Source organism: Variovorax sp. PBL-E5 (assembly GCF_901827185.1).
Taxonomy (GTDB): domain Bacteria; phylum Pseudomonadota; class Gammaproteobacteria; order Burkholderiales; family Burkholderiaceae_C; genus Variovorax.
In genome coordinates this window covers 4,348,310-4,454,793 of the sequence record NZ_LR594671.1, presented here as the reverse complement: position 1 = coordinate 4,454,793, position 106,484 = coordinate 4,348,310, and the positions used below count along the sequence as shown (strand labels likewise).

The 106,484-nt window shown below is 65.8% G+C and carries 124 protein-coding genes, 4 tRNA genes and 2 pseudogenes (1 of these 130 cut by a window edge); 74 read left to right on the top strand and 56 right to left on the bottom strand.

Annotated features, from left to right (window positions below; translation table 11 throughout):
- Positions 1–587: the 5' portion of an ABC transporter permease gene (locus tag WDLP6_RS21710; RefSeq protein ID WP_162594019.1), read on the bottom strand. The gene continues 391 nt to the left of window position 1, outside the view; only the first 587 of its 978 coding nucleotides appear in the window; the start codon lies at positions 585–587; its stop codon lies beyond the left edge, outside the window.
- Between the two features lie 91 nt (positions 588–678).
- Positions 679–2,283, bottom strand: coding sequence for an ABC transporter substrate-binding protein (locus tag WDLP6_RS21705; RefSeq protein ID WP_162594018.1), 1,605 nt, complete (start codon positions 2,281–2,283; stop codon positions 679–681).
- Between the two features lie 92 nt (positions 2,284–2,375).
- Between WDLP6_RS21705 and WDLP6_RS21700 the strand changes: the two genes are divergently transcribed.
- Entirely contained in the window at positions 2,376–3,560 is a 1,185-nt protein-coding gene (locus WDLP6_RS21700; protein WP_162594017.1) for a M20 aminoacylase family protein, read from the top strand.
- Here the strand turns inward: WDLP6_RS21700 and WDLP6_RS21695 are convergent.
- A complete protein-coding gene (locus WDLP6_RS21695; RefSeq protein WP_162594016.1) occupies positions 3,532–4,899 on the bottom strand; it encodes a tetratricopeptide repeat protein in 1,368 nt (455 codons plus the stop codon). The two genes, WDLP6_RS21700 and WDLP6_RS21695, sit on opposite strands and share 29 nt — an antisense overlap.
- A gap of 60 nt (positions 4,900–4,959) precedes the next feature.
- Entirely contained in the window at positions 4,960–5,358 is a 399-nt protein-coding gene (locus WDLP6_RS21690) for a tautomerase family protein (protein WP_162594015.1), read from the bottom strand.
- Positions 5,359–5,467: 109 nt separating this feature from the next.
- Between WDLP6_RS21690 and WDLP6_RS21685 the strand changes: the two genes are divergently transcribed.
- Genes WDLP6_RS21685 through WDLP6_RS21665 form a run of 5 tightly spaced genes read left to right on the top strand, consistent with a single transcriptional unit; the run spans position 5,468 to position 10,746 of the window.
- Positions 5,468–6,328, top strand: a complete 861-nt coding sequence (locus WDLP6_RS21685; RefSeq protein WP_162594014.1) for a LysR family transcriptional regulator — start codon at positions 5,468–5,470, stop codon at positions 6,326–6,328.
- 54 nt (positions 6,329–6,382) lie between these two features.
- Positions 6,383–7,951, top strand: a complete 1,569-nt coding sequence (locus WDLP6_RS21680; protein WP_162594013.1) for a metallophosphoesterase — start codon at positions 6,383–6,385, stop codon at positions 7,949–7,951.
- Positions 7,941–8,969, top strand: a complete 1,029-nt coding sequence (locus WDLP6_RS21675) for a Gfo/Idh/MocA family protein (protein WP_162594012.1) — start codon at positions 7,941–7,943, stop codon at positions 8,967–8,969. The genes WDLP6_RS21680 and WDLP6_RS21675 overlap by 11 nt, the downstream gene beginning before the upstream one ends.
- Entirely contained in the window at positions 8,969–10,189 is a 1,221-nt protein-coding gene (locus WDLP6_RS21670; RefSeq protein ID WP_162594011.1) for an aminotransferase class III-fold pyridoxal phosphate-dependent enzyme, read from the top strand. Before WDLP6_RS21675 ends, WDLP6_RS21670 begins: the two co-directional genes overlap by 1 nt.
- Positions 10,186–10,746 (top strand): ATP/GTP-binding protein, encoded by a 561-nt coding sequence (locus WDLP6_RS21665; RefSeq protein WP_162594010.1) that lies wholly within the window; start codon positions 10,186–10,188, stop codon positions 10,744–10,746. Before WDLP6_RS21670 ends, WDLP6_RS21665 begins: the two co-directional genes overlap by 4 nt.
- Positions 10,747–10,782: 36 nt before the next feature.
- On the opposite strand, the gene WDLP6_RS21660 is transcribed toward WDLP6_RS21665, so the two are convergent.
- The 6 genes from WDLP6_RS21660 to WDLP6_RS21635 all read right to left on the bottom strand — a co-directional run bounded on the left by WDLP6_RS21660 (position 10,783) and on the right by WDLP6_RS21635 (position 17,508).
- A complete protein-coding gene (locus WDLP6_RS21660; protein ID WP_162594009.1) occupies positions 10,783–12,189 on the bottom strand; it encodes an amidase in 1,407 nt (468 codons plus the stop codon).
- Between the two features lie 73 nt (positions 12,190–12,262).
- Entirely contained in the window at positions 12,263–13,756 is a 1,494-nt protein-coding gene (locus WDLP6_RS21655) for an ABC transporter substrate-binding protein (RefSeq protein WP_162594008.1), read from the bottom strand.
- A 104-nt stretch (positions 13,757–13,860) separates the two neighbouring features.
- On the bottom strand, positions 13,861–14,691 hold the full coding sequence (locus WDLP6_RS21650) for an ATP-binding cassette domain-containing protein (RefSeq protein ID WP_162594007.1): 831 nt from the start codon (positions 14,689–14,691) through the stop codon (positions 13,861–13,863).
- Complete coding sequence (locus WDLP6_RS21645; RefSeq protein ID WP_162594006.1) at positions 14,688–15,671, bottom strand: ABC transporter ATP-binding protein; 984 nt, start codon at positions 15,669–15,671, stop codon at positions 14,688–14,690. The genes WDLP6_RS21650 and WDLP6_RS21645 overlap by 4 nt, the downstream gene beginning before the upstream one ends.
- Positions 15,672–15,679: 8 nt before the next feature.
- On the bottom strand, positions 15,680–16,561 hold the full coding sequence (locus tag WDLP6_RS21640) for an ABC transporter permease (protein ID WP_162594005.1): 882 nt from the start codon (positions 16,559–16,561) through the stop codon (positions 15,680–15,682).
- Positions 16,558–17,508, bottom strand: a complete 951-nt coding sequence (locus tag WDLP6_RS21635) for an ABC transporter permease (RefSeq protein WP_162569238.1) — start codon at positions 17,506–17,508, stop codon at positions 16,558–16,560. Before WDLP6_RS21635 ends, WDLP6_RS21640 begins: the two co-directional genes overlap by 4 nt.
- A 63-nt stretch (positions 17,509–17,571) precedes the next feature.
- Here WDLP6_RS21635 and WDLP6_RS21630 point away from each other — a divergent pair, with 63 nt between their 5' ends.
- Positions 17,572–17,886, top strand: coding sequence for a YfhL family 4Fe-4S dicluster ferredoxin (locus WDLP6_RS21630; protein ID WP_162594004.1), 315 nt, complete (start codon positions 17,572–17,574; stop codon positions 17,884–17,886).
- Here WDLP6_RS21630 and WDLP6_RS21625 read toward each other — a convergent pair.
- The 8 genes from WDLP6_RS21625 to WDLP6_RS21590 form a co-directional block, all read right to left on the bottom strand.
- Positions 17,883–18,317, bottom strand: coding sequence for a hypothetical protein (locus WDLP6_RS21625; RefSeq protein WP_162569236.1), 435 nt, complete (start codon positions 18,315–18,317; stop codon positions 17,883–17,885). The two genes, WDLP6_RS21630 and WDLP6_RS21625, sit on opposite strands and share 4 nt — an antisense overlap.
- A 66-nt stretch (positions 18,318–18,383) precedes the next feature.
- A complete protein-coding gene (gene pth / locus WDLP6_RS21620) occupies positions 18,384–19,016 on the bottom strand; it encodes an aminoacyl-tRNA hydrolase (RefSeq protein WP_162594003.1) in 633 nt (210 codons plus the stop codon).
- A 159-nt stretch (positions 19,017–19,175) separates the two neighbouring features.
- Entirely contained in the window at positions 19,176–19,880 is a 705-nt protein-coding gene (locus tag WDLP6_RS21615; protein ID WP_162569234.1) for a 50S ribosomal protein L25/general stress protein Ctc, read from the bottom strand.
- An 81-nt stretch (positions 19,881–19,961) separates the two neighbouring features.
- Complete coding sequence (locus WDLP6_RS21610) at positions 19,962–20,936, bottom strand: ribose-phosphate pyrophosphokinase (protein ID WP_162569233.1); 975 nt, start codon at positions 20,934–20,936, stop codon at positions 19,962–19,964.
- Positions 20,937–21,013: 77 nt separating this feature from the next.
- A tRNA-Gln gene (locus WDLP6_RS21605) sits at positions 21,014–21,090 on the bottom strand.
- A 70-nt stretch (positions 21,091–21,160) separates the two neighbouring features.
- Entirely contained in the window at positions 21,161–22,018 is an 858-nt protein-coding gene (gene ispE / locus WDLP6_RS21600) for a 4-(cytidine 5'-diphospho)-2-C-methyl-D-erythritol kinase (protein WP_162594002.1), read from the bottom strand.
- Positions 22,015–22,539 carry a lipoprotein insertase outer membrane protein LolB gene (locus tag WDLP6_RS21595; protein WP_162594001.1) on the bottom strand — a complete coding sequence of 175 codons (525 nt, stop codon included), beginning with the start codon at positions 22,537–22,539 and terminating at the stop codon, positions 22,015–22,017. Before WDLP6_RS21595 ends, ispE begins: the two co-directional genes overlap by 4 nt.
- Entirely contained in the window at positions 22,536–24,365 is a 1,830-nt protein-coding gene (locus WDLP6_RS21590) for a tetratricopeptide repeat protein (protein WP_162594000.1), read from the bottom strand. The genes WDLP6_RS21595 and WDLP6_RS21590 overlap by 4 nt, the downstream gene beginning before the upstream one ends.
- 82 nt (positions 24,366–24,447) lie before the next feature.
- On the opposite strand from WDLP6_RS21590, the gene mutM reads away from it, so the two are divergent.
- The 3 genes from mutM (at position 24,448) to mutY (ending at position 28,362) form a co-directional block, all read left to right on the top strand.
- Complete coding sequence (gene mutM / locus WDLP6_RS21585; protein ID WP_162593999.1) at positions 24,448–25,263, top strand: bifunctional DNA-formamidopyrimidine glycosylase/DNA-(apurinic or apyrimidinic site) lyase; 816 nt, start codon at positions 24,448–24,450, stop codon at positions 25,261–25,263.
- Positions 25,264–25,334: 71 nt separating this feature from the next.
- Positions 25,335–27,299 carry a dynamin family protein gene (locus tag WDLP6_RS21580; protein ID WP_162593998.1) on the top strand — a complete coding sequence of 655 codons (1,965 nt, stop codon included), beginning with the start codon at positions 25,335–25,337 and terminating at the stop codon, positions 27,297–27,299.
- Positions 27,289–28,362 carry an A/G-specific adenine glycosylase gene (gene mutY / locus WDLP6_RS21575; protein ID WP_232077202.1) on the top strand — a complete coding sequence of 358 codons (1,074 nt, stop codon included), beginning with the start codon at positions 27,289–27,291 and terminating at the stop codon, positions 28,360–28,362. Before WDLP6_RS21580 ends, mutY begins: the two co-directional genes overlap by 11 nt.
- Here mutY and rapZ read toward each other — a convergent pair.
- From rapZ to WDLP6_RS21555, 4 genes are read right to left on the bottom strand one after another with little or no spacing between them, the layout of a single operon-like run.
- Positions 28,359–29,234, bottom strand: a complete 876-nt coding sequence (rapZ, locus tag WDLP6_RS21570) for an RNase adapter RapZ (RefSeq protein ID WP_162593997.1) — start codon at positions 29,232–29,234, stop codon at positions 28,359–28,361. The genes mutY and rapZ overlap by 4 nt on opposite strands.
- Positions 29,231–30,913, bottom strand: coding sequence for a DNA repair protein RecN (recN, locus tag WDLP6_RS21565; RefSeq protein ID WP_162593996.1), 1,683 nt, complete (start codon positions 30,911–30,913; stop codon positions 29,231–29,233). Before recN ends, rapZ begins: the two co-directional genes overlap by 4 nt.
- A gap of 1 nt (position 30,914) precedes the next feature.
- Complete coding sequence (locus WDLP6_RS21560) at positions 30,915–31,811, bottom strand: NAD kinase (RefSeq protein ID WP_162593995.1); 897 nt, start codon at positions 31,809–31,811, stop codon at positions 30,915–30,917.
- Between the two features lie 7 nt (positions 31,812–31,818).
- Complete coding sequence (locus WDLP6_RS21555) at positions 31,819–32,082, bottom strand: hypothetical protein (RefSeq protein WP_162593994.1); 264 nt, start codon at positions 32,080–32,082, stop codon at positions 31,819–31,821.
- 129 nt (positions 32,083–32,211) lie between these two features.
- Between WDLP6_RS21555 and WDLP6_RS21550 the strand changes: the two genes are divergently transcribed.
- From WDLP6_RS21550 to WDLP6_RS21485, 14 genes are all read left to right on the top strand, one after another.
- Positions 32,212–32,520 carry a single-stranded DNA-binding protein gene (locus WDLP6_RS21550; protein ID WP_162593993.1) on the top strand — a complete coding sequence of 103 codons (309 nt, stop codon included), beginning with the start codon at positions 32,212–32,214 and terminating at the stop codon, positions 32,518–32,520.
- 10 nt (positions 32,521–32,530) lie between these two features.
- A complete protein-coding gene (locus WDLP6_RS21545; protein WP_162593992.1) occupies positions 32,531–32,725 on the top strand; it encodes a hypothetical protein in 195 nt (64 codons plus the stop codon).
- Positions 32,722–32,958, top strand: coding sequence for a hypothetical protein (locus tag WDLP6_RS21540; RefSeq protein WP_162593991.1), 237 nt, complete (start codon positions 32,722–32,724; stop codon positions 32,956–32,958). The genes WDLP6_RS21545 and WDLP6_RS21540 overlap by 4 nt, the downstream gene beginning before the upstream one ends.
- Positions 32,955–33,140 carry a hypothetical protein gene (locus WDLP6_RS21535; RefSeq protein WP_162593990.1) on the top strand — a complete coding sequence of 62 codons (186 nt, stop codon included), beginning with the start codon at positions 32,955–32,957 and terminating at the stop codon, positions 33,138–33,140. The genes WDLP6_RS21540 and WDLP6_RS21535 overlap by 4 nt, the downstream gene beginning before the upstream one ends.
- Positions 33,137–33,289, top strand: coding sequence for a hypothetical protein (locus tag WDLP6_RS21530; protein ID WP_162593989.1), 153 nt, complete (start codon positions 33,137–33,139; stop codon positions 33,287–33,289). The genes WDLP6_RS21535 and WDLP6_RS21530 overlap by 4 nt, the downstream gene beginning before the upstream one ends.
- Positions 33,289–33,930: a hypothetical protein gene (locus WDLP6_RS21525; RefSeq protein ID WP_197910184.1), complete on the top strand. Its 642-nt coding sequence runs from the start codon at positions 33,289–33,291 to the stop codon at positions 33,928–33,930. The genes WDLP6_RS21530 and WDLP6_RS21525 overlap by 1 nt, the downstream gene beginning before the upstream one ends.
- On the top strand, positions 33,927–34,937 hold the full coding sequence (locus WDLP6_RS21520; RefSeq protein ID WP_232077200.1) for a rolling circle replication-associated protein: 1,011 nt from the start codon (positions 33,927–33,929) through the stop codon (positions 34,935–34,937). The genes WDLP6_RS21525 and WDLP6_RS21520 overlap by 4 nt, the downstream gene beginning before the upstream one ends.
- 104 nt (positions 34,938–35,041) lie before the next feature.
- Positions 35,042–35,197, top strand: a complete 156-nt coding sequence (locus WDLP6_RS21515; RefSeq protein WP_162593988.1) for a hypothetical protein — start codon at positions 35,042–35,044, stop codon at positions 35,195–35,197.
- A gap of 185 nt (positions 35,198–35,382) precedes the next feature.
- Positions 35,383–35,613: a hypothetical protein gene (locus tag WDLP6_RS21510; protein WP_162593987.1), complete on the top strand. Its 231-nt coding sequence runs from the start codon at positions 35,383–35,385 to the stop codon at positions 35,611–35,613.
- Positions 35,614–37,175: 1,562 nt separating this feature from the next.
- The gene (locus tag WDLP6_RS21505; RefSeq protein ID WP_162593986.1) at positions 37,176–37,520 is read left to right on the top strand and encodes a DUF5455 family protein; all 345 of its coding nucleotides are present in this window, start codon (positions 37,176–37,178) and stop codon (positions 37,518–37,520) included.
- Positions 37,517–38,446 carry a zonular occludens toxin domain-containing protein gene (locus WDLP6_RS21500; protein ID WP_162593985.1) on the top strand — a complete coding sequence of 310 codons (930 nt, stop codon included), beginning with the start codon at positions 37,517–37,519 and terminating at the stop codon, positions 38,444–38,446. The genes WDLP6_RS21505 and WDLP6_RS21500 overlap by 4 nt, the downstream gene beginning before the upstream one ends.
- 345 nt (positions 38,447–38,791) lie before the next feature.
- Positions 38,792–39,355: a recombinase family protein gene (locus WDLP6_RS21495; protein ID WP_162593984.1), complete on the top strand. Its 564-nt coding sequence runs from the start codon at positions 38,792–38,794 to the stop codon at positions 39,353–39,355.
- 43 nt (positions 39,356–39,398) lie between these two features.
- Positions 39,399–40,403 carry a heat-inducible transcriptional repressor HrcA gene (gene hrcA / locus WDLP6_RS21490; protein ID WP_162593983.1) on the top strand — a complete coding sequence of 335 codons (1,005 nt, stop codon included), beginning with the start codon at positions 39,399–39,401 and terminating at the stop codon, positions 40,401–40,403.
- Positions 40,404–40,444: 41 nt separating this feature from the next.
- Positions 40,445–40,521: transfer RNA gene (locus WDLP6_RS21485), tRNA-Ile, on the top strand.
- Positions 40,522–40,583: 62 nt separating this feature from the next.
- Here the strand turns inward: WDLP6_RS21485 and WDLP6_RS21480 are convergent.
- Positions 40,584–41,249, bottom strand: coding sequence for a trimeric intracellular cation channel family protein (locus WDLP6_RS21480; RefSeq protein WP_232077194.1), 666 nt, complete (start codon positions 41,247–41,249; stop codon positions 40,584–40,586).
- Between the two features lie 50 nt (positions 41,250–41,299).
- Positions 41,300–42,568 carry a M20 family metallopeptidase gene (locus tag WDLP6_RS21475; protein ID WP_162593982.1) on the bottom strand — a complete coding sequence of 423 codons (1,269 nt, stop codon included), beginning with the start codon at positions 42,566–42,568 and terminating at the stop codon, positions 41,300–41,302.
- A 177-nt stretch (positions 42,569–42,745) separates the two neighbouring features.
- Here WDLP6_RS21475 and WDLP6_RS21470 point away from each other — a divergent pair.
- Positions 42,746–42,822: transfer RNA gene (locus WDLP6_RS21470), tRNA-Arg, on the top strand.
- A 102-nt stretch (positions 42,823–42,924) separates the two neighbouring features.
- Here the strand turns inward: WDLP6_RS21470 and WDLP6_RS21465 are convergent.
- Both WDLP6_RS21465 and WDLP6_RS21460 read right to left on the bottom strand, forming a co-directional pair.
- On the bottom strand, positions 42,925–43,179 hold the full coding sequence (locus WDLP6_RS21465; RefSeq protein WP_162593981.1) for a hypothetical protein: 255 nt from the start codon (positions 43,177–43,179) through the stop codon (positions 42,925–42,927).
- 554 nt (positions 43,180–43,733) lie between these two features.
- The gene (locus tag WDLP6_RS21460) at positions 43,734–43,967 is read right to left on the bottom strand and encodes a hypothetical protein (protein WP_162569221.1); all 234 of its coding nucleotides are present in this window, start codon (positions 43,965–43,967) and stop codon (positions 43,734–43,736) included.
- Between the two features lie 363 nt (positions 43,968–44,330).
- On the opposite strand from WDLP6_RS21460, the gene WDLP6_RS21455 reads away from it, so the two are divergent.
- The 3 genes and pseudogenes from WDLP6_RS21455 (at position 44,331) to WDLP6_RS21445 (ending at position 45,900) form a co-directional block, all read left to right on the top strand.
- Positions 44,331–44,615, top strand: a complete 285-nt coding sequence (locus tag WDLP6_RS21455; RefSeq protein ID WP_232077192.1) for a hypothetical protein — start codon at positions 44,331–44,333, stop codon at positions 44,613–44,615.
- 132 nt (positions 44,616–44,747) lie between these two features.
- The gene (locus WDLP6_RS21450; RefSeq protein ID WP_197910183.1) at positions 44,748–45,134 is read left to right on the top strand and encodes an RcnB family protein; all 387 of its coding nucleotides are present in this window, start codon (positions 44,748–44,750) and stop codon (positions 45,132–45,134) included.
- Between the two features lie 78 nt (positions 45,135–45,212).
- Positions 45,213–45,900, top strand: a pseudogene (locus tag WDLP6_RS21445) (MgtC/SapB family protein).
- A gap of 31 nt (positions 45,901–45,931) precedes the next feature.
- On the opposite strand, the gene WDLP6_RS21440 reads toward WDLP6_RS21445, so the two are convergent.
- The gene (locus WDLP6_RS21440) at positions 45,932–46,684 is read right to left on the bottom strand and encodes a C1 family peptidase (protein ID WP_162593978.1); all 753 of its coding nucleotides are present in this window, start codon (positions 46,682–46,684) and stop codon (positions 45,932–45,934) included.
- Positions 46,685–46,812: 128 nt separating this feature from the next.
- Between WDLP6_RS21440 and greB the strand changes: the two genes are divergently transcribed.
- A complete protein-coding gene (greB, locus tag WDLP6_RS21435) occupies positions 46,813–47,388 on the top strand; it encodes a transcription elongation factor GreB (RefSeq protein ID WP_162593977.1) in 576 nt (191 codons plus the stop codon).
- Between the two features lie 9 nt (positions 47,389–47,397).
- Here greB and WDLP6_RS21430 read toward each other — a convergent pair whose 3' ends face one another.
- The 4 genes from WDLP6_RS21430 to WDLP6_RS21415 all read right to left on the bottom strand — a co-directional run bounded on the left by WDLP6_RS21430 (position 47,398) and on the right by WDLP6_RS21415 (position 51,535).
- A complete protein-coding gene (locus WDLP6_RS21430; protein ID WP_162593976.1) occupies positions 47,398–49,653 on the bottom strand; it encodes a RelA/SpoT family protein in 2,256 nt (751 codons plus the stop codon).
- Positions 49,654–49,745: 92 nt separating this feature from the next.
- Positions 49,746–49,949 (bottom strand): DNA-directed RNA polymerase subunit omega, encoded by a 204-nt coding sequence (rpoZ, locus tag WDLP6_RS21425; protein ID WP_162569214.1) that lies wholly within the window; start codon positions 49,947–49,949, stop codon positions 49,746–49,748.
- A gap of 39 nt (positions 49,950–49,988) precedes the next feature.
- Positions 49,989–50,609, bottom strand: coding sequence for a guanylate kinase (gmk, locus tag WDLP6_RS21420; protein WP_162593975.1), 621 nt, complete (start codon positions 50,607–50,609; stop codon positions 49,989–49,991).
- 11 nt (positions 50,610–50,620) lie between these two features.
- Entirely contained in the window at positions 50,621–51,535 is a 915-nt protein-coding gene (locus WDLP6_RS21415) for a YicC/YloC family endoribonuclease (protein WP_162593974.1), read from the bottom strand.
- 91 nt (positions 51,536–51,626) lie between these two features.
- On the opposite strand from WDLP6_RS21415, the gene WDLP6_RS21410 reads away from it, so the two are divergent.
- The 21 genes and pseudogenes from WDLP6_RS21410 to WDLP6_RS21310 all read left to right on the top strand — a co-directional run bounded on the left by WDLP6_RS21410 (position 51,627) and on the right by WDLP6_RS21310 (position 66,394).
- Complete coding sequence (locus WDLP6_RS21410; RefSeq protein WP_162569211.1) at positions 51,627–52,634, top strand: serine/threonine protein kinase; 1,008 nt, start codon at positions 51,627–51,629, stop codon at positions 52,632–52,634.
- On the top strand, positions 52,631–53,536 hold the full coding sequence (locus tag WDLP6_RS21405) for a PP2C family protein-serine/threonine phosphatase (RefSeq protein WP_162593973.1): 906 nt from the start codon (positions 52,631–52,633) through the stop codon (positions 53,534–53,536). Before WDLP6_RS21410 ends, WDLP6_RS21405 begins: the two co-directional genes overlap by 4 nt.
- Positions 53,537–53,562: 26 nt before the next feature.
- Positions 53,563–54,291 carry a ribonuclease PH gene (gene rph, locus WDLP6_RS21400; RefSeq protein ID WP_162593972.1) on the top strand — a complete coding sequence of 243 codons (729 nt, stop codon included), beginning with the start codon at positions 53,563–53,565 and terminating at the stop codon, positions 54,289–54,291.
- A gap of 33 nt (positions 54,292–54,324) precedes the next feature.
- On the top strand, positions 54,325–54,924 hold the full coding sequence (rdgB, locus tag WDLP6_RS21395; RefSeq protein WP_162593971.1) for an RdgB/HAM1 family non-canonical purine NTP pyrophosphatase: 600 nt from the start codon (positions 54,325–54,327) through the stop codon (positions 54,922–54,924).
- Between the two features lie 68 nt (positions 54,925–54,992).
- Positions 54,993–56,177: a radical SAM family heme chaperone HemW gene (gene hemW, locus WDLP6_RS21390; protein WP_162595195.1), complete on the top strand. Its 1,185-nt coding sequence runs from the start codon at positions 54,993–54,995 to the stop codon at positions 56,175–56,177.
- Positions 56,174–56,875, top strand: coding sequence for a TetR/AcrR family transcriptional regulator (locus WDLP6_RS21385; protein WP_162593970.1), 702 nt, complete (start codon positions 56,174–56,176; stop codon positions 56,873–56,875). The genes hemW and WDLP6_RS21385 overlap by 4 nt, the downstream gene beginning before the upstream one ends.
- Positions 56,876–56,922: 47 nt before the next feature.
- A tRNA-Ser gene (locus WDLP6_RS21380) sits at positions 56,923–57,007 on the top strand.
- A gap of 135 nt (positions 57,008–57,142) precedes the next feature.
- The gene (locus WDLP6_RS21375) at positions 57,143–58,366 is read left to right on the top strand and encodes a tyrosine-type recombinase/integrase (RefSeq protein WP_162593969.1); all 1,224 of its coding nucleotides are present in this window, start codon (positions 57,143–57,145) and stop codon (positions 58,364–58,366) included.
- Between the two features lie 83 nt (positions 58,367–58,449).
- Positions 58,450–58,641: pseudogene (locus tag WDLP6_RS35140) on the top strand (single-stranded DNA-binding protein); the annotation flags it as partial.
- A 313-nt stretch (positions 58,642–58,954) separates the two neighbouring features.
- Positions 58,955–59,155 (top strand): helix-turn-helix transcriptional regulator, encoded by a 201-nt coding sequence (locus WDLP6_RS21365; RefSeq protein ID WP_162593968.1) that lies wholly within the window; start codon positions 58,955–58,957, stop codon positions 59,153–59,155.
- A gap of 9 nt (positions 59,156–59,164) precedes the next feature.
- The gene (locus tag WDLP6_RS21360; protein ID WP_162593967.1) at positions 59,165–59,404 is read left to right on the top strand and encodes a hypothetical protein; all 240 of its coding nucleotides are present in this window, start codon (positions 59,165–59,167) and stop codon (positions 59,402–59,404) included.
- The gene (locus tag WDLP6_RS21355) at positions 59,401–59,592 is read left to right on the top strand and encodes a hypothetical protein (RefSeq protein WP_162593966.1); all 192 of its coding nucleotides are present in this window, start codon (positions 59,401–59,403) and stop codon (positions 59,590–59,592) included. Before WDLP6_RS21360 ends, WDLP6_RS21355 begins: the two co-directional genes overlap by 4 nt.
- Positions 59,589–60,950, top strand: a complete 1,362-nt coding sequence (locus WDLP6_RS21350) for an AAA family ATPase (protein WP_232077185.1) — start codon at positions 59,589–59,591, stop codon at positions 60,948–60,950. Before WDLP6_RS21355 ends, WDLP6_RS21350 begins: the two co-directional genes overlap by 4 nt.
- Positions 60,947–61,276: a hypothetical protein gene (locus WDLP6_RS21345; protein WP_232077183.1), complete on the top strand. Its 330-nt coding sequence runs from the start codon at positions 60,947–60,949 to the stop codon at positions 61,274–61,276. Before WDLP6_RS21350 ends, WDLP6_RS21345 begins: the two co-directional genes overlap by 4 nt.
- The gene (locus WDLP6_RS21340) at positions 61,273–61,584 is read left to right on the top strand and encodes a hypothetical protein (protein ID WP_162593965.1); all 312 of its coding nucleotides are present in this window, start codon (positions 61,273–61,275) and stop codon (positions 61,582–61,584) included. Before WDLP6_RS21345 ends, WDLP6_RS21340 begins: the two co-directional genes overlap by 4 nt.
- The gene (locus WDLP6_RS21335) at positions 61,577–61,846 is read left to right on the top strand and encodes a phage tail assembly protein (protein WP_162593964.1); all 270 of its coding nucleotides are present in this window, start codon (positions 61,577–61,579) and stop codon (positions 61,844–61,846) included. Before WDLP6_RS21340 ends, WDLP6_RS21335 begins: the two co-directional genes overlap by 8 nt.
- Before the next feature lies 1 nt (position 61,847).
- Positions 61,848–63,692, top strand: coding sequence for a phage tail tip lysozyme (locus tag WDLP6_RS21330; protein WP_162593963.1), 1,845 nt, complete (start codon positions 61,848–61,850; stop codon positions 63,690–63,692).
- Between the two features lie 90 nt (positions 63,693–63,782).
- Entirely contained in the window at positions 63,783–64,556 is a 774-nt protein-coding gene (locus WDLP6_RS21325) for a hypothetical protein (RefSeq protein ID WP_162593962.1), read from the top strand.
- Between the two features lie 128 nt (positions 64,557–64,684).
- On the top strand, positions 64,685–64,999 hold the full coding sequence (locus tag WDLP6_RS21320) for a hypothetical protein (RefSeq protein ID WP_162593961.1): 315 nt from the start codon (positions 64,685–64,687) through the stop codon (positions 64,997–64,999).
- Positions 65,000–65,005: 6 nt separating this feature from the next.
- Complete coding sequence (locus WDLP6_RS21315; protein WP_162593960.1) at positions 65,006–65,548, top strand: hypothetical protein; 543 nt, start codon at positions 65,006–65,008, stop codon at positions 65,546–65,548.
- Positions 65,549–65,794: 246 nt separating this feature from the next.
- The gene (locus WDLP6_RS21310) at positions 65,795–66,394 is read left to right on the top strand and encodes a hypothetical protein (protein ID WP_162593959.1); all 600 of its coding nucleotides are present in this window, start codon (positions 65,795–65,797) and stop codon (positions 66,392–66,394) included.
- A gap of 5 nt (positions 66,395–66,399) precedes the next feature.
- On the opposite strand, the gene WDLP6_RS21305 is transcribed toward WDLP6_RS21310, so the two are convergent.
- The 3 genes from WDLP6_RS21305 to WDLP6_RS21295 all read right to left on the bottom strand — a co-directional run bounded on the left by WDLP6_RS21305 (position 66,400) and on the right by WDLP6_RS21295 (position 67,898).
- Positions 66,400–66,768 (bottom strand): FHA domain-containing protein, encoded by a 369-nt coding sequence (locus tag WDLP6_RS21305; RefSeq protein ID WP_162593958.1) that lies wholly within the window; start codon positions 66,766–66,768, stop codon positions 66,400–66,402.
- Positions 66,769–67,304: 536 nt separating this feature from the next.
- The gene (locus WDLP6_RS21300; protein WP_197910182.1) at positions 67,305–67,616 is read right to left on the bottom strand and encodes a hypothetical protein; all 312 of its coding nucleotides are present in this window, start codon (positions 67,614–67,616) and stop codon (positions 67,305–67,307) included.
- Positions 67,617–67,625: 9 nt separating this feature from the next.
- Positions 67,626–67,898, bottom strand: a complete 273-nt coding sequence (locus WDLP6_RS21295; RefSeq protein WP_162593957.1) for a hypothetical protein — start codon at positions 67,896–67,898, stop codon at positions 67,626–67,628.
- 49 nt (positions 67,899–67,947) lie between these two features.
- On the opposite strand from WDLP6_RS21295, the gene WDLP6_RS21290 reads away from it, so the two are divergent.
- Together WDLP6_RS21290 and WDLP6_RS21285 are read left to right on the top strand one after the other, a co-directional pair.
- Positions 67,948–68,166: a hypothetical protein gene (locus WDLP6_RS21290; protein WP_162593956.1), complete on the top strand. Its 219-nt coding sequence runs from the start codon at positions 67,948–67,950 to the stop codon at positions 68,164–68,166.
- Positions 68,167–68,246: 80 nt separating this feature from the next.
- Positions 68,247–68,501, top strand: coding sequence for a hypothetical protein (locus WDLP6_RS21285; RefSeq protein WP_162593955.1), 255 nt, complete (start codon positions 68,247–68,249; stop codon positions 68,499–68,501).
- On the opposite strand, the gene WDLP6_RS21280 is transcribed toward WDLP6_RS21285, so the two are convergent.
- Positions 68,498–68,764, bottom strand: coding sequence for a hypothetical protein (locus WDLP6_RS21280; RefSeq protein ID WP_162593954.1), 267 nt, complete (start codon positions 68,762–68,764; stop codon positions 68,498–68,500). The two genes, WDLP6_RS21285 and WDLP6_RS21280, sit on opposite strands and share 4 nt — an antisense overlap.
- 171 nt (positions 68,765–68,935) lie before the next feature.
- On the opposite strand from WDLP6_RS21280, the gene WDLP6_RS21275 reads away from it, so the two are divergent.
- Positions 68,936–69,115 carry a DUF3606 domain-containing protein gene (locus WDLP6_RS21275; RefSeq protein WP_162593953.1) on the top strand — a complete coding sequence of 60 codons (180 nt, stop codon included), beginning with the start codon at positions 68,936–68,938 and terminating at the stop codon, positions 69,113–69,115.
- A 7-nt stretch (positions 69,116–69,122) separates the two neighbouring features.
- Entirely contained in the window at positions 69,123–69,410 is a 288-nt protein-coding gene (locus WDLP6_RS21270; RefSeq protein ID WP_162593952.1) for a hypothetical protein, read from the top strand.
- A gap of 102 nt (positions 69,411–69,512) precedes the next feature.
- On the opposite strand, the gene WDLP6_RS21265 is transcribed toward WDLP6_RS21270, so the two are convergent.
- Both WDLP6_RS21265 and WDLP6_RS21260 read right to left on the bottom strand, forming a co-directional pair.
- Positions 69,513–69,944 (bottom strand): hypothetical protein, encoded by a 432-nt coding sequence (locus WDLP6_RS21265; RefSeq protein ID WP_162593951.1) that lies wholly within the window; start codon positions 69,942–69,944, stop codon positions 69,513–69,515.
- Positions 69,937–70,428: a Panacea domain-containing protein gene (locus tag WDLP6_RS21260; RefSeq protein WP_162593950.1), complete on the bottom strand. Its 492-nt coding sequence runs from the start codon at positions 70,426–70,428 to the stop codon at positions 69,937–69,939. The genes WDLP6_RS21265 and WDLP6_RS21260 overlap by 8 nt, the downstream gene beginning before the upstream one ends.
- Before the next feature lie 164 nt (positions 70,429–70,592).
- Here WDLP6_RS21260 and WDLP6_RS21255 point away from each other — a divergent pair, with 164 nt between their 5' ends.
- On the top strand, positions 70,593–71,351 hold the full coding sequence (locus tag WDLP6_RS21255) for an SOS response-associated peptidase (RefSeq protein ID WP_162593949.1): 759 nt from the start codon (positions 70,593–70,595) through the stop codon (positions 71,349–71,351).
- Here WDLP6_RS21255 and WDLP6_RS21250 read toward each other — a convergent pair.
- Together WDLP6_RS21250 and WDLP6_RS21245 are read right to left on the bottom strand one after the other, a co-directional pair.
- Complete coding sequence (locus WDLP6_RS21250; RefSeq protein ID WP_162593948.1) at positions 71,348–71,524, bottom strand: hypothetical protein; 177 nt, start codon at positions 71,522–71,524, stop codon at positions 71,348–71,350. The two genes, WDLP6_RS21255 and WDLP6_RS21250, sit on opposite strands and share 4 nt — an antisense overlap.
- 233 nt (positions 71,525–71,757) lie before the next feature.
- A complete protein-coding gene (locus WDLP6_RS21245) occupies positions 71,758–72,039 on the bottom strand; it encodes a DUF3606 domain-containing protein (RefSeq protein ID WP_443083420.1) in 282 nt (93 codons plus the stop codon).
- Positions 72,040–72,219: 180 nt separating this feature from the next.
- Between WDLP6_RS21245 and WDLP6_RS21240 the strand changes: the two genes are divergently transcribed.
- On the top strand, positions 72,220–72,459 hold the full coding sequence (locus tag WDLP6_RS21240) for a hypothetical protein (protein WP_162593947.1): 240 nt from the start codon (positions 72,220–72,222) through the stop codon (positions 72,457–72,459).
- Between the two features lie 345 nt (positions 72,460–72,804).
- Here WDLP6_RS21240 and WDLP6_RS21235 read toward each other — a convergent pair whose 3' ends face one another.
- Complete coding sequence (locus WDLP6_RS21235; protein ID WP_162593946.1) at positions 72,805–73,215, bottom strand: hypothetical protein; 411 nt, start codon at positions 73,213–73,215, stop codon at positions 72,805–72,807.
- 314 nt (positions 73,216–73,529) lie between these two features.
- Entirely contained in the window at positions 73,530–74,900 is a 1,371-nt protein-coding gene (locus tag WDLP6_RS21230) for an OB-fold protein (protein WP_162593945.1), read from the bottom strand.
- 482 nt (positions 74,901–75,382) lie between these two features.
- Here WDLP6_RS21230 and WDLP6_RS21225 point away from each other — a divergent pair, with 482 nt between their 5' ends.
- The 3 genes from WDLP6_RS21225 (at position 75,383) to WDLP6_RS21215 (ending at position 76,691) form a co-directional block, all read left to right on the top strand.
- Entirely contained in the window at positions 75,383–75,631 is a 249-nt protein-coding gene (locus WDLP6_RS21225) for a hypothetical protein (protein ID WP_162593944.1), read from the top strand.
- Positions 75,632–76,105: 474 nt separating this feature from the next.
- Complete coding sequence (locus WDLP6_RS21220; protein WP_162593943.1) at positions 76,106–76,375, top strand: hypothetical protein; 270 nt, start codon at positions 76,106–76,108, stop codon at positions 76,373–76,375.
- Positions 76,368–76,691 carry a hypothetical protein gene (locus tag WDLP6_RS21215; protein WP_162593942.1) on the top strand — a complete coding sequence of 108 codons (324 nt, stop codon included), beginning with the start codon at positions 76,368–76,370 and terminating at the stop codon, positions 76,689–76,691. The genes WDLP6_RS21220 and WDLP6_RS21215 overlap by 8 nt, the downstream gene beginning before the upstream one ends.
- Positions 76,692–76,821: 130 nt before the next feature.
- On the opposite strand, the gene WDLP6_RS21210 is transcribed toward WDLP6_RS21215, so the two are convergent.
- The 4 genes from WDLP6_RS21210 to WDLP6_RS21195 all read right to left on the bottom strand — a co-directional run bounded on the left by WDLP6_RS21210 (position 76,822) and on the right by WDLP6_RS21195 (position 81,081).
- Positions 76,822–77,538 carry a hypothetical protein gene (locus WDLP6_RS21210; RefSeq protein WP_162593941.1) on the bottom strand — a complete coding sequence of 239 codons (717 nt, stop codon included), beginning with the start codon at positions 77,536–77,538 and terminating at the stop codon, positions 76,822–76,824.
- A gap of 202 nt (positions 77,539–77,740) precedes the next feature.
- Positions 77,741–78,700 (bottom strand): Bug family tripartite tricarboxylate transporter substrate binding protein, encoded by a 960-nt coding sequence (locus WDLP6_RS21205; protein WP_162593940.1) that lies wholly within the window; start codon positions 78,698–78,700, stop codon positions 77,741–77,743.
- A 174-nt stretch (positions 78,701–78,874) separates the two neighbouring features.
- Positions 78,875–80,101 carry a CaiB/BaiF CoA transferase family protein gene (locus tag WDLP6_RS21200; RefSeq protein WP_162593939.1) on the bottom strand — a complete coding sequence of 409 codons (1,227 nt, stop codon included), beginning with the start codon at positions 80,099–80,101 and terminating at the stop codon, positions 78,875–78,877.
- A gap of 68 nt (positions 80,102–80,169) precedes the next feature.
- Positions 80,170–81,081 (bottom strand): LysR family transcriptional regulator, encoded by a 912-nt coding sequence (locus tag WDLP6_RS21195; RefSeq protein WP_162593938.1) that lies wholly within the window; start codon positions 81,079–81,081, stop codon positions 80,170–80,172.
- Between the two features lie 30 nt (positions 81,082–81,111).
- Between WDLP6_RS21195 and WDLP6_RS21190 the strand changes: the two genes are divergently transcribed.
- On the top strand, positions 81,112–81,396 hold the full coding sequence (locus WDLP6_RS21190) for a hypothetical protein (protein WP_162593937.1): 285 nt from the start codon (positions 81,112–81,114) through the stop codon (positions 81,394–81,396).
- Here WDLP6_RS21190 and WDLP6_RS21185 read toward each other — a convergent pair.
- A complete protein-coding gene (locus WDLP6_RS21185; RefSeq protein WP_162593936.1) occupies positions 81,347–82,753 on the bottom strand; it encodes an FAD-dependent oxidoreductase in 1,407 nt (468 codons plus the stop codon). The genes WDLP6_RS21190 and WDLP6_RS21185 overlap by 50 nt on opposite strands.
- A 78-nt stretch (positions 82,754–82,831) precedes the next feature.
- On the bottom strand, positions 82,832–84,109 hold the full coding sequence (locus tag WDLP6_RS21180; RefSeq protein ID WP_162593935.1) for a hypothetical protein: 1,278 nt from the start codon (positions 84,107–84,109) through the stop codon (positions 82,832–82,834).
- Between the two features lie 63 nt (positions 84,110–84,172).
- Here WDLP6_RS21180 and WDLP6_RS21175 point away from each other — a divergent pair, with 63 nt between their 5' ends.
- Positions 84,173–85,012 carry a pirin family protein gene (locus WDLP6_RS21175; RefSeq protein ID WP_162593934.1) on the top strand — a complete coding sequence of 280 codons (840 nt, stop codon included), beginning with the start codon at positions 84,173–84,175 and terminating at the stop codon, positions 85,010–85,012.
- A 31-nt stretch (positions 85,013–85,043) separates the two neighbouring features.
- Here WDLP6_RS21175 and WDLP6_RS21170 read toward each other — a convergent pair whose 3' ends face one another.
- Positions 85,044–85,343 (bottom strand): hypothetical protein, encoded by a 300-nt coding sequence (locus WDLP6_RS21170; protein ID WP_162593933.1) that lies wholly within the window; start codon positions 85,341–85,343, stop codon positions 85,044–85,046.
- A 182-nt stretch (positions 85,344–85,525) separates the two neighbouring features.
- Here WDLP6_RS21170 and WDLP6_RS21165 point away from each other — a divergent pair, with 182 nt between their 5' ends.
- Genes WDLP6_RS21165 through WDLP6_RS21155 form a run of 3 tightly spaced genes read left to right on the top strand, consistent with a single transcriptional unit; the run spans position 85,526 to position 89,339 of the window.
- The gene (locus tag WDLP6_RS21165; protein ID WP_162593932.1) at positions 85,526–86,686 is read left to right on the top strand and encodes a mandelate racemase/muconate lactonizing enzyme family protein; all 1,161 of its coding nucleotides are present in this window, start codon (positions 85,526–85,528) and stop codon (positions 86,684–86,686) included.
- A gap of 37 nt (positions 86,687–86,723) precedes the next feature.
- Positions 86,724–87,863 (top strand): M24 family metallopeptidase, encoded by a 1,140-nt coding sequence (locus WDLP6_RS21160; RefSeq protein ID WP_162593931.1) that lies wholly within the window; start codon positions 86,724–86,726, stop codon positions 87,861–87,863.
- Between the two features lie 36 nt (positions 87,864–87,899).
- Positions 87,900–89,339, top strand: a complete 1,440-nt coding sequence (locus WDLP6_RS21155; RefSeq protein WP_162593930.1) for an amidohydrolase family protein — start codon at positions 87,900–87,902, stop codon at positions 89,337–89,339.
- Between the two features lie 33 nt (positions 89,340–89,372).
- Here the strand turns inward: WDLP6_RS21155 and WDLP6_RS21150 are convergent, their stop codons facing one another.
- Genes WDLP6_RS21150 through WDLP6_RS21140 form a run of 3 tightly spaced genes read right to left on the bottom strand, consistent with a single transcriptional unit; the run spans position 89,373 to position 91,651 of the window.
- Positions 89,373–90,401, bottom strand: a complete 1,029-nt coding sequence (locus tag WDLP6_RS21150) for a CobW family GTP-binding protein (protein ID WP_162593929.1) — start codon at positions 90,399–90,401, stop codon at positions 89,373–89,375.
- A 3-nt stretch (positions 90,402–90,404) separates the two neighbouring features.
- Entirely contained in the window at positions 90,405–90,875 is a 471-nt protein-coding gene (locus WDLP6_RS21145; protein ID WP_162593928.1) for a RidA family protein, read from the bottom strand.
- Positions 90,876–90,904: 29 nt separating this feature from the next.
- Positions 90,905–91,651 carry a GntR family transcriptional regulator gene (locus WDLP6_RS21140; RefSeq protein ID WP_162593927.1) on the bottom strand — a complete coding sequence of 249 codons (747 nt, stop codon included), beginning with the start codon at positions 91,649–91,651 and terminating at the stop codon, positions 90,905–90,907.
- A gap of 202 nt (positions 91,652–91,853) precedes the next feature.
- On the opposite strand from WDLP6_RS21140, the gene WDLP6_RS21135 reads away from it, so the two are divergent.
- The 10 genes from WDLP6_RS21135 (at position 91,854) to WDLP6_RS21090 (ending at position 100,712) form a co-directional block, all read left to right on the top strand.
- Positions 91,854–92,852 carry an ABC transporter substrate-binding protein gene (locus tag WDLP6_RS21135; protein ID WP_232077181.1) on the top strand — a complete coding sequence of 333 codons (999 nt, stop codon included), beginning with the start codon at positions 91,854–91,856 and terminating at the stop codon, positions 92,850–92,852.
- Between the two features lie 13 nt (positions 92,853–92,865).
- Positions 92,866–93,690 (top strand): ABC transporter permease, encoded by an 825-nt coding sequence (locus tag WDLP6_RS21130; protein WP_162593926.1) that lies wholly within the window; start codon positions 92,866–92,868, stop codon positions 93,688–93,690.
- Between the two features lie 42 nt (positions 93,691–93,732).
- Positions 93,733–94,536 (top strand): ABC transporter ATP-binding protein, encoded by an 804-nt coding sequence (locus tag WDLP6_RS21125; protein WP_162569164.1) that lies wholly within the window; start codon positions 93,733–93,735, stop codon positions 94,534–94,536.
- A gap of 7 nt (positions 94,537–94,543) precedes the next feature.
- Positions 94,544–95,635, top strand: a complete 1,092-nt coding sequence (locus WDLP6_RS21120) for an NAD/NADP octopine/nopaline dehydrogenase family protein (RefSeq protein WP_162593925.1) — start codon at positions 94,544–94,546, stop codon at positions 95,633–95,635.
- Positions 95,632–96,522, top strand: a complete 891-nt coding sequence (locus WDLP6_RS21115; RefSeq protein WP_162593924.1) for a dipicolinate synthase subunit DpsA — start codon at positions 95,632–95,634, stop codon at positions 96,520–96,522. The genes WDLP6_RS21120 and WDLP6_RS21115 overlap by 4 nt, the downstream gene beginning before the upstream one ends.
- Entirely contained in the window at positions 96,519–97,868 is a 1,350-nt protein-coding gene (locus WDLP6_RS21110; protein WP_162593923.1) for a dihydroorotase, read from the top strand. The genes WDLP6_RS21115 and WDLP6_RS21110 overlap by 4 nt, the downstream gene beginning before the upstream one ends.
- A 2-nt stretch (positions 97,869–97,870) precedes the next feature.
- A complete protein-coding gene (locus WDLP6_RS21105; RefSeq protein ID WP_162593922.1) occupies positions 97,871–98,551 on the top strand; it encodes a resolvase in 681 nt (226 codons plus the stop codon).
- 1 nt (position 98,552) lies between these two features.
- The gene (locus WDLP6_RS21100) at positions 98,553–98,747 is read left to right on the top strand and encodes a tautomerase family protein (protein ID WP_162569159.1); all 195 of its coding nucleotides are present in this window, start codon (positions 98,553–98,555) and stop codon (positions 98,745–98,747) included.
- The gene (locus WDLP6_RS21095) at positions 98,747–99,736 is read left to right on the top strand and encodes an isochorismatase family protein (RefSeq protein WP_162569158.1); all 990 of its coding nucleotides are present in this window, start codon (positions 98,747–98,749) and stop codon (positions 99,734–99,736) included. The genes WDLP6_RS21100 and WDLP6_RS21095 overlap by 1 nt, the downstream gene beginning before the upstream one ends.
- A 70-nt stretch (positions 99,737–99,806) precedes the next feature.
- Complete coding sequence (locus tag WDLP6_RS21090) at positions 99,807–100,712, top strand: LysR family transcriptional regulator (RefSeq protein WP_162593921.1); 906 nt, start codon at positions 99,807–99,809, stop codon at positions 100,710–100,712.
- Here the strand turns inward: WDLP6_RS21090 and WDLP6_RS21085 are convergent.
- The 5 genes from WDLP6_RS21085 to WDLP6_RS21065 all read right to left on the bottom strand — a co-directional run bounded on the left by WDLP6_RS21085 (position 100,628) and on the right by WDLP6_RS21065 (position 106,396).
- Positions 100,628–101,989, bottom strand: a complete 1,362-nt coding sequence (locus tag WDLP6_RS21085) for an amidohydrolase family protein (RefSeq protein WP_332105591.1) — start codon at positions 101,987–101,989, stop codon at positions 100,628–100,630. The two genes, WDLP6_RS21090 and WDLP6_RS21085, sit on opposite strands and share 85 nt — an antisense overlap.
- Before the next feature lie 21 nt (positions 101,990–102,010).
- Complete coding sequence (locus WDLP6_RS21080; protein WP_162593920.1) at positions 102,011–103,015, bottom strand: ABC transporter substrate-binding protein; 1,005 nt, start codon at positions 103,013–103,015, stop codon at positions 102,011–102,013.
- A gap of 150 nt (positions 103,016–103,165) precedes the next feature.
- Positions 103,166–104,272: an S-(hydroxymethyl)glutathione dehydrogenase/class III alcohol dehydrogenase gene (locus WDLP6_RS21075; RefSeq protein WP_162593919.1), complete on the bottom strand. Its 1,107-nt coding sequence runs from the start codon at positions 104,270–104,272 to the stop codon at positions 103,166–103,168.
- Complete coding sequence (locus tag WDLP6_RS21070) at positions 104,272–105,333, bottom strand: xylose isomerase (protein ID WP_162593918.1); 1,062 nt, start codon at positions 105,331–105,333, stop codon at positions 104,272–104,274. Before WDLP6_RS21070 ends, WDLP6_RS21075 begins: the two co-directional genes overlap by 1 nt.
- Before the next feature lie 13 nt (positions 105,334–105,346).
- Complete coding sequence (locus tag WDLP6_RS21065) at positions 105,347–106,396, bottom strand: aromatic ring-hydroxylating dioxygenase subunit alpha (RefSeq protein WP_162593917.1); 1,050 nt, start codon at positions 106,394–106,396, stop codon at positions 105,347–105,349.
- Positions 106,397–106,484 lie beyond the last annotated feature (88 nt).

Below are 106,484 nucleotides of genomic sequence, written 5' to 3'. Positions count from 1 at the left end.
GCCGGCAGCACGAGGTAGCTCAGATGCTGCACGAAGCCGGCGAAGCCCGGCGCGCTGCCGCGCACTGAGGCGTTGCCCTGCGAAGGCAGCCAGCCGAGCCAGATCGCGAACACCAGGATCAGCAGCTGGCCGAGCCAGAAATCCGGGATCGCATAGCCGGCCGACGAGGCGCCCTGGATCGCCGAATCGAGCACGCCGCGATGAGAGCGCGCGGCCGAGCGCGCCGCGACCACGCCGAACACGATGCCCATCACGCTGGCGAAGGCGAGCGCGGTCATCGTGAGTTCGAGCGTGGCGCCGAGGCGGTCGAGGATCAGCCCCGCCACCGGCTGCTGGTTGGCGAACGAGTAGCCGAAGTCGCCCTGCACCACCTTGCCGAGGTAGCGCAGCAGCTGGACCCAGATCGGCTGGTCGAGCCCGTACTCGTGGCGCATCTGCGCGAGGTATTCGGGCGGCGCCGGAAAGTCGCCGACCAGCAGCGTGACCGGGTCGCCGGGCGTGAAGGCGATCAGCAGGAAGTTGAGCACCACCACCGCCAGCAGCAGCGGGACCGCATGCAGCAGGCGGCGCAGGATGAAGGCGGGCATCAGCGGACCAGGCCGGCGCCGGGCCGCCCCAAGGCGGCCTGCGGTCCCCTCGGGGGGCAGCGACGACACGAAGTGCGGAGCGTGGAGGCCATCAGTCCGTGCGCCGCACGCCGGCCCACTGATCGCGCGCATCGAGCGCAGGGAACATGCCCGTGAGCTTCTTCGTCGCCGTGTCCACGGTCTCTTCGTCGTACAGGATCAACGAGGGAAGGTCTTCGTTGAGGATCACCTGCAGCTCCTTGTAGAGCTTCGCGCGTTCGGCGCGCTCGGTGGCCGTCGCGGCCTGGCCGAGCAGCGCATCGACCTTGGGATTCGAGTAGCCGCTCGCGTTGGTGTTGGGCGCAGTGCCGGTGTAGGTGGTGTACAGACGCGTGTAGCCGATGGCCGGATCGCCCGCCGAGAAATACGAGGCCAGCGTCAGCTCGAAATCGCGCTTGGCGAACACGCGGTCGTAGTACACCGAACGCTCGAGCGGTTCGAGCTTCACCTCGAGGCCGATCTGGCGCAGGTTGTCCTGGATGATCTGCGACAACGAACGCATCTGCGCGCGGCTGGCGTCGAAGGGCATGCGCACCGCGGCGCCGCCGGGCTTGAAGCCGGCCTTCTCGAGCAGCGCCTTGGCGCGCGCGGGATCGAGCGGGTATTTCTTCGCGTAGGCGACCTCGTCGTTGAAGAGCCACTTGAAGCCGTCGCCGAAGGCACCCGCGCCGGGCCGCGCGATGCCGTTCATCACTTGCTTGACCAGCCGCTGGCGGTCGATCGCGAAGGCCAGTGCGTGGCGCGCTTCCTTCTTCGCGAACAGCGGCAACTGCGTGTTGAACATCAGGAAGTAGAGCGCCGGGATGTTCACGCCGCGGCGCGGATTCAGGTTCTTGTCGGCCAGGATGCGCGGCACCTCGGGCTTGGGCGTGTAGAAGTCGAGCAGCTCGTCGACCTCGCCGGTCTGCAATGCGGGCACGCGGTTGGCGGCCTGCGGGATGATCTGGAAGATGATGGATTCGAGGTAGGGCTTGTCGCCGTCCCAGTACTGATCGTTGCGCACGAGCCGGATGCTGGCGCCGCGTTTCCATTCGGCGAACTTGAAGGGCCCGGTGCCCACCGGCTTCTGGTTCGCCGGATTGGTGCCGACGTTGCTGCCCTCGTAGACGTGGCGCGGCAGGATCGGCGCATCGAACACCGTCATCTGCGACAGGAAAGGCGCATAGGCCTTCTGCAGGCGGATCACCACGGTGCCCGGGTCGGGCGTGTCGACCTCGATGCCCAGGCTCTTGAACACCGGCGCCGCGCGCGGATGCAGCTTGCCCACGATCTCCAGCAGCGTGTACTTGACGTCGGCGCTCGTGAAGTCTCGGCCGTCGTGCCACTTGACGCCCTTGCGCAGCGTGAAGCGGTAGTTCTTGCCGTCGGGCGAGACGGTCCACTGGGTGGCGAGCGAAGGCCGGGGCTCGTACTGCGGGTCGAGCCAGACCAGGCCCTCGAGGATCTTGGCCGAGACGTCGCCGGCCGCGAAGTCGGTGGTGGTGCCGAGGTTGAGCGTCGGCGGATCGGCATCGATGGCCAGCACGGCCGTGCCCTTGCCGGTGGCGGCGCGGGCATGGCGCGTGGTGGCGAGCCCGCCGGCCAGGGCGAGCGCGCCGAGGCCGAGCTGGCGCCGCGTGAGGTGGGGGATCGGGGAGGGCGTGGTGGGGTCGGTCATTGTCGGGGCGCCATCGCTGGCAGTCTCTTTTCACGAAGCAATTTCGAGGCCATTGCAGCAGCCGCCATTATTGGCGTGGAAAATACGATCCCATGATTCCCGTTCCCGTGCATCCCGGCATCCAGGCTTCCACCGAGGAGATGATCGGGCTGCGCCGCCGGATCCATGCCAACCCCGAGCTCGGCTACGAGGAGTTCGAGACCGGTGCGCTGGTGGCCGAACGCCTTGCGCGCTGGGGCTATGCGGTGCACCGCGGCCTGGGCGGCACCGGCGTGGTCGGCACGCTCAAGCTCGGCAGCGGCACCCGGCGGCTGGGCCTGCGCGCCGACATGGATGCCTTGCCGATGACCGAGACCACCGGGCTTGGCTGGGCCAGCCGGCGGCCGGGCCGCATGCATGCCTGCGGCCACGACGGCCACACCGCGACCCTGCTCGCGGCCGCGCAGGTGCTGGCCGCTGCCAAAGGCTTCGACGGCACGCTGAACCTGATCTTCCAGCCGGCCGAGGAAGGCCTGCAGGGCGCGCAGAAGATGGTCGACGACGGCCTGTTCGAGCGCTTCCCCTGCGACGCGATCTATGCCTTCCACAACGAGCCGGGCTTTCCCGCGGGGCAATTCGGCTTTCTGCCGGGGCCGATCTACAGCTCCTCGGACACCGCGGTCATCACCATCGAAGGCAAGGGCGGCCATGGCGCGATGCCGCACACCACGGTCGATCCGATCATGGTCGCGGCGCACCTGATCCTGGCGCTGCAGACGCTGGTCTCGCGCGAGGTCGATCCGAACGACATGGCCGTCGTCACCGTCGGCGCGATGCACGCCGGCCACGCGCCCAACGTGATTCCGGCCGGCGCCGAGCTCAAGCTCACCGTGCGCGCGCGCCGGCCCGAGGTGCGGGCCTTCCTGCGCAAGCGGATCACGGCGATGGCGCAGGCCCAGGCGGCGGTGCATGGCGCGAGCGCGAAGGTGGCCTACGAATGGCGCACGCCGCCCTGCATCAACGACGAGGCCGCGACCGCGTTCGTGCGGCAGGTGGCACTCGAATCGATGGGGCCGAAGGCGCTGATCGCCGGCATGGCGCCGCTGCAGGCCAGCGACGACTTCGCGTTCATGCTCAACGTCGTGCCGGGCAGCTACTTCATCGTCGGCAACGGCGACGGCACGCCGGGCGGCGGCCCGGGCTGCATGGTGCACAACACCGGCTACGACTTCAACGACGAGATCCTGCCGGGCACCGCCAGCTTCTGGGTCACGCTGGTGCAGGCCTACCTGCGCTGAAGGCCGGCAGGCCGAGCCGCGCGTGCACCGCGTCGGCCTGGCGGCGCAGGCGAAGCGATTCGGCCTGGCCGTTGACCTGCTGCTGAAGAATGCCCTGCGCCCCGGCCAGGGCCGATTCGCTGCCGATGCGGATCAGCGCATCGAGGTAGACCTGCTCGAACAGGTCGCGCTGCGCATGGCTGCCGCCGATCTCGACCAGCCGCGGCAGCGCGATCCCCAGGCCTTCCGCTGCCGCTGCGAAGTCGCCGCGCGCATGCGCGAGCAGGCCGTGCGCGGCGGGCACGCAGACACGCGTCCATGCGGCGCGCGTCGATGCCGGCGCCTGCGGTGCGAAGGCGTCGATGTGGCGCAGCAGCATGTCGGCCTCGGGCCGGCCGGCCCGCGCGAGTCCGTAGAGATACTGCAGATCGAGAAAGGGCAACACGTGGTCATCGAGCCGCTGCGCCAGATAGCCGCCCAGGTCCTGCCAGCGCGTGCCGACGTCGATGCCCGCCAGTTCGAAGCGCGCGAGCAGCGACACCGCGCCGATCTGGTCCTGCGAATAGTCCTTGACCACCCCCCACACCCGTTCGTCGTAGACCGCGAGCGCCTCGGCATCGCGGCCCAGGTCGATCAGGAACAGCGCCACGTGCCACCAGTTGTGCGTCACCATGAAGGAGTTGAGGCCGACCCAGGTGTCGCTGACGCCCTGCATGAAGTCCAGGCCTTCGCTCAGGCGGCCTTCGGTGAGCATCACGTGGCCCAGCGCATGATGGGCCCAGGGCTCCTTGCGTTCCATCGCGATCGCACGCCGCGCGCTGGCCTCGGCCTCGCGCATCAGGTGGCATTGCTCGTAGCCGAAGGCCAGCATGCCGTGCAGGTAGGGCACGTCGGCCGCGGCCGGCAGCGCGGCCAGCGCGAGCCGCAGCATGCCGGGGCAGTCGCCGGTGTTGAAGCAGTGGTACTGGCCCAGCTTGAGCGAGGCGAGATCGCGCGGATGCTCGCGCGCCTGCGCGTGGTGCAGCGCGATGGCGCGCGCGATGTCGCCCTCGGCCCAGGCCTCGATGGCGGCGATGTAGCGCTGTTCGCGGCTGGTGGCCTGCGCGGCGCCGGCGCGTGCGCGCGCGAGGAAGGGCCGCGCGTCGGCCACGGCATCGCGCGATTCGGCGAACAGGTGCAGCGTCGCGCAGTAAGCCTGCACGATCGGGCTCGGGTCCTCGGCGGCGGCGAGCACCTCGGCCGCGCGCGCTTCGCAGGAAATGAAGCCCTCGACGAAATCATCGATGCGCGGCAGGCTCGCGGTGTCGGCGAGCGTGACCGGATTGCCGAGGCTGTCGGTGGCGGAGGGCGCTGAACGCAAGGCGGTTCCCGGGTCGGAGTTCGAAACCCCTTCATGGTGCCACGCCCGGCCGCCGCTGGCTCAGACGCCCGCTTGCTGGTGCCGGTATTCCTGCGTCCGGCCGCCGTAGCCGTAGGCGGTGGCGCGGACGTCGATCACGTGGATGTACGACACCTCGTGCAGATTGCCGCGCAGCGCGGCCATCGCGTCGTAGACCTCGTGCAGGTAGCGCGCCTTCTCGGCCTTGGTGTTGGTCTCGTCGCTGATGCTGATGTCGAGGTGGAAGGCCGACTTGCCGAGCTCCGCCAGCGATTGGCCGCCGACGAACCAGGCATCGGCCGCGATGTACTGCACGGTGATCGCGATCACCGGCAACTTCTTGTCGAGCACGGTCCGCGTGAGTTCGGTCACGCGGTCGACGACCTTGCGGGTGAGCTGCGCGTCGGGCTGGCCGGAGAGATGGATGACGATGTGCGGCATGGTGCTGTCCTTGGAGATGAATGAACGTGGCTTCATTGTTGGGTTGCCAAAGACATCTGAAAAGCGGGAAGATATGATGGATGTCATCGGTTTCACGAATGGATAGCACATGCAGGCATTCGATCTCGATCAGCTGAAGACCCTCGTCGCCGTGGTCGATGCCGGCAGCCTCACCGCCGCGGCGCCGCAAGTCTTCCTCTCGCAGTCCGCGGTGAGCGAGCAGATGCGCAAGCTCGAGGCGCGGGCCGGCCATCCGCTGCTCACGCGCAGCAAGGCCGGCGTGGCGCCGACCTCCGCCGGGACGCGGCTCATCGCGCATGCGCGGCGGATCCTGGCGATGAGCGACGAGGCCTGGCGCGACCTGCGCGGCGAGACGCTGCAGGGCGAACTCCGCCTCGCGGTCACCGACTATTTCCGGCCCGGCGATCTGGCGCGCCTGCTGGGCCGTCTCGGCGAGAACTATCCCCGGGTGCGCCTGCATGTGAGCGTGCTCAAGAGCGGCGCCATCGAGGCCGGCTACGCAGGCGGCGATTTCGATGTCGGGCTGTCGATGCGCATCGTCGGCATCGGCCCTGCGAAGCCGGGCATGGCGGTGCTGCGGCGCGAGTCGCTGGCCTGGATGGGCGCGACGGGCATGCGCATCGCGCGCGGCGAGCCGCTGCGCCTCCTGGTGCTGCCCGATACCTGTTCGCTGCACCAGTTCACCGTCCGGCTGCTGCGTCGCCGGCAGCTGCCTTTCTCCATCGCCCACGTGGCGTCGGGCGTGGCGGGGCTGCAGTCGGCGCTGGCCGCGGGGTTGGGCGTGGCCTGCCTCAACGAGTCGGCCCTCAGCGAAGGCGTGGCGCGGCTGGCGCCGCCGCATGGCTTGCCAGCGCTGCCGCGCGTGGCTTTCCACTTCCTTCCGGCACGGCGCGGCGAAAGCGATTTCGTGACGCGCGCACGCGAGCTGCTGGCCTCGCATCTCGTCTGAATCCCGGGCCGGCCCGCTTGCTTTCGAGGTCGCAGCGGGAGACACTTCGGCGCCATGGTGTCCCATGATGTCCTGCACATATCCGACCTGCACGTCGAGTCGCGAGAGCAGGTCGACGGACTGCTCGGCACCCTGGAAGTCGACCTCAGGCACGACCTGGCCTGCGAGCGCCTGCGGGCCATCATCGTCAGCGGCGACGTCACCAACCATGCGACCGACGCGCAATATGCGCTCGCGCTGGACCTGCTGAGCGAACTGCGCGCCGCGTTCGAGGTGCCCGACGACGGCATGGTCGTGGCGCCGGGCAACCACGATGTGTCCTGGGCGGCGTCGAAGGCCGCATTGACGCGGCAGCGGGCCAGCCGGCGCAGCGCCGCGGGCCTGTTCTTTCCCGATCCGCAGAATGCCGCCTTCCGCTATCGCGCGGACGAGGTGGCCTACCGCGAACGTTTCACCGCCTATGCGGCATTCCAGCTGGCCGTCTCGGGCGTGGCCTTTCCGCTCGCGTACGAAGACCAGTTCCACATCCACGTGCTCGAGGATGCCGGCCTGCTGGTGCTGACCCTGAACTCGGCCTGGAACCTGAACCACGTGCAGGACAAGGATGCCGGCATCCATGCGAACGGCTTCGACCGCGCCATCAAGCAACTGGTGCGCACGCCGCGCTACCGCGAGCTCAACAAGATCGCCGTCTGGCACCATCCGCTCGACAGCCATGGCGACGACCGCATCCGCGATGCCGCCTTTGCCCGGCGCCTGGCGCAGATCGGTTTCGGGCTCGCGCTGCACGGCCACACGCACGAGGTGCGGACCCAGCGGCTGCTCTACGAACTGGCCGACGATGGACGGGTGCTGCACGTGATGGGCGCCGGCAGCCTCGCCGCCAGCGCGCGCGAACTGCCGCTGGCCACGCCCTGGTCGTACAACCTGATCCGGGTCACGCCGCAGCGCGCGACGCTGGTGCCGCGCTTCCGGCGCAGCGCCAAGGATCCGTGGGAGCCCTATCCGGTGTGGCAAAAGAATGCGCTCGAACGTTCGACCGAGTACGCCGTCGCCTTTCGGCCGGCGGCCCCTGCGGGCGGCGATGCGTCGGCCTTGATCGGCACGCTGGCCGAACTCAAGCGGCATCTGGCCGCGGAGAACTATTCGCTCGACGGCCATCGCATTGCCGTCGAGGCGCATCTCTTCGATGCGCAGGGCCGTGTGCTGCTGCAGCGCCGGGGCGAGCTGGCACGCGACGAGGTCGACCGCCACGAAGGCATCGGCGGCGAGCTCGGGCTGCGCACGGACCTGCTCGCGGCGCTGAGGGAAGAGATCGCCGACAAGCTCGGTCCGGAGGTCTCGGTCGAGATCGACAAGCTGCTCGAGGTGCGGCCGATCACCTTTCTCGAACGGGGCCACGACCGGCAATCGTGGTACGTGGTCTCCTACCTCGGCCGCCTGGTGTCGGGCGCGCCGCGCATCATGCGGCCGGGGCTGACCCGGTCGCTGGACTTCTTCACGCTGCAGCAGATCGAGGAGGCGGCCGAAGGCAGTCTGAGCGCTTCGACCGTGCGCGCGTTCTCGGCCTACCGGGCGCGTTACGGCAACGTGCCCTACTTCGAGCGCACGGATGTCCGTTGAGCCGCGGCCTCTCGATCCTCGCAGCGGGCGGCCGCTGCGGGTGGCGCTCATCGGCTGCGGCGAGCATGCGACGAACACCCTGCTGCCCGCATTGCAAAGAGTGCATGCGCCGGCTTTCGAACTGGTCGCGCTGTGCGATGCGGACATCGCGGCGGCGTCCGCGCTCGCGCGCAGGCACCGCGTCGCGCTGGCGCTGGCCGATGTCGATGCGCTGCTGCGCTGCGAGCTCGATGGCGCGTTCCTTTGCGCCACCCCGTCGGCGCATCAGGACCTGACCCGGCGCCTGCTCGAAGCGGGCGTGCATGTCTTCGTCGAGAAACCGCCTGCATCCAGCCATCGCGTGCTCGCCGAGAATGCCGCGCTCGCGGAGCGCCTCGGCCTTCACACCCAGGTCGGGCACAACTTCAGGCATGCGCCGATCTTCCGGCGGCTGCGGGAGCATCTCGCGCGCCACCCGCTGCGCTCGCCCGCGCTGTGCGTCGGCAACTATGTCGCCCGCTGGCCGCGCGAGGATCGCTGGAATTCCGGATCGGTCGCGAAGTCCTTCCTGCTCACGCACGGCGCGCACCTGATCGATCTCGTGAGCTTCCTGTTCGGGCCGATGCACGATGTCGAGTCCCGCATCGAGCACGATCCGGATTCCGGCGGCGTGCTCATCACGATGGACGCGCAGCACGCCGCCGGCCTGCGCACCCGGCTCCAGATGACGAACGGCGCGCCCCGCTTCGGCCTGGATCTCTCGGTCTTCGGCGACGGCGGCGATGCCATCCGCACGGAGAATTTCAGCGCACTGCGCATCGTGTCGCCCGGCGAGGCGCGCGATACCGCGGCCGCATGGCAGCCGGGCGCGCTCGACGACGCGCTCGACCTGGCAGGCTATGTGCACGAGTTGCAGTGCTTTCTCTCCGCCGTGGCCGGCGGGCCCGCATCGTCGCCGACGCTGCGCGAGGCCGTGCCGGTCTACACCGTGCTGGATGCCATCGTCGAGCGGGCCGGCGTCACTGCCAGTGCAGGCTGATGCCGGACAACGTCAAGAAGCTGGAAGGCATCCGCTTCGTGCGCGGCGCGGGCGCGACGCTGTTCGACGAATCGGGCAACGGCTACCTGGATTTCACCTGCAGCTACGGCCCGATCCTGCTCGGCCATGCGGATGCGCGGGTCAACGCAGCCGTCGCCGAGCAGATGGCGCGCGGCGTGCTCTTTCCTTACGCGCCGCCTTGTGTCGACAGCTTGCAGGAGGCGCTGGTTTCGTTCTTTCCGCACGCCGATGGCTGCCTGTTCTTCAAGACGGGGTCCGAGGCCGTCAGTGCCGCCATCCGGCTCGCGCGCGCCTTCACCGGCCGCGATCGCATCGTGCGCTCGGGCTTCACCGGCTGGCACGATGCCTCGATCGCGCCGCATCGCAAATGGCACGACCACGACCATGATGCCGGCGCGCAGCCGTTCGAACGCGTGCCGGGTGTGCCCGCGGCGGTCGCGCAGGACGTCTGGCCCTGGGATGGGTGTGACCTCGATGCCTTGTTCGACATGGCGCGGCAGGATCGACGCGGCGTGGCCGCGATCGTGATCGATCCGGTGCAGCTGCGCGAGCCGCTGCAGGCGTCGGCCATGGCCTGTCTGCAGGCGGCACGCCGGCTGGGCGCGCTCCTGATCTTCGACGAGACCAAGACCTCGCTGCGCCTGGGACTCGGCGGCGCGCAGGCGCTGCTGGGCGTGGCCGCGGACCTCACGGTGGTGGGCAAGGCGCTGGGCAACGGCTTTCCGCTGTCGGCCGTGCTGGCGGCCGAGCCGGTGCTGCGGCATACCGCCGAGTGCCGGATCAAGGGCACCTACAACGGTGAAGCCTGCTCGATCGCCGCGGCGCTCGCGACCCTCGACGTGCTGCGTTCGGCGCCGGACTTCGCAGGTCGCCTGGCCGGCCTCGGCACGCGGATGATCGAAGGCTTCAATCGCGTGGCTGCAGCGGTGGGCGTGTCGTTTGCCGTGAAGGCGATGCCGTACCGATGGCCGGCAATGCCGCACGTCGATTTCATCTCCGGCGACCGGCTCGCGGCAGCGGAACTGTCCAGGCGCTTCAGCCATGCGCTGCTCGAGCGCCGGATGGTCTGGCTGCCGAATCACATGAACTACCTGTCGCTGTCCCACACCGCGGCGGACGTGGACGCATGGCTCGCTGCCTGTCGCGACGCGCTCGCGGCCGGCGAGCTGGCCGATGCGTTGCGACGCGTCAGCGCATGATGCGGATCGCGGTCACCGGCGGCTCGTGCAGCGGCAAGACGACGGCGGTCCAGCGAGCGCGGCTGCGCGATCCTGCACGGATCGATGTCGTGACCGAAGTGGCCGCGGATCTGCTGCGCGAGCAGCCGGTCTGCCAGGACGGCATGCCGGCCGCCGAACGCCGGGCCTTGCAGCTGCGCATCCATGCCGAGCAATTGCGGCGCGAGTCCGCTGCGCGGCGTTGCGACATCGTGCTCACCGATCGTGGCACGCTCGATGCAGCCGCCTACTGGCCCGAAGGCGCGCAGGACTTCTGGCGCACGGTGGGCAGTTCGCAGGCGCTCGAACTGCAGCGCTACGACGGCGTCATCTTCATGGAAGGCGCGCCCGCGCACTTCGTCGGCGACGCGGTGAGGTCGGAGACGGCCGAGGAGTCCTCGCGCATCGCGGCGCGCATCCTGGCGCTGTGGACTGATCATCCTGGGCTCGTGCGGGTCGCGGCCTGTGCCGTCTTCGAGGACAAGATGCAGCAGTTCCTGCGGGCCCTCGATGCGATGACCGCGAGGCCGCAAGCCTGAGGCACCGGGCCGCGCGGCGGGCGGCCCGGGCCGGACTCAGCTGCGCGGCGGCTGCGGCCAGGGCCGCTGCGTTTCGCGGATCAGCTCGAAGGCGCGCGAGACCTTGAGCACGCCGAGATCGTCGAAGCGCTGCCCCGCGATCTGCAGCCCGATCGGCAGGCCGCTGGCGGTGTAGCCGCAATTGATCGACGACGCCGGCTGCTCGGACATGTTGTACGGCACGGTGAAGCCGATGTGTTCGAGCGGCCGCAGCGGGTCGTTGGTGGGCGAGGGCGCTTCGGCTGCGGCGGGCGGATTGGGCGCGGTCGGCGAGATCACGTAGTCGTATGCCGCGCAGGCGGCCACCGTCGCGACGCGCGTCGTGTGGAACTGGCTGAAGGCGCGGAACACGTGCTCGCCGCTGAAGCGCTCCGCGCTGTCGGCCCATTCGCGGATGTAGGGCAGCACCTTGGCGCGTTGCTCGGGCCTGAGCGCATTCATGTCGACCCGCGAGCGCATGCGCCACAGGTGGTCCATGCCGTCGAGCATCGCCTGCGACATGAAAGGCTGCATCGGCTCGACGATGGCGCCGGCGCGCTCGAAGAGGCGCGCCGCCTGCTCGACGGCCGCGCGGATCTCGGGCTCGACCGCGAGGCCGCAGCCGGCGTCGAGCAAGAGGCCGATGCGAAGGCCGCGCAGGTGGTCGGCCGCGACATCGAAGGACGACCACGCGATGTCCTGCGCGGGCAGGCTCATGCTGTCGCGCGCGTCGGGCTGCGCCAGCACCTGCATCATCAATGCGGCATCGCCCACGGTGCGCGTCATCGGCCCGGCGGCGCGGCCCATGTAGGGCGGGTCGATCGGGATGCGGCCGAGGCTGGGCTTGAGCGTGAAGATCCCGCACCAGCCGGCCGGCAGCCGCAGCGATCCGCCGATGTCGGTGCCGATGTGCAGCGGGCCATAGCCGGCCGCAGCCGCGGCGCCGGCACCGGCGCTCGATCCGCCCGGCGTCTTCGCCAGGTCCCAGGGATTGCGCGCCAGCGTGTGGAAGCTCGACAGGCCCGACGACAGCATGCCGTAGTCGGGCATGGTGGTCTTGCTCACGATCACCGCGCCGGCTTCCTTCAGCCGCGCGGCCGGCGGTGCATCGGCGGCCGCGGGCCGCAGATCGACGGCAGCCGTGCCGGAGGGCATCGGATCGCCGCGGGTCGCGATGTTCTCCTTGATGGTGGTCGGCACACCGTCGAGCGGGCCGGCCGGCTCGCCGCGGCGCCAGCGCGCTTCGGAGGCGCGCGCCTGTTCGAGCGCGGCGTCCGGCCGCAGCAGCCAGGTGGCGCGCAGATGCGGCTCCCAGCGCTCGACGTGGTCGAGCACCGAGCGCGTGACCTCGACCGGAGAGAGCTTGCCTTCGCGGTAGGCGGCGACGAGTTCCTGCGCCGACAGGTCGTACAGAGCGCCGGTCATTGGCGCACCCTTGGCGCTCCGCGCCTTCCCGCCAGGCGGGAGCGAGCTTGCTTGGGGCGGCCCGGCGCGGCGCTCATGCCCACGACAACGCCGCCAGGTCGTTGACGAAGATCGGCATGTCCTTCCAGAGGCCCTTGACGTTCTTCTTGGCGACGGTGGGCCACTGGGGCTGGAACAGGAAGCCGTTGGCGGCATCGGTCGCGAGGATCTTCTGCGCATCGCCGAGCAGCTTGGCCCGCTCGGCTGCGTTGCCGGTGGTCTTGATCTTGTCGTACACCGTGTCGAAGGCCTTCGACTGGTAGCCCCAGTAGTAGTCGGCCTTGGCGTAGTTGCCGAGGTCGAAGGGCTCGACGTGCGAGACGATCGTGAGGTCGTAGTTGTGCGGGCCGCCGTAGGTGTTGCTCAGCCACTGCGCCCACTCGACGTTCTGCACCTTGACGTTGATGCCGATCTTGGCGAGCTCCGCCGCGATCACCTCGCCGCCCTGGCGCGCGTAGGGCGGCGGCGGCAGCGTCATGGTGAGCTCGAGCGGCGTCTTCACGCCGGCTTCGGCCAACAGTTGCTTGGCCTTCTCGATGTTGAACGGATTGATGCCGGTGGTGTCCACATAGCCGGTCGCGCCGGGCACGTAGTGGCTGCCGATCGGCACGCCGAAGCCGTCGACCGCGCCTTCGATCACCGCCTTGCGGTCGATCGCCGCGAGGATGGCGCGCCGCACGCGCACGTCGTCCAGCGGCTTGTGCTTGTTGTTGATGGCCAGGATGGTCTTGGCCAGCGAGCCGCTGAGGATGACCTGGAACTGCGGGTTGTTCCTGAACTGCGGCACGACGCGCGTCGCGATGCGCGGGAAGGCATCGACGTCGCCGGCCAGCACGGCGGCAGCCTGGGCGGCCGGGTCGGAGATGAAGCGGAAGGTGACCTTGTTGATCTTCGCCGTGCCCGGGCTGCGAAAGCCCTCCCACCGGCTGAGCACCAGCGAGGAGCCCTTGGCCCAGCTGTCGAGCTTGTAGGGCCCGGTGCCGATCGGCTTGGTGGCATTGCCGTCGGCGCTCTTCGGCTCGACGATGACCGCGGTGGCCTGGCCCAGCAGGAACAGCAGGTCGGGATCGATCTCCTTGTTGATGACCACCACCGTGTTGTCATCGACCACCTGGGTGCTCATGTTGGCGAAGGTGCGCTTGTCCTTGTTGGTGCTCTTGTCGCCGCCGGCGCGGTCGAAGGAGAACTTCACGGTCTGCGCATTGAAGGGCTCGCCGTTCTGGAACTTGACGCCGCGTCGCAGCTTGAAGGTGTAGGTGCGCAGGTCGGGCGAGACCTCCCAGCTCTCGGCCAGCAGCGGCGTGACCTTGCCGTCCGCGTTGATCTTGGTCAGCGTCTCGAGGATGTTGTACTGCACGATCTCGGCGATGGCGGACGCCGCGCCTGCGGTCGGGTCCAGGCCCGGCGGTTCGAGCGCCATCCCGATCACGATCGAGTCCTTGCGGCCCTGCGCGAGCGCGGCGTGCGGCAGTGCGAGCGGCACGGTGGCCAGTGCGGCGGTGGTCAGAAGGGTGCGGCGTTTCAACATGGTCAGGGCTCCAGGGAAAGGCTGTGTTTGAGTAGGAACAGGACGTTACATCATGCGGGGTCGGATGCGTCCCCGGGCATTTGCTGAGGACCGGTCCGCCGCGTTCACGCCGACAGGGGCTCGGCGCGGGGCACCGCCGCGAGCAGGGCCTGCGTGTAGGGATGCTCGGCATGCGCGAAGAGCCGCTGCGGCGCGCCGCGCTCGACCACCAGGCCGCGGTGCAGCACGCAGACCTCGTCGCACAGGTGGTTCACCACCGCGAGGTCGTGGCTGATCAAGAGGTAGCTGATGCCGAACTGCTGCTGCAGGTCCTGCATCAGGTTCAGCACCTGGGCCTGCACCGAGACGTCGAGCGCGCTCACGGGCTCGTCGGCCACGATCAGCTTCGGCCGCGTGATGAGCGCGCGCGCGATCGCGATGCGCTGGCGCTGGCCACCGGAGAATTCGTGCGGGTACTTGTCGAGGTCGCTGCTGCGCAGGCCCACCGCGGCCAGCGATTCGGCCGCGCGCTCGCGCTGTTCGGCGCGGCTGGTCTCGGCCAGCGCCTCGAGCGGCTCGGCGACCACACGCGCCACGCGCTGGCGCGGGTCGAGCGAGCCGTAGGGGTCCTGGAACACCATCTGCACGTCGCGCCGCGCCTGGCGCAGTTCGTCCTTCGGCAAGGCGTTCAGGTCGCGGCCGAGCAGGCGGATGCGGCCGGAGGTCGGCACATCGAGCGCCATCACCAGCCGCGCGATGGTCGACTTGCCCGACCCCGACTCGCCGACGATGCCCAGGCTCTGGCCCGGGCGCACGCTGAAGCTCACGCCGTTGAGCGCCTTGACGGTCGGCGGTGGGCCGAACAGGCGCTCGCGCGGCAGGGTGTAGTGGCGCACGAGGTCGGTGACCTCGAGCAAGGGAACGGAGGTCGGATCAGGGTCGAAGCGATCGGTCATGCCTCGACGCCTTCAGTGATCTCATCGAGCCGGATGCAGCGCACCTGGTGATCGTGCGGCAGCAGCGTGGCCGGCGGCCGCGTGGCATGGCAGGCGTCGATGGTGAAGCCGCAGCGGCCCGCGAAGGGGCAGCCGGCGGGCAGGTCGACCAGCTCGGGCACGCTGCCGCGGATGGTCGCGAGCTTCACGCCGCGCGGCGCGCCGAGCGCGGGCCGGGCCGCGAACAGGCCTTGCGTGTAGGGATGGGCGCGCTCGGCGAACACGGCCGCGGTCGGGCCACTCTCGACCACGCTGCCGCCGTACATCACCAGCATCTTCGAGACGCTCTGCGCGATCACGCCGAGGTCGTGCGAGATCAGGATCAGCGCCATGCCGCGCTCGGCGACCAGGCCGCGGATGAGTTCGAGGATCTGCTTCTGGATCGTGACATCGAGCGCGGTGGTCGGCTCGTCGGCAATCAGCAGGTCGGGGCCGCAGGCCAGCGCCATGGCGATGCCGATGCGCTGGCGCTGGCCGCCCGAGAACTGGTGCGGATAGGCGTCCAGGCGCGACGCGGCATCGGGAATGCCCACGCGTTCGAGCAGCGCCAGCGCTTCCTTTCGCGCGTCGGCCGCCGACAGGCCGCGGTGCAGCCGCAGCGGCTCGCCGACTTGCCGCGCGATCGTGTGCACCGGATTGAGCGCGGTCATCGGCTCCTGGAAGATCATGCCGATGCGGTTGCCGCGGATCTCGCACATGGCGCGCTCGTCGCGGCCCACGAGCTCGGTGCCGTCGAAGCGGATGCTGCCCGTCACCCGGGCGGTCGACGGCAGCAGGCCCATGAGCGATTGCACCGTGACCGACTTGCCGCAGCCGGATTCGCCGACGATGCCCAGCGTCTCGCCGCGTTCGAGCGTGAAGCCGATGCCGCGCACGGCTTCGGCCGGTCCGCGCTGCGTCTGCAGCTGGACATGGAGGTCGGTGACTTCGAGAAGAGGCATGTCGGGGTTCAGCGGGCGCGTGCGAGGCGCGGGTCCAGCAGGTCGCGCAAGCCATCGCCCAGGAGGTTGAGGCCCAGCACCGCGAGCGCAATGGCGAGTCCGGGAAACACCGCGAGCAGCGGCGCCTGGAACATCATGGTCTGCGCCTCGGCGAGCATGCGGCCCCAGGAGGGCTGCGGCGGCTGCGTGCCGAGGCCGAGGTAGGAGAGCGCGGCCTCGGCCAGGATCGCGATCGCGAAGCGGATCGTGATCTGCACGATCAGTACCGCCGAGATGTTGGGCAGCACGTGCTGCATCGTGATCGCGAACGGGCCCTTGCCGCAGGCACGCGCGGCCGCGATGTACTCGCGCGACCAGATCGCGTTGGCCGATGCGCGCGTGATGCGCGCGAAGGTCGGGATGTTGTAGATGCCGATCGCGATGATCGCGTTGACGATGCCGGCGCCGAACACCGCCGTCAGCATGATGGCCGACAGGATCGCCGGAAAGGCCATCGAGAAATCGGCGAAGCGCATGATGGCTTCCTCGACCCAGCCGCGCCGCGCGGCGGCGAGCAGGCCGAGGGCCGTGCCGACCGTGAGGCCGATGCCGACCGCGATCACGCCGACCAGGATCGACGCGCGTGCGCCGACCAGGAGCAGCGAGGCGACGTCGCGTCCATAGGTGTCGGTGCCGAGCCAGTGCGCGCCGTTGGGCCGCAGCAGCTTGTGGGCCATGTCCATCTCGTAGGGCGACCAGGGCGTCCAGACCAGCGAGATGCCGGCTGCCAGCAACAGCGCCAGCGTGAGCACGGCGCCGATCGTGAAGCTGCGGTGGTGCAGCGCGCGGCGCCAGAAGCCCGGGACCTTGAAGGCGGCTGCGCTCGGCACCGTGGTGGGAAGGGCGCTCATATGTCGCTGGCTTTGATGCGGGGGTCGATGACGGCGTACAGCACATCGACGACAAAGTTGACGATGACAACCATCGCGGCCAGCAGCATCACGCAGTTGCGCACCACGATCAGGTCGCGGTTGCTGATGGCCTGGAAGATCAGCCGGCCGAGGCCGGGCAGGTAGAACACGTTCTCCACCACGATGGTGCCCGCGAGCAGCTCCGAGAACTGCATGCCCATCACGGTGATCACCGGGATCAGCGCGTTGCGCAGCACGTGGCGCCAGAGCACGGCGCGCTGCGAGACGCCCTTGGCGCGCGCGGTGCGCACGAAGTCCTCGCGCATCACTTCGAGCACCGCCGAGCGCGTGAAGCGCGCAAGGATCGCGGCCTGCACCACGGCGAGCGACAGCGCGGGCAGCAGCAGCGCCTTCAGCCCCGCGAAGATGCCGTCGCCCCAGCCGTCGAAGCCACCGGCCGAGAACCACTGGAGCTGCACCGAAAAGACCAGGATCAGCAGGATCGCGAACCAGAAATTCGGGATTGCGATGCCGATCTGCGTCAGGCCCATCAGGCCGACGTCGCCGAGCTTGTTGTGGCGCGCCGCGGCGGTCACGCCGACCAGCAGCGCGAGCACGGTGGTGAAGACCATCGCGAGCAGCGCGAGCGGCACGGTCAGTGCGAGGCGTTCGAGGATGAGGTCGAGCACCGGCGAGCTGTAGGCGTAGCTGTCGCCGAGATTGCCGGTGAGGAGGCCGCCGATCCAGTGCCAGTAGCGGGTCCAGGCCGGCTGGTCGAGCCCGAGCTTGACGGCCAGCGCGGCCACCGCATCGGGCGATGCGTCCGGCCCCATGAGTATCTGCGCCGCATTGCCGGGCAGGATCTCGAGCACGAGGAACACGATGATCGAAGCGCCGATCAGGGTGGCGATCAGCGTCACGAAGCGCTTGAAGAGAAAGAGATTCATGGGCCGGGGCGCAGCATAACCCGACAGACGCAATGACTGTGCCCGGCCCTTCATAATCCGGGCATGGCCCTCATGATCACCGACGAGTGCATCAACTGCGATGTGTGCGAGCCCGAGTGCCCCAATGACGCGATCTACATGGGTGCGGAGATCTACGAGATCGATCCGCACAAATGCACCGAATGCGTCGGCCACTTCGATGAGCCGCAGTGCGTGCAGGTCTGCCCGGTCGCGTGCATTCCGACCCACCCGGCGTATGTCGAGACGCGCGAGACCCTGTGGCAGAAGTTCGAGCGGCTCGCGATGGCCAAGGCGGCCAAGGCCGCACAAACGGGCAGCGCCGGCGAGGAGCCGCCAGCTGCTGCGCCCGCTGCCTAGCCTTGGGGTGCGCTCTTCCTGCCGGCGGCTTTGGCCGTCTTCTTCTTTGCTGTCGACGCCGGGGCGCGCACGCTGAAATAGTCGGCGCCGCTCTGGCCCTTCCTGCTTTTCCGGGCGCCGGTGCGGCTCTCTTGTCGCGGCTTGGCATCAGGTCTGTCCTCGATCAGGACCGGCTGCCGCTTTGCCTGCTCGGACTCCTGTCGCAGGCGGTCGCGCTCCAGCCGGTCGGCCGCGCTCCGGGCTTCCCGTGTCGTGCCATCGGCTGCGCGCTTTTGCGCCGCATCGCGTGCATCGTCGAGACCGACGACCTTGCCGTTCTTGCAGGGCTGGTCGGTGTAGGTATTGCCGCAGCGCCATGTGCCGGTGCCGCCGTCGGCTGCGTGCGCCGCGCAGTGAACGCCGGGCGCCATCAGGAGGATGGCGATCCGCAAGGCGATCCGGGTGTGTGACAGATTCATTTTTTCTCCCTTTCCATTCTTCTCTCTTCTCTGCTTGCGCTAACCCGCAGCGGGTGCCCCGCCTTCGCCGGGCTCGCGCCGCGGCGGTTTGGGGCGCGGCGGCTTGCTCGTGTGGATGAGCATCGTCGCCTTGTCCATCTCGCCGGCCACCAGCGCGGGCACGGCATGCAGCGTGCGGGCGATCGCATTCTCGATCGCTTCGCGTTGTTCCTTCAAGGGCTTCTTGAGCACCCAGTGGATGACTTCGGATTTCACGCCCGGATGGCCGATGCCGAGACGCAGCCGCCAGTAGTCGCCGGTGCCGAGTTGCGCATGGATGTCGCGCAGGCCGTTGTGGCCGGCGTGGCTGCCGCCGAGCTTCAGCTTGGCCTCACCGGGCACCACGTCGAGTTCGTCGTGGATGACGAGGATCTCCTGCGGCTCGATCTTGTAGAAGCGGGCCAATGCGGCGACCGACTTGCCGGAGAGGTTCATGAAGGTCTGCGGTTCGAGCAGCCACACGGTTTGGCCGCCGACCTGGCCCCGTGCGACGAAGCCGTGATAGCCGCGCTCGGGTTGCAGCACGAGCTTCAGATCGCGCGCGAGCGCATCGACCCACCAGAAGCCGGCGTTGTGCCGGGTGGCTTCGTATTCCGGGCCGGGATTACCGAGGCCGACGAACAGCTTGATCATATTGTTGCTCGCCCCCAGGCTTGCTCACTTCGTGTAGCCGCCAACCCCCCCTGCCGGGGGCGGGCCGGCCGCTTCCGCAGGGCGGGCGCGGCGGCCCTCACGAAGGAACGGCCCGCGTGGGCGGGCCGTTTGGCAGAGACTGAGCTGGGTCTTGGCGAATTACTTCTTCGCGGCGGGTGCCTTTGCAGCGGGGGTCTTGGCAGCCGGAGCGGCGGCCTTGCCTGCTGCGGCCTTGCCGGCAGCCGGTGCGGCAGCGGCTTCGGGTGCTGCGGCGCCTTCGGCAGGGGCATCGGCTTCTTCGGCGACCAGCGGCGGCACGGCCGAGACCAGCACCGGGTTGTTCTTGCCGTGGCTCACGAACTTCACGCCGCGGGGCAGCTTGACGTCGTTGACGTGCAGCGTCGCGTTCTTGGTGAGGCCGGACAGGTCGACCTCGATGAACTCGGGCAGGTCGGCCGGCAGGCAGCTCACCTCGAGTTCGGTCATCACGTGGTTCACGAGGTTGTGGTCGAGCTTGACGGCCGACGATTCTTCCTCGCCCTTGTAGTGCAGCGGCACCTTGACGGTCATGCGGGTGCGGGCATCGACGCGCTGGAAGTCGATGTGCTGCACGAGCTGGCGGAAGGGGTGGTATTGCACGTCGCGCAGCAGCACCTTGCTGGTGGCGCCGGCGAGTTCCATTTCGAGGATCGACGAGTGGAAGGCTTCCTTCTTGAGGGCGTGCCACAGCGCGTTGTGATCGAGCTCGATCAGCTGGGGCTGGCCTTCGCCACCGTAGACGATACCGGGCGTCTTGCCCGAGATGCGGAGACGGCGGCTCGCACCCGTGCCCTGCTTTGCGCGCTCAAAAGCGACGAATTTCATAACTGCTCCTGTGGAAGTCGACCGCGACCAGTGCGACTCCGGTTTCGACATGGGCCCTGCGAACAGAGCCCGGCTCTTTGCTCAGAACAGGGTTTCCTGATCCGAGAACAAACTCATGACCGACTCTCCCTTGGCGATGCGCTGGATCGTTTCGGCGATCAGCGGCGCCACGGAGAGTTGGCGAATCTTGGTGCAAGCCCCCGCGCCATCGGTGAGGGGAATGGTGTTGGTGACGACCACCTCGTCGAGCGCCGAACCCTGGGCGATGCGCTCGATGGCGGGACCCGAGAAGATCGGGTGCGTGCAGTAGGCGTACACCTTCTTGGCGCCGCGCTCCTTGAGGACTTCGGCGGCTTTGACCAGCGTGCCGGCGGTGTCGATCATGTCGTCCATGATCACGCAGTTGCGGCCGTCGATCTCGCCGATCACGTGCATGACTTCGCTCACGTTGGCGCGCGGACGGCGCTTGTCGATGATCGCGAGGTCGCAGTTCAATTGCTTGGCCAGCGCGCGCGCGCGGACCACGCCGCCGACGTCGGGCGAGACCACGATCAGGTCTTCGTAGTTTTTCTGGCGCAGGTCGCCGAGCAGGACCGGCGAGGCATAGATGTTGTCGACCGGGATGTCGAAGAAGCCCTGGATCTGGTCGGCGTGCAGGTCCATGGTCAGCACGCGGGCCACGCCCACCGTTTCGAGCAGGTTGGCCACCACCTTGGCCGAGATCGGGACCCGGCTCGAGCGCGGACGGCGGTCCTGGCGGGCGTAGCCGTAATAGGGAATGACGGCACTGATGCGCTCGGCCGAAGCGCGCTTGAGCGCGTCGACCATGATGAGCAGTTCCATCAGGTTTTCGTTGGTCGGCGCGCAGGTCGACTGGACCACGAACACGTCGCGTGCCCGCACGTTCTGGTTGATCTCGACGGTGACTTCGCCGTCGGAGAAGCGGCCGACGCGGGCTGCGCCCAGCGACGTGCCCAGATGCTGCGCTATTTCTGCGGCAAGGCCTGGATTGGCGTTGCCGGTGAAAACCATGAAATCAGGGTGGTGAGCCTGCATGAGCGTCCCGGCAAAATGCATCCGGCAATGCGAAATGGCTCTTGAAGGAGCCGCCAATATTCTCACGAATGAAGATTTGGCAGGGGAGAAAGGATTCGAACCTTTGCATGCTGGAATCAAAATCCAGTGCCTTAACCAGCTTGGCGACTCCCCTACACGGGTCGACGACTTGCGTCGTCAACCGATATATGTCGCACCAGATCGCAAAAAAGCGACCTGATTGTCTAGACCGCCCAGCCCACCAGGGGATGAACGGCCAAGTTGCTGCACTTGCGAACCTGCCAGCCCGAGGGCGCTTCGACCAGGTTCGTGTCATGCGGCATCGCTGCGAACACCGAACTTCCTGAACCGGTCATGCGGGCCTCGAGCCCCTGGTGACCGAGCCATTCGATGGCTTCGGTGACTGCCGGGCAAAGCCGTTGCGCAACCGGCTGCAGGTCGTTATGACCGAAATCAAAGCCAAAGGATGCTTCGGCTCCGCTGTGTGCAGCAAAGCCCGAGATTATAGCAGCGGGTGTGGCGCGCTGGAGGTCAGGCGCTGCAAAAATGAGACGCGTGTCGAGACCGACGGCCGGCTTGACCACGGCGAAGCGTCCTGGCGGCAAGGCGATCGGCGTGATTTCTTCGCCGATTCCTTCGACCCACGCGTTGCGTCCGCGCAGGAAGAAAGGCACGTCGGCGCCCAGGGCGAGGCCGATCTGCTCCAGCTTCCATAGCGGCAGATGCAGGCCCCACAGATGATTCAGGGCGAGAAGGCAGGTGGCCGCATCCGACGAGCCGCCGCCCATCCCCGCCTGTGCCGGAACTTGCTTGGCGATGCCGATGTGTGCGCCTGCTGCCGTTTGCGAAGCCGACTGCAGCGCCCGCGCCGCGCGCAGGATCAGATCGTCGGCGGGCAGCGGTGTCGTCAGGTCTTCGCGGGTGATCAGGCCGTCGCTGCGTCGTTCGACGTGCAGCGTGTCGCACCAGTCGATCAGCATGAACACCGACTGCAGCAGGTGGTAGCCGTCGGCACGCCGGCCGGTGATGTGCAGAAAGAGATTGAGCTTGGCCGGCGCGGGAAGATCGTAGAGCGCGTTCATGCGCGCTCGAACACGATGCGCAGGTCGGCCCGGGGCTGCGGCGACTCGCGGGTGGCCTGAAGGCGCCCGGCCGACACCTGCGACAGATCCGGACGCCAGCCGGGCACCGTTTCGTTTCGGCCCGCGAGCCAGGCGAAGAGCGCGCCCACGGGGATCGCCGCGCCGGTTGCGGCCGCGCTCAATGCATCGACTGAATCGAAACGCCGCGTCTGGCTGCCGTTCTCGAGCAGCGCCTCGCCCGGGGCCCAGTGGAGCCGGGCCAAGGTGCTGCCGATCGGGTTGGTGAGTGTGAGTTCGCCGGCTTGCGGACCGCCGCGCAGGTCGAAAGACGCGGAGAAGGTCTGCGCAGGCTCGCTGTCGACGCGCAGCGAGAGCCTGCCGCTCCATGCCTCCTCAGCGCTGATGCCGGCCTTGCGCAGGGCTGCAGGACCGGCACAGCCGGAGATCGCGGCGAGCACGAACCCACCCAGGAGCAGCGCGGCACCGCGTCGCGACAGGTCGGTGGTGGCCGGCAGGCTCAAGGCTTCACGCGCAGGCGCTTGAGCGTTTCCTGCAACGTCTCGTTGTTGGCATCCGCCAGGGATGCTTCCTTCCAGATGGAAATCGCGCGCTCGCGCTCGCCCGCGGTCCACAGGACTTCGCCCAGGTGCGCGCCGATCTCGGGATCGGGCCGGCTCTTGTAGGCGGTCTCCAGGATGCGCGTGGCTTCGGGCATGTTGCCGAGCCGGAATTCGACCCAGCCGAGGCTGTCGGCAATGAACGGATCCTCGGGCGCCAGCTGCACCGCCTTCTGGATCAACGTGCGCGCTTCGTCCAGACGCACCTTGCGATCGGCGAAGGAATAGCCGAGCGCGTTGTAGGCGTTCTGGTTGTCCGGCTTGAGTTCGATCAGGCGGCGCAGCAGGCGCTCCATTTCGTCGAGGCGGTTCAGCTTCTCGGCCATCATCGCCTGGTCGTAGATCAGGTCCGGATCGTTGGGCGTGGCGAGCTCGGCCTGGACCAGCATGTCGTAGGCGGCCTGGTACTGCTTGGCGTCGCGCAGCAGCTGCACCTCGGCCTGGAATTTCAGCTTCTTCTCGTCCGGGGTGCGTTCGGGGAGGCTTCGAACAAGTTCGCGCGCTTGCGGCATCTTGCCCTGACGCGCCAGCAGCGCCGCTCGGCGCGCCTGCGCAGCGAACAGATCCTCCGGGTTGTCGATGCGCGCGAGCCAGCTGTCGGCGGCCGTGAAATCCTTGCGCCGCTCGGCCAGCTGGGACAGCAGCAGATAGGCCTGTGTCTGGCCGCGGTCGCGCGCCTCGGGGTCGCGCTGCGTGCTGGCGAGCGACAGGTAGCGCTTGAGCGAGGCCTCGGCGGCCGCGTCCTGGCGGGCCTGGCCTTGCAGGCTGCCGAGCAGCAGCCACGGTTCGGCCAGTTCGGGGTGGCTCGTGGTGAGCGCGGAAAGCGTCTCGCTGGCGTCGGCATAGCGGTGTCCCTCGACCAGGACGCGCGCGTAGGCCATGCTCATTTCGGGCAGCGCCTTCGGGCTGGCCAGATAGCGCTTCACGATGGGCTCGGCCAGCGGTTGCGCGGGATCGATCAGCTCGAGCGCCAGCAAGGCCGGGCCTTCCGAGGAGGGGTCCATCTCCTGGCCTTGCCGGGCTGCTTCGAGCGCGCCCGAGGAATCACCCGCCGCCAGGCGAAGCCGGCCGACCGCTGCCCATGCCGCGCCACCGGTCCCAGGCTTCTTGAGATCGTCGGACAGCGCCTGCTCGACGACCGAGGCCGCGAGCTTCTTGTCGGTGGCGCGTCCATAGTTGCGTGCGATCAGTGCCATCAGGAAGGGGCGTTCCACCTCCGGCGTGGCGGCCACTTCCGCGCGCAGCAGCTCGGTCGTTTCGCCGATGCGATTCAACGCGATCAGAATCTGCAGCTCGAAGCGCCGTGCTTCGCGCGATTGGGGAATGGCCTCCTTCCAGGCGCGCACCGCGGTCAGGGCGGCATCGCCCGAGCGCGCTTGCAGCGCGACCTCGACCGCGCGCTGGAAGAGCTTGCCGTCGCGCGCCTTGCGCGCCGCGTCGAGCAGCAGCGCGAAGCCATCGCCCGGTTCGCCCGAACGCGCCGTCAACTCGCCGACGAGAACTTCGTAAAACATCTCGGCCGTCATGGCCGAAGGCTGTGCGGGCGTCTTGTCGTCGTTGCTTTGAGGGGCAACCGCAGGCGCACCAGGCGGGGGCGCGGGCCCGATGAGCGGCGCGGGACTGGTCGGCGCCGCAGGTGGCGGCGGATCGGTCTGAGCTTGCGCTGCGATCGCGATCAGGGCAGAAAACGCGGCCGCCGCGAGGCGGGATCGGCGGGGCGATAGGGTCATCGAACCATAATAATCCAAGCCTTTTGCATGACCACTGCGCGGGGGCTTCGGCCTGGCGCGTTTTCATGTCAGCCTTCGCCCCATGCCAGAACTCCCGGAAGTTGAAGTGACCCGACTCGGTTTTGCCGAGCGCATTGCGGGCGGCCGCATCGATGCGGTGCGCGTGGGCAAGCCGCTGCGCTGGGCGCTGGCCATCGAGCCCGACGCGCTGGTCGGACGCACCGTGCGGGCCGTGCGCCGGCGCGGCAAATACCTCCTGGTCGATCTCGATGTCGGCGTGTTGCTGCTGCATCTGGGCATGTCGGGCAGCTTGCGCTTCGACGCCGCGCTGCCCGAGGCGGGTACACACGACCACTTCGATCTGGTGACCAGCCGCGGCACCCTGCGCCTGAACGATCCCCGCCGCTTCGGTGCGGTGGTCTATGCCGAGGACGAGGCGGCTCCGCTAGCGGTCAAACTGCTGGGCGGCCTCGGCATGGAACCGCTCGGCGATGCCTTCGCCTTCGATGCCTTTCATGCGGGCCTGCGGCGCCGGCGGGCGCCGATCAAGCAGGTGCTGCTGGCAGGCGTCGTCGTCGTCGGGGTGGGCAACATCTATGCCTCGGAGGCGCTTTTTCTGGCGGGCATCCGGCCCACCATGTCGGCGTCGCGCATCAGCCGGCCGCGGGCCGCGCGCCTGCATGCGGCCGTGCGCGACGTCCTGGCCCGCGCCGTCGAGCGCGGCGGCAGCACGCTGCGCGACTTCTCGAACGTCGACGGACAAAGCGGATACTTCCAGCTGGAGGCCACGGTCTACGGGCGGGCCGGGGAGCCCTGCCGCGTGTGCGCGACGCCGATCCGGCAGATACGCCAGGGGCAGCGCTCCACTTATTTCTGCCCAAGCTGTCAAAAGTCCTGAAAGCGTGAAGGAGGATCGCTTGGGAGCAGCATGCCGATGCTATATTTTGTAAGTCACCCGCAACACTCCCCTTGGCACGATCCTTCAATCAGCAATTCGACCAGCACGGCGCCTGGCGGCGCAATTTCGCGCATCGCCTCAAATGGCTCGCCCGCTGGCTGAACGAAAACGAACTGCTAAACCAGGCCGTTGCCGAACGGCTGCGCGACCTCGAATCGCAGATGCGCAGCAGCAAGGTCATGGTCGCCTTCGTCGCGGAGTTCTCGCGCGGCAAGTCCGAGCTGATCAACGCCATCTTCTTCGCTGCCTACGGCCGCCGCATCATGCCGGCCAGCGCGGGCCGCACGACCATGTGCCCGACCGAACTGGGCTATGACGCGGCCTATCTTCCCTGTCTTCGCCTGCTGCCCATCGAAACGCGGCTCGAGCCGCATTCGCTCGCGCACTGGCGCGACGAGCCGGAGCGCTGGACCGAGCTGCCGATCGACGTAGAGAACGCCGAGGAGCTTTCGCAGATCATGAGCAAGGTGGCCGAGGTTCGCTGGGTGCCGCTTGCGGAGGCCCGCGCCCTCGGATTCTGGAGCGACGACGAGCCGGGCGAAAGCCCGGTGCCCGATGCCGAAGGCCGCGTCGAGATTCCACGCTGGCGGCATGCGCTGCTCAACATGCCGCACCCGCTCCTGGAACAAGGCCTGGTGATCCTGGACACCCCGGGCCTGAACGCGATCGGCGCCGAGCCCGAACTGACCGTGAGCCTGATTCCGCAGGCGCACGCGGTCGTCTTCATCCTGGGCGCCGACACCGGCGTGACGCGGTCCGATCTCGCCATCTGGCGCGAACACCTGGTCACCGAGGCCGACGCCACGGCTGAAACCCGCATCGTGGTGCTCAACAAAATCGACACCATGTGGGACACGCTCAGCGCGCCCGCGCAGATCGAACTGCAGATCCAGCGGCAGCGCCAGGGCGCCGCCGACACGCTGGGCGTCCCGCTGTCGCAGGTGCTGCCAGTGTCCGCCCAGAAGGGCTTGCAGGCCAAGATCCGGCGCGACGTGCCGCTGTTGCAGGCAAGCCGCCTTCCCGCGCTGGAAGCGGTGCTCGGCCAGGGCCTGCTCGGCAAGCGCGAGCGGATGCTGCGGCTGGCGGTGGATGGCGGGATCACCGCTTTGCAGACCGAAGCCGCGCGCATTCTCAACGTGCGCCAGCGCGACCTCTCCGAACAGGCGCTGGAGCTCCAGGGGCTGCGCGGCAAGAATGTCTCGGTCATCCGCCACATGCGGGCCCGCATCGAGCAGGAACAGGCGGAGTTCGAGGGCAGCAACACCCGCATCCTGGCCTTGCGCTCGGTGCAGGGCAAGCTGCTGCGCGAGGTGTATGCCGTGCTCGGCAGCACCGCGCTCAAGGCCGACATGGGCCGGCTGGCGGCAGCGCTCAAGCGACCTGGCATCAAACTCAACGTGCGCAAGGTCTATGGCGAGACCTTCGATTCGCTGCGCAACAACCTGCGCGAGGTGCAGGCGACCACGGCCGAGATCCAGTCCATGCTGCACGCCACGTTCCGCCAGCTCAATGCCGAGCACGGCTTCACGCTGCAGGCGCCGGCCGAGCCGGACCTGACGAGTTTCGAGCAGCAACTGGGCCAGATCGAGCACAGCCATGTGCACTACCTGGGCGTCGGCAACCTGCTCAAGCTGGCGCAGCATGATTTCTGCGACAAGCTGGTGCGTGCGCTGGCGAGCCGGTTGCGCGTGGTCAACGAAGCGGCCATGACCGAGGTCGAGCGCTGGAGCAAGGGCGCGGGCGCCCAGCTCGACGCCCAACTCAAGGAGCGCCGCCGCAACTTCACCAAGCGCATCGAGGCGGTCGAGCGCATCCAGGGCGCGGCGGGCAATCTCGAAGAGCGGCTCATCGAACTGGCCGCGCAGGAAAGCGGCCTGGTGGAGCTTCACCGCCGGCTGGGCGAACTGACCTCGCTGCTGGCGAGCAACGAAGCGCCCAACGCAGCCGCGGAACCCAGCGAACTCAGTGCCGCTTGACGCGCTGCTGTCGGTCGCGGCGGGGCTCGCGCCGGCCTTCGCCGAACGCGTCGTCGCTTGGCAGCACAGCCATGGACGCAGCGAACTCCCGTGGCAGAACACGCAGGATCCCTACCGCGTCTGGCTGTCGGAGGTCATGCTCCAGCAGACGCAGGTGTCGACCGTGCTGGGCTACTTCGCGCGATTCCTCGAGCGCTTCCCGGACGTGCGAGCGCTCGCGGCGGGCAGCGAGGACGAGGTGTTCGGCCTCTGGAGCGGGCTGGGCTACTACAGCCGCGCACGCAACATGCATCGCTGCGCGCAGGAGGTGGTGGCGCGTTTCGGCGGCAGCTTTCCGCGCACGGCAGAGGAACTGCAGACGCTGCCCGGCATCGGCCGTTCCACGGCCGCGGCGATCGCCGCATTCTGTTTTGGCGAGCGGGTCGCGATCCTCGACGGCAACGTCAAGCGGGTGCTCACGCGGGTGCTGGGTTTCGCGGGCGATCTCTCGTCCGCGGCCCAGGAGCGCGTCCTGTGGAGCGCTGCAGCGGCGCTGCTGCCGCCGGCGACGCAACGCTCTGCGATCGCGCGTTACACCCAGGGCTTGATGGACCTCGGCGCCACCGTGTGTCTGCCACGCAGGCCCAGCTGCATGATTTGCCCGGCCAACGATCTCTGCGCGGCGCAGCGCGAGGGCGCGCCCGAGAAATACCCCGTGAAGACGCGCAAGCTGCGGCGCAGCGCGCAATCTCTCTGGGTGCTGCAGGCGCGCGATGCGCAGGGCCACGTGTGGCTGGAGAAGCGTCCGCCGCGCGGCATCTGGGCGGGGCTCTACTGCTTGCCGGTCTTCGAAAGCAGGAGCCTGCTGCTGGCCGAACTGCCGCCGGCGGATCGCCCGGGCGCGCATGACGGCGCCGCCTTCGTGCACGTGCTCACCCACAAGGACCTCCATCTGCACCCGGTGTCGGTCGAATGCCGCGACAGGCCGTCGCTCGCTGCCGTCGGCGGATGGTTCAGCGCCGACGAATGGTCCGCGCTCGGCCTGCCTGCGCCGGTGCGCAAACTGCTGGCGGCCGGCAGCTAGACGCCGTCGAGTTCCCGGTGCCGCTTGAGTGCGGCCCAGCGCGCGCCGAAGCCGCGCGCCAGCTGTTCGACCAGGAAGACCGAGCGATGCTGGCCGCCGGTGCAGCCGATGGCCACGGTGACGTAGCTGCGATGGTCGCGCGCCAGGGCATCGAGCCAGCGGCCGAGAAACTGTTCGATGTCACCGTACATGCGCGCGACGTCGTCGTGCTCGCGCAGCCAGTCGATCACCGCGGTGTCGCGGCCGGTCAGCGCCCGCAATGCGGGCACGTAGTGCGGATTGGGAAGCATGCGCACGTCGAACACATAGTCGGCATCGAGCGGCACGCCACGCTTGAACGCGAAGGATTCGAACACCAGCGTCAGCGCGCTCTCGGGCGCCGAGATCAGCGCCTTGACGTAGCTCTGCAGCTGCGCGGGCCGGATGATGCTGGTGTCGATCACGTCGGCGCCGTCGCGCAGCTCGGCCAGCAATTCACGTTCGAGCTCGATGGCCTGCATCAGCACGCGCTGCTGCTCCGGCGCGTCGGTGCGGCCTTCCTGGCGCGAGAGAGGATGGCGTCGGCGCGTTTCCGAGTAGCGGCGAACCAGTGCATCGGTGGTCGAATCCAGGAACAGCGATCGCAGCGAAACGCCCTCCTGGCGAAGGCCCTCCAGTTGCTGCGGAACGAGGGGCAGCGAAACGCCGCTGCGCACATCCATTGCGATCGCGACGCGGGCCGCCTGTTGCTGTCGCTGCAATGCAACGAAGGGCGCCAGCAATTCAGGCGGCAGATTGTCGACGCAGTAGTAGCCGGCATCTTCGAGTGCATGCAACGCCACGGACTTGCCCGAGCCGGACATACCGGTGATCAGTACCAGTTCGAGGTTCACGACGAAGTCTCCGGCGACTTCTTGCCCAGCATTTCGCGCGCATGCGCCAGCGAAGTCTGCGAGACGCGCTCGCCGCCCAGCATGCGGGCGATCTCGCGTGTCCGGCTGTCGTCGTCGAGCACGGCGACGCCGCTTTCGGTGCGAAGACCGTTCTCGCCCTCGACCGTCGTCTGGCGCTTGGCGACCACCAGATGATGGTCGGCACAGGCCGCAACCTGCGGGAGGTGCGTGACGGCCAGCACCTGCCGGTCGCGGCCCAGCTGCTTCATGAGGCGGCCGACGGTGTCGGCGACCGCGCCGCCGACACCGGCATCGACCTCGTCGAAGATCAGTGTCTGCGCGGCGCCGAGCTCGCTGGTCGTGACGGCAATCGCCAGTGCGATGCGCGAGAGCTCGCCGCCCGACGCGACCTTGCCGATGGGGCGCGGCGTGGTGCCGGTGTGCCCGGCCACCAGGAAGCCGATGTCTTCGAGCCCGGCACGGCCGGGTTCGGCCAGCGGCTGCAGCGCCACTTCGAAACGGCCGCCCTGCATGCCGAGTCCCTGCATGGCCTGCGTGACGGCCTGCGCCAGCCGCGGCGCTGCCTGCTTGCGGGCCTTGGCGACGGCCTTCGCTTCCTTCATGTAGCGCTGCTGCGAAGCCCGCTCGGCGCTTTCCAGCGCGTCGAGGTCGCTTTGCGCATCCAGGGCCTGCAGCTCGGCTTGCCAGCCGACGAGCAGCGCGGGCAGCTCGGCGGGAGGCCGTCTGTAGCGTCGGGCCAGCGACATCCAGAGACCCATCCGTTCGTCCAGTTCGGCCAGGCGCTCGGGGTCGGTGTCGGCCTGACGCAGGTAGCCGTGCAGCGAGTGCGCGGCATCCGAAGCCTGGGCCACGCTCGATGCCAGGACTTCGCCCAGCGCTTTGAATTCCGGCTCGATGTGCTCGCAGTTGTGCAGCAGCGTGACGGCCCGGCTCAGTGCGACGAGCGCGCCGCCGTCTTCGTCCTCCAGCGCCGCGCACGCGCCTTCGGCGGCATCGATGAGCGCTTGCGCGTTGGAGATGCGGGTGTGGCTGGCCGAGAGTTCGTCCCATTCGCCATCGCCCGGCGCCAGCTTCATCACCTCGGCCACCTGCCACTGGAGTCGTTCGCGCTCGCGTTGCAGCGAGTCCTGCGCCGAACGTGCGGCTTCGAGCGCCGAGATCGATTGCCGCCAGCCTTGCCAGGCGCCCTCGAGGGCCGTGGTGTCGACGCCCGCGTACGCATCCAGCAGGCCACGCACCGACTCGGGCCGCGTCAGGCTCTGCCATGCGTGCTGGCCGTGGATGTCGAGCAGCCGGTCGCCCAGTTCGCGCAGTTGCGTGGCGGTGGCCGGGCTGCCATTGATCCAGCCGCGGCTGCGGCCCTGCAGATCGACCGTGCGGCGCAGCAGCAGCGCGTCGGTGGCCTCGAAGCCGCCTTCGTCCAGCCAGGTGGCGAGTTGGGGATCGGCATCGAACTCGGCACTGACGTCGAGGCGCTCGGCGCCTTCGCGCACGGCACCGGCGTCGGCCCGGTTGCCGAGGGCCAGCTGAAGCGCATCGATCAATATCGACTTGCCCGCGCCGGTCTCGCCGGTCAGGACCGTGAAGCCGGCAGAGAGATCGAGTTCGAGTGCGCGCACGATCACGAAGTCGCGCAAGGCGATGCGTCGCAGGGCCACGTCAGGAACCTCCTTCGTTCCAATGCAGTTTCTTGCGCAGCGTGTCGAAGTAGCTCCAGCCCTTCGGATGCAGAAAGCGGGCACGGCTCTCGGAACGCCGCACGACCACGCAATCGCCGATGGCCAGCGACGCCAGCGACTGCATGTCGAAATTGGCGCTCGCATCGCGCCCGCCGACCAGCTCGATCGAGACCTCGTCCGCGTCCGGCAGCAGGATCGGACGGTTCGACAGCGTGTGCGGCGCGATCGGCACCAGCACCCAGCCGGGAACCGCAGGGTGCAGCAACGGACCGCCCGCGGACAACGCGTAGGCCGTCGAACCCGTGGGGGAGGCGATGATCAACCCGTCGGCTCGCTGATTGGCCACGAAGTGGCGGCCCACCGAGACCCGCAACTCCACCATGCCCGAGGTCGCGCCGCGATTGACGACCACGTCGTTCATGGCGAGTGCGTCGAACACCGAAGCGCCGTCGCGCATCACCTGCGCATGCATGAGGCTGCGATGGTCTTCCTCGTACTCCCCGGCCAGCATCGGAATCAAGGTCGCCTGGTAGTTGTCCAGCGAAATATCGGTGATGAAGCCGAGCCGGCCGCGATTGATGCCGATCAGCGGTACGCCGTACGGCGCAAGCTGGCGCCCGATGCCGAGCATGGTGCCATCGCCGCCGACCACCAGGCCCAGATCGCATCGTTGGCCGATCTCCTCGACCGTGAGCGCCGCGTAGCGGCTCGTCTCGACGTCGTCGGCATGCGATTGCTCGACGAAAACCTCGCAGCCTTGCGATTCCAGGAAGACGCCGATGCTTTCCATGACGTTGTCCAGCGCGCCGCACTGCGCCCGGGCGCCGGAGGCCTGGTATTTACCTATGAGTGCGACATGCCGAAAGCAGGAGGTCATCTACAAATTACCGTTTTGTGACGGAGGCAATGCGCTTGATCATGCGCGTTTTGCATGCACTGTCACGTTCGGATTCCAGCGCCGCGACCACGATCCAGTCCCGGGCGTCCTCGCCGAGCTCTTCTGCCAAAGCGCCGGCGATTGCTGGGCTCAAGTGGCCTCGGGTCTTTGCGGTATGCAGCGCGTTGCGGGATAGCTTGAGCCGTTCGTGCCAGTAGGGCGCGGGTTGCTGCGAAAGCGCCGCATCTAGCAGGTTCATGGTGTTTTGCATATCAGTGAATCCTACATGTTGTTTGCATGCACACAATCTGTGTGCAAGGTACAAAATTGTTGCAAACAGAGTGAATGCATCTTAGGCTCCGGCGTGCAAACAAGGTGTTTGCATTCCATAGGAGCCACCATGATCAAAGTTACCGTCACCGATCCCACCGTTCGCCACATGAGCGGCAACTCGAAGGCTACCGGCAAAGCCTACGACATGCATTTTCAGTGGGTTTGGCTGCATCTGTTCAACCGTGCGGGCCAGCCGGACCCGTACCCCACGAAAGTGGAAGTCATTCTCGACAAGGACCCGAAGGACGGCGCTGCGCTGTTCTACGCTCCTGGCGAGTACGTCCTGCACCCTTCGAGCATCTACGTGGCGGACGGGAAACTCGCGGTGGCTCCGCGTCTCGTTCGCGCAGCGGCGCCCGCAAAGCAAGCTGCTTGAGGGGTGCACCATGCACGCCGCTCCCGAAGCGCTCCAAGCCGGGCGGCTCGCCCTGCTTGAAGGCGCCATGCTCGCGATTCTGCGTGCTGCTATCGAAGAAGGTTTCGATGGCGTGCAGGTCGAGGCGAGCGCTGAGTCTGGTCAATCGTGCATTGATCTGACGTACCTGAAAAACGGCGTCGCCGTCACGGGGCAAGACCTGTGAAGCGCGATGCCCTGAACCTCGATCAGCTGGCGCTGTTCGAGCCCGATGCGCCCGATGCGCTTCGCCTCATGTCTACGCATGCGTCCACGCTTGAGAGGGCGTTGGACGCTGCTGAATTTTGGGATGTCGCCGCGTGTCCTGGCGCACGTGACGAAGCCGAACGGCAGGCCGTCAAGGCCTATCGCGCGTGGCTGGTCTGCGCGATCTTCCTTGATCTGGAGCGCCTGTTGTGACGGCCGAACGATTGGAGCGGCTTGTCGACCTGTCCCGGTTGTTCTGCAACCTGAGCATGGGTACGGCCATCCTGGCGTGGGCGCTGCTTTGTGGCTTCGAGTTCGTGTCGCGAGTTGACGATGTTGTGACCTATCAGGGCATTGCCGAGCAGTGCGTGCGGTCGCTTGGGAGCCAGCTGTGAGCAACGAAGCCCGCAACTTCCTGCGCCTGCGCTACTGGCTCGAAGGCCGGGACGGTGAGCACCTTCGCTCGCTGTCGCCCTATGAGCAGAGCATGGCGGATCGGCTGCGCTTCGAGGCGCAATACCTCATTGCTGGCGGGCCGTTCTGATGGTCGCCGCTTTGTTTGTGCGTTCGGATTCCTGTTACTTCGAGCTGGGCGTCGATTGCTGGGATGCGAAGCGGGATGCCCGCAGTTACACCGAGCCAGGACCGGTTATCGCGCATCCGCCTTGCCGTGGATGGGGTCGTTTGTCGCACCTCGCGAAGCCACGGCCCGACGAGAAGGCGTTGGCCCTGTTTGCTGTGGACACGGTGCGCCGCTGCGGTGGCGTTCTGGAACATCCTGTCGGGTCCAAGCTGTGGGCGGCAAAGCAGTTACCCCGAGTTGCGCAAGGATGCGATGAGTTCGGCGGCTTCACGCTCGTGGTCGATCAAGGATGGTGGGGTCATCCCGCTCCGAAGCCGACCTATCTCTACATCGTCGGATGCACTCGCGCAGATATCGGTGAGTTGCCTGTCCAGTTACACCGAGCTGCCGGGCGGACCATGCGCCTGTCGCCAGCAGATCGTGAGCGCACGCCGCCGCGTTTTGCCGAGTTCCTCCTGGGCATCGCTCGCAAGTGCGCCGGCTCCGTGTTACTCCGACCTGGCTGCGCTGTTACGTCGAGCCAGGACGTTGACAGTTACACCGACCTGGTAGCAGGTGCCGCCGCAAAACGTGCGGCATTCAAAGCGTGGGCGCAAGCATGAGCTACCTCGTTGGCCCCATCAAGCCTGACGCCGGCCCGCAGTTCGCGGCGCATCTTGGCCGTCATTACGTTGGTGCTCATCAGGCACAGGTCGAGGCCGCTCGTGTCGCGTCCGTCGAAGCGCTGCGCGGTTTCTCGGCACGTCAATTCGTCGCCGATGGGGAGTCTGCTGAGGCGCGCGCAGCGCGCGGGCTTGTCTCAGTATCAACAAGTGGTTTTGCTGCTTTGCCAACCGCCATGCGGTGGACGGAGCAATGCATAACCATCGACCGGGCGCAGGCCCGGGTCACTCGCCTTCGCAAGGCCGTTGGCGTGGGCGCGAAGTGCCTCATCAACCTCGGCGAGGGCGACGGGCAGAACAACGTCATGGTGACCAACACCTACCGTTTCGGCAACGAGCAATGGAAGCCGCGCCACATCAGCGACTACATCCGTGCTGTGCGTCTCTGGTTCGCGAAGCGTTGCCCAGGTCAGCGTCTTCGCTACACCTGGGTCGCAGAGATTCAGGATGGCAAGCATCGTGCAGACGGCCAGGGACGGGGCGTCATCCACTACCACGCGATTTTTTTCCTGCCGCCAGGGGTACGCATGCCCTTCGCGGACAAAAAGGGCTGGTGGCCTCATGGCTCCACCAACACGAAGAAGGCTGACAAGCCTATTGGCTACCTCATGAAGTACGCCAGTAAGCCGGACAGCAAAACCATCGGAGGGTTTCCACGTGGAGCACGCATTTACGGTATCGGGGGTTTGGATGCTCCTGGGGCTGCTTTTAAGCGCTGGGTTCTGTGGCCTGCTTATGTGCAGGGCAATGCTTCGGTCAACGACCGTTTCAAGCCTGCGACGGGAGGCGGCTACCTCAATGATTCGACGGGGCAGCTTCTTGAATCTGAGTTCGCACCAACAGGCGGCGGTTTTTCTAGCTTTATCCGAGTGCGGACTACGCCGCGAAGTATCGAGGCCGCTGGTCCCTTCTCGTGGTTCTCTGACCGGCCCATGGTGGTCCATTGAGGAGGTGCAATGACTGATGTTCAGTTCGATCAGATTACGGCGATCTTGAACGCCTTCGCTGTGGTCGCGTGCTACGGCGTGGGCTTCGTCTGTGGGACCTGGAAATGAAAGGCCGAGTTATCGCCTGGGTGATCTTTCTCGCCGTGCTCTATGGCGCGTATCTCGGTGCGCGTTCTGTCACCAATCCGTGGGCGGCGCCGAAGACGGCGGTTTCGTCGATTGGCGGCGACTTCAAACCCTGTTCGGAGAAATGCAAATGACGACGCATGTTGCTTTCTATCTCGCTGCCTGGGCGGCTGGCTACGTATTGGCGTGGCAAGTTTCCATGATCAGGAGCGCGTACACCGCTGCGTGATTTCAACGGATAGCCCTTGATCGTCGTGAGACACCGAGGGCTTTCCGGTGCAATCCCGCCCTCGCACCGGGGCATGTTTTGGAGTTCGAAATGAACAAGCAACGTTTCTCGCGTTTCGCAACCCGCGCTTCGGCTGCGGCTCTCGCAATCGGTTCGGGTGTCTCGGCCTTCGCTGCCGATCCGACCGATGCGGCTGCTGCGCTGACCACGCTCAGCACGGGCAACACCGGCTACGGTCCTGTGATGTATGGCCTTGCCTTGACGGCGGTGACCGTGCTGGTGGCCGTGAAGTGGATCAAGCGCGGTCGCGGCGCAGCCTGATCTTCGGGTGGTCCCTGGAGGGCGGCGTGCCGCCTTCTGGAAACCATCTGAGGAGGGAATCATGGAGCGGCTTGCAATTCTTTTCGTTGTTCTCGGGCTCTGCGGCTGTGCGCTTGCAGTACATCGTGATAGCGGCGATTGGGTGCTTGAGAAGGTCCGTCGTTGCGGTACGGTCATTGGGCAATGTGGGAGTGAAGTGTGGTGAGGCGGATTCTTCTGTTTGCTGCGCTGTTGTTCGGGTTCGTCGGTAGTGCGTTCGCGTCGTTTTCGCCTGTGCCGCAGTGGACGTCTGCGTCGATTGTTGGTTCGTTCGACTCACTTCAGGCGGCGTGTGATGCTTTCAAGTCACAGAAGAGCCTTACTGCGATCATTGTCTATACGGATTCGTCGACGGCTGGGCGGTGCTACAACAACGCCCCGGCGGATGGTGGACACGCGCCTAGCGCTTCTGTTGTTGCAGGCGGCAGCGCGTGTCCTGCAAACAGCACTGGGACGACAACGTGCACTTGTAATAGTGGTTTCGATCAGAGCGGCAGTGCGTGTGTGCCGCACGTGAATCAATGCACTGCGAAGACTGGTCAGACTTCGATAATCAACTGGACGCAGGGCTTTAGTCGAACGCCCGATGAGGGGGACACGGCTGCGGTCGGAGGAGTGACGCCGCCGCCTTCGAGTGGCGCGATGTGTGACGGTGGGTGCAATGTATCGGCCCAGATTTCGGGGCCTGGGGTTACCTACTACGTCGATCAGATGCCGAACGCGCAGGGTTTGTATCGGCGTTCCGTTGATATGCCGACTGTGAATCTCGGCTCGGAGTGCACTACGTCGCAGGCACCTGCATCGATCAAGCCGGATGCGGTGGAGCCTGCGTGTCCTGGCACGGTTGGCACGGTCAATGGAAAGACGGTTTGCGTCGGCACTGCTGACAAGCCTGTGACCACGACGCCGATGGATCGGCCGACCACGCCCCCCATTGCTGGTAATCCTGCTGCTGGTGTGATTCCTGCCAGTGGTGAGGGTTCGGGCAGTGGTAGTGCTGGCCGTACGCCTAGCACGAACAATGGCAACAGTAACGCTGGTGGGCCAGCTGGTGCGGCAGTCGGGGGCGCTGGTGGCTCGGCTGGTGGGACCGCTGCGGGAACCGGTACAGGCGCTGGCACGAGTAACACTGGTGGTGTTGTTGCCTCCCCCGGGACTGGCAAAGAACAAGCGAACTGCGGGGCGCCGGGCCAACCGGCTTGCAAGATCGATGAGACCGGCACGCCGGATGCGAAGCCTGTTGATATTTTGGTGGCACAGAACAGGCTTGATCAGGCGAGAAGCGATTCTGATACTGCGCGCGGCACGATGGCGGGCGACTCTGACAAGGGTTTTCTTGAAGGCTTCCGGTCATTGTTTTGGGCACCGCCTGTTGCGTCCTGTCAGCCCTATGTTTTTCCTCACAACCTCGGCACGTTGGACCCGTGTGATGTTGTGGATGGCGTTCGGATGTTGATGGCATTCCTTTGGTCTGCTACCGGCTTCTGGTTATGCCTTGGCATGGTCCGTAGGAGCTTTTTCTAATGCCGTTACTCGCTACATTCATTGGCAATCTTGCGGGCTGGCTCGCGGGGGTGTTGGCTACACAGTTTGCATACTCAACGGCGCTGCGCATTGCTTCCTATACGGTGTGGATCGTTACTGCGGTTGCCTTTATTGCCGCTGTGTTCGGTTGCGTGTCGTCGCTCTATTCGGGAATGACGGCGGTCGGCAGTGGCGGCGGGGGTTGGACCTCGTACATGTGGGTCGGCCTGGGCATGTTCATTCCGCAGAATGCGCAAGCGGTGCTGTCGTGCGTTGCCTCGGTCTGGATCGCTACGTCGCTCTGGAAGATCAAGCGCATCGGCATCGAGAATTTCTCGAAATGACCGACTACGCGCTCACTGGGAAGAAGGGCACGGGCAAGTCTAAGAATGCCGTGCGGCTCATCCGTGATCGCTATTTCAAGCGCAAGCGCCTCGTGGTGACGAACCTCGATATCAACGTGGAGCCAATGTTCGGCGTGATGTCGAGGCAGACCTACGTGCGAGTTCCCGACAAGCCGACTGCTTTCGATTTGCTGTCGGCCGGTCATGGCAATCCCGATAGCTACGAGGAAGACAACAATGGCGCGTTGGTGCTCGATGAAATGGCGACGTGGCTCAACACCCGTTCTTTCGGTGACAAGGATCGTGCAGAGTTGCTCGACTACTTCGCGCATGCGCGCAAGCATGGCTTCGACACCTACTACATCATGCAGAACGTCGCCCAGGTCGATAAGCAGCTGCGTGAAGCCTTCATCGAGCAGACGGTGCGCCACACGCGATTCGACAAGGTGCGTATTCCTTTCATCGGCGGAATTATTTCCGCGCTCTTTGGTGATCGAGCTGGCTACCTGCCGCGCTTTCACTTGGCTGTTTCGCGGATGGGCTTGAATCCGCAGGATCTTGTGGCCGACCGTGCAACGTTCATCGGAAAAGACATCGAGGCTTGCTATGACACCCGACAGGTTTTTAAAGCCGACTACGCGCACGGCTCGCACTCGGTTCTCTCGCCCTGGCATGTCAAGGGCCGATACCTTACTGAGGAGCCTCGCTCTTGGTGGGTTGCGTTCGGCCGTTGGCTACGTGGTAAGGCGCCTTCTCGGCCTCCTGTGGCCTCGGTGAGGCCGGTGACGGTGCCTGATCCGGCGTGGTCCCGCGTGGTGGCGCTCTGCCGCTCGCTGCCGCCTCATCAGGCGTCTCGCGTCATGGCCCGATATGCAAGAGCGGCGCAGGGGCTGGGGGCCTGCGTTAGCGGGTCCCTGGCCCCGTAGCTGCTCGCTTCCTGGCCTCGCGGTCCAGTGGAGTTCGGAATCGAACATTTGATCGCCTGTCGCTGGTCCTGTCGGACCGGGCTATGCACTCAACGACACCTTGCTGAACGGTATTCCGGGGACCCGCTTGCGGGGGGAAGGCCGTCGATCCGAGACGATGCCGGGTATTTCGTCACACAGTTTGCACCTCAGCGGTGCAGCATCTTGTTACAGTCAGCCGATGGTCAAGTACCTCGGCGTTCTTTTCTGGCTGCTCGCCACAGCCGTTTCGGCCGAGCAGGTGTATTCCTGCAATGGTCGGCCTTGTTTAGTACGGCGTTGTGGGCTTGCCATGACGGTTGAAGAATGCTCATCGGCTATGCGCGCGTCTCCACCAGCGATCAAGAAACCCGTTTACAAACCGATGCGCTCCGAAAAGCCGGCATCAGGAAGCTCTTTGCTGAAAAGACCAGCGGGGTAGGGCCAAGGCCAGAGCTCCACCGCGCTTTGTCGATTTTGCAGCCGGGCGATGTGTTAGTGGTCTACAAGCTGGATCGGCTGGCTCGGAGCCTCAAGGATTTGCTGACGTTGCTGGATCGGCTTCGTGCCACTGGCACGGCCCTACGGTCGCTCACTGAGCCGGTAGACACGTCCTCGGCTATGGGCGAACTGGTGTTGCAAATTCTCGGTGCTGTGGCGCAGTTCGAGCGCTCATTGATTCGGGAGCGTTGCATGGCGGGGAGGGTGGCCGCTCGGAATCGAGGGCAGGTTTTTGGCCGTCCGCGTGATCTGTCGAGGGAGCAAGAGGCGGAGGTGGTTCGGCTCTATGCCACCGGATGGGTGACGCTTCCTGTGATCGCGGATGCCTTCGATGTGGGCGTCGGGGCGGTCAAGAACGCGATTTATCGTCACCGCGCCGTCGTCGCGTGAAGAAATTCCGGGCGTCTGAAAAGTACAACATTAAAATGAGTCGATGCTGGACGACCGTGCCAAGTTGCTGCTCAAGGCTCTGGTTGAGCGCTACATCGCTGACGGACAGCCGGTGGGTTCGCGCACGCTCTCGCGCGCTTCGGGGCTCGAGCTGTCGCCGGCCACCATCCGCAACGTGATGTCCGACCTCGAAGACCTCGGATTGATCGCCAGCCCCCACACCTCGGCAGGCCGCATTCCGACCGCGCGCGGCTATCGGCTGTTCGTCGACACCATGCTGACGGCCCAGCGAGAGCAGTTCGCCACGCCGAGCCTGGCTGCGGACCAGCCGCAGCGGGTGATCACGAATGCCGCGAACCTGCTGTCGAATCTGTCGCAGTTCGTCGGCGTGGTGATGGCGCCGCGCCGCGCCTCGGTGTTCAAGCAGATCGAATTCCTGCGGCTTTCCGACCGGCGCCTGCTCGTGATCATCGTCTCGCCCGATGGCGACGTGCAGAACCGCGTGATCTTCCCGGAAGTGGACTACACGCAATCGCAGCTGGTCGAAGCTTCCAACTACATCAACACGCATTACGCAGGCCTGTCGATCGAGCAGGTGCGCGATCGCCTCCAGTCCGAGGTCGAGCAACTGCGCAGCGAGATCGCGGCCTTGATGCAGGCGGCGGTCAAGGTGAGCTCCGAGGTGCTGACGGAAGCCCAGGACGAGGTGGTGATCGCAGGCGAGCGCAATCTGCTGGCAGTCACCGATTTTTCCAGCGACATGGGCCATCTGCGTCGTGCCTTCGAACTGTTCGAGCAGAAGGCGCAGCTCATGCGTCTGCTCGACGTCTCGAGCAAGGCGGACGGCGTGCGCATCTTCATCGGCGGTGAAAGCCAGGTTGTGCCTTTCGAGGACCTGTCGATCGTCAGCGCGAACTACGAGGTCGACGGGCAGGTGGTTGGGACGCTCGGCGTGATCGGGCCGACCCGCATGCCGTACGAGCGCATGATTCAGATCGTCGACATCACGTCGCGACTCGTCACCAACGCGCTGAGCCATCGCAAGTAGCGAGAGGCCGGCGACGCTCGTGGCATGATTCGAAGTTGCCCGGGCGGGTAGCTTAGTTGGTTAAAGCAGTGGACTCATAATCCATTGACCGTGGGTTCAAGTCCCACCCCGCCCACCACGCTTGGCGATCTCGCCGATTCGTGGGCACGGTTCGGCGCGAGCAGGCGATGCGGGGCGACCCTAGTCCGCGTCGTTGCCGTCCCGTCCGGAAGAGCGCGGCAGGTTCCACTTGTAGCGCATCGACAGATAACGCAGCGTGAAGCACGCCGCCAAAGCGACCCAGGTTCGCCCGTTCGACAGCCATCCCAGGCGCTCGCCAGCGACCTCGATGCCGGCGCCGACCAGCGCAGCCGATGCATAGATCTCGCGCTGAAGGATCACTGGCACACGATTGAGCAGCACGTCGCGCGTGACGCCGCCACCCACGGCGGTGAGCACGCCCATCAGCACCGCCACCTCGGCGTTGTGGCCAAAGATCATGGCCTTCTGCGCGCCGGTCACTGCAAACAGCCCCAGGCCCAGGGAGTCGAACAGGATCACCGGATGCGCGAGGCGCACCACCAGCGTGTTGGCGGCCATCGTCATCAATGCTGCTGCCATCGCGACGGCTAGGTAACGCCAATCGGTCAGGCCCGCCGGCGGCACGGCGCCGATGCACAGGTCGCGCAATACGCCCCCGCCGCATGCGACCGTGAACGCGATGACGATGACGCCGAACCAGTCGAGGCCGCGGTCCCTGGCAGCGACTGCACCGCTGATGGCAAAGGCGAAGGTGCCCGCCAGATCGAGCATGGTGAACAAGCGGTGGTCGTTCAGGCCTGCAAGGGCCAATTCGTGGACATTCATGCGTTGGGTTCGCGAAAGATGGCGAGCACGGTGCGCGCCCGCCGTGCGTCTCAGGCCGCAGTAGCGGGGCAGAGCCACGCGCTGGCGGCGGCCAGCATGGCCTGCAAGCCGGTCTCCAGCGTCGGGTGAATCTGCGGCGCGAACTTCGGCGAGTGGTTGCTCGGGATCTTGTTGATGGTCTTTTCCTGTTGGGCCTTGGCATATACCGCCGGGTCGGTGCCGCCGACGAACCAGAACACATAGGGCACGCCCCAGCTGCGGCCGAAGATGCTGAAGTCTTCGCTGGCCGACGCCGGGCCAGGCGCCAGCGAGGCGTTCTCGCCAAACTGGTGGCCGAACGCCTTCGCGACCTTCTGCGTGGCGACCAGGTCGTTTTCGGTCAGCGGGTAGCTGTTGATGGTGGTGAACTCGGGCGGCTGCTCGGCACCGGAGGCGTCGCACTCGGCGCAGCAGATGCGGCGGATCGATTTGAGCATGTACTCGCGCGTGTCCTCGCTGAAGGTGCGCATGTTCAGCTTGATGGTGGCGTCGTCGGGGATGATGTTTTCCTTGGTGCCGGCCTGCAGGGAGCCGATCGTGAGCACCGCCGGCTCGGATGGTGCGATCTCTCGCGAGACGATGGTCTGCAGGCGCAGCGTGGTCGCGGCGGCCATGATCACCGGGTCGATGGATGTCTGCGGCTGCGAGCCGTGCGAGCCGCGCCCGAACAACTTGATCTTCAGACTGTCTCCGGCGGACAGCGTGACGCCGGGGCGGTAGTTCACGGTGCCGGCCGGACCGACCATCACGTGCTGGCCGAGGATGATGTCGGGCTTCGGAAAGCGGCCTTCGCCCCAGTCGCGCACCATCGAGGTCGCGCCCTCGGCCGTTTCCTCGCCCGGCTGGAACACGATCATCAGCGTGCCGTTCCAGGCGACGCGATTCGCGGCCAGGATGCGCGCAGCACCGATCATCCAGGTCACGTGCATGTCGTGGCCGCACGAGTGCGCAACGCCGACCTCGACGCCGTCCGCGTCGCGCGTCGTCACGGTGCTGGCATAAGGCAGCCCGGTGTTCTCGGCCATTGGCAGCGCGTCCATGTCGGCACGCAGCATCACGGTCGGGCCGGCGCCGTTCTTCATCAGGCAGACCACGCCGGTCACGCCGACGTTGGGCGTCACCTCGTAGCCGAACCCCTGCATCGTGTCGGAAACGATCTTCGCGGTGCGGACTTCTTGCATCGACAGCTCGGGGTGACGATGCAGATCTTTGTAGAGTTCTTCGAGTTCGGCCACCAGGATGGATTCGGCGGAGGCGAGCGCTTGCGTGAGGGCATTCATGGCAGCTCCAGAAGTGACAAACCGAAGTGTGCAGCATGGTTGGCCGAGCGGGGTGTCAATGAAGATAGTGCCGCAAGACCTCAAGCACCTTGTGCCGGCTCTCGGCGTTCCAGGATGCTTTGCTGCCCGCCTGACTTCCAAGTGAAGCCAGCTGCCCATGCTATAATCGCAAGCTGTGCGGCTGTAGCTCAGTTGGATAGAGTACTTGGCTACGAACCAAGGGGTCGTGGGTTCAATTCCTGCCAGCCGCACCACTCTCTGAAGGATCAGTCCGTTCTCGCGGGCTGATCCTTTTTTCTTTTGCACCCGACGATCCTTCTCTTACGGCAAACCGTTGACCCGCTCAGCGGAGCGTTTCACTTCCTTGACGGTGTCCGTCCTTTCGAGCGACATGGCCACAGGGCAAGGGCCAAGGCGAGGGTGCCGACGACCGCCGCGGCGACGAGCATCACCCTGCTGCGCTGTCTTGCAACGCGACGCGCCCTGACCCGCTCCTCGATGAGATCGAGCGCAGCGCTGATCGCGGCTTCGTCTTCCTCCGGATGAGCGATCCGCTCTTCCTCGGCCAGAGCCTGGATTTGCGAGATGACTTCGGCTTTGCTGTCCGCCATGGCGCGATGGTGCTGAATGAACTCGGTTGCGGTGGGGATCGAAGGCCCGTCGGTCCGGAGAATCCGGCCGGCACGAAATGCGTACCTTCGAGGTTAGGATAGTGCCATGAGGTCACTCCTATTGGTTGCAGTGCTGGCACTGTCCGGCTGTAGTTCTTATCAACAACTCGCAGGCACCGCGATGCTGCCATCCCAGGCCGGCAACTACTGCGAGGCGCCCGTCGAAGGCGCTTGCCTTGGCTGCGACATCAGCTGCCCGGCCAACAAGCTCACCAGCTGCAAGGCCGGGACCAGTGTCATGCTGAGTGACTCCAGGACCGCCCAATGCACACGCGCGGCTGCCTGCAAATGTCGTTAGTAAAGCCGGGCTGCTCCTAAGCTTCGCCTAAGCTTGGCATCGCATGCTCAAGCCTGACAGTCGGCCGGCGCTGGTAGGGGTCGCTTCGGTGCCCACCCGATGGGGTGGTTCCTCGATGCCGGCGACTGTCTCTATTCACTGAAGGAGTCGGCATGAAAAAGCCCGCATCAGAGGGCTTTGGGGAGCGGAAGGTCGCCTACAAACGCCGGAGTTGGATCGCTCCTTCGGCGCTTTCGTAGCGCTCCGCGTCGATTCGATTCACGGGTCGCCCGCAAGTCAGCCAGTACGTTGCCAGGCCTTGCACCAATGCGCCTTGCCGTCCGTCCAGCTGGCGGCTGCGAAAAAACTGACTTCGCTCGATGATGGTGTGGCGCTCGCCGTAGCTGTCGGTGGCGAGAAAGCGATTTGTCTCTTGCACATAAGTGCTCACGCTCGGCGAGGACGCGCGTGGACTCGATGGCCGGGATGACCGAGCAGACCTGTTCATCCACCACCCGACAAGTGTTTCAGAACCCGAGGGCATGTGCAAAATTGTAATGGTGGCGGGAGTTTTCACATAGTCTCTCATGTGATTTCTTTGCCACAGAGCTGGCCGGCGGCCCGAAGCTGCATCGCTCGGGGAATGCGGAAGCGGCCGGCCAGGACGGGCATTCCGGCAACTGGGCGCGGATTCCAGGGCTGTTCGAACGATTGATTCCATCACGACATCCCCAGAATAGGGGATGTGGCGCGTCCGGGCATCAAGTCCGGCAAGCCCGAGGGGGCGCCGCCTCCGCCGAACCGGGAAATGACCGTGAATGCAGGATCGCCGTTGCAGAACGAATTGAAAGACGCAGCAAGTCGAACGATGAGAGGCCCGCTGAAGACCTTCAGCGCGCCATTTCTGACGGTGTGGGCGTACTACGCCATCGGCGTAGGCTCCTTTTCCGTCATGGCAGCCGAGAACGCCCCGGACATCGGCCTTTTCGTGTGCTATGCGATCGACCACACTGGCTTTTTCGCGGTGGCTGCGGCCTTGATCGCAGGATTCTGGTCGGTCGGGCGATCTTTCCGGGACGCTCGCGCGCGATTCGAATAGCTTTTCAAGGGGGCCCTTGCTGGCCGATGGTGTGCGACTTGTCCTGCATCGGCATCACTCGTTTCCCGGGTAGGCTTCATCCCGGCACCGTGAAATCCTTTGCAGAGCATGTCAATCTCAGAGGAGCACGTCATGACCCGTACGAAAATCGCGATCGGCCTCGTTGCAGCAATGATCGGATTCGCCTCCGGTGCGTCCGCACAGCTGAGGTATCCGCCGGGCGCCGGCCCCATGCGCGGGCATGGACCGATGCCAGGACCGCAGCGCTATGGCCGTGGCCCTGGCCCTGGCTATCGCGCTCCGCCGATGGCCATGCCTGAGTACCGCAGGTTCAGCCGCGGCGAACGCCTGCCGCCGCAATACCGTAGCAACCAATACATCGTCAACGATTGGCGCGGCCACCATCTGAGCGCACCTCCGCGCGGCTACTACTGGGTGCAGAACGGATCCGACTATGTGCTGGCGGCCATTGCGACTGGCGTGATTGCGTCGGTGGTCGTGAACGCACTGAGCCAGTAGGTGAGAGGCGTCATGGCGGGTTGCCGTGCTGTTTCTCGAACCTTCAGCCCGTCCTGAACGCGTGTCCGAAGGATCTCGATGGTGAGCCAGCTGGAGTTGGTTGCCCGGCTCGTCATGGCCGCTGCGCTCGGCAGCGTGATCGGTTTCGAGAGGGAGCGCTTATCCTGGGCCGTTGGCCTGCGCACCCACATGCTGGTCTGCGTCGGATCGGCGCTGATCATGATCGTGTCGGCCTTCGGCTTCCAGGATGCGCTGGGCGGTCCGCATGTCGTGCTCGATCCTTCACGGATTGCGGCGCAGGTGGTTTCGGGCATCGGCTTTCTGGGCGCCGGAACCATCCTGTTGCGCGGCGAAGTGATTCGCGGCCTGACGACGGCCGCCAGCCTCTGGTCGGTGGCAGCGATCGGGCTGGCGATCGGCGGCGGGCTCTACACGGCCGCGATCGCCGCGACCCTCATCATCCTGCTCATCCTCGCGGGCCTGAAGCCGATCGAATCGAAGTATTTCGCATCCAAGCGCAGCCGGGAGTTTCGCCTGACCGCGCGGGGCGCGGGGCCTTGACGATGGTTCAGCTCAACAAGGCGCTGGGCGCCCGCAGCCGCCTGGTCAGGCAATTCGTCGTCCAGCACTCGAGGGCGTCAACGATGTCGACGAGATCACGATCTCGTTCAACCGGCTTTCGATCGGAGAAATCTCCCAGGTACTGGATCAGCTGCAGGCGATCCCCGGCGTGCGCGAAGTGACGGAAGTCGATCGGCCACTCTGAGGCCATGAGCTCGCGCGCGATGGAGCACGCATCAACTGACGGTCGTGATCTGCCAGAAGTCGGTCGCAAGGCCGGTGTTCGTCAGATAGGCATACGGGAAATAGCAATAGCCCTGGACGCCCCAGTTCACACCCCAGCTGTTGCGCACGATGAAACGCTTCTTCGATTCCTGGTAGCCCACGCACATCACGGCGTGGCCGCCGAGCACCTTCTCTTTCTTCAATGGCATCGGCACCACGCCGGTGGTCGCGACCTTGTCGCTTTCGAAGCTTTCGTAGACCGTGAAGCCGAGGATGAACGGCGAACCCGAGGCAAGGCAGGTCCTGAGTTCGGTCACGTTGGTGTTGTCGAGCGCCTGGTAGCTGGTGCTGACGTGCTTCTTGGCTGCTGTGTAGCACGACGCCTTCGGCTTGGTCTTGAATTTCGCGATGTCATAGGGCCATGACTTCTCGTCGCACACGCCGCTCTTGTTGAGCGTTTTGGCCGCCGTGCGCAGCTCCGAGCCGGCATCCTGCCCCACGTCGCCGTCGAGCACGCGCTCGTTGTAGTAGATGAACAGCCGCGACGGCTCGAAGTCGGTCAGTCCCTGGCGCTTGAGATCGAACTCGAAAGCGGCCGCCGCGGCGTTGGCCGTGCAGCTGCCGAGCTGACCCTGGTCGTACACCGGCGGACATCCAGGCCGCAGATCCACCGAGGGCGGAAGGGCGATGCGGGCGGTGACCTTGAAGCGATGGTCGCGAAAATCCGGGAGCGATGGCTTCCAGCCGTAGCTGTGTTGATGCATGGTGGTTCCCCCAAGCAGATCGGGCCAACTCCCTGTGCATGGACCGCAAAAGCGTGGCCATTGTGTTGCGCGACCTGTTCGTCGTCTATCTGCCGAGAGTGCTAGGCCGTTGATTTAAGCTTTGGTCGATGAACAAGGCATTCACGAAGGAGTCCGACGCGGATGACGACGACAGCGACGGCGGCGTCGGCGCCGCGCCGCCGCTTCCGGCCGGCGGCAAGAACTACATCACGCCCCAGGGTTACGCGCGGCTGCGCGCCGAACTTCTGGCATTGATGGACGAGGAACGGCCGAAGGTGGTGGAGGCGGTCCACTGGGCGGCCAAAAATGGGGACCGGTCCGAGAACGGCGACTACATCTACGGCAAGAAGCGCTTGCGCGAGATCGATCGGCGGATCCGCTTTCTCACCAAGCGCCTCGAGGTGGCGGAAGTCACCGATCCGTCGGTGCACCACGGCGGCGACCAGGTTTTCTTTGGCGCCACCGTGCGTTATGCGGACGAGACCGGCGACGAGCACGCAGTGACCATCATGGGCATCGACGAGGCCGACAGCGCACAAGCCCAGGTCAGCTGGATCTCGCCCATCGCGAGGGCCTTGCTCAAATCGCGGGAAGGCGATGTGGTCAAGCTCGCCACGCCGGGCGGCGTGCACGACATCGAGGTGCTGGCAGTCAGCTACCCGCCGCCGACCGATCTCGCCTGAGCCGGCCCTTCAGGGTGCAGGCACGGTGCGCGAGGCCGCGAGCACCGAAGGCGTTCGCCGCGCGGCCCGGAGCACTGCTTCGAGATGCGTGTGGTCGCGCACCGCGATCACGAAACGCAGATCGGTCGAGTCTTGCGGCGTTTCGTCGGCCATCTCCACGTGCGTGATGTCCGCTTCCTCCTCTGCGAGCGTGGCCGCGACGCGGGCCAGCACCCCCTTGTCGTTTCGCACGGTGACGACCACCCCGGTCTCGAAGGTGCGAACCGGGTCATCGGCCCATTCGACCGCGAAGAAGCGTTCGCTGTCCTTGTGGCGCAGGCGCTGGCCCACACCGCATGCCTCGGTATGTACCACCAGCCCTTCGCCGTGACCCAGGTAGCCGACGATGGGATCGTCCGGAATGGGACGGCAGCAGAGCGCAAAACGCACCGAGGAGTTTTCGCTGCCGTCCAGCGAGACGGCGCCTTGCGAGACGGCTTCGTGCGCGGTGAAACGCTCGCGGCTCAGCATCAGGGCGTCCGGCTTTTCTCCACGCTCGGCCAGCAGCGCCATGAGCCGCTTGGCGACGATGGTGGCAATGCGCTTGCCCAGGCCGATGTCGGTCAGAAGTTCGGAACGCGTGCGGTTGCCCGTGAAGCGCAGCAGCTTTTCCCAGAGCGGCTGATGCTCCGGATCGTCGTCCGGCAGATTGCCGAGGCCCTCGGCGCGCAGCGCCTGCGCAAGCAGCTTTTCGCCCAGGCCTTCGGACTCGGCATGCGCCAGCGTCTTGAGATAGTGACGGATCTTGGAGCGCGCCCGGCCGGTGCGCACGAAGCCGAGCCAGGCCGGGTTCGGTGTCGACACCGGTGCCGTGATCACCTCGACCACGTCGCCGTTCTTGAGCTCGGTGCGCAGCGGAACCTGGTCGCCATTGATGCGCGCCGCCGAGGTGTGATCGCCGATGTTGCTGTGGATCGCATAGGCGAAGTCGACCACTGTCGCGCCGCGCGGCAGCGCCAGGATCTGGCTCTTGGGCGTAAACACGTAGACCGCATCGGGAAAAAGGTCGACCTTGACGTGGTCCCAGAATTCCGCGGCGTCGCGCGTCTCGTCCTGGATGTCGAGCAGCGACTGAAGCCACTTGGTGCCCAGCCGTTCGCTGGTCGCCGCACTGGGCTCGGCCGCCTTGTAGAGCCAATGGGCCGCCACGCCGGACTCGGCCACCACGTGCATCGCTTCGGTCCGCAGCTGGAACTCGACGTTGACGCCAGCAGGCCCGACCAGCGTGGTGTGCAGCGATTGGTAGCCGTTGAGCTTGGCGATCGCGATGTGGTCCTTGAACTTGCCCGGCAGCGGCTTGTACATCTGGTGCAGGATGCCGAGGCCGGTGTAGCAGGCGATCACCGTCGGGACGATGAGGCGGAAGCCGTAGATGTCGGTGACCTGGGCGAAGCTCAGGTGCTTTTCGTCCATCTTGCGATAGATGGAATAGAGCGTTTTCTCGCGCCCCGCGATCCGCACGCTCATGCCGGCTGCCGCAAAGGCGCCTTCGAGCTCCTGCTGGACTTTCTGGATCAGGTCGCGCCGCCGCCCGCGTGCCTTGGCCACGGCTTTCGCCAGGATCGCATAGCGCCACGGCCTCAGGTGGCGGAACGAAAGATCCTGCAACTCCCGATAGGTCTGATTGAGGCCCAGCCGGTGGGCGATCGGCGCATAGATGTCGAGCGTCTCGCGCGAGATGCGCGACCATTTCTCGCGCGGCGCGTCGTCGAGCGTGCGCATGTTGTGCGTGCGGTCGGCCAGCTTGACGAGGATGACCCTGACATCGCGCGCCATCGCGAGCAGCATCTTGCGGAACGACTCCGCCTGGTTTTCCTCGCGCGTGTTGAAGCGCAGCTTGTCCAGCTTCGTGAGGCCGTCGACCAGTTCCGCCACCGGCGCACCGAAGCGCTCGATGAGCTCTGATTTGGTGACGCCGCAATCCTCGATCGCGTCGTGCAGCAGGGCCGCCATCAGCGCCTGTGCATCGAGCTTCCATTCCGCGCATTGCGCCGCCACCGCGATCGGATGGGTGATGTACGGCTCGCCGCTGTTGCGCAACTGGCCCAGGTGCGCCTCGTCGGCGAAGCGGTAGGCGCGACGAACCTGTTCAATGTCCTCCGCGCTCAGATAATCGAGCCGGGCCGTCAACGCGGCAAAACTGGCGGCAGCCGCATTCAACGCCGCCGGACTCGGCCGGGGCGTGCTCCGCGGAGCTTCTGACTGGGACTTGACAACCGCACTCATGCCTGCCACTTTAGCGTGGCAGGCGGATCGACGCTTTCAGGCACAAAAAAAGCACCGCGTGCGGTGCTTCCTTGTTGTACGGCTGCATCAACTCAGCCGGGTACCTTCTTGAGCATCTCGATGCCGATCTTGCCCTCGGCGATCTCGCGCAGGGCGGTGACGCCCGGCTTGTTCTTGCTTTCGATCTTCGGCGCATGGCCTTGGCTCAGCATGCGCGCACGGTAGGTGGCGGCCAGCACGAGCTGGAAGCGGTTCGGAATGTGTACCAGGCAATCTTCGACGGTGATGCGGGCCATGAGGATCTTTCGGCTTTGGGGCGTAAGGTTTGGGTGGAATCAGCGAATGTTCAGGGCGGCGAAAGTGTCCGCACGTGCGCGGCGTTGCGCGGAATACCGGAGCCGCTGAGCGTGGACGATGGCCTTCAGGTCGAAAAGCGCGCGCTCAAATAACTCATTGATTATAACGAAATCGAATTCACTGGCGCGCCCCATTTCCTGGGCGGCGTTCTGCAGCCTCAGTTCGATGACCGCGGCGCTGTCCTCGCCGCGCCGCTCGAGGCGGGAGCGCAGTTCTTCCCAACTCGGTGGCAGGATGAAGATCATCACCGCGTTGGCAAAGGTCTTGCGGATCTGGATGGCGCCCTGGAAGTCGATTTCGAGGATGACATCCGCCCCCTGGGCGATCCGCTCCTCGATGGCCTTTTTGGACGTGCCATAGCGCTCGCCGTGCACATGCGCCCATTCGATGAAGGCATCCGACGCGACCATTGCGTCGAACTCCGAATGCGACGCGAAGAAGTATTCGCGACCGTGCTTCTCCTGCCCGCGCGGCGGCCGGGTCGTGTGCGAGACCGAGGGCTGAACGGCCGAATCGAGCTCCATCAGCGCCTTCACGAGGCTCGATTTGCCGGCGCCGCTCGGTGCCGCGACCACGAAGATGTTTCCGGGATAGTCCATGCAACCGTTCTCTATTCGATGTTCTGGACTTGCTCGCGCATCTGCTCGATCAGCACCTTCATGTCGACGCCGATGCGCGTGAGTTCGAGCGTCGCGGACTTCGAACCCAGCGTATTGGCCTCGCGGTGCAGCTCCTGGATCAGGAAATCGAGGCGCTTGCCGATCTCGCCGCCCTTCTTGACCAGGCGCTCGATCTCGTCGAGGTGCGAATCGAGGCGCGTCAGCTCTTCGGCGACGTCGATGCGGATGGCGAATGCGGTCGCTTCGGTGAGCGCGCGGTCCTGGGCTGCTTCGGGCGGCGTGCCGCCGCTCAGGCCCATCGCTTCCTGCCAGCGCTCGAGAAAGCGCGTGCGCTGCTGCTCGACCAGCACCGGCACGAGCGGAAGCGCCTGCGCGGTCAGCTTGCGCAGCTGCGCGAGATGGTCCTGCAGCATCTTGGCAAGGCGGGCGCCCTCGCGCTCACGCGCGGACAGCAGGGCTTTCAGCGCCTTTTCCGTCACCTCCGTGAGCCCGGGCCCCCAGTCGCCCCGCGCGCCGTTGTCGCCGGCCGCCAGGCGCAGCACGTCGGCCACGCTGAGCGCGCGCGCCTCGGGCAGCCAGGACTTGATGCTGTCCTGCAAGCCGTTGAGCCGCTGCAGAAGCCTGGTCGACGGCTCGCCGATGCCGGCACCCGCGGCGCTCTCGATCGAGGCGCGCAGCTCGACCTTGCCGCGCTTGAGCTTGCCGACGAGCAATTCGCGCAAGCCGGGCTCGTGCTGGCGCAGTTCCTCCGGCAGCTTGAACGTGAGATCGAGAAATCGGCTGTTGACCGAGCGGATCTCGACCCCGAGCCGACCCGTGGCGGCGTGCCGCGTTTCGGCTTCGGAGTGACTGCCTGTGGGGCCGTTCTGGCCGCTGGCATAGCCGGTCATGCTGTAAACTGGCATCGCGCCTCGCTGTGAATTTGTGTGCACGCACCGAGACGACGGCACGGCGTTCGCTTGCCGCACCCTCGCCTTGGGGCGAAACTCCCGGATTATGTCAAAGGTCAAACCTTCGCCCCTGTTGCCCGAGACGGTCATCGGCGGTTACCGCGTCGTTCGGCGGCTTTCCGCCGGCGGCTTCGGGGTCGTCTATCTTGCCGTCGATCACAGCGGTCAGCAGGTGGCCATCAAGGAATATCTTCCTTCGTCGCTGGCCACGCGCGGCACCGGCGAGCTGGCGCCCCAGGTGCCGCCCGAGAAGCTGTCGCTCTACCGGCTCGGGCTGAAGAGCTTTTTCGAGGAAGGGCGCTCGCTGGCGCAGATCTCGCATGCCTCGGTGGTGAGCGTGCTCAACTTCTTCCGCGAGAACGAAACCGTCTACATGGTCATGAACTACCTGGAGGGCGCGACCCTGCAGGACTTCATCGTCACCGCGAGAGACCTGAAGAAACAGAAGGTCTTCCGCGAGTCCACCATCCGCTCGCTGTTCGACGAGATCCTGCGCGGCCTGCGCATCGTGCATCAGCACAAGATGCTGCACCTGGACATCAAGCCCGCCAACATCTTCGTGACCGACGACGACCGCGCCGTCATGATCGACTTCGGCGCCGCGCGCGAGGTGCTCTCCAAGGAGGGCAATTTCATTCGCCCGATGTACACGCCCGGCTTCGCCGCGCCCGAGATGTACCGCCGCGATTCGTCCATGGGCCCCTGGACCGACATCTACGCCATCGGCGCGTGCATCTATGCCTGCATGCAGGGCTATCCGCCGAACGACGCGCCGCAACGCATCGAGAAGGACCGGCTCGGCCTGTCGCTGTCGCGCCTGCGCGGCATCTATTCCGACAACCTGATCGAGGTGGTCGAGTGGTGCATGTCGCTCGATCCGCTGTCGCGCCCGCAGTCGGTGTTCGCACTGCAAAAGGAACTGAGCCGCGAAGGCGAACGCCGCTACACCAAGCTCACCGTCGGCGAGAAGGTCCGGCTGTCGATCGACAACATGCGCTCCTTCGAGAAGAAAGGGCTGCCAAAAGCAGCCGCACCGACGACGCGACCGGCATGAAGTTTTCCGTATTCCAAGTCAGCCGCAAAGGTGGCCGCCTCAAGAACGAAGACCGCATGGGCTATTGCTACACGCGGGAGTCGGGTCTTTTCGTCCTGGCCGATGGCATGGGTGGGCATCCGGAAGGCGAGGTTGCGGCCCAGCTGGCGTTGCAGACCATCGCGGCCCTCTACCAGCGCGAAGCGCGCCCGATCGTGAAGGACGTCAAGGCCTTCCTGACCGCATCGCTGATGGCCGCGCACCAGCAGATCATGCGTTACGCGGGCAACAAGGCCATGCTCGACACGCCGCGCACGACGGTGGTCGCCTGCGTGCTGCAAGGCACCACCGCGACCTGGATCCACTGCGGCGACTCGCGCCTGTACGTGGTGCGCGATGGCGAGATGCTCATGCGCACACGCGACCACTCGCATGCCGAGCGCCCGCGCGCCAATGCCGGCCCCGAGGCCGTCAACCGGAATCTGCTGCTGACCTGCCTGGGCTCGCCGACCGCGCCCCTGTTCGACGTTTCGCAGCCGCTGCAGCTGCAGCGCGGCGACCGCATCATGCTGTGCTCGGACGGCCTCTGGGGCGTGCTCGACGATCGACTGATCGTGCGTACCCTTTCATCCGGCAAGCCGGTGTCCGACGCCGCGCCCGACCTCGCCGAGATGGCGCTGCGCAATGGCGGCGTCCACAGCGACAACGTGACCCTGATCGCGCTCGAATGGGAAACCCCCGATGCGCCGGGGCAGAGCCGCGGCGTGTCCACCGACAGCATCAGCGACGGCGTGTTCGCCTCCACCATCCAGGCCGGCATGCCGTCCGACAGCGAACTCGACGACCTCGATGAAGACGCCATCGAGCGTTCGATCGCCGAGATCAACGAAGCGATACGGCGCTCGGCCGCACGCAAGGCCTGAGTCTCTTTACCTTCTCCACTTTCCTCATGACAGATTTCATCCGAAGCGGCGGCCGTGCCGCCGATCAGCTGCGCCCCGTTCGCATCACCCGCGGTTTCACCATCCATGCCGAGGGCTCGGTGCTGATCGAGTTCGGCCAGACCCGGGTGTTGTGCACGGCCTCGGTTGAAGAGAAAGTGCCGCCGCACAAGCGCGGCAGCGGCGAAGGCTGGGTCACCGCTGAATACGGCATGCTCCCGCGCGCCACACACACCCGCAGCGACCGCGAAGCGGCGCGCGGCAAGCAAAGCGGCCGCACGCAGGAAATCCAGCGCCTGATCGGCCGCTCGATGCGCGCCGTGTTCGACCTGGCCGCGCTCGGCGAACGCACCATCCACCTTGATTGCGACGTGCTGCAGGCCGACGGCGGCACGCGCACGGCCGCCATCACTGGCGCCTTCGTCGCGGCGCAGGATGCGGTCGCCAAGCTGCTGGCGGCAGGCAGGATCCCGGCCTCTCCGATCCGCAGCCACGTCGCCGCGATCTCGGTCGGCATCGTGCAGGGCACGCCGCTGCTCGACCTCGAATACATCGAGGACTCGGCCTGCGACACCGACATGAACGTGGTGATGACCGGCGCCGGCCATTTCGTCGAGGTGCAGGGCACGGCCGAGGGCGCGGCCTTCTCGCGCGCGGAAATGAACGCGCTGCTGGCACTGGCGGAAAAAGGCATCACCGAGCTGACTGCCCTGCAGACCCAGGCCCTCGCGGCTTGAGAAAGTCCCTTCGAGCCTCGGCATTCGACGCAGATGAAACTGGTCCTGGCTTCCAACAACGCCGGCAAGCTCGCCGAGCTGCAAGTGCTGTTCGCACCGCTCGGCATGACGCTGGTGCGGCAGTCGGAGCTCGGCGTCGGCGAGGCCGAGGAGCCGTTCCGCACCTTCGTCGAGAACGCGCTCGCCAAGGCGCGCCATGCGTCCGCGGCCACGGGCCTGCCGGCCATCGCCGACGATGCCGGCCTCTGCGTCGAGGCCTTCGGCGGAGGGCCCGGTGTCGATACCGCCTACTACGCCACCCAATTCGGCTACGAGAAGGGCGACGCGAACAACGTGCGCGCGCTGCTCGAACAGCTCGCCGGCCAGGACGACCGCCGCGCCGCGCTGGTCAGCACGCTGGTGGCGCTGCGCCGCGCCGACGACCCCGAACCGCTGATCGCCATCGGCCGGGTGGCCGGCCAGATCGCGCGCGAGCCCGTCGGCGACAACGGTTTCGGCTTCGACCCCGTCATGTTCCTGCCCCAGTTCGGCAAGACCTTCGCCCAGTTGCCCACCGAGGTCAAGAACGCCAACAGCCATCGCGGCCAGGCAGCGCGCGCCATGCTGGCCCTGATGCGCGAGCGCTGGTCGTGAAGCGCGTCGTCCCGATCTCGGCGACCGCCGAAGACACTTCCGCGGCCGCGGCCAGCGCCAACGACGTGATGCACCTGATGCGGCCAGGCCCGCTGCAGCTGGCGGCGCTGCCGCCGCTGTCGCTCTACGTGCATCTGCCGTGGTGCCTGCGCAAATGCCCCTACTGCGATTTCAACTCGCACGAATGGCGCGCCGGCGGCGACTCGCTGCCCGAAGCCCGCTACCTCGATGCGCTGATCGCCGACCTCGACGCCGCGCTGCCGCTGATCTGGGGCCGCAGCGTCCACACCATCTTCATCGGCGGCGGCACGCCCAGCCTGTTCTCGCCGGCCGCCATCGACCGGCTGCTCGGCGACCTGCGCGCGCGCCTCAAGCTGGCGCCCGACTGCGAGATCACGCTCGAGGCCAACCCCGGTACTTTCGAGCGCGATCGCTTTCGCGCCTACCGCGCGGCCGGCGTCACGCGGCTGTCGGTCGGCGTGCAGAGCTTCGACGACGCGCACCTGAAGGCGCTCGGCCGCGTGCACGATCGCGCGCAGGCCATCGCCGCAGTCGAGGAGGCCGCGGCCGCCTTCGACACCTTCAACCTCGACCTCATGTATGCGCTGCCCGGCCAGACGCTCGAGGGATTGGACGCGGATCTCGACCAGGCGCTGGCGCTGGGGCCGCCGCATCTGTCGGTCTATCACCTCACGATCGAGCCCAACACCTATTTCGCCAAGTTTCCGCCCGTCGTGCCCGAGGACGACACGGCCTACGCGATGCTCGACCGCATCACCGAGCGCACCGGGCAGGCCGGCTTCGAGCGCTACGAAATCTCGGCCTACGCGCGTGCGGGCCATCGCTGCGCGCACAACCTCAACTACTGGCAGTTCGGCGACTACCTGGGCATCGGCGCTGGCGCCCACAGCAAGTTGAGCTTCGCGCACCGCGTGGTGCGGCAAATCCGCTTTCGCGAACCCCGCCTCTACATGGACAATGCACTCGCCGCCCGTGCGGTTGCACAGAGCGACGAGGTCGCCATCTCCGAACTGCCCTTCGAATTCATGCTCAATGCGTTGCGACTGAAGGATGGCTTCACGCTGGCCCAATTCGGCGAGCGCACAGGCCTGGCCGTGACCGCCATCCGGCGCGGGATGGACGAGGCCGAGCGCAAGGGCCTGATCGAACGCGACCTTCAGCGCGTGTGGCCAACGCCCCGCGGGCTCGATTTCCTGAGCGACCTGCAGACGATCTTCCTGCCCGACGCGTGAGCGGCACCACCGTGGCGGACCTCCCCGTTCCAGAAAGCCCCCGCAGATCGCGCGGTCGGCCCAGCCCGGAACAGGCGGCGGCGCTGCGCGAGTCCTTCCTGGCGGCTGCGTTGACGTCCTTCCTCGACAAGGGCTACGCGGCCACCAGCATCGAGGCCATCGCCCGCGATGCCGGCGTCGCCAAGATCACCATCTACCGCCAGTTCGACAACAAGGAAGCGCTGTTCCGCGAGGTCGTGCACCGGGCGGTCGGCCATGCCCGCGAGACGATGCAGGCCACCCTGGTGCGGCGTGCCGAGGACGAACGACAGGTCCTGCTCGACCTCGTCGAGCGCATGTACCTCGGCGCGACCGAACCCAAGACGCTGGCCCTGCTGCGCCTCGTGATCGCCGAGGCGACGCGATTCCCTGAACTCGCGAAGTCGCTCTACGCGGAGAACAGCTACGTGCTCTCGCCTGTGGTCGACTACCTCGCCGAGGCGCACCGGACGGGCAAGCTGCATGTGCCCTCGCCGGAGCTGGCGGCAGTGCAGCTGTCGACGCTCGCCTTCGGCGGCGTGCGCTTCTTCATTTCGAAGCCGCTGGCAGGGCGCGAGGAGCGGCGCGCCTGGGCCGAAGGGATCGTCGATCTGGTGATGCGCGGGTGGGCGCCGCAAGCCGCAGGTGCTTCCGGAGAGGGCGATCGGCGCAGCGACTAAAATCGCGGTCCTGCCGATGCGCAACGCACGGCAGGTCAGTTCAGTTCGGAGAGTTGGGTGAGTGGTTTAAACCAGCAGTCTTGAAAACTGCCGACGGGCGACCGTCCGTGAGTTCGAATCTCACACTCTCCGCCGGAGCTACAAATGAAAGAGGCCTTCGCGGCCTCTTTTTCATTGGAGGACTTCGTATAGCAAGCGCTCCGTTAGTCCGTTAACATCCAGCCCAGTCCATCAATTTATGATGGCAGGGTTGATGGAAGGGACGATATGCCCAAAAAAGCGGCAGAGCTTGGCGCGCTGCAGGTCAACAGGCTGACGAAGCCCGGCGCGCATGCTGTTGGCGGCGTCGCAGGCCTACAGCTCAAGATCAACGACGCCGGCGCCCGGTCCTGGGTTCTGCGCGCGATGGTGGCGGGCAAGCGTCGCGATATGGGCCTCGGCGGCTTTCCCGATGTACCGCTCGCCGATGCCAGGCAGAAGGCGCGCGAGGCTCGATCGAAGATCGACGCCGGCCAGGACCCGATACAGGAACGCCAGGCGACCCGCAGCGCGTCCGCCGCGGCCCGAGCGCGTGCCAAGACCTTCGCCCAGTGTGTCGAGGCCTTCATGAAGGCGAAGTCCGGCGAGTGGAAGAACGCGAAGCACCGCGCGCAGTGGCAGAGCACGCTTGACACTCACTGTGCGCCTATAGGCAACGTGCTGGTGAAAGACATCGACCTGGCCCAGGTGCTGACGGTCCTCGAGCCGATCTGGCAGACGACCACCGAGACGGCATCACGCCTGCGCGGGCGCATCGAGACCGTGCTGGACTGGGCGACCGCCCGCGGCTACCGCACGGGCGACAACCCGGCGCGCTGGCGCGGCCACCTCGACCAGCTACTTGCGAAGCCGAGGAAGATCAAGAAGGTCAAGCATCAGCCCGCGCTGAAAGTCGACGACGCCGGCTCGTTCATGGTTGCCCTGCGCAAGGTCGAAGGCATGAGCGCTCGAGCCCTGGAGTTGGCCATGTTGGCCGCGGCACGATCGGGCGAGGTGCGCGGCGCGCGCTGGCCGGAGATCGACCTACAGGCAAAGGTTTGGACAGTGCCTGCTGAGCGGATGAAGGCCAAGAAGGAGCATCGGGTCGCGCTGTCGAAGCAGGCGGTCACGCTGCTCAAGGCCCTGCCAAAGATCGAGGGCACGGATTTGCTATTCCCCGGCCGGAAGGTGGAGCAGCCGCTGAGCGACATGTCGCTGACGGCGTGCATGCGCCGCATGGGCTTCCGCGACGCTGAGGGCAGGATGTGCGTGCCCCACGGCTGCCGCAGCACGTTCCGCGATTGGGCGGCTGAGCGCACGAACTACCCGCGGGAGATGGCCGAGATGGCCCTGGCGCACACGATCGAAAGCGCCGTGGAAGCGGCGTACCGACGGGGCGACCTGCTGGCCAAGCGGGCGGCCATGATGCAAGCGTGGGCGGACTTCTGCGACAAACCGAGGCCGCCAAGGTAGTAGGGAGCGCGAGTGTTAAGCACGTCGGCGACATCCGGTTTGAGTGAGGTGCGGCCGGAGCAGCGGCTTCGACGGCGCCATGCGCCGCGCAGTACCTGCGCAAGGGTCCGCAGATATACGAAGGCCAGATCCGCACGCGCAAGTACACCGACAAGGACGGCGTCGAGAAGTACTCGACCGACATCCGCGTCGAGAACATCCAGATTTTTCAATCGAGAACGGAAGTCGCGCGTGTACGCCAGGACGCTTCAAAAAGGTGGCTTTCCCCTCTGTGAAAGCCTATCAAGTCCTGTTCTAGAAAAAGTCGGGATCGCGGCTTTTCCGAATCTCGCACATGGTGAAGGAAAACCGATCCGGTAATATCGAGACGGCTAGTTGGTGTGCGGTGGACACATCGCAGACCAGATAGCCACAAAAGGCGACGGCGTCGTGAGTTCGTACCTCAGGACGCCGTCTGCCACCTGGACCGAAGCCCTGATGGCACTCTGGAAGGAGCCATTAAAGTCTAGCAGAACGCTTCAGCAGCAGCTGTTTCGGTTCTGGTGGCATCGGTTCGGGTATTTCTAAAACGCTTTCAGAAAGCATGAAATGTCCCGAATTGAAGTTTCCCCGCAACAGCCAGCAGACAAGCTGCTGCGCCTTCCCGATGTGCTTGCTCGCGTTCCCGTGAGCAGAGCCGCTTGGTGGAACGGCGTCCGCGAGGGCCGCTACCCGGCAGCGGTCAAACTCGGCCCCCGCACGACGTGCTGGCGCGCGTCGGAGATCGAAAAGCTCATCCAGTCGCTCTAAGGGGCGGCCATGAATCAAAAGCAGAACGGCCCTGGGCCGTGCATGTGCGCACCCGCACCTGATGCGATCAAGAAGCGCGAGGCCACGCTGGCCGCAGAGTGCGCACTCGTCGGCGTGACGTTGATCCCTTCGACCGACGAGCGTGGCCGCCGCGTCTACATCGTCTCGCGCTGGGCGCTCACGAAGGAGCTGCCCGATCTTGATGCGGTCGAAGCCTGGCTCGGTCGCGTGCGGGGGCGTGCGGCATGAACGACACGAAGCGCCACACGCCCGCCCAGATCCGCCAGCGTGCTCAGCAGTGGTACGACCGCCAGATGGACAGCATCGCTCGAGCACACGGCGCCCGCTGGCCTGATCACAAGGAGTGGATGGAAAGCTACCTGCGTGAAGAACTGCGCCAGCGTCTCCACGCGCTCGGCTGGAGGCCTGCCGCATGAGCGCGCTCGACATCCTTGACGAGATGGTGCCGGGCATGGCGCCGCCCGAGCCGACGAAGCGGAAGGTCAAGACGCCGAGCGAGGCCGAATACGAGCGCGCCGTGACTCATCTGGCGAAACCCAATGCGGTGAACAACGGAGTGATCTTGGTGTGCGGCACCATGCTGACGCCGAAGCCGATCGAATGGCTCTGGCGCGACTGGATCGCAAAGGGGAAGGTTCACATCTTGGCCGGCGCTCCCGGGCAGGGCAAAACCACGATAGTTATCGCGATCGCTGCGATCATCTCGATTGGCGGCCGTCTTCCCGATGGAACCATCTGCGAGGCCGGCCATGTGGTTATCTGGACCGGCGAAGACGATCCCGAAGACACGCTGTTGCCGCGGTTCCTCGCAGCAGGCGGTGATCCTTCCAAGGTGCACTTCGTCAAGGCGACTTTGATCGACGGAGAGATCTTGCCGTTCGATCCCGCGCGCGACTTGGGGCATCTGCTGGCGGCCATCGATCGCATCGGTGACGTCAAGTTGGTCATGGTCGATCCAGTGGTTTCCGCTGTCGCCGGCGATTCGCACAAGAACGGGGAAGTCCGGCGCGCGCTGCAGCCACTGGTCGACCTGGCCGCCGCCACCGGCGCTGCCGTGGTGGGCATCAGTCACTTCTCAAAAGGAGGTCAAGGGCAGGATCCGACGCAGCGCGTGATCGGGTCCGTGGCCTTCGCCGCGGTGGCTCGCGTGGTACTGGTCGCCGCCAAGGTCAAGAACGCTGAAGGCGAGGACCGCCGGATCTTGGCTCGCAGCAAGTCCAATATCGGACCGGATGACGGTGGGTTCGAATACCACCTCGAGCAGGTCGAAGCGCTGCCCGGCATCCAGGCCTCGCGGATCGCGTGGGGCCAAGCGCTGGCCGGAACGGCTCAGGAGCTGCTCGCCGAACCGGAAGACGATGACACGCACAGCACCGCCAGCGACGCCGCCGAGCTGCTGCGTGAGTGCCTAACCGGACCCGGGTGGTTTCCTGCCAAGGACGCTACCAAGACCCTGACCGATGCGGGCTTCACCAAGAAACAGGTTTGGGCCGCGTCCAAGAAAATTCATGTCACGCGGCGTAAGGGCGCCATGAATGAAGGTTGGTACTGGCAGATCCCGGGCGGCGGCCAGCCTGCTTTTGCAATCGCGACTCTCGAAGATTCCATTGAAGGCTCCGAAGGTTCCACGTTCAAAAAGATGGAATCTTCGGAATCTTCGGAATCTTCGGAATCTTCGAAGGTTCCATTTCGGCTCGAAGATTCCGAAGATTCCTTGATTCTGAACGTGGAGTCTTCAGAACACGGTGGAATCTTCGGTGAGGAGCGCCTGTGACGCCCGAACTCCTCATTCGCATGATCGAGGAGGTCGGCCTGACGATCCGCGCAGACGGCGACACCTTGGTCGTCGCGCCGGCAGAGAAGCTGACCGCTGACCTGCGCGGCCTGCTGAAGCACCACAAGCCCAGAGTGTTGGCGTTCCTGCATGAGATCGATCGGCTCACCGCCGACCTCATCGCTGGCGCCATGCGCGCATGCGACCGGCATGGCGACGGGCCCGCCGCTCGCGCAGACATGGTGCGCGACTGCAACGCGACGCCGATCCACCTGCAGGCCGACCTGCTTGACCACTTCCGGCAGACCTATGGAGGCAAGGCATGAACAAGCCAAAGGGCGCTCCATCTTTTGCCCAACTGCTGGCGGGCGATACCTCATTCCTGCAATGCACGAGGTGCGGCAACACCGGCGAATGCGCATGCTGGGAAAAGTGTTCCTGCGGATGGACGGCCGAGGCCGGTATGCCCTGCAGGAACCCGGCGACGACGAACTGCAGCACCAAGGCGAAGTATCGGCGCAACGGCCCAAACAGCAGCACCCCGCCGGCCATGCGCGCGGCATCCGAACACGCGCCTGCCGGCGCGCCTCATCCCGAGATGCCGGCACAACCACCGAGGAAAAATCATGGATGAAAAGACCATCACCCTTCGCAAGCCCGTCACCCTGGGCGACATCGTCTACGACAAGCTGGATCTGCGCGAGCCCACCGCGGGCGAGCTCGAGAAGGCCTCCACTGCCGAAAGCAATCTCGGCGTCGTGATCAACCTGATCTCGACCGTGGCGAAGATCCCGCGCCGCGCCGTCGAAGGCATCTGCCAGCGCGACTTGAAGGACGCGGGCAAGTTCTTGGACACCTTCAGCGCTGCCGAGTCCGCAACCGAAGCGGGCGAATAGCATGAACAATTTCGCGATCACAATTTCCGCTGTGGACCGCGCAACGGCGACGGTCCGCAAGATCAATGACTCGTTCTCTCGGCTGACGCGCCCGATCGATCAGATCGGCAAGTCGACGAAGGCGCTCGGGCACGAGCTGGGCCTGGACAAGATGGCCAAGTCCATCGGCAACGTTGCGCGCAACGCCCGCGGCGCGGCATCCGAAATCGGGAAGATCGGCGCTCCGCTCCTCGCACTGGTGGGCGGCGGCTCGATCGTCGGCGTTGCGGCGCTGGCGAACGAATGGGGCCGGCTCGGTTCGGAAGTGGCTCGCACATCGCGCACCATCGGAATGTCGTCCACCGAGCTTCAGTCGCTGCGCGGCGCGGCCGAGGTGGCGGGCGTCTCGTCGTCCGAACTCACGAGCGGCATGAATGCACTCGGGACCACGATGGAGGACGCACTCTACGGGCGCAACCAGAACGCAGTGGCCGTGCTTAACAAGCTCGGCATCGGCATTCACAAGACCGCGAGCGGTGCCATGGATTCGACGCGCGCCTTCAAGGATCTCGCGGACGCGATTGCCAACGTCAAGAGCCCGCAGCAGCAAGCCTTGATCGCGCGCACGATGGGCGTCGAAGGCCTACTGCCGCTGTTGCGCCAAGGCTCCGCGGGGATCGACCGGTATCAGCAGAAGGTCCGCGAGCTGGGCGGCGTGATGACTGAACCGCAGATCGAGCGCGCCAGGAACTTCGGCATGGCGCTGACCTACCTCGACATCGCGGGCCAGGGCCTCAAGAACACGATCGGCGATGCGCTGATCCCGGCGTTCCAGCCGCTGATCGAGACCCTCACGAATTTGATTTCCGCGAACCGCGTCGCCATCGGGGAAAAGATCGGCGAGTGGGCCAAGGACTTTGCCAAGTGGCTGAAGGAGATCAACTGGAAGCAGCTCTGGAGCGACACGAAGGACACGATCAAGAGCATCGGTGATTTCGTCGATTCCATCGGGGGATGGAAGGTCGCCGCCTTTGGCATCGCGGGGATCATGGCCGGCCCGCTGCTGCTGAGCATCACGGGCATTGCGCTTGCCTTGGTCGAGATGACAGCCAAGACCGGCTTGGCTATCTTGGCGCTCGGCAAGCTGGAGGGCGCGCGGATCGCTGCCGAAGGCGCCAAGGCTGCGGAGACGGCGGCGGCCGGAGGCGCTTCCGGAGCTGCGCCCATCGGATGGTTTGCGCGTGCCTTCCCCTGGCTGTTGAAGGCCGGTGTCGGCGGCGCAGCGCTGACCTACTCCGGCGACCTGAACAAGAACGAGGACAGTGATCTCGCCAAGCTGCGCGCGAGAGGTGATGCGCGCACCGCCGTCGACTTCTTTAAGAGCAAGGGCTGGAGCGAAGAGCAAGCCTTGGGCATCGCCGCGAACCTGAAGCAAGAAAGCAATTTCAATGCGGGCGCTGTCGGAGACAAGGGAAGCGCGTACGGGCTTGCGCAATGGCATGCCGATCGCCAGGGCAACTTCGCGAAGTGGGCGGGCAAGAACATCCGCCAGGCCACGCTCGAGGAGCAGATGGGCTTCGTCAACTACGAACTGACCCAAGGCTCTGAAAAGAAGGCTGGCGATGCACTTCGCAACGCTACGGATGAGCGTCAGTCGGCCTCGATCGTCTCCCGCCTGTATGAGCGACCCGGCGACGTGGAGGGCGATGCTTCGCGCCGCGCAAACATGGCGACCTCGATGAAGCACGACATCGAAATCAAGCTCTCCGGTATGCCTGCAGGCACCAAGGCCACTGCACAGAAGGCCGACGGCACCAGCGTCCCCGTACGCGTCGCGGCTGCTATGCCGACCTCGGTCTCACCGTGAGCATGCAACCTTTCACCCTGGCCGCCCATTCGGGCCAAGCCACGCCCGCCGCGAGCGTCTTCGCGGCAACCACCACTTAGGAAACGCAAAATGAAATCTCTCTCCACCACCGACGCCGCGCCGTACACGGTCTCGCCTGAGTTGCAGACCGCTGCCGACGCCATAGAAGCTGCGCGCGCTCAGTGCAAGAAGCTCGCCGAGCAGGTCGACACCACCGCGGCGCACGCCCTCACTCTCGAGGCTGACCTCAAGTCTCTGACGGCCGAGCGTGCAGCCGAAGAAGGCGCGTTGGCCCTGTGCGAGCCCGGCGACGTGAAGCGCCACGAAAAGACGATCGACCGGCTGACCGCAGAGCTGGAGCTGAAGGAGCGCGATCTCCGGCGTGCGCGCACGAAGATCGTGGCCCTCGAAAGCATGGCGCCGGATCTCGACTCGGCGGTGAAAGCTGCCGGCGTCGAGCTGCAAGCGGCGCTTGCGATCTGGGCGCAGCAGGCTACGCGGACGCTGGCCGATGAGATCGCCGAGGCAGCAAAGCCGCTCGCCGCGGTCATGGCCCGAGCGCAAGCGCTGGCGCTGGCTGGCGGCAACCTTGCAGACTTCGTCACGGCCGCCTACTGCCCGAGTCCGGAAGGCTTCAGGCGCGTGTGGTCGTCCGCCGGCTGGGCCAATCAGGGCGAGAACCTCCTCACCGGCGTCCAGACGCCAGAAGCCGATGCGATTGCCGAACCGGTGAGGGCGATTGCCGCAAGCATCAGCGCCGCCCGTTACCACTCCAACTTCGTGCCGCTGGCCCGGCGCCCGAAGTTCCCCGCCCCTCGCGTCGAGGCGGCCGCACCCGCGCCGATGGCGGAAGTCACTTCTTAAATCGTCGAGAGCGCCCAGCCGGCGGTGGCGCGTAACACCGGCAGCCAGTGACGCTTGACTCATGAGGTGGGCACTGGTCGCGTGCTCCCGGCGACACGGGGGACCTATTACTACGAACAAGGATTCACATGAAGATCGTTTCCATCCATGCAGCCGCTACGTCCGACTCGAAAAACGTGACTTTCAACGTCGACGGCCCCATCAACACCAACGCTCTCGCGCGCATGCGCCTGGAGGGCATCTGGCTCGGCGCCATGGCTGGTCTACTGACCGTCGAAGCCGAGGAGCCGATCACTCCGGCCACCATCGAGCGCATCTGCATTCGCTACGCCGAGGTCGAAACCCAGCTCGCGCAGGAGGCAGACGCCGAGGCTTCCAAGCAGCGCGCGATGCTCGACAACGTGATGATGACCACGGGCCTTCCGCTCGGCGCCGCGGGCTGATCGATCATGAACGCACGCGTTCAGATGAAAGCCGCGGCCGGCAAGCTCGCTCGCCTCCCGCTGAGGCTCGCGCACTTTTTTGGCCTTAGCAAGAACCCCATTGTTGCGCTTCCAAATTCAGCCAAGGTGGTCCCACCGCTTGCGAAACCTCGGTTGCAGGGCAACGTCGCCAAGGCCGCCGCGCCCGCGCCGAAGGACGCAGCCGCAGCGCTGCCTACGCCCAAACCGGTGGCAAAGGAGAAGATCGCTCCCACGATCGACGATGACGCCGCCGAGGAGATGTTCGGCCACGGCCCCGTCGCTGTTGCCCGACGCCGCGAACGTGCACGCTGTGCCGCCATCCTCAGGTCTGTGGCAGGGGTTAAAAATCCGGCGCTCGCCGCAAGCCTCGCATTCAAGACTCGCATGAGCCGAACCGAAGCGCTTGGGGTGCTCTCGGCGCTTGAAAGCGCACAGGTGGCAGACAGGCTCCACGATGGACGGGCAGCCCGCAATGTCGCAGCTCAGTGGGACGCTGTCTTTGCATCGCGACGCCAGAAGGCGAGCTGATGAATGCTCGTGACGTCGTCCTGTGGGCCCCTGCGCGCAAGCGAGCCAGCGTGCCGCTGCGCGTTCGTTCGGGATCGCAGCCATCACGGTATCAACCCAAGGCGCTGCGCCGCGCTGTGGGCGTCCTAGCCAGCTCCGCGGAACGGTCCAAAAGCAGGCCCCAGAAAACAACGGGTCCTTCCCGGGCCCTTCTACATCGCGGGCATTGCGCACCGCGTTATTTCCCCAGCTACAAGGATAAAAAAGATGTCCGCACCAAGTATCAGTGCCCGTGAGTTTGCCCGCCGCGCGGGCTGTGATGAGAAGCAGGTCCGGCGCGCGCTGACGGCCGGAAGATTGCACGCTGACGCTGGAGGCTTGCTTGATCCCGCCCAGCTCAAACTCGGTTGGCGAAAGGCCACTCGTGCCTCAGGCCGGAAGGGTGCGGACAAATCCAAAGTGTCCGCGGACATGTCCGCACAGCTGTCCGCACCAGTGTCCGCACTGGAGGTGCGTGACGACGAGACGCCAGCGGTTGCCGCTTCACGGCTCGTGCGGGAGTTCGGCGCGGAGCACGATCTGAACGAGGCGATCCGGATCAAGGAAAACTACAACGCCATGCTGAAGCGCCTTGAGTACGAAGAGAAGGAGGGGACGCTTGTCGAGCTTGCCCTTGCCGAACAGGTGCTCTTTGAGGGGGGCCGCGCGGCACGGGACGCCTGGCTGAACTTCCCTTCAAAGATTGGCCCGATGCTGGCCGCCGAGCTCGGCCTGGAGGCCGACAAGGTCACCGAGACGCTCACGACCTATGTCCACAAACAGATCGCTGAGCTGGGAGAGCCGGAAGCAGACTTTGCGGCCCGATGACTATGTCAAGGCGCTGAGCTCACCATTCGGTGCATCTGGAAGCCGGGGATCGAACCAAGCGGCTCGGCCACGGCCTCTTCATAGTCTTTCTCCGCGATGAAACGAATCGAGCAGTCGCCGACGTTCAGGGTGTCCCCGCTGGAAAGCGCCCTGGCATGCACTTTCCGGCCGTTCAAGTAGACGCCGTTTTTGCTCCAGAGGTCCTTGACGATGAAGAAGGGCGCCTCCAGATCGATGACTGCGTGAAGGCGACTCACCCGCAGATCGTCTAGGACGATGGTGTTGGCTAGCGAGCGCCCGACGGTCGTTCGCGGAATTTGAAGCTGGACCACGTCCGCGATGCCGGTTGGTCCTTCGATGAAAAGTCTGGGCATGCTGGCAGTTTTAGCGTTCCTGCCGATGCCGAGTCGTAGGGCAACGTCGAATCTTGGCCCGGCCGCTTGGCCTCACCGCCTGTGATCTTCAGCCGCCAGCGGAACAAAGCCGGCAAGGAGCCTTGAGACATCAGAACGGCGCCGGCGACCTGACGATCTCCACCGGCCCGATGCCCGAGTAGACCGTCTCTCCGGTCTTGAGCGAGGTGACGGTCCACCGGTCGCCGACGCCACCTTGCCGAACGTGCTGACCGGGACCACTGAAACGCGGTCGTCAGTGGCAGATCAGCCGCATCCGTGCAGAGTCATGCCCATGGCACGCATGTCTCGAAGAGCGAACCGCCTCAGGGCCTTCAGGAGGGACCGACCGCTTCCGCGGGCTGTCGCCCTGCGCTGGGTGGCGCTGACGCTGCTCACAGCGGCGGTTTTCATGCTCCTGGCCGGTCTCGGCATGTTCTCCCGTTGACCTGGCGAGCGAAGCCGGTACTCGACGACAAGGGTCGCTGAATCATGCTCGGTGAGCTGGGTCTCTTTCATCACTTCTGGCACCTGCTGACGCGTCTCGGGGAGGCGCAGATCCTGCTGCCGGCTGCGCTGCTGGCGACGCTGGCGCTGCTGCGGCATCCGGATGCACGCCCGCTCGCGACATGGTGGATCGCATCGCTGTCCAGCGTATAGCCGTCCCCGATGCTGGCGCAGAGCTCGACGATGCCGCTTGCGAAGTCGACCAGGTTCTGATCGAGCGGATCGCCTTCGCGGATCAGGCCGACGCGCACGGCAACGGCATAGAAGGCTGCGCGCGGGTCTCTGGGCGCTCCTACCGGGTCTGCGTCTTCGTCGTCGGTCATGGCCGGACGCTACTCCGCCGTGGCCCCTCGCGTCTCGCAGTACCAAACCTGCGCGTAGAGCGCCCCGCCTTCCTCCTCGATCCCCGTGAAGCTGATCGAATCACTGTAGACGGCCTTGAGAGCAGGGCGATGCAGTGTCCCGTAGGGCGGCGGGTTGTGGCCAGGGGTGGATTCGCAGAGGTACAGGCCGCTCTTTTCGAGCTGGAGCATGCCCTTGGTCCAGGGTTGGTCGGTGAACTGGGCATCGGTGAGCTCGACGCCTCGACGGAACCTGCGTTTCATTCGGACTCGCATACTGGTTAAGCATACAGTAGTTTGCTGCGATGGCAACATGGAAGACACACCCGAAGACCTCTGGATCGCCGCCTGCGCGCACAGGCTGCAGCAGCGCTGGCGGACCGTGGATCCGCTGGAGCTCGAGCGTGTGGCCGCCGAGATCTGGCGCGACGACCGGCTGCGGGCCATGCCGCCGGCCCAGGCGGCCCGGGAATGGCTGATGCCCCTTGGCGGGCATGAGCGCGGGGCTGCGGCTGACGTGTCTAGGGGATAGGTGGCCTATCAATCTCCAACCTCGAAGCTATGCTTAGGATCTGGTCGCAGCTCCCCATCACTCATAAAAATGAGACACAGATGACAACCGGCGACGGGTCGAGTTTTGAGTATCGAGGGTGGTGGGTGTCAATTGAAACAGCGGCGTCCGGCGAGTTTTTCGCCGGACACGCCGACTTGCGTCATAGAGGCGAGCACAAGTGCCGTCTCGTGCTCAGCACTTCCCGCGCGGATCCGGCAACTGCCCGCTGGGCGCTGGACTCGAAGGCGCGCGATTACATCGACGCCTGGTCTGAGCGACAGCACACCGGCGATACCGGCTTTCAGGAACTCTAGAACGCCCTGGGATAGCTGGCATCCCTATTCTCGAACGCATCGATCCATTTGAGAGCGCTGGCGGCCACTGCTTTCTGGCCTGCTGCTTCATCGACAAAGTTGCCGCTTAGCGAAATGTGACAGAGGCAGAGCAAGCCGCGAAACACGTCACCATGGTAGTTCTGCCCTTGGTCGAAGGTGACCCCTGACCATATTTTGGTCGACCACCTCGGTTGGTCCAAGATGACTTCGCGAGCTCCGTGTGGGATGGCTGAATTGTCCATGGCGCCTTTCCGACATCGGTTGGAGTCTACACTCGTCGCAACACGCGTCTGTGCGCAAGCGAACATAAGGAACTGATGCCTGGGCATCGTCCTGCACGCGGCCAAAGCTCCGTCCGACCCGCATCCGGTGCCCCGCCAAGTCTCATGAACCTCTCACAGAAGGAGAAGACCATGGCAGACGATCTCACCAACCGCGGCGGCCAGGATCGCACTCGCATCAACGTCAACGAGGATCACGAGGTCCGGTATTGGACGAAGGCGCTCGACGTGGATGAGGCGACGCTGCGCAAGGCTGTCGCGGAAGCCGGCACCTCGGCCGAGGCGGTCCGGTCGTTCCTCGGCAAGAAGTAGCGCGCGCGTGGCCACGGCTGCCCGCTTGCGCCGCATCGCCGTCTACGTCGATGAGCCCGAAAAGGGCTGGTTCGCCTGGGTGCTGATCGAGCAGCAGGAGGGCTTCTACGAGTGGACCGAACTCGATGCTGCCGACGAATGGCTTGGGAGCTACCAGGAGGCCATGGCCGCAGGGCTGATGGCGCTGCAGGCGCTGACTGAAGACCTCAAGATCGGCCCGCGGGCCAGGAGCGCGCCGCCGCCTGCGCCGAAGCCGCCGGCGGGGCCGTTCGGGTTCGGCTCGGTCCTGCCCTGAGTCGGCTGACGCCGCAGCGGTGGTGTGGCTCGGACCCGGTACGGTCGTTGCCGTTCTGAGGGCGCCAGCTTCGCAGTTACGTTGGAAATAGTGTTGGAGACGCTACTTTTCGGGTGTGAGCCATTTTTCCAACACGCCCATCACTTTTTTCCCGACCGCTTCATGAATCGAATCCACGCCGGCATCCTTTTGAAAGTTTCCTGTACTCCGCAGAACCGCCAGCAGGAGGACGGTGGGCACGGAAAATAGCGCTGCCACGGCCGCGACAACAAGGTGCCAGTGATCATTTGATGCGGCAGGGATTTTTGGAACTAGGCCCATGAACACGGCAATTGCTCCCAGACCCGCAACGTACAGGAGGCCAGCGATGACGAGGGCCGCGTATCCTGAGGCGCGCCGCAGGTTAACGTCGAGCTTTCGCCCGTCAGTATTGAAGGTTGAAAGCTCGCCCGCGACCTTAGTGTCGCTAATGGGTTCTAGCGGTACGCTGACAGGGTCGGCAGGAAGTGATTCCTTGGGTTCGATCTCAGCCACGGGCTAAGCCAACCCTGGCGGTTTTGCTGTAGTACTCTCTGATCGCGTCGTTGCTGATCTTGCGATCGTCTTCCAGCCGCGCCTGGTGCCAGGGCGAACCGTTTGTATGGGTCATGGCGGAAAGCTGAGATGCGGAATACTTTGAATAGCGATCCCAGACTTGGTCGATCAGTTTCCAGGTCTGCGTATCCGAGGAGTTCGGGACATATGCGACCAAGGCGCCGGTTTTCCGGTCCTCTTCTTTCAGATAGGACTTGATGTCGTTGGACCCATGGGCTTTGAGTTCGTGATATAGCGAATCCACAACCGGGCCATATGTCCAGGCTTCCACCTTCTCGCTAAGAAGCGGTTCCCCATGGAGCGCCAAATTCCAGGCGTGCGCGTAGAAGACCAGCTTTTGCAATTTCATATGCGAAAGGCCGGTGTTTTGCTCCTTGGCTTTACGGAGGAACGCGTTGGCGATGATGCGAGGGGAGTACGTCATGGCTTTTACCCCGGTCTTGACTGGATATAGTAACAGTGCTAGCGGAGGGATCAACTACTATATGAGCACGGTTCGTTGATTCTCAATTTTTTCCTACCTCATGTCCTTCGAGGCGTCAAGAAGGAAGAAAGTTAACGCCCGTTCCCACCAATGGGTTGACCCATATGTGCAGCCACTACATCAGCGAGCGCCGCCGGGCCTATTACCTGAAGCACTACGGCATCGAGCTGCCGGCGGACTGGGAGGCGCCACGCGGCTCGAGCCACGTCTACCCGACCCAGCTGGCGCCGATCGTGCGCCGGCCACCCGAGCGTGAGTCGGGCGACGATGCCGTGCCCGATTTCGAGGTGACGATGGCGCACTTCGGCCTGCTGCCCGGATTCGCGAAGGACCTGAAGTACGGTGTACGCACGTACAACGCGCGCAGCGAGACCGTGGCGAGCCTGGCCAGCTTCAAGAACGCCTGGGCCAAGGCGCGGCACTGCATCGTGCCCTGCGAGGCGATCTTCGAGCCCGACTGGCGCACGGGAACGCATGTGCCCACCAGGTTCACAGCGGCGAACGACGAGACCCTCGGCGTGGCCGGGATCTGGTCGCCGTGGAAGGCCCCGACCGGCGAATGGGTGAACAGCTTCGCGATGCTGACGATCAACGCGGACGATCACGAGGTCTTCCGGCACTACCACCGGCCGGACCCCGCGCGGCCGCCCGAGATGCAGGATAAGCGCATGGTCGTGATCCTGCCCGAGGGTGCCTACGCGGCCTGGCTGGATGCCTCGCCACAGCAGTCGATGGAGTTCATGCAGCAGTACCCCGCGGAGCGCCTGGTGGCCACGCCTGAGCCGCTGCCTCCGAAGGCGGAGAAGCCAAAGCCCTCGCGCGCTAAGCCCAAGGTGCCGCCGGCTGAGGGCGACCTGTTCTAGAGCTCGATGTAGCCATCGGTCAGGCACTTGCCGCAGATCACCGTGTAGCGCGACGGCGTGGTGATCACGTCCTTCGGGCGGGTGAGCTCCCACCGGTCGTGGCAAGCTGGGCATTCGACCTCGATGACGTGCGCATCGGGCAGCGACTCGAGGATCTTGAACGTGAAGAGCATCGCAGATCGTAGCTGACAAGCAGCGGCTCCGACCCAGTTCTCGGGACCTTGTGAGCCGGCAGCGGGCCTATCGTTTCGCGTGGCGCCTTAGGATTGCCTTCGCAGCCGCTGTTCCCTTCCCCTTGACATGCGCCCGCCTTGCCTTCTTCGGATCGAGGTCCTGAAGCGAGCCCTTTAGCTTCGCCGTATCCTCGGTGAACTTGGCATCGCGACATTTCTCCGGCATGGCCGCCTCACATACCGGTGCCGCCCGATCTTGCCGCGAAACGTAGCCTGAAATGCTGCCGGACCTTCTCCGCAGAGTTTCCCACTGCCTTCACGACGCCGCGCAGCTCCTCCTCAGTGCATCCGAGAGATTCCGTCCAGCTGCGAACTTCGTGCGGCTCATCGAGCGCGATAAGCTTGCGGTCGTGGCCTGTTTTCTTCGGGTCGTCTGCCATGTTGTCGTGCTCCTTTAGCCAGTCCGCGGGATCGGGTTGCCAGCGTCGTTCGTCGGCCGACAGTTGCTGGATCAATTTCAGTCGGTCAACGCGATGTGTCATGCAGGAAATTAGCGCTCGGCCGACAGCGCTTTTGTAGGCGAGCGCCGAACCTCTTGCCATGGACCACCTACGCGACCTCCCGCCCATGCTAATCGACAAGCGTTGGTTGGTTTTCGATCCCAGAAGGCTCACCCTCGAGCTGGAGAAATTCCGATGACCTTCCTCTCGCATCTGGCGCTTACCGTCATTGAGGACCCGGACCATGAGGGCGCCTACCACTGGCTTCTGCTGCAGGCGACTGGCGATGGCGATCGGGTCGAGGAGCATTCGGCCTCAGAGCATTCGTTCCCGAATGCGTTCGAGGCTTTCCAGGCTGGCACGGTCTGCTGGCAAGTGGCTGTGAACGAAGAGAACGAGGATGCCGATCCGGTCGGCGGCGATGTCGTCGAGTGACCGAAGGGGCTACCGCTTCAGCACTGGAGATCACGCCGCGCGGACGTGCGGCAGAGCAGCCGAGCGAACATCAGGCCTCCGGGTGCGTCCGATCCAGCCATCGCTTCGCCGTCTCATGCCATCGTCGGCAGCTTCGATCTCGGTGTCGAAGAGTAGCCCGCTGCTGCGCATCACCTCGATCTCTTCGAGCCGCAGATCTCGGCGACCGTGAATGTCGCGGCGAACTTGCCATTCGGCGCTCGGTTGCCGCGCGCGCGCAGTTGGAAGCGCCCGTGCCGGGCCTGTTGAATCTGTTCCATTTCCACCTCTTTTGAAGACGAGGTATGAGCGCACGACAGGGCCGAGTCAGATGCCGGCTTCGATCTCGACGTGAGCCCAAAGCTCCTCTAGGCGTTGCTTCGTCGCCTGGGAAGCGCTGTCCTTGTCGCGCTTCGATCCGGCAAGAAGGCCGGGCACAGATTTCATCGCGCCTATCCATGCGGCGAAGTAGTCCTTGAGTGCCGTCGTTGCAGCTGGCTTCGACTGCGTTGGCAGCGCCTGATAACCGATCTTTGCGCCCTGAATCTTCTCTTCCGCGCACGCGCGTGATTTCGAGATGTCGTCCGGTGTGACCGTTCCCATCAGCATGTCCGCTGTTCCAACGAATGAGCATTCTGCGAAGGCGCTGCGGGTCTCCTTTCCCCATGCGGTGACATCCTGGGCGTGAGCCCCCAAGAACGTCGCACAAAGCACGAAACCGATTGCAGTCGCCTTCATACGGGGACTAATTCTTTTGGGTCATGGAAGACCCTCTTGCCGGGCAAGTCTGGGCACAGAGCCGCAGGCCATCCGTGCATTGGTGTTGCGCTTGTATCGGAAAAAAAGTGAACGAGCTCAGGCATTCCGAATAGGTCTTTGAGCAAGTTTGCCCGCAGGCACTATCGACCTTGCTGAGGTCTATGTCGGAGGTACTTGCGCAGCCGGCTAAGACAAGCAGGAAGAAAGAAAAACTAAAAATACGCTTCATTGAGATTCCATGTGGAGTTTTAAAGCTGTAGCCGAAACGCATTCGACCGCGCGCTCACCGAGCCTTAACTTCTGCACTGAACCCAGCCCAAGGCTCCGTTGTATTGCCCAGTGCGTCCCCAGCACCATCCCATCCCTTTCAGCTTCGAAAGGACCACTTCCCGCTGGTCACATGCTTGTCTCGTCATCGGGTCGGAGCCAGAACCATTGCGGCATTGGTCGGTGAGTGCGTCACCGCGCGCCTTGAGCAGGACCAAGGCATCGACGGGAGGCATGGCCGGAGCTGCCATCGGGGCGACAACCACCGGCGTGTTTGTCTGCCGAGGCGTCGGCCCAGTCGTCGCCCTTGGAGGCGCAGCGAGGTCGGCCAGGCGCTCTTGGTACGCATCAATCACGCAGTCCTTGGCAGTGCAGCGATCCCGTTGTTCGACACGCCATGCTCGCGAGGTCGCATAGAAGGCCTTCTTGTCATCAGCCTTCGACTCGGCGATCTTGAATGCGGCGCCAAGCTTGGTGTCGAGAGCCGAGAGCTCGTCGTCAGCACAAATCATCTTCTCCACGCTGGTGCCGGCTTTGCTGCACCAACCAGGGCGTTGGGCCGGTTCGGCCGCGGGAGACGCCTGAGCAAATGATGGCGCCGGCATTGTTGGTTGTGAGGGTGCCGGCGTGGCGGCGATTTGTGGAACCGTCTGAATTGCCGCTGCTATCGGCGCAGGCCCCTCGACCGGCGTCCAGCAATTGAGCATCGGCGACTGAACGACCATGCCTCCGCCAGTGCAATGCAGCGTCACGATCTGCCCACGTTGAAGCGTCGCCAACTCAGCGATAGCGCTCTTGTCGAAGTTCGCGCGCACGCTCTCAAACTCGTTTCCGCTCTGGATCGATAGGTACGGGTCATCCGCAAAGTCTTTGCTGATCGACTCCAATCGACCGGTCACCAGAAGTTGCTTGCCTTTGTACTTGAGGTCGGCGGCTACCTCGTTGGCCTTGTACGCGGCAAACAGGCTGGGGGCATCAAGGCGAATGTCCGAAGCCGAAGGCGAGGGAGAAATTGACTGCGCCGCAGCGATCGGGGGAGCTTCGGCCTCTCTGTCCGCGGTCGGCGGAGTGAGCATCTTTTGGATTGCTCTTCGCGCCGTGAACATGAAGGCGCCCGGGCCGGTGTTCCAAGCCACGGAATCGCCGTCGACGATGATGTCGACAGGAATTTCCTGCATCTCGCCGTCGAACTGTACGTGGGCGATGCCTTTATAGCTGTGGTCGCTTTGCTTGAGAACGTCGACGGCGCCGACCTTCAGCTTGAACTCTTTAAACGCCGGATCATCATCCAGCTTCCGCTGCATCGACTGCTTGACGGTTGCGCTGACTTCGTCCTTTGACATGCCGCAACCGCCAAGGGCCAGAACAATGGCAAGCGTCCAGAATAGTCTTTTCATTTTTCGTCACCTTAGAACGCCGAGCGCCTGATCGCCCAATTGTCGAAAACCAGGGGCCGCTGCCCAATTTTGACGGCGCTCGGCGCTTCGGGCAGTGCAGTTCTTCACAAAATCATTTGATCATCGCCCGATTGGCCGACAGCGTAAATGATCAAGGCCCTTCCGGGCCTTCTTGCCACACGACCCGATGTTGACAAACGCATGCCTCTGCTGAGCGCGGCACCATCGACGATCTCGCGGGCGGGTCCCTCCTTCAATCGGAGGCTGAACCTTTTGCCGACGCCATTGGGGAAGACCTCAATGCACCGGTGCGGATCGCGAATCCCTACTTGCCCCCAGTCCGCCTTACTTCGCTACTTCGCTCCTTCGCTGCTTCGCGAACTTGAGAATAGGCCGGAAAGCCGGGCCAGTGCTCATTCTTCGCGGGTTCGCATCATTAGCAGACCAACTGAGGGAAGTCTCGATGGGTGAATTAGCGCCTCGTGCCGGCGCTCGAAGTAAAGGTAACGCAAAAAGACTTGCATCACCGTTCTTTATGCGTTACCTTTACGGCCATGACGAAACAAGAAATGGAAGAGCGAGCACGAATCGGCCGGCCGCCCTTGCCCGAAGATCAAAAGGCAGTGACCAGTTCGCTCAGGCTCACGCCTGCGCGTTGGCTCAAGCTCCGCCAGCTCGGCATGGCATGGTTGAACAGAGCGATCGACAAGGCGAAGCTGCCGACCGAATAACGCCGCGCCTCAGGGCGCAGATAGGCACCCAGTGCCTATTTGATCTGAGGCAAAAAGGCGACAGCCCAAGGTGCTGGACACACCTCGGGCCGTCTAACCACAACGTGCAACCGCGAAAGGACTCGCACATCATGGCTACTCAAATTATCCCGCGCCCGAGCGGCGCAGCAACGACCAGAAGCGGTACATCGAAAGAGGCAGCAGCCCCTGACGGCCTCCAGTACTACAGGTCGTTGCCGCCGAGGCAACGCACAGCGCTTGCGATTGATATGGCTTTGGAGATCAGTCAGCACTACGACCGAGCCAGGTCGCTGTTGATGGCTCTAACAACCCAACTGCGCCAATTCGCGGATGAAGACAACCCAACGGCGCTTCATCTAGCCGAAATCGCAGAGGAGTGGATGGAGGAGCCAGGGCACCTGGCGCAGGAGCACCGGCTGATGGCGTGCCTGCGAGCCTCTGAGGAGGTGTCCCATGCCTAAGCAGCCCGCCGCAGCCCCCGCCGATCTGGTCGATCGATTCCGGCCCGAGGAGGACGCGAAGTTTGAACTCTTGCGTGAGTCGGGCTCGGTGCAACTTTGGGCCTCGACCATTGCGCCGCGCGTGCATGCCGAGCCGCGCCCGCCGCGGACTCGCTACCACGTCGCTATCGGGGGCAGCGCGACCTACATGTTCATGTCGTCGCCCGAGATCGCCGACACCAATTTCGACTATGCGGTGGCGCAAAGCGGCGCACATGGCTGAGCACCTTGGCTCGAGCAAGCGCGCGGCGTCGATGACCAAGCCGGCCACCACGCCTGCGCCATTGCGCTTGGTGCGCTCCGCAGTGAAACCGTGTCAGGAAACCATAGATGCGCTCACGCAGCTGCTCGATCTCGCGATCCGCGGCGAGGTGACTGGCATCGCGTTCGCATGCTCTGTGCGCGACGGCAGCCGGTTCATCACCAATGTCACGGGCCGCTGTTTCGAGAATCCGACCTTCACGCGAGGCGCGCTGGCGTTCCTGCAGGATCAGGTCGCCACCCTCCAGCACCAGTTGCCGCGCGACGGCCCGCGCTGACTTCAGAGTTTCGTAGCGGGCCGGCGAACTGACCGACGAGGACGGCAGCCAGACGCATCTGCGTCTGGTGCGGGGCGCGAGCTGAGCCCTGATCGCAGGCCGTTCGGGGCGTTTCAGGTGCGCCGCAGCGTTAGGAGCCGATTTCAGGCCGCAACTCGATCATGAAAGGCGTTTCTGCTGGGGGTGAGCCACCCAGATACAGCATGCGAGCGCCTGCCTCATCCGTCTTTGCGCCTGCGACTTCGGTCCCCCAGTTGCGCCAAGTTGCCACAAGCGCGCGCTCGTTCGGACCAAGATGCTGGGAGATGGAAGTGATCCACGTCGTGCGCGTCGGGCATTCGAAAAACCCGATGAGTTCGCCGCGACTTGTCGCCTCTTTCCACCCGCTGTCATTGGGCGGTTCGGCGATGTGAATTGTCGTCACCTTCGCATGCCCGATGCCGGGAGCCGGAAGCCACCGCATGAGCCTTGCTTCTTCCGGCTCATCGTTGAATCGCACGAGATCCTCGTCGGGGCAGATGATGTGCATCGCTTGAACCATCGGTGCTTCTGGCAGTTTCCAGGTGACCCAGTGCCGCGAGCCTTCGACGTCGCCGCCGTCAGGAGATTGCATGTACTCGGTGGTGAAGCCGACTTGGCATTTTCGATCTCGATGGAAGCTGGCCTTCGTCACTCCACCAAGGTGCCTGATTGCCGCATAGACATCGCCCTTCTTGTTTCCCCAGATCCGCCAAGTTGAACTGCGCAAGCCGTCTGGGTCTCCGACCGCCCACCGGATGCCTGCGCTCTTGGGCAAGTCTTCGAACGTGTGGATGGCCTCGCCGAGCGGCACTTGAAATTGGGGCACTTTGAACCTCGCGGGGGTTGTACGAGGCCTATCGTAGATGGATCGCCGACGTTGTCTCCTCGCGCAGATCAATCGATTCCCGTTTGGCGGTAGGGATGATGGAAAAATCGGCGAATGGTCTCGAAACCCGCATGGATTCTAGAGACTGTGCGGACACACTCTCCGCCGCGAGTCGTGGGTCACTCTTCGCAACCCTCACCCCTCACTGCCCCTGCTTCGGCAAATTCAAACTCTGCAACAACGGCACCCACCGATCGAACTCGGTGCGAACGAACTTCGCCAGTTCCTCCGGCGTGCCGCCGCGCGGCTCCATGCCGATGGCATGGGCGCGCGTGACGAACTCGGGGTCGGCGATCACCTGGTTGACGGCGTGGTTCAGCCGTTCGATCGCCGCTTTCGGCGTGGCCGCCGGCACCGAGAGTGAATACCACAGCACGGCCTGGACGTCGTAGCCCATCTCCTTGAAGGTCGGCGCCTCCGGCACCTGCGAAAGCCTGCGGCTGTCCATCACGCCGAGCACGCGGAGCTGGCCGCTGCGGACGTAGGGCAGCGAACCCGTGATGGACGTGCCGTCGATGTCGATCTGCCCGCCGAGCAATGCCTGCAGCGCCGGCGTATCGCCGTTGAAGGGCACATGGGTGGTGCTGATGCCGATCGACTTCTCGAAACTCATCGGCGCCAGGTTGGTGAGGATGGCCGAGCCCGGGGAGCCGCGGTTGATCTTGCCCGGATGCAGCTTGGCGTATTCGACCATCTCCTTGATGTTCTTGTACGGCAGGTCGGTGCGCCCGACGATGATCGCGGGCTGGTAGGCGATCTGCGAGACCGGCGCGAAATCCTTGACCGGGTCGTAGGGCAGCTTGTCGAACAGGATGGTGTTGTTGGCCAGCGTGCCGAGCGAGGACACCAGCACCGTGCGGCCGTCCGGCCGCGACTTGGCCACGTAGTCCGCGGCGACGATGCCGCTCGCGCCGGGCTTGTTCTCCACGATGATCTGCATCCCGCGTTTCGTGAGCTCCGAGGCCAGGATGCGGACGTATTGGTCGGTGCCGCCGCCGGCCGCGAACGGGACCACGATGCGGGTGGGTTGTTCCGCATGGGCCGCGCCCAGCGCCGCGATCAATCCCAGCGACAGGCCGGCGATGAATTTCAGATAACGCACTTTGTCTCCTTGTGAGCGGGGCCCGCGGCGGCATCGATGTCCGCGCGTCGGGGTCGCCGGCGCAGTCTATCGCCGGGCATCGGCCGCAAATCTGCAAGGAATGAAAAGCTGCTTTGTATGTCGTGCACACGGGGCAGGGGTGCGGCCATGGCTCGGGCAGGCCCGGCGGGCCATTCAGGCTCCGGTGCCTGCGGCCACCGCGGCCTTCACGACGCCGGCCTCCAGCAGTTGCGCCGTCTCGCCGTCGCTGAACCCGGCGTCCCGCAGGATCTCCTCGGTGTGCGCGCCGTGCGCGGGCGCAGCCTCGGTCCGGCGGCGCGGCGTGCCGCACAGCTCGTAGGGCAGGCCGAAGCTGGCGTAGCCAGGGCGATCGCCGTTCGGCGCGACGTCCATCACCATGCGGCTCGAACGGAAGTCCTCGCCCGCCAGCACGTCGCCGTAGCTGCGCACCACCCCCACGACGATGCCGTTGCGCGTGAGCAGGTCCACGCATTCACGCGTGTCGTGGCGCGACAGCCGTTCACTCACGGCCAGCTTCATGGTCGGCCGGTTCGCCACCCGCAGCTCGTTGGTGAGAAAGCGCGCATCGGTCGCGAGTTCGGGGCAGCCGATGGTTTCGCACAGGCGCACCCAATGCGACTGCACATAGGCGGAGACCACCACCATGCCGTCGCGTGTGCGGAAGATGTCGGCCGCGGGTGCGTTCATCGGCTGGCCGTCGCCGCTGCGTGTCGGTTCGACGCCGCGCGCCAGGTAGTCGCTCCAGTTCGGCAGCTGCAGGTGCAGGGCCACTTCCAGCAGCGAGACACGGATGGTTTCCCCGACGCCGGTGCGCACGCGCCGGAACAGCGCGGCGAGCACGGCCTGGGCCGCCACCTGAACGGTCGCCGCGTCGATGATGGTGGCGCCCACCTTCTGCGGCAGGCCTCGCGCTTCGCCGGTCACCGACATCAGGCCGCTTTCCGCCTGCGCCGCAATGTCGTAGCCCGGCCGGTCGCGCGAAGGCGCATCGGCCGGAAAGCCGCTGATCGACACATGGACCAGCCCCGGATGCATCGCGCGCAATGCATCCGCGCCGAGGCCGAGCGACTCGGCGGCGCCCGGTCGCAGGTTCTGCACGACCACGTCGGCGCGCAGGATGAGGCGGCGCGCGATCTCGATGCCGCGCGGCTTGCGCAGATCGAGCGCGATCGACTTCTTGCTGCGGTTGTAGGCGCGCAGCATCGCGTGCCCGAAGTGGCCCGTGTGGCGCGACATGTCGCCTTCCATCGATTCGAGCTTCACCACTTCGGCGCCGAGGTCGCCGAGCGTCATCGCGGTGCCGGGGCCTGCGATGTAGTTGCCGAGTTCGACGACGCGGATGCCCTGCAGGGGCGGAGGAGCAGCGGCTTGTTCGTTCATCCGCGCAACTCTAGGAGCCGGCGGCCGCGGCGGAAAGGCAGAAGCTGCAAAGCTGCTTTGCGTCGCCCTCACGGTGCCGTGTCTTCGCGCAGCGCCTCGGCCATGAAATCGACGAAGGCGCGCACCTTCAGCGGCAGGGTGCGGCTCTGGCGGAAGACCGCGTAGATGCCGTTGGAAAACCCGCGCACCGCGAGGCGGTACTCGGACAAGAGCCGCACCAGCGAGCCGTCTTCGATGTTGCTGCGCACGGTGGGCTCCGACAGCAGCGCGATCCCCATGCCGCCGATCGCGGCGATGCGCAGTACTTCGCCGTTGTTCGAACTCAGCACGCCCTCGATCGGCAGCACCTGCTGTTCCACCTGTTCGTCGATGTACTTCCAGGTGGTGCTCTCGCGCTCGCGGCGGTAGGTGAGGCACTTCAGGTTCGGCAGATCGCTCGGATGCCGGATGCGCGGATGCGCCTTGACGAAGGACGGACTGGCCACCAGCACCTCTTCGCTGCTGAGCAGCCGCTTGATCACGAAGCTCGAATCGTTGGACTCGCCGGTGCGGATGTCGATGTCGAAGTCCTGCTCCACCAGATTGACGGGGTGCTCGGACAGTTCGAACTCCACCCGGACGTCCCGATAGCGCTCGGCGAAGCGCGGCAACAGCGGCGCGATCACGCGCTGGCCGATCTGCGTACGCGAGTGGATGCGCAGCCGTCCCTCGGGCACCAGCTTGGATTTGCGCGCGGCTTCCTCTGCCTCGGCCATCGCTTCGAGCACCACCTCGGCGCGTTCGAGAAAGGCCTGGCCTGCTTCGGTGACCTTGAGGTTGCGGCTGGTGCGGTCCACCAACTGCACGCCGAGTTCTTCCTCTAGCGCGCTGATGCGGCGCGAGATGGTCGCGGGCGACAGGCTCAGGCTGCGCGCCGCGGCCGAGAGGCTTCCCTTCTTCAGGGTGATCACGAAGATCCGCAGCGAGTCGAGGGCCTTCATTTCAGAAGTCGCAAGGAAGTTGTATGCAGGTTGGCGATCGAGGCTGGCATCCCGTTCCTCTCATTGTCCGATGCGACCCCGCAGGAGCTCGGCGATGGATTCTGGAATCTTCATTCTGCTGCAGCAGCGAAACAGGCATTAGACCTCCTGCCGAATCCTGCGCGCGTCTCGGGCGGCGATGGTGGTGTGGAGAAGCTGCACCAGAGCCGCGCCCTGATCGATTCAGGGAGCGACTTTCAGGCCGATGGGCCGGTCACTCACGCGGTCAACCGGCGGTTGCAGGCAGAGCCGGTTCGTTGGCAAACAGGACGGTGAGACCTTCGGCGATCGTCGGATGCGCCAGGACACTGTCGCGCAGTGCCGTATAGGGAAGACCCGCGAGCATCGCAGTCTGCACCACCGCGATCAATTCACCCGCGCCCGCGCCCAATGCGGTGAAGCCGAGGATGCGATCGCTGTCCGTGGCGATGAGCGCCTTGAGGTGGCCGTACGTCTCCGAAATCGTGCGTGTTCGCAGCACCGCCGCCATCGCGACCTTGGCGATGCGGTAGGGCACGCCCGCGCGCCGCGCCTCGGACTCGTTCAGGCCGACCCGCCCGAGCTCGGGGTCGGTGAACATGCAATAGGGCATCATGCGATCGCGCGTCGTGCGTTGGCCGCCGTTCAGGTTGTCCCTCACGATGCGGAAGTCGTCGAACGCCGCGTGCGTGAACTGCGGGCTTCCCGCGCAGTCGCCCATCGCCCAGATACCTTCGGCCGAGGTCTCGAGACGCTCGTTGACCTTGACGTAGCCCCGCTCATTGAGCGCGACGCCTGCCGCTTCGAGTCCGATCCCTTGTGTGTTCGCCATGCGTCCGGCAGCGACGAGGATGTCGCTGCCTTCGACCAGCTGCGTGCCGGACGCCGTGCGGATGCGAAGTCGCACCTTGTCACCCGAGCGGCCCTCGACGTCGATCAGCTCGGCGTTGAGCACAATCTCGATGCCTTCTTCCGAGAAGCGCCGCATCAGCGCTTCGGCCACGTCGCTGTCCTCGCGTGCCGCCAACTGCGGCCCTTGCTCCAACACCGTCACGCGACTGCCGAAGCGGCGCATCGGCTGCGCGAACTCGAGCCCGACATAGCCGCCGCCCAGCACGACCAGGTGTTCTGGAACACGGTCGAGCTCGAGCGCTTCGACATGCGTCAGCGGCCGGGACTGCCGAAGCCCCGGCGTGTCCGGAATGGTGGCGAGCGTGCCGACATTCAGATAGACGCGGTCGCCGGTGAACATCGTGGTGGTCCCATCTTCCAGCTGCACCTCGATGGTCTTCGGCGCGACGAAGCGGCCTTCGCCCATGACGAGTTCGGCGCCGCTCGCCGCGTAGTTCCTGCGGTGGATCTCGATCAGGTCATCCACCATCCGGCGCTTGCGATCGCGCACGGCGCCCATGTCGATGCCGATCGCACCGCAGGAGATCCCGAACTCCGCTGCGCGGCGCAACAGCGCGGCCACGTGCGCGCTGTAGATGACGTTCTTGCTCGGCAGACAGGCGACGTTCGGGCAGGAGCCGCCGATCAGTGCACGCTCGATGACAACGGAACGCAGCCCGGTCTTCGCCATCGTCCATGCCAGGTATTTCCCCGACTCGCCGCTGCCGAGGACGAGGATGTCGCAGTGCTGGATTTCCGACATGAAACCTCCATGAAGACTTCGGTCTTCCGAATGTTCGGACGCGCGAGCACTGCGGCGATATGCCGGCGGTGCGCTGCCTCAGATCTTGTCGAATCCGCCGCCCGCGGCCGCAAGGCCACCACCGACCTTGAAGGTGCCGATCGCGCCGTGCAGCTCCATCGGTGCCACGCCCTCGCCATGCGTCGTGAGCCCGCCGTCGATCTCGATCGCCTGTGCCGACCCGCCGGGCTTGATGCTCAGCGCAATCGCCGCGAGCTTCATCACCACGCCTTTCACGAGCGAATCGCCGGTGCCGCCGAAGGTCTCCACGCCGCGATGCACCACCAGGCGGCCGATCGGCTGGCTGATCTGGATGCCGACCGCGCCGTTCGCATGCGTCGTGACCCGATCGAACTCCGCCAGGCCGACCGTGCCCGCATAGACGTTGAAGCCGCGCGCGCCGGCGCCGAAGGTTTCGATCGGCGCGCGGACCTTCAGCGTGTTGACGATGTTGAAGTTCACGAAGCCGATGCCGCTCGGTCCATAGGACGTCAGCTTCTCCTCGGCGGTCCAGCGGTCGACGTTGCCCCAGTTGTCGAGCACCATGTCGTTCACGCCGTAGGTCACGACAGGGCCGCGGTTGCGCACTTCGTCGACATGGGCGTTGAAGACGGTGAAGACGCCGCCGGTGATCTGATCGGGCGTGCCCGGCGCAATCCCGCCGTCGCTGTAGACCGCGCCGGTTTCGAGCAGCGCTGCGACGAGTTTCCCGCCGGTGAAGCCGGCACCACTGACGAAGATGCCGCTGCCGCGCACCGGCGCGCCCTCGCGGCCTGCCGACAGGCCGACGAGCCTGGCCGTGACGACGCTGCGCTCGTCCTGCTGCATGTTCCAGAGCGTGAATGCGCCTTGCAGCACATGGACGCCGAAGCCTTGCGGCCTGTCGCTGCGCACACGCGCGTCGGCCGCCACGATGTCGAGCCCGTCGACATCGACATGGCCGCCCTTGACGGCATCGCGCGCGAGGATCTGCACCTGGCCGGTCGCGGTGACGCGCGTCAGCCGCATGCGGCCGAGGCTGTCGACCTGCGTGTCGTTGAAGATCACGCGCTGCGCCGGCGATGCCGTGAGGCGCAGCAGGCGGATCTCGTTGTCCGTCGTCAGTTGCAGGCCTTCGCTGCCGTCGGCAAAGGTGATGGAGGACTGATCGTCCTCGCCGCACAAGGCCTGGCCCGGCGCGAGGCGAATGGAGGGTGCGTTCGCGAGCTTGCCGTGCACGATGAAGCGCTGGGCGCCGCCCTCGCGGGTGGCTGCAATCAATTCGTCGGTCGTGGTCACCTTCCGGTCAGGCAGTGGGGCGCGGATGTTGCTGCTCATCGGAAACTCCTTGCAAAGCAATCGTGAAAAATCAATAGTGTCACGATCCTCGAAGCATCTGCAATGACAACACGAACGATCACCACCACGCTGCAGGCCGAGCCACTCATCGACGACGGCGACATGCTGCTGCGGCGTGGATTGCCTTCCGCACAGCGAACGGCGCTGGGACCTTTCATCTTCATCGATCACTACCGCCACCGGAGCCAGCGCGGCATCGGCGACAGGCCGCATCCGCATGCGGGCATCGAGGTGCTGAGCTATCTGCTCGAAGGTGGCGTCGAACACCGCGACAGCCTGGGCCATGTCGATCACCTCGGGTCGGGCGATGCGCAGCACATCCGCGCCGGCCGCGGCATGCTGCACGCCGAGCAGCCCGCCGGCGGACGCCATGGGCTGCAACTCTGGACCAGCCTGCCGCCGGACCAGAAGCTCGTGGCGCCCGCCTATGCATCGTTTCGTGCTGCCGACATTCCGGAGATCGTGCAGGAGGGCGCGCGCGTGCGCGTCGTCTGCGGGCAGGTGGAGGGTGTCCGCGGGCCGATGAAGCTCGCCACGCCGACCACGCTGGCCCATGTGCATCTCGATCCGTCGGCGACCGTCTCGTTGTCGGTGGACGCCACGCAGGAACTTGGGCTTTATGTGCTGGACGGTTCGCTGGTCGGCAGCGAAGGAACTGCCATCGGCGCGGGCGCGCTCGCGATCCTGACGCCGGGCGACCGGCTCGGCATCACTGCAACGTGCGAGCATCCGGTCGACGTGGCGTTGCTGGGCGGCATGCTGGTGGAGGGCGCTGTTCTGTTCTCCGGGCCCTTCGTGATGGACACGCCCGAGCGCCTGGCACAGACGAAGCGCGACTTCGCCAGCGGCAAGATGGGCACGCTCGACGGCGTTCCGTTCTGAGAGCGCCTGCCGCACCTGTCGACGTGTACGGCTACGGCGCCACTTCCTGCTGCAGGTGGCGCTCGAATTTTTCCAGCAGCGTGTGCATGGTCTTGCGGGCGTCGGCGAATTCGCTCGATTCCGCGCGGCGAGCCATGTCCGCGTCATAGGCGGCACGCGTCTCGAAAGCGCATTCCCAGCGCACGTCAGGGCCGGCACCCTCCAGCTTCGTGAAGATGCGGCCCGCCGGCAGGCCGAGCCGCGCCCTGACATCGCTGGCGCGCCGGCGCTGGGCCAGCACGGCTTCGGCCTGTCCGGGCCGGGCGTAGTAGTTGGTGATTTCAACGATCATGGTTGGCGGACCTCCGTGCCTGATTCCGTGGCGAATCCATCCTCGATGGTGCGGCACGCGGCCGGCACTCAGGGCATGAACTCTTGACAACAGTCTTATTTGATCACAAACTGTGATCACGCTTTGATTTCTTTGCAGATGGTCTGCCGAGATGCGTGAGCCCAGTGCGAGGAGTTCAGTCGATGCCAACGATCCAGTCCATAGAAACCCTGCTCGTCCAGTTGCCCACCCGCCGTGAGCACAAGTGGACCGGCCTCACGGAAACCATCGGCCGCTACCTGCTCACTCGCATCACCGACAGCGACGGGCGCATCGGCTGGGGCGAGGCGCCGGCACTGAAGGACTGGGGCGGCGAGTTCGGCCGCTACTTCGGCGAGTCGACGCTGATCGCGAAGGCCGTCATCGAGAACTACCTTGCGCCGTCGCTGATCGGCGTCGAGCTCGGCAACTTCGCCGAGATGCACGCGCGCATGGACGCGGTGATCCGCGGCTATCCGTACGCGAAGGCCGCGGTGGAGTTCGCGGCCTACGACGTCACCGGCCGCTGGCTGAATCTGCCCGTGCACATGCTGCTGGGCGGCAAGGTGCGCTCGCGGGTGATGGTGACCCATTCCATCGGACTGATCCCGATCGCGGAAGCGGAGAAGGAAGTGGCGCAGGTCGCTGCCGAAGGCATCAAGACGATCAAGATCAAGATCGGCGTCGATGCCAAGCGCGACATCGACATGGTGCGCACCGTCCGCGGCGCAGTGGGTCCGGATGTCGAACTGTGCGTCGATGCGAACGAGGGTTACCGCACGCCCGGCGAAGCCATCACCACCGTGCGTGCGATGGAGCCCTACCGCCTCAAGTACGTCGAGCAGCCCGTCATGGGCATCGAGCGCATCGCTGAAGTCGCACGTGCAATCGATCCGCCGGTCATGGCCGACGAGTCGGCGTGGAATGCGCACGACGTGATCCAGATCAGCGAGCGCCGCGCGGCGCAGATCGTCTCGATCTACACCACCAAGCCCGGCGGTCTCTACAAGGCAATGGAAGTCGCCGCCGTCTGCCGTGCGGCCGGGATCATCTGCAACGTCAACGGCTCCGTCGAGACGGGCGTGGGCAACCTCGCCAACATCCATCTCGCGGCCGCGGCGCCGGCGGCCACGCTGTCGTGCGTGGTCCCGGTGTCGACGCCGGCCGAATGGCAGAAGGGCCAGGTGGGCGGCATCTACTACCGCGACGACCTGATCGTTGCACCCATGAAACTGGTCGATGGCGGCATCGAGGTGCCGACCGCGCCGGGCATGGGCATCGACGTCGACCTCGCCAAGATCGAGAAGTACCGGGTACGCGACTGAGCGTCGCGCGACACATTCAAACCAAAGAAGGTGCCAGATGCGCAAAGCAATCATTGACCGGCAGGTGAAGGCCATGGCCGAGAACGGACTCGACGCGATGGTGTCGTGCTCGCCCGAGAACTATGCCTATGCGACGGGCTTCGTCGTGCCGTCGCAGCCGCTGATCCGGCATCGGCACGCGATGGCGATCGTCACTGCAGATGCGAAGACGGAGCTCTTCTCGGTCGACATGGAAGCCAGCACCGTGAAGCGCCGGGCACCGAACGTGCCGACGCGCATCTGGGCCGAATTCACCGACGACGCGATGCTCGTGCTGGCCGATCAGCTGAAGAAGCTCGGTCTGGCGCAGGCCCGCATCGGCATCGAGATGGACTACCTGCCCGCAGGCGATCTCGCGCGCCTGCAGGCGGCGCTGCCGCAGGCCAAGTTCGAACGCTGCGAGCACATCCTCGCGCGGTTGCGCCAGATCAAGACGCCGGAAGAAATCGCGCTGCTGCGCCGTCTTTCGCGCATTGCCGACCAGGCCATCACCGACGCGCTGGCCTCCGTGAAGGCGGGCGATTCGGAGATGGACATCGCCGGCCACCTGACGCGCAATGTCTATGCGCTGGGCGCCGAGCATTTCAAGCTGATGATCATCGCGACCGGCGAGCGCAGCATGCTGCCCAACGTCGGCCCGTCGGAGCGCCGGCTGCAGCCGCGCGACGTGTGCCGCGTCGAGATCTTCTCGGTGATCGACGGCTACCAGGCCGGCGTGTGCCGCACTGCCGTGGTCCGGGAGGCGCCGCCGATGGCCAACGAGATCTGGCAGCATCTGGTGGACTGCAAGTACCGCATCATGGAGATGGTCAAGCCCGGCGCGAGCTGCCGCGCGATCTACGATGCCTTCATCGCCAAGCTGGCCGAAATGAAGTTGCCGCCGATCTCCTTTGTCGGTCATGGCATCGGCCTGCATCTGCACGAGGATCCCTACCTCGGCAAGACGCCCATCCTCGGCCGCCCGGGCAGCGATGCGCTCATCGAAGAAGGCATGGTGCTCGGCTTCGAACCGCTGTGCTATGAAACGGGGTACGGCTTCGGCATGCAGAACAAGGACATGCTGCTCGTCACCGCCAACGGCAGCGAGCTGCTGTCCGACTACGCCGACACCGACCGGCTGCTGGTCGTCAAGGGCTGAGCGCGGCCCGAACCTCAACCGTGGAGTGATCCCCTCATGCGTACGCTCATCGAGCATCTCGAATTCGCCTTTCTCGTCGACGCCAACGACACCGTCGTGCGCGACGCCAGCATCCTGATCGAGAACGACCGCATCGTCGACATCGGTGCGGCCGCGGAGGTCGCGGCGAGGCATCGCGGCGAGTCCTTCGATCGCGTGATGGACGGCCGCATGCTCGGCATCTGCCCGGGCTTCGTGGACAGCCACGTCCATCTGTCCGAAACCCTGTCGCGCGCCGTGTTTCCCGACAACCTCAATACGCGCGCGTGGGTGTTCCACTGGGCCAAGCCCTTCTATGCGCACATCACCGAGGAAGACGAGTACTGGGGCGCGCTGCTCGGCATCACCGAGATGCTGCGCAACGGCACGACCTGCTTCATCGACATGGGCTCGCAGTACGACCCCGGCATCACCGTGCGGGCGATGGAGCAGACCGGCATCCGCGGCGTCACCGGCCGGCATGCCGCCGACAATCCGCCGCCGGAACTGCCGCGCGGCTGGACCGAGGAGATGGCGCGGCATCATTTCTTTCCGAACGCGCAAGCCGCGCTGGCCGAGCTCGAAGCCTGCGTGCGCAAATACGATGGCGCGCTCGACGGCCGCGTGCGCTGCTGGGTCAACATCGAAGGCAAGGAGCCGTGCACGCTCGAGCTGCACGTGGGCGCACAGAAGCTCGCCGAGCGGCTCGGCGTCGGCACGACCTACCACCTGGCGACCTCGATCGAGGAAGCGCGCGTGTGCGAAGAGAAGTACGGCTGCTGGCCCATCACGCGCATCGACCGCGCGGGCGGCATCGGCTCCAACCTCGTGATCGCGCACGGTGCTGCGGTCAGCGACGACGAAGTGAAGCTCCTGGCCGAGCGCGGCGCGAAGGTCGCGTTCTGCCCGTGCTCCTCGTTCAAACTCGGCAAGGGCGCGACGAAGATCGGCAAGTATCCGGAGATGGTCGCGGCCGGCGTCACGGTCGGCCTCGGCACCGACGGTGTTTCTGCGGCCGGCAACATGAACCTGATGCGGCAGATGCTGATCGTGGCCGGCATGTTCAAGGACGCGCGCATGAAGCCCGACATCTTCACGGCGCGGCAGGCGCTGCGCGCGGCGACCATCGATGGCGCCAAGGCCGCGATGTGGGACCATGACATCGGCTCGCTCGAGGTCGGCAAGAAGGCGGACTTCATCCTCTTCGATCTCGACCACATCGAATGGACGCCGTTTCACGATCCGCTGCAGGCGCTGGTCTTTTCCGCCTCCACGGCCTCCATCTCGCAGACCTGGGTCGACGGCAAGACGCTCTACAGCGAAGGCAAGGTGCACGGCATCGACGAGCCCGCGCTGCGCCGCAAGGCCAGGGAGCTCGCGGCCGCAGCGGTGGTGCGCGCGGGCCTGCACGAAGAGGGCGTCGAGACGACCACGACGCTCTACGACAGCGGCAACTGATGCGGATGCGCCGGTACCGATCCGGCGCAAGTTTCAGGCGATGCTGGGTTCGTAGACCGAGCGCAAGGAGTTCTCGATCGCGCGCTGCGTCAGGTCGCGCGCGATGAACACGATCCAGCCGGGCCGCGCCGATTCGTCGGGCCAGCGCGGCAGGCGCTCGATGGGGTAGAGCACGTGCTGCACGCCCTGCACGACGACGGGGCGATCGTCGTCCTGCACCGCCAGCAGACCCTTCACGCGCAGGATCGAATCGCCGCGGCTGGCGAGCAGCAGTTCGAGCCAGTCGACGAAGGCGGCCCAGTCGAGTGCTTGCTCCAACTGCACGGTGAAGGTCTTGATGGCCTGGTCGTGGCCGTGCGCGTGATGGCCATGTGCGTGCGAGGCCTCACTCGATGCTCGCGGAAGACGCCATTGCGCGTCGGCTTCTTCGAGGATCTGCGATGCGGGCAACTGCGCCTTGCGGGACATCAGCATCGTCGCCGACGGATTCATCTGCGCCAGCTTCTCGACCAGCACTGTGCAGTCGGCGTCCTCGACGAGATCGATCTTGGTCACGATGACGCGGTCGGCGGTGGCGAGCTGTTGCCGCGCTTCGCGATGGGCGGTCAAGGTGTGCTCGCCGTTCACTGCATCCACGGTCGTGATCACCTGGCCGAGCCGGAAGAAGGGTGTCAGGCTCTGTTCGCTCAGGATCGCCTGCATGATCGGTGCCGGATCGGCGAGGCCGGTGGTCTCGACGACGACGCGGGCAAAGGCCGGGATCTCGCCCGTGCGCATGAGCCCGTGCAGCTCGGCCAGCGTCGACACCAGGTCATCGCGCACCGAGCAGCACAGGCAGCCGGAGCTCAGCAGCACCACGTCCTCGGCCACCTCGCGCACCAGCAGGTGATCGAGCCCCACTTCACCGAACTCGTTGATGACCACCGCGGTGTCCGCGAGCGCCCGGTCGGCCAGCAGGTGGCGCAGCAGCGTCGTCTTGCCGCTGCCCAGGAAGCCGGTCAGCACATGGATCGGCGTGCGGCTGTCGGCGCGATGCCCTGCGGCGGGCTCGGCGTGGGCCATGGCTCAGGCGACCTCGAAGATGGCGTCCACCTCCACGGCGACGTTGCGCGGCAGCGAGCTGCAGCCGACGGCCGCGCGCGCATGCCGGCCGGCATCGCCGAAGACCTCGACCATGAGGTCCGATGCGCCGTTGATCACCTTGGGATGGTCGCCGAACTCGGGCGCGGCATTCACGAAGCCGCCCAGGCGCACGCAGCCGACCACGCTGTCCAGGCTGCCGCCCAGCGCGGTGCGCAATTGGGCGAGGATGTTGATCGCGCAAAGCCGGGCTGCCTTCTGTGCGTCTTCGATCGACACGTCGCGGCCGACCTTGCCGACGTACTGGTCCTTGCCGTCCGCGGTCGGCACTTGGCCTGCGATGTAGATCATCGAGCCGCTTCTGCGCGCCGGAACGTAGTTCGCCGCCGGCGCGACGGCCTTGGGCAGCGTGATGCCGAGTTGTTCGAGGCGCGCTTCGGCCTGGTGTTGGGTCATGGTCTTGTCTTCCTTCGTTGGTGGGTCGGTCAGCTGCCGAAATAGAGATCGTCGAGCGGCGCTGAAAGCAGGTTGGCGGCTTCCGGCTCGCCCAGCGCGGGCACCAGCGAACGTCCCGTGTTGCGAATGTCGCGCAACACGCCGCGCTTGGCGACCGCGGGCTTCTTCGTGTGCATACCCTCGAGGATCTCGAGATGCGCGGAGGCATCCCAGGGTATGTCGGGCGACAGCAGCGAGAGGTACATCGTGGGGCCGAACTGCAGCCAGAGCGATTCCACGAGCGGCATCAGCACTTCCGTGTCGGCGGCCTGGTAGAGCGTGAAGTGAAAGCGCTGGTTCGACGAGAGACAGCCCAGCAGGTTGCGCTTCGCGATGGCGTCGAGCAACTCGTTGTTGATGGTGGTGAGCGTCTTCAGCAAGGCCGGCGTGCCATTGCGGCAAGCCATCTCGGCCGCAAGGCCTTCGACGAGTTCGCGCACCGCGAAGAGTTCGTTCAGCTTCTTGGGCGTGAGGCGCGGAACCCGGACCGAACCGTTCGCCGTGTCCTCGAGCGCGTTGGTGACCACCAGCCGCGTCAAGGCTTCGCGAATCGGCATCGGGCTGGTGCCGAAGCTGCTGGCGAGTTTGCGCAGGCTCATCACCTGACCGGGCACGAAGGCGCCCACCATGAGTCCGCGTCGCAGGCGCTGGAAGACTTCTTCCTGCACACGGCCGCGGCCGCGCTTGGTCGGCTCTTCGACAGCCTCTTGTCGTTGGCGTTCGGCAGTCTGTTCCATGGCGCTCCTCTGCTGTGTCTCGTGTGGGTTCGATGCGGGTTAACCCGGTTGACCGTGATTATACGTGTGATCACACTATGTGATCAATAGGGAGATCGATGTTGTCTCGTGCAGCGGAAAAACGATCAACCCTAAGCCTGCGCGGCAATGACGGTCAAGAGTTGGTTTCAGTTCATTTGCTCAATCATTGATAGGTCTATCCATGCGATTTCCTCGTGCAAGTTTCTCGATGTGCGCGCGCTGGCGAACTGCCGCACTGGTTGCAGTGCTGAGCCTGGGTGCTCATGCCTGGGCGGCGGACGAGGTCAACGTCCGTTTCAGCTGGAAACTGAAGGGGGAATACGCGCATCTCTACCTGGCGCAGGACAAGGGCTTCTATGCTGCGAAGAACCTCGCCGTGCGCATGGGCGAGGGCGCCGGCGCACCGGCGGCGCTGGGCGCTCTGCTGCAGGGTCAGGAGGACGTGGTCGTGATGCCGGCCATCTTCGCCGTTTCCGCGATCCAGAAGGGCATGCCGATCAAGATCGTCGCCCTCTATCAACCGAAGACGCCGATCGTGCTGATCTCGCAGCCCGACAAACCGGTGCTCAAGCCCAAGGATCTCGAAGGCAAGACCGTGGCGCATGCCGTCGGCGAAACCGGCACGTCCTACCTGTCGGCCTTCTGTGCGGTCAACCACATCGATTGCAGCAAGGTGAAGAAGGTGCAGATGGATGCGCAGTCGCGCGTGCCGCAATTCCTGCAGAAGCAGGTGGACGTGGTGAGCGTCTATCGCAACAATGACCTGCCGATCATCGAGGCGCGCATGGACACCAGGTTCCCGATGCTCGACCTGGCGCAGAACGGGCTCGCGATCCCCGGCCTGGCCGCCGTGTCGAGCAACGCGATCATCGCGAAGAAGCCCGATGTGCTCAAGCGCTACCTGGCGGCGGTGAACGAAGGGATCGCAGCCACGCGCAAGGATCCCAAGGCCGCGACGGCCGCGCTCGCCAAGGCCTGGCAGGGCGGTCCTTCGGCGGACGTGATCGAGGCGCAGGTGCGCGCCACGATGGATGCGATCGAGACCGAGGCGGGCAAGCCGGTCGGATGGACGGATGCCAACACCATCGTCCAGGCACTGAACCTGCTTAAGACAGACGAAGCCATCGGCACGCCGAAGCCGGCCGATGTCTTCTTCACCAATGCCCTGCTGAATCCCTAGTGCGAGGCCATTCATGACCGAATTGAAACATCCCGGGATCGTCGCCATGCCCAACGTCGGAAGCACCAAGAAGAAGCCGCCTCGCGTCAATCTGCTCGAGCGCTATGCGTCCTTGCTGCTGGCGGCGGCGATCCTCGTCATCTGGCAGATCGCGGTCCCGCTGTCCGGACTGTCGGAATTCGTGCTGCCGACACCGCTGGCCATCGCCAAGCGCATGGTGACGGACTTCAACCTGCTGGCGGCCCACTCCTACATCACGCTGCTCGAAGTGCTCGCCGGCTTCTTTGCCGGCGTGATCATCGGGATTCCGCTGGCGCTCGCGATCTTCTATTCGAAGGTCTTCGAGCGTGCGGTCTACCCGCTCCTGGTCGCGCTGCAGACCGTGCCGAAGATCGCACTGGCGCCGTTGCTGGTCCTCTACCTCGGCTACGGCTGGGCGCCGAAGATCAGCCTGGCGTTCCTGATCTCCTTTTTCCCGATCGTGATCTCGACGGTGGTCGGCCTGCAGTCGCTCGACAAGGCGCTGGTCAACATGGTGCGGTCGATGGGCGCCAGCGAATTGCAGACCTTCTTCAAGGTCCGCCTGCCGGCCGCATTGCCGAGCATCTTCGGCGGCCTGAAGGTCGCGATCTCGCTGGCCGTGATCGGCGCCATCATCGGCGAATACATCGCTGCCGAACGCGGACTCGGCTACCTGCAGCTGCAGGCCAACTCGCAGTTCGACACCACCCTCAACTTCGCGACCGTCGTCACCATCTCGCTGATCGGCGTGCTGCTCTATTTCGTTCTTTCGCTCGTCGAGAGCAAGGTTTCGTATCAACGTGAAAGCGCCAAATGATCAAGCACATGCATCCCGCGGCCGATGCCAGGAGGCCCACCCATGAGTAGCGTTGTGGCCGGACATGCCGCCGCCGTCACCATCCAGGGCGTCTCCAAGTCCTACGAGGTGCGCGCCGGCGACGACGTGCTGGCGCTCGACCGCGTCGATCTCGACATCGCGCCCGGCAGCTTCGTCGCCATCGTCGGCCCGAGCGGCTGCGGCAAAAGCACACTGCTGTCCCTGCTCGCCGGCCTGACGCCGGTCAGCTCGGGCCGCCTGGGCATCGACGGCGACGAAGTCGTCAAGCCGCATCCGAAGGCCGGCGTCGTCTTCCAGTCCGACCTGCTGCTCTACTGGAGAAGCATCCTCGACAACATCCTGTTGCCGATCGAGATCAAGGGCATGGACCGCGTGGCCTATGCCGATCGCGCGCGCGATCTGCTCGCGCAGGTCGGCCTCAGCGGCTTCGACAACAAGTACCCCTCCGAGCTCTCCGGCGGCATGCGCCAGCGCGTCGCGATCTGCCGCGCGCTGATCCAGGAGCCCGGCCTGCTGCTGATGGACGAGCCCTTCGGCGCGCTCGACGCGCTCACGCGCGAGCAGATGATCATGGACCTGCAGACGATGTGGATGCGGCTGCGCAACACCGTGCTCTTCATCACCCACGGCATCGACGAGGCGGTGTTCCTCGCCGACCGCGTGATCGTCATGTCGCCGCGGCCCGGCCGCGTCGATCTCGATCTGACCATCGACATCCCGCGTCCGCGCCGCTGGAGCGGCGTCCATGAAGACCCGCGCTTCCAGCACTACGTTCGCCAGGTGCGCGAGATCTTCGAAGCCAAGGGCGTGCTCGTCGCACATTGAGGTCCACATGAAGATATCCATTCTGGGCGCGGGCGCAGGCGGCGCCGCGGCAGTGGCCGAGCTCACGCTGGCCGGTCACGAAGTGGTTCTGTGGAACCGTTCTCCCGAGACGCTCGCGCCGTTCCAGGCGCTGGGCGGCGTGCGCTACGAGGGCGTGCTGGGCGAAGGCATGGCGCGGCCGCGCCTGATCACCGCCGACCTCGCGTCGGCGATCCAGGGCGTCGATGCGGCCGTCGTCACGCTGCCGACCTTCTCCCATGCGCCGGTCGCGCGCGCGCTGGCCGCGGCCGGCTGGCCGGCGAACCGGCCGGTGGTGCTGAACCCGGGCCATACCGGCGGCGCGCTCGAATTCGCCGAGGCCTGGCGCAGCGTGCGCGCCGACCTGCCGCCGATCGCGGAGTTCTCCACGCTGACCTACGTCGCACGCAAGTACCAGGCCGATGGCGTGACCGTCACCGGCCGCGCGCGCCAGGTGCGCGCGGCCGCGCTGCCCGGTGGCGATGCGGCGTTGACGATGGCCTGCCGACTCTTCCCCGGCGCTTCGCCGGTCGGCGACGTGCTGGCGTCCGCGCTGGCCAATGCCAACCTCGTGCTGCATCCGCCGGGTGCGGTGCTGGGCGCGGCCTGGGTCGAAGCGACGCAAGGTGATTTCACTTTCTATGTGCAGGCCATGACGCCCGGGGTGTCGCGCACCATGCACGCGCTCGACGACGAGCGGCTCGCCGTCGCCGCGGCCTTCGGCCACCAGTTGCCCAACCTCATCGAGGAGATGAAGTTGATCGGCACGGTCGAATCCTCGGTCACCGACACGCAGGACTTCAGGGCCGCGATCGCGGGCGGCGAAGCGAACAAGCGCATCAAGGGACCGGACTCGCTCCAGCACCGCTACTACCGCGAGGACTTCGGCCACGGCTTGTTGCCCTTTCTCGAACTGGCGGCCATCGCCGGCGTCGCGGTGCCGGTGGCGCGTTCGCTCTTCACGCTGGCGCAGGCGCTGGTCGGCATCGACTACGCGAAGGGCGGACGCACCGCCGAGGCCATGGGCATCGCCGGCCTCTCCAAATCCGAACTTCTACAACGTGTGAGGCAGCAGCCATGAACTGGGATCAGGTCGTCATCGCGATCGTCGGCGGTGACCGTCGCGAGCAGGAAATCGCGCGCTGCGCCGTCGCCGCCGGCGCCGAGGTGCGCGCCTATGGCTTCCCCTGGCCCGGGCAGGGCATCGAAGGCGTGCGCCACACCGCGAACGCCGCCGAAGCGTTGAAGGGCGCCGACATCGCGCTGTTCCCGATCCCCGGCATTGCGCCCGACGGCGCATTGTTCGCGCCGCAATGCGCCGAGCGCATCATCCCCGACGCCGCCATGCTCGGCGCCATGCGCCGGCCGGGCCACATCATCCTCGGCTGGGCCGATCCCAAGCTGAAGGCGCATTGCGAAACCATCGGCATCACGCTGCACGAGTACGAATGGGACGAAGACCTGATGCTGCTGCGCGGCCCGGCCATCGTCGAAGGCATGCTCAAGGTGCTGATCGAGAACACCGACATCACGATCCACAAGGCCAAGGTCTGCCAGATCGGGCAGGGCACCATCGGCACGCTGGTCACGCGCATGCTGCTCGCGCTCGGCGCGCGCGTGCACGTCGCGGCGCGCAATGCGGTGCAGCGCGCCGGGGCCTATGCGGCCGGTGCGGAACCGCACGAACTGTCCGAGCTCGCCGAGGTGCTGCCCGGCACCGACATCGTGATCGCCAGCGTGCCCGCGCGCGTGCTGGGGCGCGAGATGCTCGAGAAATTGCCCAAGCATGCGCTCCTGGTCGACCTCGCCGCGCCGCCCGGCGGCATCGATCGCGATGCGGCGCAGGAACTCGGCCTCAAGTTCGTCTGGGCGCGCGGCCTCGGTTCGAGAGCGCCCGTCACCGTGGGCCGCAGCCAATGGAGCGGCGTGCAGCGCCGCATCGACAACATCCTCAAGGAGATCCAATGAGCAACGCCGACCTGGTGATTCGCAACGCACGCGTGGTGCGCCATGACGGGGAGTTTCACGGTGGCGTCGCCGTGAAGGACGGCAAGATCATCATGACGGGCGCCGACAGCGCGCTGCCCCAGGGCCATCGCGACATCGATGCCGGCGGCCGCGTGCTGATGCCCGGCGTGATCGATCCGCACTGCCATCTCGGCGTCAAGTATCCCTATGCCGAGGACATGCGCACGGAACTCGCGGCCGCGGCCTCGGGCGGCATCACCACGGCATTGCTCTACATCCGCAACCTCAAGCCCTCCTACATCCCGTTCTACGAGGAACGCAAGGCGGTGGGCGAGGAAAACGCGCCCATCGACTTCGGCTTCCACTTCGGCATCCAGCGCGAAGAGCACATCGCCGAGATTCCCGAGATCATCGCCAAGACCGGCGTGCGCTCGTTCAAGTGCTACTTCGGCTACGAGCCCGACAACCCGATCGGCATCGTGCCCGCGACCGACGGCTGGGTGTACGCGGCGATGCGCATCCTGGCGAAGGTGCCCGGCGCGCTCATCAACGTGCACTGCGAGAACACGCAGATCGCGTCGTGGCTGAAGAACGAGATCAAGGCCACGGGCCGGCAGGATCTCGGCGCTTACACCGAATCGCGCCCGGCCTTCTGCGAGGTCGAGACGATCCGCCGCATGATCTTCCTGGCCGAGCGCACCGGCTGTTCGCTGCACCTGGTCCACACCTCGGTCGGCATGGGCCCGGTGCTGGCCGCCGAGGCGCAGGCACGCGGCGTGAATGTCACCGTCGAGACCTGTCAGCACTACCTCACGCGCACCTGCTACGACAAGGACCTCGACATGCGCGCCAAGATCTCGCCGCCGCTGCGCGACCAGGAAGAGCAGGACGGCCTCTGGCGCGGCATCATGAACGGCTCGGTCTACAGCCTCGGCACCGACCACGTGCCCTTCCTGCCGAAGAAGGGCGAGGACCTGTGGACCGAGTTCCCGGGCGTGGTGTCCTTTCCCTGGGAGCTCTCGCTGATGCTGCACTTCGGCGTGCACCAGCGCGGCCTGTCGCTGTCGCGGCTGGTGCAGCTCAATTCGGCCCATCCGGCACGGCGCTTCGGCCTCTGGCCGCGCAAGGGCAACATCGAAGTCGGCTTCGATGCCGACATGGTGCTGGTCGATCTCGACGAAGAGCGCACCGTCAAGCACACCGGCAAGGGCACCTGCATCTACGAAGGCTGGAAGCTCAAGGGCTGGCCCGTGCTCACGACCTCGCGCGGCGCGGTCGTCTACGAGAACGGCGCGGTCGACGAAAGCGCCTACGGCCGCGGCCGCTGCCTCACCGTGCCTGCGTGACCATGGAGACCGGATTCTGCGAGCCGGTGATGGGCAGCGTGGCGCCGGTCGCCCGCAGCCTCGGCGAGCGCATCGATGCCGTGCATGCGGTGGTGCGCGAACTCGCGGCGCGACAGCCGCCGCTGCGCCGCGAGCGCTTGTCCGGCATCCACAATCCCTGGGGCCATGCGTCGGTGCTCGCCGATGCGTGGCGCTTTCTCGATCTGTGCGAAGACCCGGCGATTCTCGATCGGGTCGAGCAGATCATCGGTCCCGACATCGTGCTGTGGGACTCGCAGCTGCATCTCGAGGCGGCGTCCTATCTGCGCTTCGTCGAAGCGCAGCGCGAAGGCCGCTACTGGCCGGTGCTGCCGCTCGCGGGTGCGGTCGTGCTTGTCGCGCCCGGCCATCCATCGGCGCCGGTGAGCTGCTTCGATCTCGCGGTCCTCGGCGGCGCGCCACGGCCCGCGCTGGATCCGCGCGCGCCGCTCTACGTGATCCGCTACATGCCCGCCGCGAGCCGCTTCGTGCGCGACCCGCATGCGCCGGCCAACTGGACCGCGATGGAGGAACAGCCGCTCCTCAACTACGCGACCCGGCCGCTCTGGCTGGTGCGCGGCGAGGACCGTGCGGGCAACGATTTCGTCACCGGCTTTTCGCCCGCCGTCCCACGCTGGGCCGGCCATCAACCTCAGGAGCACTGACATGCCATTCGTGATCGTCGAAATGTGGGAAGGCCGCACGGTCGACCAGAAACGCAACCTGGTCAAGGCCATCACGCAGGCCATGGTCGACCATGCGAACTGCAAGCCCGACCACCTGCACGTGGTGATCCACGACACGCCCAAGGACAGCTGGGGACGCAACGGCGTGCTCGGCATCGACATGAAGGAAAAATGATGACGCTCGACAACCTCGACACCCGCAATTCCGCGCTGCTGGTCATCGACCTGCAGAACGCCTTCGTTCACGACAAGGGCACGCTCGGCATCTCCGGCGTCGACACGAAGCGGCTGTCGGCCATCGTGCCCACGCTCGCCGAACTCATTCCGCGCTGCCAGGCGGCAGGCATTCCCGTCATCTGGACGGTGCAGGAGCATTTCGCCGTCGATGCCAGCCGCGCGCACAAGAAGCTCGCGGGCCACACCTCGCGGCGCAAGCAGGTGTCGGCGCTCGCCGGCACATGGGACGAGGAGATCGTCGAAGAGCTCAAGCCGCTCGCTGCCGTCAATCCGTCGTACGTGATCCGCAAGCACCGCTTCGGCGCCTTCTACGAGACCCGTCTCGAGATGATGCTGAAGATGCTCGGCACCCGCACGCTGTTCATCGCCGGCACCACCACCAACGCCTGTGTCGAGACCAGCATCCGCGAAGCCTATCTGCGCGACTACGACGTCGTCGCGCTCGACGATTGCATCTCGGGCGTCAACGGCGAATGGGAAGCGACGGCCAAGAAAGTCTGGAAGCAGTACTTCTGCGAGATCTCCGATTCGAAGGAGATGCTCGGCTGGATCGAGGCGCAATCGGCGCCCCGCGCGCTGGGCTACGGTCACATGCTGATGATGGTGCAAGACGTGCCGCGTTCGACCGCCTTCTATGTCGACCAGCTCGGCTTCAGCATCCGGCCGGCCAAGCCGCTGGCCGACGGCCGGCCCTTCACCGCCTTCCACCAGGGCGTGGCCATCGTCGGCGGACGCGCGGCATCGCACAAGCAGATCGATCACATGGCCTTCGAGGTCAACGACGTGCGCGCGCTGCGCGAGCGACTGAAGAAGACGAGCGTCGAGTTCCAGGAGGACCTGCACGACGGGCCCTATGGCTTGACCATCTATGTCACCGATCCCGACGGCACGCGCATCGAGCTCTACCAGGTCGGCGCCAAGGTCTGACGGCAGCTTCGCCGCGATCGTGCATGCATGACGAGGGTGCGATCGCCGGCGCGCTTGCCGACAGAAGACCATGCACTTCCTGAAGCTCGACCTCAATCTGCTGGTGGCGCTGGACGCGCTGCTGACGGACCCGCATGTCACCCGTGCCGCCGAACGGCTGCGCGTCAGCCAGTCCACGCTGAGCGGTTCGCTGGCGCGGCTGCGCGAATACTTCGAGGACGAACTGATCGTCCAGGTTGGCCGGCGCATGGAGCTGACGCCGCTCGCCCAGGAATTGCGCTCGCCGCTGCGCGAGCTGCTCGGCAGCACCGAGCGGCTGCTCTCGACCAAGGCGCGCTTCGATCCGGCGAGCGCAGAGCGCTGCTTCACCATCACCTGCACCGACTACGTCTGGGCCACGCTGCTGCGCGAAGTCGTCGCCCGGCTGGCCACCGAGGCGCCGCACGTGCGGCTCGAATACACCGGCAGCACGCGCGACTTCGCCGAGCGGCGCATCGAGCTGCTGGTCGTCTCGGATCGCTTCGCGCTCGATGGCCATCCGTCGCAGGCGCTGTTCGCGGATCCCTTTGTCTGCATCGCCTGGTCCGGCAACACGAAGATCGGCGAGTCGCTGGATTTCGAGGACTACTTCGCCCACCGGCATGTCGTCGCCTACTCGTCACGCCCGACGCTGGTCGCCGACTGGATCGCCTCGGCACACGGCCGCCATGTGGACGTGGCGGCGCGGGCGCCGAACTTCACGCTGGTGCCGCAATCGATCGTCGGCACGCCCTACCTGGCCACCGTGCCGCTGCGCATGGCGAACCACTACGCAAAGCACCTGCCGCTGCGCATCCTGCAGCCGCCGCTCGAACTGCCGGTGCTGGCCGACGTGCTCCAGTGGCACGGCCATCAGGACGCGGACGAAGGCTTGCGCTGGCTGCGGCAGCTGATCGTCGATGCGTGCCGCCGCATGGACGACGCGCCGCCGGCCTGAAGCCATGAAGGCGGCACCGTGCCGGCCGCGTGCACGCCCTGGCGCAGCACCACCCGCGCCGCGCCGCGCGAAGGCCAGCCGATCGGATCCGCATCGACGAACAGGACGAGATCGGCAGGCTCGCCCGCCAGCACGGGCCGAGGCCGTGGCGCGGGCTGAAGCCAGTCGGCGCGGCACAGCGACTGCGACCAGGCATCGAAAGGATCGCCCAGCTGCGCGGCCATCGTCGCGGCGCTCAGGGTCTCGACCGGGTCCAGGCTGCCCAGCCGGCAGAACGCGTCCTGCACGCTGTCGCTCGCGAACAGCAGCGGGATGCCGCGCGCAGCCGCTTCCTTGACGAGCGTGATGCCGCGCAGGCGCGGCGTCCGGTCCTGCGCGGCATCCTGCAGCAGCAGGTTGGCCATCGGCAGCGAGACGATCGTGATCGGCACGCGCGCGACCGCATCCAGCGTGGCGAGCGCGCGCGCCGGCGTCTGCGCGGCGAGCGCGCAGGCGTGGCTGCAGACGACGCGGCCCGCGAAGCCGATCTCGCGCAGGATGCGCGCCGTGGTCTCGACACCGCGGGCTTCGGGCGCGAGTTCCTCGTCGACGTGCAGGTCGACGTCGAGGCCGAGCGCCTGCGCGCTGAGCAGCAGGTTGCGCAGCGCGTCCGGATTCCAGCCGCTCGAATGGACGAAGGCGCCCACCACGGCGCCGGAACCACCCGCCGCGATGCGCCGCACGATGGCGCGCGCCTGCGCGGCTTCTTCGAAGAAGGCCAGCGGACACAGCGCGACCTTTTCCAGCGCGATGCGATCCGCCCATTCGTCCTTCAGCGCATCGAGGACTTGCCAGGCGACGGGCGCTTCGTCCGGTCGCCACCAGTTGATGTGCGTGCGCAACTGCCGGGTGCCCGCATGCCAGGCCCAGTCCAGCGCGCGCGACGCGCGTGCGTGCACGTCGGCCGGCGTCCAGCGCCCGCGGTCCGCCGCGGTGGCCGCGATGCCGCCGGGCAGGCCGGGCTGCACCGCGCCGAGGCGCGCGGCCGTGAAGGCCTTGTCGAGGTGCGTGTGCGCATCGACGAAGCACGGGAGCGCCAGCGCGCCATGGATGTTCCAGCCTGCGAGCGGCGGCAGCGGCAGGTCGTCGCGCATGGGTGCGATCGTGCCGATCCGCCGATCTTCCAGTTCGAGCAGCGCGAGTGCGACCTCGCCGTCGGCGGCCGGCCATTGCGCCGGCAGCAGCCAGCGCGGCAGGCGCGCGTTGGCGATGAAGCGGGGCGGGTCCAATGAAGGCACGGAAGGGTCCGCGCGACGGCCTCAGTTCTTCGCCGGCGCGAGCAGCACGTTGGTGTAGTAGTCGTCGAGCGGCTTGGCCGACGCGTGCTGCGGATTGACCAGCGCCATCTCGTCGAGCGCCGAGCGGATGACGGCCGGATCGATGTGGCCCAGCGGTTCCTTGGTCGCGACCGGCGTGAATTCGAGCGTCTTCTTGACCTGCTCCGTGACCACGCCGAGCGGCGGGCCGCCCGACCAGCTCTTGAGCAGCGCTTCGGCCGCGCCGGTCGGGTCGCTGCGCGAACTGTCGAAACCCTGGTTCAGCGCGCGGATGAAGCGGCGCAGCACATCGCCCTTGGTCTGGATCGCCTTGTCGGTCGACACCAGCGCCAGGCCCGGCACCGTGAGCCCGAACTTCGCGGCGTCGAAGATCACGAAATGCAGGTTCTGCGCTTCCAGCATCGGCGGATCGACGTTGAGGTAGGTCGAAGCCAGGTCGACCTGCTTGGCCTGCAGCTGCGACACCCGCATGCCCATGTCGCCGCGCACGCGCTTGATCTTCGAGCAGTCGATCTTGGCCTTGCTGCACAGCACGGGCAGGTACTCGACGGTCGTGTCGCCCGCGGCGGTGGAGACCGATTTGCCTTCCAGGTCCTTCGGCGTGCGCACGGGGTTCTCGCGATTGGAGAGGAAGCCGACGGGCGCGACCGGATGGTAGAGCGCGATCATCTTGATCGGCATGCCCTTGGAAATGGCCGTGATGGCATAGATGCCCGGCAGCACGACCACGTCCTCGTTGCCCTGGATCAGCGAACCCAGCGCGGCCTGCGCGCCGGCGCCTTCGCCGAGTTTGGCATCGATGCCTTCCTTGGCGAAGTAGCCTTTTTCCTTGGCCATGTAGAAGGCCATGTATTCGCCCTTGAGCTTCCAGCTGTAGCGCACGTTGACCTGGTCGGCGGCCGGCGCCGCCTGCGCGCACAGGCCCGACGCTGCGATCACGAGCGCGGTCAGCGCGCGGGTCCAGTTGGCAGGAATTCGATTCGACATGACGATCCTTGGTTGCGTTCGAGGAGACACAGAGGAGATACAGGACACCCGTTCCGCGGATTCTCGGCGCGGGTGGGACGGACAGGAAATCGGTTTTCAGAATGCATCGAATCGGTAGCGCCGATATCGGCACCCTTTTCGGCTTCGAGGTCAGTACAGAACCACGCCGCGAATGGACTCACCCCGCTTCATCAGGTCGAAGCCTTTGTTGATGTCTTCCAGCGGCATGGTGTGCGTGATCAGGTCGTCGATGTTGATCTTGCCCTCCATGTACCAGTCCACGATCCTGGGCACATCCGTGCGCCCGCGCGCCCCGCCGAAGGCCGAGCCCTCCCACTTGCGCCCCGTCACCAGCTGGAACGGCCGCGTGCTGATCTCCGCGCCCGCCTCCGCCACCCCGATGATGATGCTGCGCCCCCAGCCCTTGTGCGTGCACTCCAGCGCCTGGCGCATCACCTTCGTGTTGCCGATGCACTCGAAGCTGTAGTCGGCGCCGCCATCGGTCAACTGCACGATCGCGTCCACCACGTTCTCCGTGTCCTTCGGGTTGATGAAGTGCGTCATGCCGAACTTGCGCGCCATCGCCTCGCGTTCGGGGTTCAGGTCCACGCCGATGATCTTGTCCGCGCCCACCATCTTCGCGCCCTGGATCACGTTCAGGCCGATGCCGCCCAGCCCGAAGACCACCACGTTGGCGCCGGCCTCCACCTTGGCCGTGAAGATCACCGCGCCGATGCCGGTGGTGACGCCGCAGCCGATGTAGCAGACCTTGTCGAAAGGCGCGTCCTCGCGGATCTTGGCCAGCGAGATCTCGGGAGCGACCGTGAAGTTGCTGAAAGTGGAGGTGCCCATGTAGTGAAAGAGCGGCTTGCCGTCCAGGCTGAAGCGGCTGGTGCCGTCGGGCATCAGGCCCTTGCCCTGGGTGCTGCGGATGGACTGGCACAGGTTGGTCTTGCGCGAGAGGCAGAACTTGCACTGGCGGCATTCGGGCGTGTACAGGGGGATGACGTGGTCGCCCTTCTTCAGGGTGGTGACGCCGGGGCCGACGTCGACGACGATGCCCGCGCCCTCGTGGCCGAGGATGGCGGGGAAGATGCCTTCGGGGTCGGCGCCGGAGAGGGTGTAGTAGTCGGTGTGACAGATGCCGGTGGCCTTGATCTCGACGAGCACTTCGCCGAACCTGGGGCCGGCGAGGTCGACGGTTTCGATGCTCAGGGGCTGGCCGGTTTGCCAGGCGATGGCGGCTTTGGTTTTCATCATTCGACCTTTTCGAGCAGGCCCGCGGCGTGCAGCGCCTGCGTGCGTTGCCAGGTCCTGCGAACGAACCTCGCCGCCTCGACGTTCTGTTCGAACAGGTCGTACTTCGCGCCCATGCCGTAGTCGGGCATGTCGATCAACTCGGTGGTCACACAGCGCAGCCGGCTCGCCGGATCGCCCAGGTGATGCGCGAGCGCCTTGCGCAGCGCTTCCTTCGACGGTTCGAGCAAATACGCGTGCCAGGGCGAATGCCACTCGCCGGGCGCGGGCCGCATCATCGGGTACTGGATGCCGCGCGTCGCGCTGCCATCCTCGTTGCGCGCCCACACATTCGGCGGTTGGTTCGGTCCCGCGGGACGGAACTGCACCAGGCGCACGATGCCCTGCGCCAGCCATTGCGCGCACAGCGATCCTTTCTCGAAAGGATCGAGCACGATGCGGCCGTCCTCGACCTCTTCGCGCACGCCCGAGATCTCGAGCTCGGCCGGGTTGCCGATCTTGAAGGTCGCGTGGCTGTAGTCCATCGTGAAGTTGAAGGGAATGCCGCGCGCCTGGACCGCATTCGCGACTTCGGCGACGCGCTTGAACTGCTCGGTCCACATGTTGACGTGCACTTCGAAGCTCGGTTCGACGCCGCGCGCCATGCCGAAGTCGTAGGTATCGAGGTAGTGGTCGACCACCTCCTGGTCGCTCAATGCATGGCCGTCGGCATGGTGCGTGAAGGTCATGATGTTGTGGTGGCGAACGCCGACCTCGCTGCAGATCAGCAGGTTGTCACGCAGCAGCGCTTCGTCGCGGCCGAGCAGGTAGTACCAGGTCGGCTGTTCGATGCGCAGGTCGTGCTTGCGCATTGCCGCGAGGTACGGGTCGAGGTTGCCGCGGCTCGGCAGGCGCGCGAGGTAGTCGAAGACGCCGCTTTCCTTGACCATCGCGAACTGGGTGTCGATCGGATGCTCCTCCATCGTCACGGGTGCGCTCGGCGAGGAGGCCCGGACGCCGCGTCCGCTGCAGCCGATCAGGAGCTCGGGGACTGCACGCTCGGCCTCTTGTGTTTCGTTCATGGCGATCTCGCGCTTATTTCGCGGGCACCGGCACTGCCGCGCCCTGCCGCTGTTCCCGTTCCGCGCGCTCCTTGAGAATGCGCCGCGCGCGCACCGCCGGCGCATCGGTCGACAGCAGGATCGGCTTCATCTTGAAGAGGTCGGTCTCGGATTGCATGTAGGCCTGCTGCGCTTCGATCACGGGCTTGTCCTCGTTGTTGAAGATGTCGATGCCCACGCGCAGCAACTCGTCGCTGAGCGCCCGGTCGCCGGTCCGGAAGTTGCGCGACATGGCCCAGAAGTAGTGCGAGCTGGTCTCGGTCTCCGGCGTCAGCAGGTGCGTCGTCGGAATCGACAGGCCGTCCTCCGGCCGACCGCCGACCGCGGTCATGCCGACGTCCAGCAGCAGATTGCCCGGTGGATTCCAGCGCATGAAGTTGCGGTGGTCGCCGCGCTGCTCGGGCGGGAAGCCCAGCATCTTGAAGTACCCGTTGGGCAATTGGTCGCGGCGCACGAAGCGGGCCCAGACCGTGTCGCCGTTCGCCGGCGACTCTTCCATGGCGGCCGGCCCCGCGGCATTGCGGAACATCGGATGCACGTACTGGCCGTGCGTGAGGTCGAGCAGGTTGTCGCTGATCAGCTGGTAGTTCGCGTTCACGTGCAGGTAGCCGTGGACCGTTTCGAAGCGGTCGTCCTCGAGCGGTTCGAAGCGCACGATCGCGGCCGGGTCGGCCAGCTCGGGCGGACCCATCCAGATCCACACCACGCCTTGCGATTCGACCAGCGGATAGGCGCGGACCCGCGCCATTCTCGGAATCAGTCCATTGCCGTGCGGGTTGTGGGTGCAGGCCCCCTGCGCGTTGAAGCACAGGCCGTGGTAGCCGCATTCGACGGTGTCGCCCTTCAGGGTTCCGCGATGCAGCGGAACGAAGCGGTGCGGGCAGCGGTCGGCCAGCGCAGCGGGCTCGCCGTCCTCGCGCCGGAACAGCACCACGGGTTCTTGCAGGATCGTGCGGGCCAGCAGCGTGCGCTGGATCTCGTGGGACCAGGCTGCGGCATACCAGGCATTTCGGATGAGAGTCATGCGTCGAGTCGAGAGAAAAGGGATGCCCGAATCTTCAGCGACACCTGCCGAAGCGGGAAATCGTTTGTGGGGATGCGATCCATCGACG

What these genes read in the sequence shown, in the direction of transcription:
- WDLP6_RS21315 (WP_162593960.1), top strand. Translation starts at nt 65,006, where the DNA reads ATGAACGCACGCGTTCAGATGAAAGCCGCGGCCGGCAAGCTCGCTCGC.
- WDLP6_RS21175 (WP_162593934.1), top strand. Translation starts at nt 84,173, where the DNA reads ATGACAACACGAACGATCACCACCACGCTGCAGGCCGAGCCACTCATC.
- WDLP6_RS21700 (WP_162594017.1), top strand. Translation starts at nt 2,376, where the DNA reads ATGATTCCCGTTCCCGTGCATCCCGGCATCCAGGCTTCCACCGAGGAG.
- WDLP6_RS21355 (WP_162593966.1), top strand. Translation starts at nt 59,401, where the DNA reads ATGAACGACACGAAGCGCCACACGCCCGCCCAGATCCGCCAGCGTGCT.
- WDLP6_RS21550 (WP_162593993.1), top strand. Translation starts at nt 32,212, where the DNA reads ATGATCAAAGTTACCGTCACCGATCCCACCGTTCGCCACATGAGCGGC.
- WDLP6_RS21665 (WP_162594010.1), top strand. Translation starts at nt 10,186, where the DNA reads ATGATGCGGATCGCGGTCACCGGCGGCTCGTGCAGCGGCAAGACGACG.
- WDLP6_RS21515 (WP_162593988.1), top strand. Translation starts at nt 35,042, where the DNA reads ATGAAAGGCCGAGTTATCGCCTGGGTGATCTTTCTCGCCGTGCTCTAT.
- WDLP6_RS21675 (WP_162594012.1), top strand. Translation starts at nt 7,941, where the DNA reads ATGTCCGTTGAGCCGCGGCCTCTCGATCCTCGCAGCGGGCGGCCGCTG.
- WDLP6_RS21475 (WP_162593982.1), bottom strand. Translation starts at nt 42,568, where the DNA reads ATGAATGCCCTCACGCAAGCGCTCGCCTCCGCCGAATCCATCCTGGTG.
- WDLP6_RS21235 (WP_162593946.1), bottom strand. Translation starts at nt 73,215, where the DNA reads ATGAAGGCGACTGCAATCGGTTTCGTGCTTTGTGCGACGTTCTTGGGG.
- WDLP6_RS21255 (WP_162593949.1), top strand. Translation starts at nt 70,593, where the DNA reads ATGTGCAGCCACTACATCAGCGAGCGCCGCCGGGCCTATTACCTGAAG.
- WDLP6_RS21480 (WP_232077194.1), bottom strand. Translation starts at nt 41,249, where the DNA reads ATGAATGTCCACGAATTGGCCCTTGCAGGCCTGAACGACCACCGCTTG.
- WDLP6_RS21065 (WP_162593917.1), bottom strand. Translation starts at nt 106,396, where the DNA reads ATGACTCTCATCCGAAATGCCTGGTATGCCGCAGCCTGGTCCCACGAG.
- WDLP6_RS21405 (WP_162593973.1), top strand. Translation starts at nt 52,631, where the DNA reads ATGAAGTTTTCCGTATTCCAAGTCAGCCGCAAAGGTGGCCGCCTCAAG.
- WDLP6_RS21545 (WP_162593992.1), top strand. Translation starts at nt 32,531, where the DNA reads ATGCACGCCGCTCCCGAAGCGCTCCAAGCCGGGCGGCTCGCCCTGCTT.
- WDLP6_RS21430 (WP_162593976.1), bottom strand. Translation starts at nt 49,653, where the DNA reads ATGAGTGCGGTTGTCAAGTCCCAGTCAGAAGCTCCGCGGAGCACGCCC.
- WDLP6_RS21185 (WP_162593936.1), bottom strand. Translation starts at nt 82,753, where the DNA reads ATGTCGGAAATCCAGCACTGCGACATCCTCGTCCTCGGCAGCGGCGAG.
- WDLP6_RS21105 (WP_162593922.1), top strand. Translation starts at nt 97,871, where the DNA reads ATGGAGACCGGATTCTGCGAGCCGGTGATGGGCAGCGTGGCGCCGGTC.
- WDLP6_RS21170 (WP_162593933.1), bottom strand. Translation starts at nt 85,343, where the DNA reads ATGATCGTTGAAATCACCAACTACTACGCCCGGCCCGGACAGGCCGAA.
- WDLP6_RS21090 (WP_162593921.1), top strand. Translation starts at nt 99,807, where the DNA reads ATGCACTTCCTGAAGCTCGACCTCAATCTGCTGGTGGCGCTGGACGCG.
- WDLP6_RS21125 (WP_162569164.1), top strand. Translation starts at nt 93,733, where the DNA reads ATGAGTAGCGTTGTGGCCGGACATGCCGCCGCCGTCACCATCCAGGGC.
- WDLP6_RS21300 (WP_197910182.1), bottom strand. Translation starts at nt 67,616, where the DNA reads ATGACCGACGACGAAGACGCAGACCCGGTAGGAGCGCCCAGAGACCCG.
- WDLP6_RS21340 (WP_162593965.1), top strand. Translation starts at nt 61,273, where the DNA reads ATGAACAAGCCAAAGGGCGCTCCATCTTTTGCCCAACTGCTGGCGGGC.
- WDLP6_RS21120 (WP_162593925.1), top strand. Translation starts at nt 94,544, where the DNA reads ATGAAGATATCCATTCTGGGCGCGGGCGCAGGCGGCGCCGCGGCAGTG.
- WDLP6_RS21220 (WP_162593943.1), top strand. Translation starts at nt 76,106, where the DNA reads ATGCCTAAGCAGCCCGCCGCAGCCCCCGCCGATCTGGTCGATCGATTC.
- WDLP6_RS21325 (WP_162593962.1), top strand. Translation starts at nt 63,783, where the DNA reads ATGAAATCTCTCTCCACCACCGACGCCGCGCCGTACACGGTCTCGCCT.
- WDLP6_RS21165 (WP_162593932.1), top strand. Translation starts at nt 85,526, where the DNA reads ATGCCAACGATCCAGTCCATAGAAACCCTGCTCGTCCAGTTGCCCACC.
- WDLP6_RS21070 (WP_162593918.1), bottom strand. Translation starts at nt 105,333, where the DNA reads ATGAACGAAACACAAGAGGCCGAGCGTGCAGTCCCCGAGCTCCTGATC.
- WDLP6_RS21440 (WP_162593978.1), bottom strand. Translation starts at nt 46,684, where the DNA reads ATGCATCAACACAGCTACGGCTGGAAGCCATCGCTCCCGGATTTTCGC.
- WDLP6_RS21110 (WP_162593923.1), top strand. Translation starts at nt 96,519, where the DNA reads ATGAGCAACGCCGACCTGGTGATTCGCAACGCACGCGTGGTGCGCCAT.
- WDLP6_RS21450 (WP_197910183.1), top strand. Translation starts at nt 44,748, where the DNA reads ATGACCCGTACGAAAATCGCGATCGGCCTCGTTGCAGCAATGATCGGA.
- WDLP6_RS21360 (WP_162593967.1), top strand. Translation starts at nt 59,165, where the DNA reads ATGAATCAAAAGCAGAACGGCCCTGGGCCGTGCATGTGCGCACCCGCA.
- WDLP6_RS21560 (WP_162593995.1), bottom strand. Translation starts at nt 31,811, where the DNA reads ATGACCTCCTGCTTTCGGCATGTCGCACTCATAGGTAAATACCAGGCC.
- WDLP6_RS21310 (WP_162593959.1), top strand. Translation starts at nt 65,795, where the DNA reads ATGTCCGCACCAAGTATCAGTGCCCGTGAGTTTGCCCGCCGCGCGGGC.
- WDLP6_RS21670 (WP_162594011.1), top strand. Translation starts at nt 8,969, where the DNA reads ATGCCGGACAACGTCAAGAAGCTGGAAGGCATCCGCTTCGTGCGCGGC.
- WDLP6_RS21200 (WP_162593939.1), bottom strand. Translation starts at nt 80,101, where the DNA reads ATGAACGAACAAGCCGCTGCTCCTCCGCCCCTGCAGGGCATCCGCGTC.
- WDLP6_RS21155 (WP_162593930.1), top strand. Translation starts at nt 87,900, where the DNA reads ATGCGTACGCTCATCGAGCATCTCGAATTCGCCTTTCTCGTCGACGCC.
- WDLP6_RS21510 (WP_162593987.1), top strand. Translation starts at nt 35,383, where the DNA reads ATGAACAAGCAACGTTTCTCGCGTTTCGCAACCCGCGCTTCGGCTGCG.
- WDLP6_RS21285 (WP_162593955.1), top strand. Translation starts at nt 68,247, where the DNA reads ATGACAACCGGCGACGGGTCGAGTTTTGAGTATCGAGGGTGGTGGGTG.
- WDLP6_RS21525 (WP_197910184.1), top strand. Translation starts at nt 33,289, where the DNA reads ATGGTCGCCGCTTTGTTTGTGCGTTCGGATTCCTGTTACTTCGAGCTG.
- WDLP6_RS21685 (WP_162594014.1), top strand. Translation starts at nt 5,468, where the DNA reads ATGCAGGCATTCGATCTCGATCAGCTGAAGACCCTCGTCGCCGTGGTC.
- WDLP6_RS21610 (WP_162569233.1), bottom strand. Translation starts at nt 20,936, where the DNA reads ATGCAGGCTCACCACCCTGATTTCATGGTTTTCACCGGCAACGCCAAT.
- WDLP6_RS21230 (WP_162593945.1), bottom strand. Translation starts at nt 74,900, where the DNA reads ATGAAAAGACTATTCTGGACGCTTGCCATTGTTCTGGCCCTTGGCGGT.
- WDLP6_RS21290 (WP_162593956.1), top strand. Translation starts at nt 67,948, where the DNA reads ATGGAAGACACACCCGAAGACCTCTGGATCGCCGCCTGCGCGCACAGG.
- WDLP6_RS21145 (WP_162593928.1), bottom strand. Translation starts at nt 90,875, where the DNA reads ATGACCCAACACCAGGCCGAAGCGCGCCTCGAACAACTCGGCATCACG.
- WDLP6_RS21635 (WP_162569238.1), bottom strand. Translation starts at nt 17,508, where the DNA reads ATGAATCTCTTTCTCTTCAAGCGCTTCGTGACGCTGATCGCCACCCTG.
- WDLP6_RS21115 (WP_162593924.1), top strand. Translation starts at nt 95,632, where the DNA reads ATGAACTGGGATCAGGTCGTCATCGCGATCGTCGGCGGTGACCGTCGC.
- WDLP6_RS21160 (WP_162593931.1), top strand. Translation starts at nt 86,724, where the DNA reads ATGCGCAAAGCAATCATTGACCGGCAGGTGAAGGCCATGGCCGAGAAC.
- pth (WP_162594003.1), bottom strand. Translation starts at nt 19,016, where the DNA reads ATGATCAAGCTGTTCGTCGGCCTCGGTAATCCCGGCCCGGAATACGAA.
- WDLP6_RS21640 (WP_162594005.1), bottom strand. Translation starts at nt 16,561, where the DNA reads ATGAGCGCCCTTCCCACCACGGTGCCGAGCGCAGCCGCCTTCAAGGTC.
- WDLP6_RS21690 (WP_162594015.1), bottom strand. Translation starts at nt 5,358, where the DNA reads ATGCCGCACATCGTCATCCATCTCTCCGGCCAGCCCGACGCGCAGCTC.
- rph (WP_162593972.1), top strand. Translation starts at nt 53,563, where the DNA reads ATGACAGATTTCATCCGAAGCGGCGGCCGTGCCGCCGATCAGCTGCGC.
- rpoZ (WP_162569214.1), bottom strand. Translation starts at nt 49,949, where the DNA reads ATGGCCCGCATCACCGTCGAAGATTGCCTGGTACACATTCCGAACCGC.
- WDLP6_RS21280 (WP_162593954.1), bottom strand. Translation starts at nt 68,764, where the DNA reads ATGGACAATTCAGCCATCCCACACGGAGCTCGCGAAGTCATCTTGGAC.
- WDLP6_RS21505 (WP_162593986.1), top strand. Translation starts at nt 37,176, where the DNA reads ATGCCGTTACTCGCTACATTCATTGGCAATCTTGCGGGCTGGCTCGCG.
- WDLP6_RS21260 (WP_162593950.1), bottom strand. Translation starts at nt 70,428, where the DNA reads ATGACGTACTCCCCTCGCATCATCGCCAACGCGTTCCTCCGTAAAGCC.
- hrcA (WP_162593983.1), top strand. Translation starts at nt 39,399, where the DNA reads ATGCTGGACGACCGTGCCAAGTTGCTGCTCAAGGCTCTGGTTGAGCGC.
- WDLP6_RS21095 (WP_162569158.1), top strand. Translation starts at nt 98,747, where the DNA reads ATGACGCTCGACAACCTCGACACCCGCAATTCCGCGCTGCTGGTCATC.
- WDLP6_RS21590 (WP_162594000.1), bottom strand. Translation starts at nt 24,365, where the DNA reads ATGACCCTATCGCCCCGCCGATCCCGCCTCGCGGCGGCCGCGTTTTCT.
- WDLP6_RS21615 (WP_162569234.1), bottom strand. Translation starts at nt 19,880, where the DNA reads ATGAAATTCGTCGCTTTTGAGCGCGCAAAGCAGGGCACGGGTGCGAGC.
- WDLP6_RS21305 (WP_162593958.1), bottom strand. Translation starts at nt 66,768, where the DNA reads ATGCCCAGACTTTTCATCGAAGGACCAACCGGCATCGCGGACGTGGTC.
- WDLP6_RS21495 (WP_162593984.1), top strand. Translation starts at nt 38,792, where the DNA reads ATGCTCATCGGCTATGCGCGCGTCTCCACCAGCGATCAAGAAACCCGT.
- WDLP6_RS21350 (WP_232077185.1), top strand. Translation starts at nt 59,589, where the DNA reads ATGAGCGCGCTCGACATCCTTGACGAGATGGTGCCGGGCATGGCGCCG.
- WDLP6_RS21555 (WP_162593994.1), bottom strand. Translation starts at nt 32,082, where the DNA reads ATGCAAAACACCATGAACCTGCTAGATGCGGCGCTTTCGCAGCAACCC.
- WDLP6_RS21365 (WP_162593968.1), top strand. Translation starts at nt 58,955, where the DNA reads ATGTCCCGAATTGAAGTTTCCCCGCAACAGCCAGCAGACAAGCTGCTG.
- WDLP6_RS21645 (WP_162594006.1), bottom strand. Translation starts at nt 15,671, where the DNA reads ATGCCTCTTCTCGAAGTCACCGACCTCCATGTCCAGCTGCAGACGCAG.
- WDLP6_RS21080 (WP_162593920.1), bottom strand. Translation starts at nt 103,015, where the DNA reads ATGTCGAATCGAATTCCTGCCAACTGGACCCGCGCGCTGACCGCGCTC.
- rdgB (WP_162593971.1), top strand. Translation starts at nt 54,325, where the DNA reads ATGAAACTGGTCCTGGCTTCCAACAACGCCGGCAAGCTCGCCGAGCTG.
- WDLP6_RS21215 (WP_162593942.1), top strand. Translation starts at nt 76,368, where the DNA reads ATGGCTGAGCACCTTGGCTCGAGCAAGCGCGCGGCGTCGATGACCAAG.
- WDLP6_RS21320 (WP_162593961.1), top strand. Translation starts at nt 64,685, where the DNA reads ATGAAGATCGTTTCCATCCATGCAGCCGCTACGTCCGACTCGAAAAAC.
- WDLP6_RS21075 (WP_162593919.1), bottom strand. Translation starts at nt 104,272, where the DNA reads ATGAAAACCAAAGCCGCCATCGCCTGGCAAACCGGCCAGCCCCTGAGC.
- hemW (WP_162595195.1), top strand. Translation starts at nt 54,993, where the DNA reads ATGCACCTGATGCGGCCAGGCCCGCTGCAGCTGGCGGCGCTGCCGCCG.
- ispE (WP_162594002.1), bottom strand. Translation starts at nt 22,018, where the DNA reads ATGAACGCGCTCTACGATCTTCCCGCGCCGGCCAAGCTCAATCTCTTT.
- WDLP6_RS21415 (WP_162593974.1), bottom strand. Translation starts at nt 51,535, where the DNA reads ATGCCAGTTTACAGCATGACCGGCTATGCCAGCGGCCAGAACGGCCCC.
- WDLP6_RS21180 (WP_162593935.1), bottom strand. Translation starts at nt 84,109, where the DNA reads ATGAGCAGCAACATCCGCGCCCCACTGCCTGACCGGAAGGTGACCACG.
- WDLP6_RS21520 (WP_232077200.1), top strand. Translation starts at nt 33,927, where the DNA reads ATGAGCTACCTCGTTGGCCCCATCAAGCCTGACGCCGGCCCGCAGTTC.
- WDLP6_RS21275 (WP_162593953.1), top strand. Translation starts at nt 68,936, where the DNA reads ATGGCAGACGATCTCACCAACCGCGGCGGCCAGGATCGCACTCGCATC.
- WDLP6_RS21375 (WP_162593969.1), top strand. Translation starts at nt 57,143, where the DNA reads ATGCCCAAAAAAGCGGCAGAGCTTGGCGCGCTGCAGGTCAACAGGCTG.
- WDLP6_RS21130 (WP_162593926.1), top strand. Translation starts at nt 92,866, where the DNA reads ATGACCGAATTGAAACATCCCGGGATCGTCGCCATGCCCAACGTCGGA.
- WDLP6_RS21500 (WP_162593985.1), top strand. Translation starts at nt 37,517, where the DNA reads ATGACCGACTACGCGCTCACTGGGAAGAAGGGCACGGGCAAGTCTAAG.
- WDLP6_RS21410 (WP_162569211.1), top strand. Translation starts at nt 51,627, where the DNA reads ATGTCAAAGGTCAAACCTTCGCCCCTGTTGCCCGAGACGGTCATCGGC.
- WDLP6_RS21465 (WP_162593981.1), bottom strand. Translation starts at nt 43,179, where the DNA reads ATGGCGGACAGCAAAGCCGAAGTCATCTCGCAAATCCAGGCTCTGGCC.
- WDLP6_RS21655 (WP_162594008.1), bottom strand. Translation starts at nt 13,756, where the DNA reads ATGTTGAAACGCCGCACCCTTCTGACCACCGCCGCACTGGCCACCGTG.
- WDLP6_RS21660 (WP_162594009.1), bottom strand. Translation starts at nt 12,189, where the DNA reads ATGACCGGCGCTCTGTACGACCTGTCGGCGCAGGAACTCGTCGCCGCC.
- WDLP6_RS21705 (WP_162594018.1), bottom strand. Translation starts at nt 2,283, where the DNA reads ATGACCGACCCCACCACGCCCTCCCCGATCCCCCACCTCACGCGGCGC.
- mutM (WP_162593999.1), top strand. Translation starts at nt 24,448, where the DNA reads ATGCCAGAACTCCCGGAAGTTGAAGTGACCCGACTCGGTTTTGCCGAG.
- WDLP6_RS21680 (WP_162594013.1), top strand. Translation starts at nt 6,383, where the DNA reads ATGGTGTCCCATGATGTCCTGCACATATCCGACCTGCACGTCGAGTCG.
- WDLP6_RS21335 (WP_162593964.1), top strand. Translation starts at nt 61,577, where the DNA reads ATGGATGAAAAGACCATCACCCTTCGCAAGCCCGTCACCCTGGGCGAC.
- gmk (WP_162593975.1), bottom strand. Translation starts at nt 50,609, where the DNA reads ATGGACTATCCCGGAAACATCTTCGTGGTCGCGGCACCGAGCGGCGCC.
- WDLP6_RS21650 (WP_162594007.1), bottom strand. Translation starts at nt 14,691, where the DNA reads ATGACCGATCGCTTCGACCCTGATCCGACCTCCGTTCCCTTGCTCGAG.
- WDLP6_RS21630 (WP_162594004.1), top strand. Translation starts at nt 17,572, where the DNA reads ATGGCCCTCATGATCACCGACGAGTGCATCAACTGCGATGTGTGCGAG.
- WDLP6_RS21140 (WP_162593927.1), bottom strand. Translation starts at nt 91,651, where the DNA reads ATGGAACAGACTGCCGAACGCCAACGACAAGAGGCTGTCGAAGAGCCG.
- WDLP6_RS21295 (WP_162593957.1), bottom strand. Translation starts at nt 67,898, where the DNA reads ATGAAACGCAGGTTCCGTCGAGGCGTCGAGCTCACCGATGCCCAGTTC.
- WDLP6_RS21150 (WP_162593929.1), bottom strand. Translation starts at nt 90,401, where the DNA reads ATGGCCCACGCCGAGCCCGCCGCAGGGCATCGCGCCGACAGCCGCACG.
- WDLP6_RS21250 (WP_162593948.1), bottom strand. Translation starts at nt 71,524, where the DNA reads ATGCTCTTCACGTTCAAGATCCTCGAGTCGCTGCCCGATGCGCACGTC.
- WDLP6_RS21195 (WP_162593938.1), bottom strand. Translation starts at nt 81,081, where the DNA reads ATGAAGGCCCTCGACTCGCTGCGGATCTTCGTGATCACCCTGAAGAAG.
- WDLP6_RS21100 (WP_162569159.1), top strand. Translation starts at nt 98,553, where the DNA reads ATGCCATTCGTGATCGTCGAAATGTGGGAAGGCCGCACGGTCGACCAG.
- WDLP6_RS21240 (WP_162593947.1), top strand. Translation starts at nt 72,220, where the DNA reads ATGACCTTCCTCTCGCATCTGGCGCTTACCGTCATTGAGGACCCGGAC.
- WDLP6_RS21135 (WP_232077181.1), top strand. Translation starts at nt 91,854, where the DNA reads ATGCGATTTCCTCGTGCAAGTTTCTCGATGTGCGCGCGCTGGCGAACT.
- WDLP6_RS21330 (WP_162593963.1), top strand. Translation starts at nt 61,848, where the DNA reads ATGAACAATTTCGCGATCACAATTTCCGCTGTGGACCGCGCAACGGCG.
- greB (WP_162593977.1), top strand. Translation starts at nt 46,813, where the DNA reads ATGAACAAGGCATTCACGAAGGAGTCCGACGCGGATGACGACGACAGC.